Source organism: Vibrio bivalvicida (assembly GCF_001399455.2).
Lineage (GTDB): Bacteria > Pseudomonadota > Gammaproteobacteria > Enterobacterales > Vibrionaceae > Vibrio > Vibrio bivalvicida.
Genome location: NZ_LLEI02000053.1, coordinates 56,240 through 168,140 on the forward strand (window position 1 = coordinate 56,240; position 111,901 = coordinate 168,140).

The 111,901-nt window shown below is 45.1% G+C and carries 106 protein-coding genes; 71 read left to right on the forward strand and 35 right to left on the reverse strand.

All coding sequences use genetic code 11. The features are described from left to right. Positions 1-128 precede the first annotated feature (128 nt). The 3 genes from APB76_RS16885 to nagA form a co-directional block, all read right to left on the reverse strand. Entirely contained in the window at positions 129-1,712 is a 1,584-nt protein-coding gene (locus APB76_RS16885; RefSeq protein WP_054961263.1) for a cation:proton antiporter family protein, read from the reverse strand. Between the two features lie 85 nt (positions 1,713-1,797). Continuing rightward, positions 1,798-3,012, reverse strand: coding sequence for a DNA-binding transcriptional regulator NagC (gene nagC / locus APB76_RS16890; protein ID WP_054961264.1), 1,215 nt, complete (start codon positions 3,010-3,012; stop codon positions 1,798-1,800). Between the two features lie 2 nt (positions 3,013-3,014). Beyond that, a complete protein-coding gene (gene nagA / locus APB76_RS16895; RefSeq protein WP_049846590.1) occupies positions 3,015-4,151 on the reverse strand; it encodes an N-acetylglucosamine-6-phosphate deacetylase in 1,137 nt (378 codons plus the stop codon). A 482-nt stretch (positions 4,152-4,633) separates the two neighbouring features. On the opposite strand from nagA, the gene nagE reads away from it, so the two are divergent. Both nagE and glnS read left to right on the forward strand, forming a co-directional pair. Then, the gene (nagE, locus tag APB76_RS16900; protein WP_054961265.1) at positions 4,634-6,208 is read left to right on the forward strand and encodes an N-acetylglucosamine-specific PTS transporter subunit IIBC; all 1,575 of its coding nucleotides are present in this window, start codon (positions 4,634-4,636) and stop codon (positions 6,206-6,208) included. A 267-nt stretch (positions 6,209-6,475) separates the two neighbouring features. Then, positions 6,476-8,146, forward strand: a complete 1,671-nt coding sequence (gene glnS / locus APB76_RS16905; RefSeq protein WP_054961266.1) for a glutamine--tRNA ligase — start codon at positions 6,476-6,478, stop codon at positions 8,144-8,146. A 108-nt stretch (positions 8,147-8,254) separates the two neighbouring features. Here the strand turns inward: glnS and fcrX are convergent, their stop codons facing one another. Next, positions 8,255-8,701, reverse strand: a complete 447-nt coding sequence (gene fcrX / locus APB76_RS16910) for a ferric iron uptake transcriptional regulator FcrX (RefSeq protein ID WP_054961267.1) — start codon at positions 8,699-8,701, stop codon at positions 8,255-8,257. A 201-nt stretch (positions 8,702-8,902) separates the two neighbouring features. On the opposite strand from fcrX, the gene APB76_RS16915 reads away from it, so the two are divergent. Beyond that, positions 8,903-9,406, forward strand: a complete 504-nt coding sequence (locus APB76_RS16915; RefSeq protein WP_054961268.1) for a DUF4442 domain-containing protein — start codon at positions 8,903-8,905, stop codon at positions 9,404-9,406. A 43-nt stretch (positions 9,407-9,449) separates the two neighbouring features. Here APB76_RS16915 and fldA read toward each other — a convergent pair whose 3' ends face one another. The 3 genes from fldA to APB76_RS16930 form a co-directional block, all read right to left on the reverse strand. Further along, positions 9,450-9,983 (reverse strand): flavodoxin FldA, encoded by a 534-nt coding sequence (gene fldA / locus APB76_RS16920; protein ID WP_049846594.1) that lies wholly within the window; start codon positions 9,981-9,983, stop codon positions 9,450-9,452. Positions 9,984-10,027: 44 nt separating this feature from the next. Next, positions 10,028-10,249, reverse strand: a complete 222-nt coding sequence (locus tag APB76_RS16925; RefSeq protein WP_004744504.1) for a DUF2788 domain-containing protein — start codon at positions 10,247-10,249, stop codon at positions 10,028-10,030. A 93-nt stretch (positions 10,250-10,342) separates the two neighbouring features. Further along, a complete protein-coding gene (locus APB76_RS16930; protein ID WP_054961269.1) occupies positions 10,343-11,107 on the reverse strand; it encodes an alpha/beta fold hydrolase in 765 nt (254 codons plus the stop codon). 92 nt (positions 11,108-11,199) lie between these two features. On the opposite strand from APB76_RS16930, the gene seqA reads away from it, so the two are divergent. Beyond that, positions 11,200-11,739, forward strand: a complete 540-nt coding sequence (gene seqA, locus APB76_RS16935; RefSeq protein ID WP_049846597.1) for a replication initiation negative regulator SeqA — start codon at positions 11,200-11,202, stop codon at positions 11,737-11,739. A 90-nt stretch (positions 11,740-11,829) separates the two neighbouring features. Beyond that, the gene (gene pgm / locus APB76_RS16940) at positions 11,830-13,476 is read left to right on the forward strand and encodes a phosphoglucomutase (alpha-D-glucose-1,6-bisphosphate-dependent) (RefSeq protein WP_054961270.1); all 1,647 of its coding nucleotides are present in this window, start codon (positions 11,830-11,832) and stop codon (positions 13,474-13,476) included. Positions 13,477-13,737: 261 nt separating this feature from the next. Here pgm and APB76_RS16945 read toward each other — a convergent pair whose 3' ends face one another. After that, positions 13,738-14,487, reverse strand: a complete 750-nt coding sequence (locus APB76_RS16945) for a DUF1853 family protein (RefSeq protein WP_054961271.1) — start codon at positions 14,485-14,487, stop codon at positions 13,738-13,740. Positions 14,488-14,610: 123 nt separating this feature from the next. Here APB76_RS16945 and APB76_RS16950 point away from each other — a divergent pair, with 123 nt between their 5' ends. Then, positions 14,611-15,369 (forward strand): Nif3-like dinuclear metal center hexameric protein, encoded by a 759-nt coding sequence (locus APB76_RS16950; RefSeq protein WP_054961272.1) that lies wholly within the window; start codon positions 14,611-14,613, stop codon positions 15,367-15,369. 81 nt (positions 15,370-15,450) lie between these two features. Here the strand turns inward: APB76_RS16950 and APB76_RS16955 are convergent, their stop codons facing one another. Then, positions 15,451-16,740 carry a citrate synthase gene (locus APB76_RS16955; protein WP_049846601.1) on the reverse strand — a complete coding sequence of 430 codons (1,290 nt, stop codon included), beginning with the start codon at positions 16,738-16,740 and terminating at the stop codon, positions 15,451-15,453. Positions 16,741-17,135: 395 nt separating this feature from the next. Here APB76_RS16955 and sdhC point away from each other — a divergent pair, with 395 nt between their 5' ends. From sdhC to sucD, 8 genes are all read left to right on the forward strand, one after another. Next, positions 17,136-17,528: a succinate dehydrogenase cytochrome b556 subunit gene (sdhC, locus tag APB76_RS16960; RefSeq protein WP_049846602.1), complete on the forward strand. Its 393-nt coding sequence runs from the start codon at positions 17,136-17,138 to the stop codon at positions 17,526-17,528. Continuing rightward, the gene (gene sdhD / locus APB76_RS16965; protein WP_049846603.1) at positions 17,522-17,866 is read left to right on the forward strand and encodes a succinate dehydrogenase, hydrophobic membrane anchor protein; all 345 of its coding nucleotides are present in this window, start codon (positions 17,522-17,524) and stop codon (positions 17,864-17,866) included. Before sdhC ends, sdhD begins: the two co-directional genes overlap by 7 nt. Next, positions 17,867-19,633 (forward strand): succinate dehydrogenase flavoprotein subunit, encoded by a 1,767-nt coding sequence (sdhA, locus tag APB76_RS16970; protein WP_049846604.1) that lies wholly within the window; start codon positions 17,867-17,869, stop codon positions 19,631-19,633. An 18-nt stretch (positions 19,634-19,651) separates the two neighbouring features. Further along, positions 19,652-20,362, forward strand: a complete 711-nt coding sequence (locus APB76_RS16975; RefSeq protein ID WP_049846605.1) for a succinate dehydrogenase iron-sulfur subunit — start codon at positions 19,652-19,654, stop codon at positions 20,360-20,362. Positions 20,363-20,454: 92 nt separating this feature from the next. Continuing rightward, positions 20,455-23,280, forward strand: coding sequence for a 2-oxoglutarate dehydrogenase E1 component (gene sucA, locus APB76_RS16980; protein ID WP_054961273.1), 2,826 nt, complete (start codon positions 20,455-20,457; stop codon positions 23,278-23,280). A gap of 28 nt (positions 23,281-23,308) precedes the next feature. After that, positions 23,309-24,517: a 2-oxoglutarate dehydrogenase complex dihydrolipoyllysine-residue succinyltransferase gene (odhB, locus tag APB76_RS16985; RefSeq protein WP_054961274.1), complete on the forward strand. Its 1,209-nt coding sequence runs from the start codon at positions 23,309-23,311 to the stop codon at positions 24,515-24,517. Between the two features lie 210 nt (positions 24,518-24,727). Then, positions 24,728-25,894: an ADP-forming succinate--CoA ligase subunit beta gene (sucC, locus tag APB76_RS16990; RefSeq protein ID WP_054961275.1), complete on the forward strand. Its 1,167-nt coding sequence runs from the start codon at positions 24,728-24,730 to the stop codon at positions 25,892-25,894. Continuing rightward, positions 25,894-26,766, forward strand: a complete 873-nt coding sequence (gene sucD, locus APB76_RS16995) for a succinate--CoA ligase subunit alpha (RefSeq protein ID WP_049846609.1) — start codon at positions 25,894-25,896, stop codon at positions 26,764-26,766. The genes sucC and sucD overlap by 1 nt, the downstream gene beginning before the upstream one ends. A 110-nt stretch (positions 26,767-26,876) precedes the next feature. Here the strand turns inward: sucD and APB76_RS17000 are convergent, their stop codons facing one another. Then, on the reverse strand, positions 26,877-27,164 hold the full coding sequence (locus APB76_RS17000; RefSeq protein WP_054961276.1) for a hypothetical protein: 288 nt from the start codon (positions 27,162-27,164) through the stop codon (positions 26,877-26,879). A gap of 678 nt (positions 27,165-27,842) precedes the next feature. Between APB76_RS17000 and APB76_RS17005 the strand changes: the two genes are divergently transcribed. After that, the gene (locus tag APB76_RS17005) at positions 27,843-28,361 is read left to right on the forward strand and encodes a GNAT family N-acetyltransferase (RefSeq protein WP_054961277.1); all 519 of its coding nucleotides are present in this window, start codon (positions 27,843-27,845) and stop codon (positions 28,359-28,361) included. Here APB76_RS17005 and APB76_RS17010 read toward each other — a convergent pair. Together APB76_RS17010 and APB76_RS17015 are read right to left on the reverse strand one after the other, a co-directional pair. Then, a complete protein-coding gene (locus tag APB76_RS17010) occupies positions 28,309-28,608 on the reverse strand; it encodes a DUF3301 domain-containing protein (RefSeq protein WP_049846612.1) in 300 nt (99 codons plus the stop codon). The genes APB76_RS17005 and APB76_RS17010 overlap by 53 nt on opposite strands. A gap of 2 nt (positions 28,609-28,610) precedes the next feature. Next, complete coding sequence (locus APB76_RS17015; protein WP_054961278.1) at positions 28,611-29,648, reverse strand: DUF3549 family protein; 1,038 nt, start codon at positions 29,646-29,648, stop codon at positions 28,611-28,613. A 76-nt stretch (positions 29,649-29,724) separates the two neighbouring features. On the opposite strand from APB76_RS17015, the gene APB76_RS17020 reads away from it, so the two are divergent. Then, positions 29,725-30,039, forward strand: coding sequence for a YqcC family protein (locus APB76_RS17020; protein ID WP_054961279.1), 315 nt, complete (start codon positions 29,725-29,727; stop codon positions 30,037-30,039). Then, positions 30,039-30,761, forward strand: coding sequence for a tRNA pseudouridine(65) synthase TruC (gene truC, locus APB76_RS17025; protein WP_049846615.1), 723 nt, complete (start codon positions 30,039-30,041; stop codon positions 30,759-30,761). Before APB76_RS17020 ends, truC begins: the two co-directional genes overlap by 1 nt. Before the next feature lie 47 nt (positions 30,762-30,808). Here truC and APB76_RS17030 read toward each other — a convergent pair whose 3' ends face one another. From APB76_RS17030 to xseB, 4 genes are all read right to left on the reverse strand, one after another. Then, positions 30,809-31,096, reverse strand: coding sequence for a Bor family protein (locus tag APB76_RS17030; protein WP_049846616.1), 288 nt, complete (start codon positions 31,094-31,096; stop codon positions 30,809-30,811). Between the two features lie 210 nt (positions 31,097-31,306). Next, the gene (dxs, locus tag APB76_RS17035; RefSeq protein ID WP_054961280.1) at positions 31,307-33,172 is read right to left on the reverse strand and encodes a 1-deoxy-D-xylulose-5-phosphate synthase; all 1,866 of its coding nucleotides are present in this window, start codon (positions 33,170-33,172) and stop codon (positions 31,307-31,309) included. A 22-nt stretch (positions 33,173-33,194) separates the two neighbouring features. Next, the gene (gene ispA, locus APB76_RS17040; RefSeq protein WP_049846618.1) at positions 33,195-34,079 is read right to left on the reverse strand and encodes a (2E,6E)-farnesyl diphosphate synthase; all 885 of its coding nucleotides are present in this window, start codon (positions 34,077-34,079) and stop codon (positions 33,195-33,197) included. 21 nt (positions 34,080-34,100) lie between these two features. After that, complete coding sequence (xseB, locus tag APB76_RS17045) at positions 34,101-34,343, reverse strand: exodeoxyribonuclease VII small subunit (RefSeq protein ID WP_049846619.1); 243 nt, start codon at positions 34,341-34,343, stop codon at positions 34,101-34,103. Between the two features lie 261 nt (positions 34,344-34,604). Here xseB and pomA point away from each other — a divergent pair, with 261 nt between their 5' ends. The 7 genes from pomA (at position 34,605) to rlmM (ending at position 41,296) form a co-directional block, all read left to right on the forward strand. Beyond that, positions 34,605-35,369: a flagellar motor protein PomA gene (gene pomA, locus APB76_RS17050; protein ID WP_004744530.1), complete on the forward strand. Its 765-nt coding sequence runs from the start codon at positions 34,605-34,607 to the stop codon at positions 35,367-35,369. Between the two features lie 10 nt (positions 35,370-35,379). After that, the gene (locus APB76_RS17055) at positions 35,380-36,321 is read left to right on the forward strand and encodes a flagellar motor protein MotB (RefSeq protein WP_049846620.1); all 942 of its coding nucleotides are present in this window, start codon (positions 35,380-35,382) and stop codon (positions 36,319-36,321) included. A 149-nt stretch (positions 36,322-36,470) separates the two neighbouring features. Beyond that, on the forward strand, positions 36,471-37,919 hold the full coding sequence (thiI, locus tag APB76_RS17060) for a tRNA uracil 4-sulfurtransferase ThiI (RefSeq protein WP_049846621.1): 1,449 nt from the start codon (positions 36,471-36,473) through the stop codon (positions 37,917-37,919). Positions 37,920-38,292: 373 nt separating this feature from the next. Then, positions 38,293-39,201: a transcriptional regulator GcvA gene (locus tag APB76_RS17065; protein ID WP_054961281.1), complete on the forward strand. Its 909-nt coding sequence runs from the start codon at positions 38,293-38,295 to the stop codon at positions 39,199-39,201. Beyond that, the gene (locus tag APB76_RS17070) at positions 39,194-39,820 is read left to right on the forward strand and encodes an alpha/beta fold hydrolase (protein WP_054961282.1); all 627 of its coding nucleotides are present in this window, start codon (positions 39,194-39,196) and stop codon (positions 39,818-39,820) included. Before APB76_RS17065 ends, APB76_RS17070 begins: the two co-directional genes overlap by 8 nt. Beyond that, positions 39,810-40,208, forward strand: a complete 399-nt coding sequence (locus APB76_RS17075; RefSeq protein WP_049846624.1) for a DUF423 domain-containing protein — start codon at positions 39,810-39,812, stop codon at positions 40,206-40,208. Before APB76_RS17070 ends, APB76_RS17075 begins: the two co-directional genes overlap by 11 nt. Then, positions 40,205-41,296 carry a 23S rRNA (cytidine(2498)-2'-O)-methyltransferase RlmM gene (gene rlmM / locus APB76_RS17080; RefSeq protein ID WP_049846625.1) on the forward strand — a complete coding sequence of 364 codons (1,092 nt, stop codon included), beginning with the start codon at positions 40,205-40,207 and terminating at the stop codon, positions 41,294-41,296. The genes APB76_RS17075 and rlmM overlap by 4 nt, the downstream gene beginning before the upstream one ends. A 37-nt stretch (positions 41,297-41,333) precedes the next feature. Here rlmM and APB76_RS17085 read toward each other — a convergent pair whose 3' ends face one another. The 6 genes from APB76_RS17085 to queF form a co-directional block, all read right to left on the reverse strand. Then, positions 41,334-42,086, reverse strand: coding sequence for a DNA/RNA non-specific endonuclease (locus APB76_RS17085; protein WP_054961283.1), 753 nt, complete (start codon positions 42,084-42,086; stop codon positions 41,334-41,336). Positions 42,087-42,279: 193 nt separating this feature from the next. Then, positions 42,280-43,065, reverse strand: a complete 786-nt coding sequence (xni, locus tag APB76_RS17090; RefSeq protein ID WP_054961284.1) for a flap endonuclease Xni — start codon at positions 43,063-43,065, stop codon at positions 42,280-42,282. Between the two features lie 63 nt (positions 43,066-43,128). Then, positions 43,129-44,493 carry a nucleotide 5'-monophosphate nucleosidase PpnN gene (gene ppnN / locus APB76_RS17095; RefSeq protein WP_054961285.1) on the reverse strand — a complete coding sequence of 455 codons (1,365 nt, stop codon included), beginning with the start codon at positions 44,491-44,493 and terminating at the stop codon, positions 43,129-43,131. Positions 44,494-44,693: 200 nt separating this feature from the next. Then, positions 44,694-46,259: a GGDEF domain-containing protein gene (locus APB76_RS17100; protein WP_054961286.1), complete on the reverse strand. Its 1,566-nt coding sequence runs from the start codon at positions 46,257-46,259 to the stop codon at positions 44,694-44,696. 100 nt (positions 46,260-46,359) lie between these two features. Continuing rightward, positions 46,360-48,630 carry a tetratricopeptide repeat protein gene (locus tag APB76_RS17105; RefSeq protein WP_049846630.1) on the reverse strand — a complete coding sequence of 757 codons (2,271 nt, stop codon included), beginning with the start codon at positions 48,628-48,630 and terminating at the stop codon, positions 46,360-46,362. Between the two features lie 13 nt (positions 48,631-48,643). Then, positions 48,644-49,489: an NADPH-dependent 7-cyano-7-deazaguanine reductase QueF gene (gene queF / locus APB76_RS17110; RefSeq protein WP_054961287.1), complete on the reverse strand. Its 846-nt coding sequence runs from the start codon at positions 49,487-49,489 to the stop codon at positions 48,644-48,646. An 82-nt stretch (positions 49,490-49,571) separates the two neighbouring features. Between queF and syd the strand changes: the two genes are divergently transcribed. Continuing rightward, positions 49,572-50,117, forward strand: coding sequence for a SecY-interacting protein (gene syd / locus APB76_RS17115; RefSeq protein WP_049846632.1), 546 nt, complete (start codon positions 49,572-49,574; stop codon positions 50,115-50,117). A gap of 2 nt (positions 50,118-50,119) precedes the next feature. Further along, entirely contained in the window at positions 50,120-50,896 is a 777-nt protein-coding gene (locus APB76_RS17120; protein WP_049846633.1) for a Zn-ribbon-containing protein, read from the forward strand. 26 nt (positions 50,897-50,922) lie between these two features. On the opposite strand, the gene APB76_RS22440 is transcribed toward APB76_RS17120, so the two are convergent. The 4 genes from APB76_RS22440 to APB76_RS17135 are packed head-to-tail and all read right to left on the reverse strand — an operon-like array spanning position 50,923 to position 53,287. Further along, positions 50,923-51,099, reverse strand: coding sequence for a DUF2897 family protein (locus tag APB76_RS22440; protein WP_064490115.1), 177 nt, complete (start codon positions 51,097-51,099; stop codon positions 50,923-50,925). Between the two features lie 8 nt (positions 51,100-51,107). Then, positions 51,108-51,782 carry a M15 family metallopeptidase gene (locus APB76_RS17125; protein ID WP_193395093.1) on the reverse strand — a complete coding sequence of 225 codons (675 nt, stop codon included), beginning with the start codon at positions 51,780-51,782 and terminating at the stop codon, positions 51,108-51,110. A gap of 2 nt (positions 51,783-51,784) precedes the next feature. Further along, the gene (gene dapE / locus APB76_RS17130) at positions 51,785-52,918 is read right to left on the reverse strand and encodes a succinyl-diaminopimelate desuccinylase (protein WP_049846635.1); all 1,134 of its coding nucleotides are present in this window, start codon (positions 52,916-52,918) and stop codon (positions 51,785-51,787) included. Between the two features lie 21 nt (positions 52,919-52,939). Further along, the gene (locus APB76_RS17135; RefSeq protein ID WP_054961289.1) at positions 52,940-53,287 is read right to left on the reverse strand and encodes an ArsC family reductase; all 348 of its coding nucleotides are present in this window, start codon (positions 53,285-53,287) and stop codon (positions 52,940-52,942) included. Between the two features lie 225 nt (positions 53,288-53,512). Between APB76_RS17135 and APB76_RS17140 the strand changes: the two genes are divergently transcribed. Next, a complete protein-coding gene (locus APB76_RS17140; protein ID WP_049846637.1) occupies positions 53,513-53,794 on the forward strand; it encodes a winged helix-turn-helix domain-containing protein in 282 nt (93 codons plus the stop codon). Positions 53,795-53,843: 49 nt separating this feature from the next. On the opposite strand, the gene APB76_RS17145 is transcribed toward APB76_RS17140, so the two are convergent. Next, the gene (locus APB76_RS17145) at positions 53,844-54,203 is read right to left on the reverse strand and encodes a DUF4156 domain-containing protein (RefSeq protein WP_049846638.1); all 360 of its coding nucleotides are present in this window, start codon (positions 54,201-54,203) and stop codon (positions 53,844-53,846) included. Continuing rightward, entirely contained in the window at positions 54,187-54,531 is a 345-nt protein-coding gene (locus tag APB76_RS17150; protein ID WP_054961290.1) for a DUF2956 domain-containing protein, read from the reverse strand. The genes APB76_RS17145 and APB76_RS17150 overlap by 17 nt, the downstream gene beginning before the upstream one ends. An 84-nt stretch (positions 54,532-54,615) precedes the next feature. On the opposite strand from APB76_RS17150, the gene APB76_RS17155 reads away from it, so the two are divergent. Next, the gene (locus APB76_RS17155) at positions 54,616-55,146 is read left to right on the forward strand and encodes a TPR domain-containing protein (RefSeq protein WP_054961291.1); all 531 of its coding nucleotides are present in this window, start codon (positions 54,616-54,618) and stop codon (positions 55,144-55,146) included. 62 nt (positions 55,147-55,208) lie between these two features. On the opposite strand, the gene nrfA is transcribed toward APB76_RS17155, so the two are convergent. After that, complete coding sequence (gene nrfA / locus APB76_RS17160; RefSeq protein ID WP_408058721.1) at positions 55,209-56,573, reverse strand: ammonia-forming nitrite reductase cytochrome c552 subunit; 1,365 nt, start codon at positions 56,571-56,573, stop codon at positions 55,209-55,211. A 539-nt stretch (positions 56,574-57,112) separates the two neighbouring features. On the opposite strand from nrfA, the gene nrfB reads away from it, so the two are divergent. The 33 genes from nrfB (at position 57,113) to flhB (ending at position 89,166) form a co-directional block, all read left to right on the forward strand. Beyond that, positions 57,113-57,706, forward strand: a complete 594-nt coding sequence (gene nrfB, locus APB76_RS17165; protein ID WP_054961293.1) for a cytochrome c nitrite reductase pentaheme subunit — start codon at positions 57,113-57,115, stop codon at positions 57,704-57,706. Position 57,707: 1 nt separating this feature from the next. Continuing rightward, on the forward strand, positions 57,708-58,394 hold the full coding sequence (gene nrfC, locus APB76_RS17170) for a cytochrome c nitrite reductase Fe-S protein (RefSeq protein WP_054961294.1): 687 nt from the start codon (positions 57,708-57,710) through the stop codon (positions 58,392-58,394). Positions 58,395-58,396: 2 nt separating this feature from the next. Continuing rightward, entirely contained in the window at positions 58,397-59,368 is a 972-nt protein-coding gene (gene nrfD, locus APB76_RS17175; RefSeq protein WP_054961295.1) for a cytochrome c nitrite reductase subunit NrfD, read from the forward strand. 2 nt (positions 59,369-59,370) lie between these two features. After that, the gene (locus APB76_RS17180) at positions 59,371-61,266 is read left to right on the forward strand and encodes a heme lyase CcmF/NrfE family subunit (RefSeq protein ID WP_054961296.1); all 1,896 of its coding nucleotides are present in this window, start codon (positions 59,371-59,373) and stop codon (positions 61,264-61,266) included. After that, on the forward strand, positions 61,244-61,783 hold the full coding sequence (locus APB76_RS17185; protein ID WP_054961297.1) for a DsbE family thiol:disulfide interchange protein: 540 nt from the start codon (positions 61,244-61,246) through the stop codon (positions 61,781-61,783). The genes APB76_RS17180 and APB76_RS17185 overlap by 23 nt, the downstream gene beginning before the upstream one ends. After that, a complete protein-coding gene (gene nrfF / locus APB76_RS17190; RefSeq protein ID WP_054961298.1) occupies positions 61,780-62,235 on the forward strand; it encodes a heme lyase NrfEFG subunit NrfF in 456 nt (151 codons plus the stop codon). Before APB76_RS17185 ends, nrfF begins: the two co-directional genes overlap by 4 nt. 112 nt (positions 62,236-62,347) lie before the next feature. Next, a complete protein-coding gene (locus APB76_RS17195; protein WP_054961446.1) occupies positions 62,348-62,806 on the forward strand; it encodes a DUF2919 domain-containing protein in 459 nt (152 codons plus the stop codon). A gap of 82 nt (positions 62,807-62,888) precedes the next feature. After that, a complete protein-coding gene (locus APB76_RS17200) occupies positions 62,889-63,791 on the forward strand; it encodes a Dyp-type peroxidase (RefSeq protein ID WP_054961299.1) in 903 nt (300 codons plus the stop codon). A gap of 130 nt (positions 63,792-63,921) precedes the next feature. Next, complete coding sequence (locus tag APB76_RS17205) at positions 63,922-65,055, forward strand: flagellin (protein WP_054961300.1); 1,134 nt, start codon at positions 63,922-63,924, stop codon at positions 65,053-65,055. Positions 65,056-65,302: 247 nt separating this feature from the next. Then, positions 65,303-66,436, forward strand: coding sequence for a flagellin (locus APB76_RS17210; RefSeq protein WP_054961301.1), 1,134 nt, complete (start codon positions 65,303-65,305; stop codon positions 66,434-66,436). A gap of 229 nt (positions 66,437-66,665) precedes the next feature. Then, positions 66,666-67,799, forward strand: a complete 1,134-nt coding sequence (locus APB76_RS17215) for a flagellin (protein WP_054961302.1) — start codon at positions 66,666-66,668, stop codon at positions 67,797-67,799. A gap of 71 nt (positions 67,800-67,870) precedes the next feature. Beyond that, positions 67,871-68,296, forward strand: coding sequence for a flagellar protein FlaG (gene flaG / locus APB76_RS17220; protein WP_049846650.1), 426 nt, complete (start codon positions 67,871-67,873; stop codon positions 68,294-68,296). Between the two features lie 19 nt (positions 68,297-68,315). After that, complete coding sequence (gene fliD / locus APB76_RS17225; protein ID WP_049846651.1) at positions 68,316-70,337, forward strand: flagellar filament capping protein FliD; 2,022 nt, start codon at positions 68,316-68,318, stop codon at positions 70,335-70,337. Then, positions 70,324-70,647 carry a flagellar protein FliT gene (locus APB76_RS17230; RefSeq protein ID WP_049846652.1) on the forward strand — a complete coding sequence of 108 codons (324 nt, stop codon included), beginning with the start codon at positions 70,324-70,326 and terminating at the stop codon, positions 70,645-70,647. Before fliD ends, APB76_RS17230 begins: the two co-directional genes overlap by 14 nt. A 15-nt stretch (positions 70,648-70,662) precedes the next feature. Beyond that, the gene (gene fliS, locus APB76_RS17235) at positions 70,663-71,073 is read left to right on the forward strand and encodes a flagellar export chaperone FliS (RefSeq protein ID WP_049846653.1); all 411 of its coding nucleotides are present in this window, start codon (positions 70,663-70,665) and stop codon (positions 71,071-71,073) included. A gap of 274 nt (positions 71,074-71,347) precedes the next feature. After that, on the forward strand, positions 71,348-72,814 hold the full coding sequence (locus APB76_RS17240) for a sigma-54 dependent transcriptional regulator (protein WP_049846654.1): 1,467 nt from the start codon (positions 71,348-71,350) through the stop codon (positions 72,812-72,814). A 121-nt stretch (positions 72,815-72,935) separates the two neighbouring features. Then, positions 72,936-73,994: a sensor histidine kinase gene (locus APB76_RS17245; protein ID WP_054961303.1), complete on the forward strand. Its 1,059-nt coding sequence runs from the start codon at positions 72,936-72,938 to the stop codon at positions 73,992-73,994. 2 nt (positions 73,995-73,996) lie between these two features. Continuing rightward, positions 73,997-75,397 (forward strand): sigma-54-dependent transcriptional regulator, encoded by a 1,401-nt coding sequence (locus APB76_RS17250; RefSeq protein ID WP_054961304.1) that lies wholly within the window; start codon positions 73,997-73,999, stop codon positions 75,395-75,397. A 96-nt stretch (positions 75,398-75,493) separates the two neighbouring features. After that, positions 75,494-75,805 (forward strand): flagellar hook-basal body complex protein FliE, encoded by a 312-nt coding sequence (fliE, locus tag APB76_RS17255; protein WP_049846657.1) that lies wholly within the window; start codon positions 75,494-75,496, stop codon positions 75,803-75,805. A gap of 15 nt (positions 75,806-75,820) precedes the next feature. Beyond that, positions 75,821-77,569: a flagellar basal-body MS-ring/collar protein FliF gene (fliF, locus tag APB76_RS17260; protein WP_054961305.1), complete on the forward strand. Its 1,749-nt coding sequence runs from the start codon at positions 75,821-75,823 to the stop codon at positions 77,567-77,569. After that, a complete protein-coding gene (fliG, locus tag APB76_RS17265; protein WP_049846659.1) occupies positions 77,562-78,617 on the forward strand; it encodes a flagellar motor switch protein FliG in 1,056 nt (351 codons plus the stop codon). The genes fliF and fliG overlap by 8 nt, the downstream gene beginning before the upstream one ends. A 20-nt stretch (positions 78,618-78,637) precedes the next feature. Further along, the gene (gene fliH, locus APB76_RS17270; protein ID WP_054961306.1) at positions 78,638-79,438 is read left to right on the forward strand and encodes a flagellar assembly protein FliH; all 801 of its coding nucleotides are present in this window, start codon (positions 78,638-78,640) and stop codon (positions 79,436-79,438) included. Beyond that, positions 79,438-80,760, forward strand: coding sequence for a flagellar protein export ATPase FliI (fliI, locus tag APB76_RS17275; protein ID WP_054961307.1), 1,323 nt, complete (start codon positions 79,438-79,440; stop codon positions 80,758-80,760). Before fliH ends, fliI begins: the two co-directional genes overlap by 1 nt. A 6-nt stretch (positions 80,761-80,766) precedes the next feature. Beyond that, complete coding sequence (gene fliJ, locus APB76_RS17280; protein ID WP_049846662.1) at positions 80,767-81,207, forward strand: flagellar export protein FliJ; 441 nt, start codon at positions 80,767-80,769, stop codon at positions 81,205-81,207. Between the two features lie 141 nt (positions 81,208-81,348). Further along, complete coding sequence (locus APB76_RS17285) at positions 81,349-83,445, forward strand: flagellar hook-length control protein FliK (protein ID WP_054961308.1); 2,097 nt, start codon at positions 81,349-81,351, stop codon at positions 83,443-83,445. Between the two features lie 35 nt (positions 83,446-83,480). Further along, a complete protein-coding gene (fliL, locus tag APB76_RS17290) occupies positions 83,481-83,978 on the forward strand; it encodes a flagellar basal body-associated protein FliL (protein ID WP_054961309.1) in 498 nt (165 codons plus the stop codon). A gap of 7 nt (positions 83,979-83,985) precedes the next feature. Then, complete coding sequence (fliM, locus tag APB76_RS17295) at positions 83,986-85,035, forward strand: flagellar motor switch protein FliM (RefSeq protein ID WP_049846665.1); 1,050 nt, start codon at positions 83,986-83,988, stop codon at positions 85,033-85,035. 20 nt (positions 85,036-85,055) lie between these two features. Continuing rightward, positions 85,056-85,466 carry a flagellar motor switch protein FliN gene (gene fliN / locus APB76_RS17300; RefSeq protein WP_049846666.1) on the forward strand — a complete coding sequence of 137 codons (411 nt, stop codon included), beginning with the start codon at positions 85,056-85,058 and terminating at the stop codon, positions 85,464-85,466. A 13-nt stretch (positions 85,467-85,479) separates the two neighbouring features. Continuing rightward, on the forward strand, positions 85,480-85,890 hold the full coding sequence (gene fliO, locus APB76_RS17305) for a flagellar biosynthetic protein FliO (protein ID WP_049846667.1): 411 nt from the start codon (positions 85,480-85,482) through the stop codon (positions 85,888-85,890). After that, a complete protein-coding gene (gene fliP, locus APB76_RS17310) occupies positions 85,874-86,746 on the forward strand; it encodes a flagellar type III secretion system pore protein FliP (RefSeq protein ID WP_049846668.1) in 873 nt (290 codons plus the stop codon). Before fliO ends, fliP begins: the two co-directional genes overlap by 17 nt. 13 nt (positions 86,747-86,759) lie before the next feature. Next, positions 86,760-87,029, forward strand: coding sequence for a flagellar biosynthesis protein FliQ (fliQ, locus tag APB76_RS17315; RefSeq protein ID WP_049846669.1), 270 nt, complete (start codon positions 86,760-86,762; stop codon positions 87,027-87,029). 8 nt (positions 87,030-87,037) lie between these two features. Continuing rightward, positions 87,038-87,820, forward strand: a complete 783-nt coding sequence (gene fliR / locus APB76_RS17320; protein ID WP_049846670.1) for a flagellar biosynthetic protein FliR — start codon at positions 87,038-87,040, stop codon at positions 87,818-87,820. Between the two features lie 215 nt (positions 87,821-88,035). Further along, on the forward strand, positions 88,036-89,166 hold the full coding sequence (flhB, locus tag APB76_RS17325; RefSeq protein ID WP_049846671.1) for a flagellar biosynthesis protein FlhB: 1,131 nt from the start codon (positions 88,036-88,038) through the stop codon (positions 89,164-89,166). A 294-nt stretch (positions 89,167-89,460) separates the two neighbouring features. Here the strand turns inward: flhB and smrB are convergent, their stop codons facing one another. Further along, positions 89,461-89,991, reverse strand: coding sequence for an endonuclease SmrB (smrB, locus tag APB76_RS17330; protein ID WP_054961310.1), 531 nt, complete (start codon positions 89,989-89,991; stop codon positions 89,461-89,463). Positions 89,992-90,053: 62 nt separating this feature from the next. Here smrB and prmB point away from each other — a divergent pair, with 62 nt between their 5' ends. The 3 genes from prmB (at position 90,054) to APB76_RS17345 (ending at position 94,384) form a co-directional block, all read left to right on the forward strand. After that, a complete protein-coding gene (gene prmB, locus APB76_RS17335) occupies positions 90,054-90,986 on the forward strand; it encodes a 50S ribosomal protein L3 N(5)-glutamine methyltransferase (RefSeq protein WP_054961311.1) in 933 nt (310 codons plus the stop codon). A gap of 183 nt (positions 90,987-91,169) precedes the next feature. After that, positions 91,170-92,255, forward strand: a complete 1,086-nt coding sequence (gene aroC, locus APB76_RS17340; protein ID WP_054961312.1) for a chorismate synthase — start codon at positions 91,170-91,172, stop codon at positions 92,253-92,255. Between the two features lie 254 nt (positions 92,256-92,509). Next, a complete protein-coding gene (locus tag APB76_RS17345; protein WP_237767925.1) occupies positions 92,510-94,384 on the forward strand; it encodes a bifunctional metallophosphatase/5'-nucleotidase in 1,875 nt (624 codons plus the stop codon). A gap of 39 nt (positions 94,385-94,423) precedes the next feature. Here APB76_RS17345 and APB76_RS17350 read toward each other — a convergent pair whose 3' ends face one another. Beyond that, on the reverse strand, positions 94,424-96,424 hold the full coding sequence (locus APB76_RS17350; protein WP_054961314.1) for a DUF885 domain-containing protein: 2,001 nt from the start codon (positions 96,422-96,424) through the stop codon (positions 94,424-94,426). Positions 96,425-96,680: 256 nt separating this feature from the next. Then, positions 96,681-97,304 carry a trimeric intracellular cation channel family protein gene (locus APB76_RS17355; RefSeq protein ID WP_054961315.1) on the reverse strand — a complete coding sequence of 208 codons (624 nt, stop codon included), beginning with the start codon at positions 97,302-97,304 and terminating at the stop codon, positions 96,681-96,683. Positions 97,305-97,522: 218 nt separating this feature from the next. On the opposite strand from APB76_RS17355, the gene APB76_RS17360 reads away from it, so the two are divergent. After that, positions 97,523-98,053: an elongation factor P hydroxylase gene (locus APB76_RS17360; RefSeq protein ID WP_049846678.1), complete on the forward strand. Its 531-nt coding sequence runs from the start codon at positions 97,523-97,525 to the stop codon at positions 98,051-98,053. Positions 98,054-98,089: 36 nt separating this feature from the next. Here APB76_RS17360 and APB76_RS17365 read toward each other — a convergent pair whose 3' ends face one another. Together APB76_RS17365 and APB76_RS17370 are read right to left on the reverse strand one after the other, a co-directional pair. Then, positions 98,090-98,590 (reverse strand): hypothetical protein, encoded by a 501-nt coding sequence (locus APB76_RS17365; RefSeq protein ID WP_054961316.1) that lies wholly within the window; start codon positions 98,588-98,590, stop codon positions 98,090-98,092. Between the two features lie 13 nt (positions 98,591-98,603). Continuing rightward, complete coding sequence (locus APB76_RS17370; protein WP_054961447.1) at positions 98,604-100,739, reverse strand: LruC domain-containing protein; 2,136 nt, start codon at positions 100,737-100,739, stop codon at positions 98,604-98,606. Between the two features lie 157 nt (positions 100,740-100,896). On the opposite strand from APB76_RS17370, the gene APB76_RS17375 reads away from it, so the two are divergent. Both APB76_RS17375 and APB76_RS17380 read left to right on the forward strand, forming a co-directional pair. Further along, positions 100,897-101,160 (forward strand): YfcL family protein, encoded by a 264-nt coding sequence (locus APB76_RS17375; RefSeq protein WP_049846680.1) that lies wholly within the window; start codon positions 100,897-100,899, stop codon positions 101,158-101,160. Positions 101,161-101,299: 139 nt separating this feature from the next. Continuing rightward, positions 101,300-101,824, forward strand: a complete 525-nt coding sequence (locus tag APB76_RS17380) for an NADPH-dependent FMN reductase (protein ID WP_054961317.1) — start codon at positions 101,300-101,302, stop codon at positions 101,822-101,824. A 71-nt stretch (positions 101,825-101,895) separates the two neighbouring features. On the opposite strand, the gene mnmC is transcribed toward APB76_RS17380, so the two are convergent. Then, a complete protein-coding gene (gene mnmC, locus APB76_RS17385; protein ID WP_054961318.1) occupies positions 101,896-103,917 on the reverse strand; it encodes a bifunctional tRNA (5-methylaminomethyl-2-thiouridine)(34)-methyltransferase MnmD/FAD-dependent 5-carboxymethylaminomethyl-2-thiouridine(34) oxidoreductase MnmC in 2,022 nt (673 codons plus the stop codon). Positions 103,918-104,045: 128 nt separating this feature from the next. Between mnmC and fabB the strand changes: the two genes are divergently transcribed. The 4 genes from fabB to APB76_RS23205 form a co-directional block, all read left to right on the forward strand. Further along, on the forward strand, positions 104,046-105,257 hold the full coding sequence (gene fabB / locus APB76_RS17390; RefSeq protein ID WP_049846683.1) for a beta-ketoacyl-ACP synthase I: 1,212 nt from the start codon (positions 104,046-104,048) through the stop codon (positions 105,255-105,257). 264 nt (positions 105,258-105,521) lie between these two features. Then, entirely contained in the window at positions 105,522-106,655 is a 1,134-nt protein-coding gene (locus APB76_RS17395; protein WP_054961319.1) for a 4-phosphoerythronate dehydrogenase, read from the forward strand. Then, complete coding sequence (locus APB76_RS17400) at positions 106,652-107,665, forward strand: aspartate-semialdehyde dehydrogenase (protein ID WP_054961320.1); 1,014 nt, start codon at positions 106,652-106,654, stop codon at positions 107,663-107,665. Before APB76_RS17395 ends, APB76_RS17400 begins: the two co-directional genes overlap by 4 nt. Before the next feature lie 203 nt (positions 107,666-107,868). Then, on the forward strand, positions 107,869-111,901 hold a 4,033-nt coding region (locus APB76_RS23205; RefSeq protein ID WP_064429716.1), incomplete at its 3' end, for a FimV/HubP family polar landmark protein.

Sequence of the window (111,901 nt, forward strand, 5' to 3'; positions counted from 1 at the left end):
TAATAAACTCGCCTGTATTTAAATTCTATCTAAATAAAGTGCAATTATAGTGAATGAGGTTTAAGTGTTGTCGCGTTTTTGTGCGGTGGGGATAAAAAAGGCAGCAAATTGCTGCCTTGAAACTGGGATTATTTGATAAAGGTGGGTTTGAGTTGTTCGCAAACATGCCTTGCAAAACCACTGCCTGCCTCACTATAAATGTTGAACGCGGCATCAACTCCACCTTCGACTAAGGCGTCAAGTTGGTCGGGGTACTCGGCAATCGCAGCAATCTGACCTTGGAAGTTTTTACGCTGTAGTTGCTCTAAGGCAATTTGGTTACCTTGGTGGTGTGGCATCGCAAGCAGTACAAGTTTTACATTAGCGACGTCAAGAATACGCTCCCAAAAGTCAGGGTCGGTAGCATCACCTGTGATTACGTTTCTGCCATGTGTTTTGTGCTGATGTGCTGCATCTTCACGGACTTCAATACCTAAGCTGATTTTACCATAGCGATGCCTAAGCTCGTCGTAAGCACCAGTGCCAATGCGACCCATGCCAAGAATCAGGACTTGAGCATGCCCTGCGCTTATCAATTGATCACGAGTATTGAGGTTTTCTGCCGCGTGATCACGTAGCCAACGGCCAGAGCGCTGATAAAGTGCGTGACCATGACGACTAAGTGGGGCTGCTAAGACAAATGAGATTGAAACTGCAATGGCAAGGGCCACGAGTATGTCGCCGCTCATCCAGCCCATTTTAAATGCTAGTCCGCCGACTATTAGACCAAACTCACTGAAGTTAAATAGACTTAAAGATGCCAGAAGAGATGTACGCACACGGAATTTAAATGCATTAAGCACTAGGAAGTAGAGTATCCCTTTAAGTGGTAGTAGCAACATGAACAAAATGGCAAGAGCAAAACCTGACAAGGTGGGTTCTGCGGATAGACCAATGTTTAAGAAGAAACAGACCAGGAACAGTTCTTTAAGGTTGAATAGAGATTTGGATAATTCAGATGCTTTTTTATGTCCGGCGAGCATCATTCCAAGGATCAGAGCCCCAAGGTCTGGTTTCATACCAGCCAATTCAAATAGGCCAGCACCAGCGACTAAGGCGAAGAATATCCCTAGTAGGACCAGCATCTCACCGTGGCCTACCCAATCAAGCATTTTGAAGAATATAGGTCTGAGTAAAGGTAGTGCGAATAAAGCGATAGCATACCACTCAGGAAGTTTACCTGTAGATGCGGTGAGAAATACAACCGCGAAGATGTCCTGCATGACCAGAATACCGATGGCGATGGTACCGTAAGTGGCGTTCATTTCCCCTTTTTCTTGCAGTGACTTAACCGCAAAGACGGTACTGGAGAATGATAGCGCAAAGCCAAGCAGCACAACTTGTTCGATAGACATTGCTGCTAATGAGCTAACACCTAGGAACTTAAAACAGAATAGTGCAACACTAAAGAGTGCCGTAGACAATAGATTGTGTATGGTTGCGCCTGCCCAGATCTCTTTAGAGAGTAGGGTTTTGATATCGAGCTTGAGACCAATAGTAAACAGCAGCAGAGTAACACCGAGGTCTGCGAGCGTAATTATGGTGTCGTTAGATTGAAAACCAAAAGCATGTAGGCCAAAACCCGCTAGCAAAAAACCGACTAAAGGGGGGAGGTTGCATTTCAGTGCAATAAATCCGGCAATGAATGCCGCTGAAATCAAAATCAATTCCATATTCGTATTGTTTCGTCCTAAAAAAACGGGCTACATATCGTAGCCCGTTATTCTAACTCAATTAGTTGCTTACAGGGGGAGAAGATTAATCTTCTAACAATTTTTGTAGCAGAACTCCGTTCAACATTGCACGCTTAATCATAGCAAACGCGCCTAATGTAGGTTGCTTATCAATTTGTGAGGCAACAATTGGTAAGTCTGTATGAAAAGTTGTTAGTGATTGGTTCTCAACGTTACGACGAATAGCCGGAAAAAGAACTTCTTCGCATTGGGTAATATCACCAGCGATGACGATTTTTTGCGGGTTAAATAAGTTGATAGTAATTGCAATGGCTTTACCCAATTGGTTACCAACGCGCACCAAACTTTGTTTTGATAGTTCATCGCCAAGATTTGCGTGTTCGCATATGTCCGTAATATTGATCGTTTCAAGTTCAGTTAAGCTCGACTCATAGCCTTGGTTGATCAATTTATTCACCCGTTCAACGATTGCGGGGTTAGCAGCCACGGTTTCTAGACAGCCAAAGTTGCCACACTGACATTGTTCGCCAAGTGGATCTATTTGAATATGCCCAATTTCGCCCACATTGCGGTTATGACCAAGAAACACTTGCCCATTGACAATGATACCAGCGCCTGTTCCTCGGTGTACACTGACTAAGATCGAGTCTTGGCAATCCCGGCTGGCACCAAAGTAATGTTCGGCAAGTGCCATACCACGCACATCGTTACCAACAAAACATTGCACGTGGAAGGTGTTGTGAATCAGCTCTGACAGGGCAAGGTTATCAATCGAGATATTCGGCATGTACTCAACAACCCCTGTCTCAGGGTTGACTAGGCCGGGTAGCGCGACACCAATAGCAATGAGTTGATTGATATGGCTTTGGTTGATCTGAATAAAGCTTTTTAGCTGTGAAATAAGCCCTTCAACAAGTTCTTCTTGAGTGATATAGAAAAACTCGTTGTAATTAGAAGCAAGCTCTTTGCCACCTAAGTCGTATAGACTGAATTGAAGATAATCACGCCCTAGTCGAATTGCGACTGAATGAAATGGTTCAACCTCAGTTGTTAAGGATATCGCTCGGCGACCTCCGGTAGAAGCTTGTTGCGCGACCTCTTTTATCAGACCGCGTTCTAGAAGCTGGCGGGTAATTTTCGTAACACTGGCAGGTGCCAGTTGGCTAACATCGGCAACTTGAATCCTCGAAATAGGACCTTGTTGATCGATCAGCCTGTAAACAGCTGCACTATTTAGTTGTTTTACTAAATCTACGTTACCTATTTGTCCGCCATTCATTCTTAATTTTGCTCGTATTGTCCGTTAACAATTGTCGCCTGAACATTGAAGTCACGATCAAATACAGTAAGGTTAGCCACCATGCCTTTTTTAACTCGACCTAGTTTTTCTTCTAACCCTATTGCTTTAGCAGGATACATAGTAGCCATGCGGAGTGCTTCGTCCAGTGCGATACCGACGTGCTCAACAGTGTTTTGAACTGCTTCAATCATTGTAAGTGCTGAGCCGCCAAGTGTGCCATTTTCATCAACACACTTACCATCTCGGTAATATACTTTCTTACCAACAAAAATAAAGTAATCCATGTCAGCGCCTGCAGGAGCTGTGGCATCGGTCACTAATACTAATTTTTCGCCCTTAATTTTGTGAGCGATACGAATGTTTGCATAGTCGACATGGAAGCCATCGGCGATGATGCCAGCGTAAACATCCGGGGTATCGTAGATAGCACCCACAACACCGGGTTCGCGACCAACCATCGGAGTCATGGCATTAAATAGGTGCGTAGCGAATGAAATACCTGCTTCAAAGCCTTTGCGTGCCTCTGCATAAGTTGCGTTTGTGTGGCCGATTGAAACTACAATACCAGCCGTTTTTAGGCGCTCGATGTGAGCAGGATCGTTATGCTCTGGAGCAAGGGTCACTTTAGCAATAACGTCTGCGTTTTCGCACATGAAATCGACCATGCTGTCTTCTGATGGTCGGATGTGGTCAACACTGTGAATGCCTTTCTTCATCACATTTAGGTATGGACCTTCTAGGTGAAGCCCTAACGATTGGTTTTGATATTGAGCATGGTAGTCCCGTGCAGCCGCGACCGCTTGGCGCATGTCTTCATCAGAAGAGGTAATCAGAGTCGGTAAGAAGCTTGTACAGCCAGACTGTAGATTCGCTTGATGCATGATCTGCATGGTCTCAGCCGTAATCTCGTCATTTAACATGACGCCACCGCAACCATTTAATTGAAGGTCAATAAAGCCAGGGCTAACGTTGGCGCCGTTTAGATCACGCGTTTCTATACCAGAAGGTAGTTCAGAAATTGGGCATACAGAATCAATCAGATTGTTGTTAATGATGACAGCATGATCAACGAGGACGTCGCTGCCGGTAAAAATTTTACAGTTAGTTAGCGCATACATGGTTAGCTAATCCTTATAAGTTTAGATTCTAAATACCTTCGGTCATCTATTGAAGCCAGCGATTCACTACATAGTTGTACTTTATTTGTGAGCTTCAATTAGATCGCAAAATATCTTTAGCAAACGAAAAATGAGTTATCAATATTCTGTAAGCACCTTGCCTGGTGCTAGTGTGGCGAGTGATTTACTTCGCATTGATATAGGTTGCGAATACTATACCAGATGATCACTGCGGCCTTATTTGTACTGTAAGAGTACCGCGAAAATTACTCAATGGATGCTATTTTTTTGTATTGTAAAATAAGTTTTATGATCTCGCTAGCAAAAACCTTCCGGAACACCTGTTTCTGGTGATTATGATCACAAATGATAAGGTTTTAATTTGCGGAGCAAAATTAATGTCATAAACTGAGCAGGACTAAATTGAGCGGCTAAAAAAAGTGGCTCAGCCAAAATACAAAATCCTATAGGGGGAACTTAAGGTGAATATTCTTGGATATGCGCAAAAGTTAGGTAAAGCTCTTATGCTTCCTATCGCAACGCTTCCAGTTGCGGCGCTCTTACTACGTTTAGGTCAAGGTGACCTATTAGATATTCCATTTATGGCGCAAGCTGGTGGTGCTATCTTTGGTCAACTTCCACTATTATTCGGCCTAGGTATCGCGATTGGTCTTTCGAAAGACGGTCAAGGTGCTGCGGGTCTAGCGGGCGCGGTTGCGTACTTCGTTCTAACTGCGACAGCAACAACAATTAATGCAGACATAAACATGTCATTCTTCGGTGGTATCATCGCTGGTATTATCGCTGGTCACTCATACAATGCTTTCCATGCGACGCGTCTTCCTGAATGGTTGGCATTTTTCTCTGGTAAACGTCTAGTGCCTATTATGGCTGGTCTATTCGCGCTAGTCGCAGGTGCAATCTCTGGCGTTGTATGGCCAACTATCCAAGGTGGTCTAGACGCACTAGCACACGCAGTTTCGACTTCTGGTGCAATTGGTCAGTTCGTTTACGGTACTCTTAACCGCGCGCTTATCCCAGTAGGTCTTCACCACGTTCTTAACTCTTACTTCTGGTTCGGTATGGGTACGTGTCAAGAAGTACTAGTGACTGGTGCTCAAGCAGCGGGTGAAGCACTTCCTGCTCTACAACAACTTTGTGTAGACCCAGCTCTAGCGAAAACTCTTGTTGCTGGTCAAACTCACACGTTTGAATTCGCAAACTCTGTAACCCCAGAGATCACTGCAACAGTAAAAGAAGTAACTGAAACAGTTAAATCTGGTGACCTACACCGTTACTTCGGCGGCGATAAATCTGCTGGTGTATTCATGAACGGTTTCTTCCCAGTAATGATGTTCGGTCTACCTGGCGCAGCTCTAGCAATGTATCTAGCAGCGCCGGCTGAGAAACGTAGTCAAGTAGGCGGTGCACTATTCTCGGTAGCATTCTGTTCATTCCTAACAGGTATTACAGAGCCACTAGAGTTCATGTTTGTATTCCTAGCACCAGCGCTATACGCAATGCACGCTGTGTTTACAGGTCTAGCTCTAGTTGTTGCTAACATGTTTGGTACACTACATGGCTTCGGTTTCTCTGCCGGTCTTATCGACTTTATCTTGAACTGGGGTCTAGCAACTAAACCGTTCCTACTACTTCTAATCGGTCTGGGTTTCGGTGCTCTATACTTCTTCACATTTAGCTTCGCAATCCGTGCATTCAACCTGAAATCACCAGGTCGTGAAGATGATGACGAAGAAGCAGCCGTAGCCCCAGCAGGTGAAGCGAAAAGCGGCGACCTAGCGCGTCAATACCTAAAAGCTCTAGGTGGTCACGATAACTTAACTTCAATTGACGCTTGTATCACTCGTCTACGTCTTACTCTAAAAGACCGCTCTGTAGCAGACGAAGTAGTACTTAAGAAACTCGGCGCTAAAGGTGTTGTAAAACTAGGTGAGAACAACCTTCAAGTTATCCTTGGTCCACTAGCTGAAATCGTTGCTGGCGAAATGAAAGCAATCGGTGCCAACGAAGATCTGTCGGATGTAAAACTTCCTTAATGACGACTCGTTAATAAGTGAATAACGAAAACCTCCTTCGGGAGGTTTTCTTGTTTTTTGCGTACAGAAAACTCATTTGCTGAAAAGCTAACCACTGTTTTGGTTATCTGGCCAAGAAATCATTCATTATTTATTAAATTGCGCTCGGTTGTAGTTGTGTAATGGGTGAGAATTGTGGATCATTAGACGTTATATGCTTTGGGTGGATTACTGCCACTTAAAGAAAGAATTTCTCTGAACAATACTACAACAATTGAGGTGCTATAGATGAGTGAAGCTGAAGCTCGTCCATCGAATTTCATTCGCCAAATCATTGATAAAGATTTAGCGGATGGTAAACACACAAGCGTGCATACTCGTTTTCCGCCAGAGCCGAATGGTTATCTGCATATCGGTCACGCTAAGTCAATTTGCTTGAACTTCGGTATTGCTCAGGACTACCAGGGTAAATGTAATCTTCGTTTTGATGATACCAACCCAGAAAAAGAAGACGTTGAATACGTTGAGTCAATTAAGAATGATGTGAGCTGGTTAGGTTTCGAGTGGGAGGGTGATGTTTGTTACTCATCAAACTACTTCGACAAGCTATACGGCTATGCAGTGGAATTAATTAACAAAGGCTTAGCGTACGTTGAAGAGCTAAGTCCTGAGCAGATCCGTGAGTACCGTGGCACACTTACCGAGCCTGGTAAGCCAAGCCCGTACCGCGATCGCACACCTGAAGAAAACTTAGCGCTATTTGAGAAGATGCGTGACGGCGGTTTCGAAGAAGGTAAAGCGTGTCTACGTGCAAAGATTGATCTAGCATCTTCTTTCATTGTGCTGCGCGATCCTGTTCTTTACCGTGTGCGCTTTGCTGAGCACCACCAAACGGGTGACAAGTGGTGCATCTACCCAATGTACGACCTTACGCACTGTATCTCTGATGCGCTAGAAGGTATTACGCATTCTATCTGTACTCTAGAGTTCATGGATAACCGTCGTCTGTACGACTGGGTTCTAGACAACATCACGATTGATTGTCAGCCGCGTCAGTACGAGTTTAGTCGCCTGAACCTAGAGTACACGGTGATGTCGAAGCGTAAGCTAAACCAACTAGTCACTGAGAACCTAGTGAATGGTTGGGACGATCCACGTATGCCGACTATTTCTGGTCTGCGTCGTCGTGGTTTCACGCCAGCTTCTATTCGTGAGTTCTGTAAACGTATTGGTGTCACTAAGCAAGACAACATGATTGAGATGAGTTCTCTAGAGTCTTGTATTCGTGATGACCTGAACGAAAACGCACCTCGCGCAATGGCGGTTCTTGATCCGGTTAAGATTGTCATTGAGAACTTTGAAGAAGGCAGCGTAGAGTCTTTGACAGTAGCAAATCATCCAAACAAACCTGATATGGGCGAGCGTGAAGTACCGTTCACCCGCGAAGTTTGGATTGAGCGCGAAGACTTCCGCGAAGAAGCTAACAAGAAGTACAAGCGACTGGTTCTGGGTAAAGAAGTGCGCCTACGCGGTGCTTACGTGATCAAAGCAGAGCGTATCGAAAAAGATGCAGAGGGTAACATTACCACTATCTTCTGTAGCTACGATGCAGACACATTAGGCAAGAACCCAGCTGATGGCCGTAAAGTGAAAGGTGTAATTCACTGGGTATCTGCTGATAAAGGTCTTCCAGCTGAGATTCGTCTTTACGATCGTCTGTTTACTATTGCAAATCCAGCAGCAGCGGATAACTTCGCAGAAACACTCAACCCAGAGTCACTAGTGAAACTGAACGGGTATGTTGAACCAAGCCTAGCTCAAGCACAAGCAGAGAAAGGCTTTCAGTTTGAGCGTATGGGTTATTTCTGTGCAGATACTAAAGATTCGAAATCAGAAGCGTTAGTGTTTAACCGCACTGTTGGTCTTCGTGATACTTGGGCTAAAATCGAAGCTAAGTAGAACAGTAATCTAATGTTAAAAAGCCGGTCTTAGCGACTGGCTTTTTTGTGTGGGCAATAAAAAACGCCAGCTTTGCTGACGTTTAAATACGATGTTGAGAGTTGGTGATTATTTAGACTTATGTGCGTCTGGGTTATTTTTACAGCTTCCATCTGCGCATTTACCGTAAAGGTATAAGCTGTGGTTGGTTAGTATCACATTGTATTGAGCGGCGATTTCTTTCTGGCGCTCTTCAATGATGTCATCAGAGAACTCGATCACTTCACCGCAATCTAAACATACCAGGTGATCGTGGTGATGCTGTGTTGACAGTTCAAATACAGACTTACCACCTTCAAAGTGGTGGCGAGTTACGATACCTGCATCATCAAATTGGTTCAATACTCGGTATACCGTCGCTAGACCAATCTCTTCTCCTAGATCAATCAGCTTCTTGTACAGTTCTTCAGCACTGATATGTTGGCATTCAGGCTGCTGTAGTACTTCTAAAATCTTTAGTCTTGGAAGGGTAACTTTAAGACCAGCATCCTTAAGCGCTTGGTTATTGTCTGACATATACTTTCCTGTTGATGATCTGCAGTTATTAACAGAATTCAATATTCCTATCATTATAGGGCAGTACTGTTAAACAATAAACCACGAAGTTCAAAGGGTTACTAGTATTTTTTTATAAACAGGTAAGAAGTCACTGATAAAACACATCAGACCAGTTACAATTGGTTAACAAATAGTGAGGTAATCAGTTAAGGACAAGAAATGAACAAATCATTGGCTAAAATATATAAACCAGGTGTGGTTAAATTTGCACTCAACTCATGGCCACCTTTTTGGGGAGCTGGGATAAAAATCCTGTCGATCAGCGATGACTTTCGCGAGGTCAAAATGAAGCTCAAGCTGCGTTGGTGGAACAAGAATGCCAATCGTACCCAATATGGTGGGAGTATATTCTCATTGACCGACCCAGTGTATTCTTTAATGTTAATGGGCATTTTAGGTGAGCGTTATTATGTGTGGGATAAGGAAGCGAGCATCAATTTTATCAAGCCAGGGCAAAGTGATTTGTTTGCTGAATTTTGTGTCACACAACATCAACTCGAAGATATCTTAAGACAGACTGCAGAAGGGGATAAGTCTTTTCCTGAATTCATCATTTACGTTAAAGATAATCATGGAAATATCGTTTCTGAAGTACAGCGCAAACTTTATGTGCGAAAAAAACCACAATTCAGAGAAGAAGATGGTGAAGAACAAGCGGCATAAAAAAACCTCCTTAGTGGAGGCTTTTTTACAGTAAGTGATGAGGCTAGTCTTCTAGTTCTGCTAGGCACATCTCTTCGTGAATTTGTTTACACCAACTGTTGACACGCTCTTCAGTAAGTTCTGGTTGGCGGTCTTCATCGATACATAGACCAACGAATTGGCTCTCATCGCCTTCAACTAGGCCTTTAGAAGCTTCAAACTCATAGCCTTCAGTTGAAGTGTAGCCAAGGATAGTACCACCTTTCGCTTCAACGATATCACGTACTGTACCCATAGCATCACAGAAGTACTCTGCGTAGTCTTCTTGGTCGCCACAGCCGAAGATTGCCACTAGCTTAGTCGAAAAATCGATTTGCTCTAGTTCTGGGAAAAAATCATCCCAGTCACATTGCGCTTCGCCATAGTACCAAGTTGGGATACCAAGAAGCAGAAGATCGAAGTTATCAATATCTTCTTTGCTGCTTTTAGCGATATCTTGAACGTGAACCAGTTGTTTACCTAGTTGCTTTTGAATCATCTTTGCAACAGCTTCAGTGTTACCTGTGTCGCTACCAAAGAAGATGCCTACACTTGCCATAGATTCGTTACCTTTACTAATTTCTGTTGTGGGCTCGGTTGATATCAGCCGATACCACCACCTTCCCAGCTAAGCTGAATAATGCCTTTGGCGATAAACCCAGCACAGCCAAGGAATAGGACTAACCATACAATGCGACGACCGAAAGGGGGAACATTACCCGCTTTTAAGACATCTTTTATCGCCATACCGATAAAGAAAAAGATAGACGCGAAAAGCAGATCGAGACCAATTGACTCGAGCATGTTCATGTAGTCGTAGAGCATGGAATCCCTTTATGCCAAATTACTTGCGCCGCACTATACCACTGTTACTGAATAAAGTTAACGGGCATAGTACAACTGATCTCTCATTCTGTTTTACGTAATGAACTTGCGAATAGCACGTATCACTTCAGCCGGCTTTTCAGCGTGCAACCAATGTCCGGTATTAGCGATAACATGGGCTTTAGCATTGCTGAACTGCTGTTTAACTTGCCCTTGGTGCTCTGCGGTTAAGTAATCCGAATCACCACCTTTGATAAACAGAGTAGGCGTAGAAATTGTCTCAATAGTTTGCCAACCAAGAATTTCCCAATAGTTGTCCCATAAGCTTTCAACATTAAACCGCCACGCCAAATGTTCCCCTGTGTTATACAAAGATTTACCAAGGAACTGCCTTACACCTTCTAATTCAATATGCTCTGCTAAAATACCAAGTGCTTGCTTTCGTTGTGTCGGTTTTTGTTTTAATACGGCTTTAAGACCGTTGAATACATTGTCGTGCCGGCTTTGGGTGTATTGAACCGGGGCCATATCTAAAACGAGCAACTTATCAACTTGATCTTGGGCGATTTCCGCTAATTTCATTGCTACCTTGCCACCCATAGAATGGCCAACAATGGTGTAGTTGCTGAGGTTTAAGTGCTGAAGTAGTGCGTAAACATCTTGTGCCATTAGTGGGTAGCTGTGCTGGTCACTTTGAAATGAGATTCCATGATTGCGCAGGTCAATACTCAACACTTGATGATCCTCTTTGAGGTCGCGTGCAAGCAAGCCTAGATTATCTAAGTTACCAAATAATCCATGGATCAATACAATGGTGTGACCCTCACCTTCGAGTTTATAGTTGAGCAGTTGTGACATTTTATTCTATTCGTGACAGGTAAACCGTAGAGTCTCTTTAAAGATCTCGCTATAATCCCCCAGAGTTTAAACATAGAGATTGTGAAAAGCGAATGAAAACAATTGAGGTTGATGAGGATCTATACCGTTACATCGCAAGTCAAACCCAGCATATTGGTGAGAGTGCTTCGGACATTTTACGTCGTCTTTTGATGACGCAAGCAGAAGAGTGTGCAACCAAACCGCAGGTAGTGGCGCAACCAAAGGGTGTAGTGGTTAGCAAAGATGCAATACAAGAACAAGCTGTAGACAGTGTTAAAGAGATGCGTTCATTACTTATCTCTGACGAATTTGCTGGTCTTAAAAAAGCAATTGACCGCTTTATGCTGGTTCTGTCTACACTGCATCGCATTAACCCGAATGATTTTTCAGAAGCAACTCAGGTTAAAGGTCGTAAGCGTGTTTACTTCGCTGATAATGAGCAGACGCTACTGGCGAATGGTAATACAACTAAGCCGAAGTCGATTCCTGGTTCACCATTTTGGGTTATTACCAATAACAACACTAGCCGCAAGAGGCAGATGGTTGACCAACTGATGGCGAGAATGAATTTTCCAGCAGACCTTATTGAGAAAGTGACTAACTCAATCTAGAGAATTCTGATAGAAACCTCATAATGCACAACTCAGTTAACGTATTATGAGGTTTTTTTATGTCTAAATATTTTTAAGAAAGGATGTCAAATGGCTATGCACCCACGAGCGGGACAAAAAGCTCAACAGCAAGACCTGCATAATATACCAGCCCTCGTCGCAAATTATTTTCTTCTTCAACCTGACTCTTCCAATCCTAACCATAAAGTAGAATTTGGTACTTCTGGTCACCGTGGCAGTTCAGACAAGTCTACGTTCAATGAACACCATATTTTAGCGATTACTCAAGCCGTTGCGGAAGTTCGTGCAGAAAAAGGCACAACAGGTCCACTGTTTGTTGGTAAAGATACTCATGCGTTATCTGAGCCAGCATTTTCAACAGTTGTAGAAGTGCTTGTCGCTAATGGTGTGCAAGTGATTGTTCAGACAGACAATGGTTATACGCCAACGCCGGGTGTTTCTCACGCTATTTTGACTTACAACTTGAAACATCAAGACAAAGCTGACGGCATTGTTATCACGCCTTCGCATAACCCACCGCAAGATGGCGGTATAAAATACAATCCAACTCATGGTGGCCCTGCTGAAGGTGAATTAACTCAAGCGATTCAAGATCGCGCTAACCTACTGATTGCAGAAGGTTTACAAGGTGTGAAACGCATGCCGCTAGGTGATGCGAAATCATCTGAGTTATTTGACGAGCGTGATTTGGTGAAGCCTTATATTGATGACTTAGTTAATGTTATCGACATGGAAGCGATCCAAAAAGCAGATCTTAAAATTGGAGTGGATCCGCTAGGCGGTAGCGGTATAGATTATTGGCGCCAAATCGGTGCTGCTTATAATCTAGATCTGACTTTGGTTAGTGAAGCAATTGACCCATCATTCCAGTTTATGTCGCTAGATAAAGATGGCGTCGTTCGTATGGACTGTTCATCCCCGTATGCAATGGCTGGGTTGCTAGCTCTTAAAGATGAGTATGATCTAGCATTTGGTAATGATCCAGATTATGACCGCCACGGTATCGTTACACCAAAAGGGCTAATGAACCCTAACCATTTCCTAGCAGTATGTATTGATTACCTGTACCGTCACCGCGAAGGTTGGGGCAAAGACGTTGCTGTTGGTAAGACACTGGTATCAAGTGCGCTGATTGACCGTGTAGTCGCTGACCTTGGTCGCGAACTTTGTGAAGTGCCAGTTGGCTTCAAATGGTTTGTTGATGGTCTTTATGAGGGTAAATTCGGCTTTGGTGGTGAAGAGTCTGCGGGCGCTTCATTCTTACGTAAAGACGGTACACCTTGGTCAACTGACAAAGATGGCATCATCTTATGTCTGCTAGCCGCTGAAATTACTGCTGTAACAGGTAAGAACCCACAAGAATACTACGAAGAGCTAGCGGCGAAACACGGTGCGTCTGAGTACAACCGTATTCAAGCGGTGGCAAATGGCCCGCAAAAAGCAGTGTTGTCTAAGCTTTCTGCTGAAATGGTAACGGCAGAGATGCTAGCAGGTGATGCAATTACTGCTCGCCTGACTCATGCTCCGGGTAATGGCGCTGCGATTGGTGGTCTAAAAGTCACTACTGAAAACGGCTGGTTTGCTGCTCGTCCGTCAGGTACAGAAGATATTTACAAGATCTACTGTGAAAGCTTTAAAGGTGAAGAGCACTTGAAGCAAATCGAAGCTGAAGCACAAGAGATCGTGAATCAGGTATTTTCAGACGCAGGTCTCTAATTTCGACGACTAAGTGTTGCATCAAGGGCTGACAAGTTGTCAGCCCTTTTTGTTGAGACTCGGGAACGGACTTCGTCCTATGGAGAGCGGGATCGGGCTTCACCCTGCGAGAGGAATATTTGTCATTCCTTAGACCGAAGAATGAGGGAGTAAGGAATCTCTTTGATATTGCGTCTGTTATAAGAGATCCCCAACTCGCTCGTGCCTCACTCTTGAGGATGACGATAAAAAGAGTTACAGACCCTTCTGATTAAATATTTATTAGTTCGGCCAACTATCCGGCACTACAAACCAGAATTGACCGCTTTTTGTCTGAGCATGGACAAACCTTCCATTAGGTTTATCGATAGGGTTGGTGAACTCTTCTAGTCCAACGGCCCAAAGTGGCTTTTCGAGTTCATACAGCGGTTCGCCAATCTGGTCCCACTGACTTTGATAACACCAATAACCAGCGATTTGGCTAGGGTTTATCGTGAGCCCTAGACACTCTTCCGGAATTGTCTCTGGTGAAAAAGGATTGATATAAAGACGCCCTTGGATTAACAGATGCTCAGTGAGATCAGAGTAGTGAGGGTATTGTTCAAGGAATTCCGGAGATGCACTCATTTTTAATTGATGAGAGAGCATTCTAGCGAGTTTCTTGTCTAGCTGATCGTGCGCATTCGGTCCGTACCAAACGCCTTTATGTAAAAGATAGAATTTAATCGCTACTTCCCAGTGTTCATTTTGCTGTGACGTAAGGTTATGTAGGATCAGATCAATCGCTCCTAAGGTTTGACCTGATGCCTTATTGATTTGAATCTCTTCTTCGAGCAGCGAATATTTTGAACTATTGCTGATGAGCTCAGTGCATAGGTGCTGGTAGATGAATCCTAATCGAGGGTTTCCCTGATAGTGATCTTGTTTTAGAGGAGTGATATTCAGCGCTTTGACATCGACAAACGGCGGCGTCAGATTAAATAGCGATGGAGTCTCATGGACCCAATGATAAAAACGTTGTAAAGCGTTCATCCTTAAACCTATATCTGCTTGAACGCCACTATTGTAGCTAGGTGCTGGTAAGGTTGCTATGGTTCGAATACACTTTGCACAGCAAGATAAAGCAGTAATGAAAGCAATGAGATGGAAGCTGTCATGAACAACATACGATTAGAAAAGATCCTTAACGAGAAACTCTCTCCACAACTCATTAAAGACTATGCACCTAACGGCTTGCAGGTTGAAGGTAAAGAGCTGATTAAAAAGGTCGTTACCGGTGTGACGGCTTCACAAGCCTTAATTGATAAAGCGGTGGAGCTCAACGCTGATGCACTTTTGGTTCATCACGGCTATTTTTGGAAAGGTGAACCTGAGCCAATCCGAGGAATGAAAGGCAAGCGCATCCGTACTCTGATCAAGAACGACGTAAACTTATTGGGGTACCACCTACCACTAGATATCCACCCTGAACTGGGTAATAACGCTGAACTGGCACGTTTGTTAGAAATAGACGTTGAAGGTGGTCTTGAAGGTCATCCGCAATCTGTCGCGATGTTTGGTCGACTAAAAACACCAATGACAGGTGTTGAGTTCGCCAGCAAGATTAATCAAGTACTCGCTCGCGAGCCACTGCACATTGCGCCAGATAATGCCGATAAGATGATTGAAACAGTCGGTTGGTGTACTGGTGGTGGTCAAGATTATATCGAGCTAGCGGCTCAAAATGGCCTCGATGCCTTTGTATCAGGCGAGATCTCAGAGCGAACGACTTACTCGGCACGCGAGCAAGATATCCATTATTTCGCTGCAGGTCACCATGCGACCGAGCGTTACGGAATTAAAGCTCTTGGTGAATGGTTAGCCAAGGAACATAGTTTGGCTGTCGAATTTATTGATATTGATAATCCGGTTTAGCCCGTACTTGAGGATTACAACTCATCTAATAAAAAAGGCTGACGTTTACACGTCAGCCTTTAACTTTTTGCTAGTCAGCTATTATTCACGCTCATGTAGAGGTGAGAATTCACGCTGTACTTCACCAGTGTATAGCTGACGAGGACGACCGATACGGTTTAGTGGGTCGCTGTGCATTTCGTTCCAGTGTGCAATCCAGCCGATCGTACGAGATAGAGCGAAGATCACTGTAAACATTGAAACTGGGATGCCGATTGCTTTAAGAATGATACCTGAGTAGAAGTCTACATTCGGGTATAGTTTCTTAGACACGAAGTATTCGTCAGAAAGCGCGATACGCTCAAGTTCCATAGCAACGTCTAGCAGTGGATCTTTGATTTTTAGCTCTTTAAGCACTTCGTGACAGGTTTCACGCATAACCGTAGCGCGAGGATCGTAGTTTTTGTATACGCGATGACCAAAGCCCATTAGGCGGAATGGATCATCTTTATCTTTTGCGCGTGCAACGTACTCAGGAATGTTGTCAACACTACCAATCTCTTCAAGCATTTTCAGACAGGCTTCATTTGCACCGCCATGAGCTGGGCCCCATAGAGATGCGATACCCGCTGCAATACATGCAAATGGGTTAGCACCAGAAGAACCCGCCAGACGAACAGTTGAAGTGGAAGCGTTCTGTTCGTGGTCTGCGTGTAGCGTAAAGATCTTATCCATAGCGCGAGCAACAACAGGGTTCACTTCGTACTCTTCACATGGGTTTGCGAACATCATGTGAAGGAAGTTCTCGGCGTAGCTCAGGTCATTCCGTGGGTAAATGAAAGGCTGACCAATAGAGTACTTGTAACACATCGCCGCAAGAGTTGGCATTTTCGACAGTAGTCGGTATGCCGTGATTTCACGGTGTGTGTCATTATGAATATCGAGTGAATCGTGGTAGAACGCAGCCAATGCGCCAACTACACCACACATAACAGCCATTGGGTGAGCATCACGACGGAAGCCGTGGAAGAAACTCGCAATCTGCTCATGGACCATAGTGTGACGAGTAACGGTTGTTTTAAACTGCTCGTATTGTTCACGTGTTGGGGCTTCACCGTAAAGAAGGATGTAACATACTTCTAAGTAATCAGCGTTGTTCGCCAACTGATCAATTGGGTAACCGCGGTGCAGCAGAATACCTTTGCCGCCGTCGATGTAGGTGATTTGAGATTCACAAGATGCAGTGGCAAGAAAACCTGGGTCAAAAGTAAAAAATCCTTTTGCGCCCAGTGTACGAACATCAATCACAGGAGTGCCTAGTGCACTTTCCATAATTGGCAGCTCGATAGGTGCTTGGCCTTCGACATGAAGGGTAGCTTTCTTATCTGCCATAACAATCTCCTTTGTTTATTATTTAATCCGTCCAGGATGTTTGTGTGCCATTTTTGTACGTGTGATCGTTATCAAAGTCAATTTTTCTCATCTGATGTGTGCACTTGTTATGATTTTTTGAACGTATAAGATGAAAAATCTGGTCTGTGTAGCAAAAATTGTTACATCAATTGTATTAGAATGTTGCCAGCCGTATAGTGGCGCAGTAAATTTTGGTGGAAACCTTATAAATTCAAGGCTTGAAAGAAATGTGAGGTGAAATTTCAATCCTTGTTGTTAACAAATATTTTACAAAATACTCCGGCAATTGTTGCAGTCTTGTGTTAAATAAATGTTAAGTTTTGTAGGTTTGCAATCAAAATTCGTTCATAACTATAAATGCTCAATGGAGCTGAGTGAGCAAGCCCGTGAAAGAAAGAAAGTCAAGACCTGTTAATTTAGATTTACAGACCATTCGCTTTCCGATCACTGCAATCGCATCCATCTTACACCGCGTATCTGGTGTAATTACGTTTGTCGCAATCGGAATTCTGCTTTGGTTACTATCCATTTCTCTATCCTCCCCAATCGGCTACGCACAAGCTGTTGACCTAGTCGATGGTTTCTTTGTGAAGTTTATCTTATGGGGCATCCTAACGGCTTTGGCCTATCACATTGCAGGTGGCATTCGTCACTTATTAATGGATTTAGGTCATTTTGAAGAGCTGGAATCTGGTGCAATGAGCGCTAAGGTTGCATTCGCAGCAACAGCCGTTCTGTCTCTACTTGCGGGGGTTATGGTATGGTAAAACACATTTCATCTTTTGGTCGTAATGGTGTACACGATTTCTTATTAATCCGTGCTACTGCAATCATTATGACGCTTTACACTATCTATCTGGTGAGCTTTTGCGCTTTCACAGATATTTCTTACGTATCTTGGACCCAGTTCTTTGGTGGCACATTCACTAAAGTGTTTACTATGCTGGCGCTACTGTCTGTTCTTATCCACGCTTGGATTGGTCTATGGCAGGTACTGACTGATTACATCAAGTGCGCCAAGCTCCGTGGTGGCCTACAGCTAGGAATTATTGCTGTTCTATTTGGTTACTTCTTCTCTGGTCTATTTATTCTGTGGGGTGCGTAAGTGTCTATTCCAGTTCGCGAATTTGATGCCGTAGTAATCGGCGCTGGTGGTGCAGGCATGCGCGCTGCACTGCAAATTTCTGAGCAAGGTCTTTCTTGTGCGTTGCTTTCTAAAGTATTTCCAACACGTTCACATACTGTTTCTGCTCAAGGTGGTATTACGGTTGCGCTAGGTAATGCGCACGAAGACCACTGGGAACAGCATATGTACGATACAGTCAAAGGCTCTGACTACATTGGCGACCAAGATGCTATCGAATACATGTGTAAGAACGGTCCTGAGTCTGTAATTGAGCTAGAGAAAATGGGGCTTCCTTTCTCTCGCTTTGACAACGGCAGCATTTATCAACGTCCGTTTGGTGGCCAATCAAAGAATTTTGGTGGAGAGCAAGCGGCACGTACTGCGGCGGCGGCAGACCGTACTGGTCACGCACTTCTGCATACTCTGTACCAGCAAAACATTAAGCATAAAACGACGGTATTCTCAGAGTGGTATGCACTCGACATCGTAAAAAATGAAGATGGTGTTGTTTTAGGTTGTACTGCGCTTTGTATGGAAACAGGCGAAGTCTGTTACTTCAAATCGAAAGCGACCATTCTTGCAACAGGTGGTGCGGGTCGTATTTACGCATCCACAACTAACGCACACATCAACACGGGTGATGGCGTTGGTATGGCACTGCGTGCCGGTGTACCAATGCAAGATATGGAAATGTGGCAGTTCCACCCAACGGGGATCGCTGGTGCAGGTGTACTTGTAACGGAAGGTTGTCGTGGTGAGGGGGGTTATCTTCTCAATAAAGACGGCGAACGATTCATGGAGCGTTACGCTCCTAATGCTAAAGATTTGGCGGGTCGTGATGTTGTAGCTCGCTCGATGATGATTGAAATCCGTGAAGGTCGTGGTTGCGATGGTCCATGGGGGCCACACATTAAATTGAAGCTAGATCACCTAGGTAAAGAGACACTAGAGTCTCGTCTTCCAGGTGTTTGTGAACTGTCTCGAACATTTGCTCACGTTGATCCAGTGAAAGAGCCAATTCCAGTAATCCCTACTTGTCACTACATGATGGGTGGTATTCCGACTCAGGTTTCTGGTCAAGCGATTAAGCAAGACGAGAGCGGTGCTGATGTTGAAGTTCAAGGTCTATTTGCTTGTGGTGAAATTGCTTCTGTATCGGTTCACGGTGCGAATCGTCTAGGTGGTAACTCACTACTAGACTTGGTGGTATTTGGTCGTGCAACAGGTCTACACCTAGGTGAGACTCTCGCTAAGCAAGCGGAGGCTAAGCCCGCAACTGATGAAGATATTGAGCGTTCTCTTGAGCGTTACAATCGTTGGGAGAACAGCACTGAAGGTGAAGACCCTGCGCAAATTCGTAAAGATCTGCAACAATGTATGCAGAACAACTTCTCGGTATTCCGTGAAGGTGATGCAATGGCAAAAGGTTTAGAAGAGCTAAAAGTGATTCGTGAGCGTTTAAAAAACGCACACCTTGCTGATAAATCAACAGAGTTTAACACTCAGCGTATTGAGTGTCTTGAGCTAGAAAACTTGATGGAAACGGCATTCGCAACGGCGGTTGCGGCAAACTACCGTACAGAAAGTCGTGGTGCCCATGCTCGCTTTGATTTCCCGGATCGTGACGATGCACAGTGGTTATGCCACTCGATCTATAACCCGGATACAGAGGCGATGTCTAAGCGTGATGTGAATATGGAACCGATTCACCGTGAAGCGTTTCCACCAAAAGCACGTACGTACTAAGGAAAGGAGGGCATAATTATGAAACTGAATTTCTCTTTGTACCGCTACAATCCAGATGCTGATCAAAAGCCATATATGAAGGATTACACGCTAGAAGTGGAAGAAGGATCAGACATGATGCTTCTTGATGCATTGATTCTGTTAAAAGAACAAGATCCTACCATCTCATTCCGTCGTTCCTGCCGTGAAGGTGTATGTGGCTCTGATGGCCTTAATATGAATGGTAAGAATGGGTTAGCTTGTATTACACCACTTTCTGCATTGAGCGGTGACAAAATAGTTATCCGTCCACTGCCTGGTTTGCCAGTTGTACGTGACCTTATCGTTGACATGACGCAGTTCTACGACAACTATGCGAAAGTTAAGCCGTTCTTGATTGATGATGGCGCGCTTCCACCATCTCGCGAAAATTTACAAACGCCAGATGAGCGTGCGCATTTAGATGGTTTGTATGAATGTATCATGTGTGCATGTTGTACGACTTCATGTCCATCATTCTGGTGGAACCCTGACAAATTTATCGGTCCTGCTGGTCTGCTTGCTGCCTACCGCTGGCTAATTGATAGCCGCGATACTGCGACAGATGAACGTTTGTCAAATCTTGATGATGCATTTAGCGTTTTCCGTTGCCATGGCATCATGAATTGTGTAAGTGTTTGTCCTAAGGGACTAAACCCGACGAAAGCAATTGGTCATATTAAGACTATGCTTGTTAACCGTTCGGTTTAATTAACAAAAAATTGCCGATCCATTTCGGGTCGGCTCTTAATAGCTCGGCGTAAGACCGCAGCAAACGTGAAAACTACTGGTTAAGGGAAAATATGCACAACGGCGTGATGAAGGCGTGGCTCGAGTCTTCACACTTGGCTGGCGCCAATGCAACGTATGTAGAGGACCTCTACGAACTGTATCTAAGTGACCCCGATCTGGTAAGTGAGGAGTGGAAACGTGTTTTTGAGGGCTTACCTAAGCCTTCAGATGAAGTGGTGGAACAACCCCACTCACGTGTCCGTGACTACTTCCGACGACTCGCTCAAGAAACAAAGCATTACAATGTCCAAGTTAGTGATCCTGATGTCGACGCTAAACAGGTAAAAGTACTTCAATTAATCAATGCTTACCGCTTTCGTGGTCACGAAGCGGCACAGCTTGACCCTCTAGGTCTATGGCTACGCCCACCTGTGGCGGAGTTAGATCCTGCATTCCACAATCTTACCGAAGACGATTTAGAAGAAACTTTCAACGTAGGCTCTTTTGCTATAGGCAAAGAGACAATGCAACTGAAAGACATTCACTCGTCACTGAACAAAATTTACTGTGGCTCTATTGGTGCTGAATACATGCACATGACTGATACTGAGCAGAAACGTTGGATCCAGCAACGTCTAGAGTCAGTGGTCGGTCAACCGTCATTTAGCAAAGAAGAAAAACAAGAATTTCTTGAAGAGCTGACAGCAGCGGAAGGTCTTGAGCGTTACCTAGGTGCAAAATTCCCAGGGGCTAAACGCTTCTCTCTAGAAGGTGGCGATGCTCTGATCCCAATGACGAAAGAGTTGATTCGTCATGCGGGTAAGAGCGGCATGCGTGAGGTGGTTATCGGGATGGCTCACCGTGGCCGTCTGAACATGTTGGTCAACGTTCTTGGTAAAAAGCCTCAAGATTTGTTTGATGAGTTTGCGGGTAAACACGACGAAACATGGGGAACGGGTGACGTTAAGTATCACCAAGGCTTCTCTGCGGACTTCGCCACACCTGGCGGGGATGTTCACTTAGCGCTCGCGTTCAACCCGTCTCACCTTGAAATCGTTAATCCTGTTGTTATCGGTTCAGTGCGCGCACGTCAAGACCGCCTAGGTGATAGCGAAGGTAACACCGTTCTGCCTATTACTATTCACGGTGACTCTGCGATAGCAGGTCAGGGGGTAGTTGCTGAAACATTTAACATGTCACAAGCACGGGGTTTCAGCGTAGGTGGTACAGTTCGTATCGTTGTAAACAACCAAGTTGGTTTTACAACGTCTAACCCGAACGATACACGCTCTACCATGTACTGTACTGATATAGCCAAGATGGTTCAGGCTCCTATCTTTCACGTAAATGCCGACGACCCAGAAGCGGTTGCTTTTGTCACTCGCATCGCACTGGATTACCGTAATGAGTTCAAACGTGATGTGGTTATCGATCTGGTTTGTTACCGCCGTCATGGCCACAATGAAGCCGACGAGCCGAACGCAACACAGCCTTTGATGTACCAAAAGATCAAGAAACACCCAACACCACGTAAGCTATATGCTGACGTGCTGATTGAGCGTGGTGACTTTGGTATCGAGACAGCGACTCAACATGTCAATGAGTACCGTGACGCATTAGATCGTGGTGAAGTTGTGGTTAAAGAGTGGCGTCCAATGGCACTGCATTCAGTTGACTGGTCTCCTTACCTGGGGCACGACTGGGATACAGAATGGGACAACCAGTTTGATACTCAACGTTTGCTAGAACTTGGTCAACGTCTGTGTACTTACCCTGAAAGCCATAAGCTGCAAAGTCGTGTAAATAAGCTTTATAACGATCGAAAAGCCATGCTCAGCGGTGAAAAAGCGATTGACTGGGGGATGGCTGAGACATTGGCTTACGCAACAATTGTTGATGATGGTAAACGCATTCGTATTTCCGGTCAGGACTCAGGTCGTGGTACTTTCTTCCACCGTCACTCCGTTCTGCATAACCAGAATGATGCGAGCACTTTTGTTCCGCTTGCGAATATTCACGATAAGCAAGGGCCATTTGAAGTTTTCGATTCTGTGTTATCTGAAGAAGCAGTGTTGGCATTTGAATATGGTTACGCAACTGCAGAGCCAAGCGGATTAACCCTATGGGAAGCGCAGTTTGGTGACTTTGCCAACGGAGCACAGGTGGTCATCGACCAGTTTATCTCATCAGGTGAGCAAAAATGGGCACGTCTATGTGGCCTGACTATGCTTCTGCCGCATGGTTATGAAGGTCAAGGCCCAGAGCACTCATCAGCTCGCTTAGAGCGCTACCTACAGCTTTGTGCTGAGCAAAATATGCAGGTGGTTGTGCCTTCTACACCAGCTCAGGTTTACCACATGATTCGTCGCCAGGTTGTAAGACCAATGCGTCGTCCTCTCGTGGTGATGTCTCCTAAATCGCTTTTGCGTCACCCGCTGTGTACTTCAACAATTGAAGAGCTAGCAGAAGGTACATTCCAAGCGGCAATTGGTGAGATAGACAACCTTGAAGCAGCTAAAGTGAAACGTGTGGTCTTCTGTTCAGGTAAGGTTTACTTCGATCTGTTGGAGCAGCGTCGTAACAATGAGCAAGAAGATGTGGTGATAGTTCGTATTGAGCAGCTATACCCATTCCCTCTGGAAGAAGTAAAAGCCGCAATCGAGCAATACACAAACGTAGAAGATTACGTTTGGTGTCAAGAAGAGCCTCAAAACCAAGGCGCTTGGTACTCTAGCCAACACAACTTCCGTGCTGCGATTCCGGCCGGCGCTGATCTGAAATATGCAGGTCGTCCAGCTTCAGCATCGCCAGCAGTAGGTTACATGTCAGTACACTTGAAACAACAAAAAGCGCTAGTTGATGATGCGCTTAACGTGAATAAAAAAACTTCGAACTAAGAACTAGAAGTGAAAGGAAGAAACAGATATGACAATTGAAATTCTGGTTCCAGATTTACCTGAATCGGTTGCTGACGCAACAGTCGCAACATGGCACAAACAACCTGGTGACGCAATTGAGCGTGACGAGGTTTTGGTCGACATCGAAACTGATAAAGTGGTTCTTGAAGTACCTGCTCCAGAAGCAGGGGTTCTAGAAGCCATCATTGAAGAAGAAGGTGCTACAGTACTTTCAAAGCAGCTAATCGCTAAGCTTAAGCCTGGTGCAGTTGCGGGAGAGCCGACTAAAGACACCACTGAAGAGTCTGAAGCATCTCCTGATAAGCGCCATAAAGCTTCGCTAACAGAAGAGAGCAACGATGCGCTTAGCCCCGCGGTTCGTCGTCTACTCGGTGAACACGGTCTTGAAGCAAACCAAGTGAAAGGCACTGGTGTTGGCGGTCGTATTACGCGTGAAGACATTGAAGCGCACTTAGCGAACGCAAAAGAAGCGCCTAAAGCAGATGTTCCTGCGGCTGTGGAAGCACCCGCTGCCGCTCGTAGTCAGAAACGTGTACCAATGACACGCCTGCGCAAGACAGTGGCAAACCGTCTTCTAGAAGCGAAGAACAATACAGCGATGCTGACCACGTTTAATGAAGTGAATATGAAGCCAATCATGGATCTTCGTAAACAATACAAAGATCAGTTTGAAGAGCGCCACGGTATTCGCTTAGGCTTTATGTCTTTCTACGTTAAAGCAGTAACTGAAGCGTTGAAGCGTTATCCAGAGGTAAACGCATCGATTGATGGTGAAGACATTGTTTACCACAACTACTTCGATATCAGTATGGCGGTATCAACACCACGTGGTCTAGTGACTCCAGTACTGAAGGACTGTGACACACTAGGTTTTGCTGATGTAGAGAAGGGCATCAAAGAGTTAGCAATCAAAGGCCGTGATGGCAAGCTAACAGTTGATGAACTAATGGGTGGTAACTTTACTATCACTAACGGTGGTGTGTTTGGTTCTCTAATGTCGACACCTATCATTAACCCACCACAGTCGGCAATTCTTGGTATGCACAAAATCCAAGAACGCCCAATGGCGGTGGATGGTAAGGTTGAAATCTTGCCAATGATGTATCTAGCGCTATCTTACGATCACCGTTTAATCGATGGTCGTGAGTCAGTGGGCTTCCTAGTCACCATCAAAGAGTTACTTGAAGACCCAGCACGTCTGCTGTTAGACGTTTAATATCGCTAAAACGTCTAGCGGCCTTTGGTGGCTAGACGTTGAATAGATTTCAAGGCTAGACTAGCTCAACTGTCTGGCCTTCACTTGAGTCTTTATTTGCCCAAAAAGCGAAATAAGATTTACTTGAGAAGACCCTACAGACGTCTGCACTTAACCAGCGGCGTTATGGAAATAATAATCCCTACAAGGGAAAATAAACGGAATATCAAAATGAATTTGCATGAATACCAAGCCAAACAGCTGTTTGCAGAATTCGGTTTGCCTGTACCGGAAGGTTACGCGTGTGATACACCACAAGAAGCCTTTGAGGCGGCTGGTCGTATCTCAACAGAGAAGAAAGTCGTTAAGTGTCAGGTTCACGCAGGTGGACGTGGTAAAGCGGGTGGCGTTGAGCTGCACGATACTAAAGATGGCGTTAAAGAGTTTGCTCAAAAATGGCTAGGTAAAAACCTAGTGACTTATCAAACAGATGCAAATGGTCAGCCTGTAACTAAAATTCTTGTTGAAGAAGCGTCTAACATTGCTAACGAACTTTATCTAGGTGCGGTTGTTGATCGTGCAACGCGTAAAGTTGTATTCATGGCATCGACTGAAGGTGGTGTTGAAATCGAAAAAGTTGCAGAAGAGACTCCAGAGTTAATTCATAAAGCAGCAATCGATCCACTAGTCGGCCCTCAAGCTTATCAAGGCCGTGAGCTAGCATTCAAGCTAGGTCTTGAAGGTGAGCAAATCAAACAGTTTGTTAAGATCTTTATGGGTCTTGGCAATATGTTCTCTCAGTACGATTTAGCTCTACTAGAAATCAACCCTCTTGTTATTACTGGCGAAGGCAACCTGCTATGTCTAGACGGTAAGATCAACATCGATTCTAACGCTATGTACCGCCAGCCTAAGCTGCGTGAAATGCACGATCCTTCGCAAGAAGACGAGCGTGAAGCACATGCAGCTCAGTGGGAACTGAACTACGTAGCACTAGACGGTAATGTTGGTTGTATGGTTAACGGTGCGGGCCTTGCGATGGGTACGATGGATATCGTAAACCTACATGGCGGCAAACCTGCTAACTTCCTAGACGTTGGTGGTGGCGCAACTAAAGAGCGTGTTGCTGAAGCATTTAAGATCATCCTTTCTGATGACAATGTGAAAGCAGTACTTGTAAACATCTTCGGTGGTATCGTTCGTTGTGACATGATCGCAGAAGGTATTATCGGTGCGGTTAAAGAAGTAGGCGTAACGGTTCCTGTTGTTGTTCGTCTTGAAGGTACTAACGCTGACCTAGGTCGCGAAGTTCTTGCTAATTCTGATGTTGATATCATTGCTGCTGAGTCGCTAACAGATGCTGCTCAGAAAGTTGTTGCTGCTGCGGAGGCTAAATAATGTCTGTACTAATTAACAAAGACACTAAAGTAATCTGTCAGGGCTTCACTGGTGGTCAAGGTACTTTCCACTCTGAGCAAGCTATCGCATACGGTACGCAGATGGTCGGTGGTGTTTCTCCTGGTAAAGGTGGTCAAACTCACTTAGATCTACCTGTATTCAACACAGTACGCGAAGCAGTCGAAGCAACTGGCGCGACAGCAACCGTAATCTATGTACCTGCTCCTTTCTGTAAAGATGCTATCCTTGAAGCGATTGACGCAGGTATCGAGCTTATCGTGACTATCACGGAAGGTATCCCAACAACAGATATGATCGATGTTAAAGTGAAGCTAGAAGAAACTGGTGTTCGCATGATCGGCCCTAACTGTCCAGGCGTTATCACTCCTGATGAGTGTAAGATTGGTATCATGCCAGGCCATATCCACAAGAAAGGTAAAGTGGGTATCGTTTCTCGCTCAGGAACACTAACGTACGAAGCGGTTAAGCAAACAACTGACGAAGGTTTCGGCCAATCTACTTGTGTAGGTATTGGTGGTGACCCAATCCCAGGTTCAAACTTCATCGATATTCTGAAGTTGTTCCAAGAAGACCCTGAGACTGAAGCAATCGTAATGATTGGTGAAATCGGTGGTACTGCGGAAGAAGAAGCTGCAGCGTACATCAAAGAGAACGTCACGAAACCAGTTGTTTCTTACATTGCAGGTGTTACAGCTCCTCCAGGTAAACGTATGGGTCACGCAGGTGCAATCATCTCTGGTGGTAAAGGTACTGCGGAAGACAAGTTTGCTGCATTAGAAGCAGCAGGCGTTAAGACGGTTAAGTCTCTAGCAGAAATCGGTAAAGGTCTACGCGAGATTACTGGTTGGTAATTTAGCCAATTGTTATAAATGAAGGCTTGGCATTCGCCAAGCCTTTTGTTTTTCTACTCTCCAAATATTTGCCAATTCCATAGAGCGATGAAGGAGAGAGTAGGGAATCTCTATTTCTCTAACTTTTCCTCAAGTACAATCAATCTTGCCGTTAGATCCATCACTTGCTTTTCTAATTGTTCAATTCGGTCTACATCAGCGATTTCTTGTTTTGCTGCGACTTCAACTTTAGGTACACGATTAGAGCTCTTCCAGCTTTTTAATGTAGTGATTAAAGCCGGCATTGGGACAGAGGTACTCAAGCGCGCTTTGACTAAGGCTACAGTCGGCTCCTTTCCTTCTGCGTGTAATTGTTCAAGGATATCTTTTAGCTCTTGGCTAACATCTTGAGTAAGCATAAAACCTCCATTGTGTTGTGATCACCAATAATACTGAGCTTAGCAATAATTGACTAATGGAAAATTAAGAAATGGTGTGTGCGAGATTTCTCACAAGTGATGTAAGACAAAGTGCGTTTGAAACACAGTAATAGTCATTGTTTTCACTTTAAGTTTTTGATTTATATTGGTATGTTGTTTTGTTTCTAACTTATTTCAATAATAGTTTTCTTTCATGGCATTGTCTTAAAGGTGAATTCGAGTAAATTAGAAAGTGTCGGAAGGATGCTGACACGGAACAGGAAATACCAAGGATTGGGAATCTTCAGGATGAAGATTGGTTGACGAGGAACGTTGATCAAGCATGGAGCGAAAGGACATTGTAAGGATACGTTCGCTAACAGGATGTTAGTGGCAAGGATGACAATGGACACCGCTAGGAAGGCGAAGGCAGGATTTTACTGAAGGATTCAGTAACTTATTAAGGAAGATGCATGGAGCACCTTTTGTAGCCGGATTGCTGCGAGTAAGACTATAGCCCCGATACTAACGTATCGGGGCTTTTCTTAGATCTCACCTTTATAAAAAACTCTAACAACAACGTTCAAAAAACTACCTAGATCAATAAAGGCTTTTACAAGTTGGTTTAACTTTCGGCTTTGTTTTACAAGACAATTTTGCTGCTAACAAGGATGTGTCATGACTATAGTGACTCGCCGTGCGTTATTGGTTCCCTATAACGACTCATTACAATCTGAATTTCTGATGCTCAATTGCTGTGCTATCAATCGAGCTCAGATGAACGGTGCCCATACTGTGGCGTCTGCAAAGAAACTATTTGATAAAGTTCTCAGTGATCGAAACATTTACGCGATGGCGGTATTAGATAGTCATACTCGTGAATTTATTGGCCATGTTTTTATTTCAGACTTAGATACTCAGCCAGAGCTCGGATACATTTTTGATAAAGGCTATTGGGGTAGAGGCATTGCGAGTGAAGTGTTGCAGGCATTTTTCCCTAAAGCAGTCAGAGACTTAAATCTGGAACAGGTACTAGCAACCGCTAATGTTGGTCATGAACCATCAGTGCGAATCCTTATAAAGCTTGGCTTTCAGTTAAACGCACATAAGAAAGATACATTTGGTCCGTATGATGAATATGTATTTACATCCGATGTGGTGGAAGCTCAACCTTTGCTAGCTGGAAACCTTGCATAAGGATTCGACCTTGATAGCAGTCATCACCGAGTGAAGAAAATTCAAATTGATAAACAGAATGCCAACGCCAGACACCGTCTGGAGTTTTTAGTTTATGACCTTTAAGTGCCACGCTCAGCAGTTGCAAATCAAGCTCTTTGCACTTACGGGCAGCGATGGTTTTAGCGAGTTCTGCTTGGCGCCGTTGTTGCCAAAAAACAAGGCACACTATCGCCAACCCTAGGATAGCAAAAAGGTCATGAATCATAGTTATGCCTTGGCAGCCTTCTGGAGGTTAATTAGCGCTTTAGCTAACTCTTGAGAAGGACTGGAGTGCAGCAAGGGCAACAGCACCATTCTCAGTTCAGGCAGCATAACTAAATCGGCAAACAACTGGTTAAATAGCGCCTGATTACCTGTTTGAGCAAGCCTTAGCAGGAACTGTTCCGCAGTTTTAGGGTCACTTATCCAATGCCAACAGCGGCCAGCAACACCAATTAACACTTCTTGATGACTTAAACGTGGAGAGGCGAGTATTTGGTCGATGATTGGTTGGCTAAGCGGTAGTGGTGCACCTGACAACGCTCGTATCAAAGCAGACAGTAGGAATAGGTCCGGTTCGTTGCTATCAATTTGCTGTTGCGCTATTTCAACCAAGCGTTCAGCCAGTTTTTGCGGTAAGTCAGTATGTTCAAGTGCACCAAGTAAGGCATACAGAGGCTCGTTAGGAAGGTATTTTAATGCCTTCTTAATATTGACGCCATTCTGCTCCTGCCCCAAACGTGCGCAGATGTCGGTCACACCTTGTAAGCCAACCGTGTGCCATTTGTCCCACTCTAATCCACCAGAGAAATATTGCTGGGCATGTTCATAGTATTGGCTGCATGGAAGATTTAACTCAGCTCGGATTTGGCTATGGAAAACCGCCATCTTATCTTCGGCAGGTTTGAAAGTGTACGGATTGTTGGACAGCTTTTGCTGCTGCTCTTCGCTCATATCTTGATTCAAGCGCGTTCCCATCGCTTCAATCACGTATTTGATGAAGTTACCGATATCGGCCTGTTTAAGTAGCCCTCGTTCATCCAATTCAAACTTAAGAAACCATATCCAAGGCTGCTGTTGAGAGTTCCAGTAAGCGATTGCCAAGTGCGCCTTGCGCTGCATTGGAAAAGGGTAAGCTTGTTGACCCTTTTCGACATCGGCAAAAACCTTACTATCAATCTTCTTGATTCGACGACCAAGATCAAACACTTGATAGTGACAGTCACTGTTGGTCAACAATTGGCTAAGAGTATGAATGGTTTCCATTAGAGATTTGTCCTAACTTTCTTTCCTATATAAATGGTACTCTTAGGGTAATTTTCAAGGCCAGTAACAAAGATAAATGACAAAAGAGAAACAATTAGCGGCGTTGATTGATCAATTAGAGCAGTCAATGAAGCAGCTTGATAGGTGGCAAACCGAATCACCAACTGAGAAAGCACTTCAAAGTCAGCAGCCGTTTGCGCTCGATGCTTTAACCCCCGAAGAGTGGTTGCAGTGGATCTTCATCGTAAAACTACGTGCAATGCTAGAGCAATTACAACCAATTCCTTACGGGTTTTCGCTGTCGCCTTATTTTGAGGAGTGTTGGAAAGAGCAGCCCGATTTGATGCCAATTATTACAATCTTGCAGCAAATTGATAAGGAGTGCCGCTAATGCTTGAGATTGTGTTTCAAGATGAATACTTTGTCGCAGTGAACAAGCCTGCAGGTATGTTGGTTCACCGTAGTTGGTTAGATAAACACGAAACCCAGTTTGTGATGCAAACTTTGCGTGATCAAATTGGTCAGCATGTTTTTCCACTTCATCGACTTGATCGCCCTACATCGGGTGTACTGATTTTTGCCTTGTCGAGTGAAGTGGCCTCTCAGGTGATGCCGATGTTTGCTAATCATGAGATGGAAAAAACCTACCATGCGATAGTGCGCGGCTGGGTTGAAGAACAAGGACGTTTGGATTATCCACTCAAAGTCGAGCTCGACAAAATTGCCGACAAACATGCAAGCCAAAACAAAGAAGCTCAAGAAGCGATAACGGATTACTCTCCATTAGCAAAAACAGAGATTGCTTACTCGACAGGTAAATTCCCCACTACACGTTATTGTATGGTAGAGATGAAACCACTGACTGGACGTAAACATCAACTTAGACGTCATATGGCGCATCTAAGGCACCCTATAGTGGGTGACACTACACATGGCGATGGTAAGCACAACAAGCTATTCCGCGAGGTTTATGATTCACATCGCTTACTGTTGCATGCCTCTAGCTTGAAGTTTGTGCACCCGTTTACAGGGCAGGCGTTAGTGATTACAGCGGGAGTGGACGAGACTTGGCACAAGCTATGTGCTGAGTTTGACTGGGATATACCCAATTAGGAAACAGAAACCGTCACTTCGAGACAAAGTGACGGTTAGAAGCGGAATTACTTACAGTAAACACGAGCTTCGCGAGGAGTGTAAATACCAAAAGTAATCGTGCTAAATACGATGTCTTTGAAAGTTTGCTGCGTTTCTACTTTTGCTACTTTATCCACTGAACCACATACTTGAGCGGCGTCAATTTGCTTGCTTTGTCCAATACCGCTAACAAAGAAATGATGCGATGTGAGTTCAGTAGCTTCGTTGGTTTCTGCTGGTGCTACAACAAATGTTTGCTGGGCACAGCCAGATGCCAAAAGAGCAATTGCCGCTGCGATAACAAGTTTTTTCATAACTCTTTCCTTAAAAAATAATGGTTCCAAATCGGCAAGTGTACGGATTGATTTGCCAAGCGAAGTGTAACAAGTTTCTTATTGGTGCGTATGTCTCGTGTTTGTATTTATTTGTCATGTGATTAAGTTTTGTGATATCGATAACTAATTGAACGAGAAAACAAAAAGCCCTCCGAAGAGGGCTTTATCAGTAACAGATTAATGACAAACTTATCGAGTAAGATATTCGCGAATAGATTGCTCGATGCCCGCAGCGTCAAGACCAAGCTCTTGGTGCAACTCTTCTTGAGTACCTTGAGCGATGAACTTATCAGGCAAGCCAAGATTGAGAACGGGTTTGATTGTTTTCTCTTGCATCATAAACTCGATCACACCCGCACCGGCCCCGCCAGCAATTGCATTCTCTTCTAGCGTTACCAATACGTCGTGCTCAACAGCGAGTTGCTTAATGAGTGCTTCATCGAGGGGCTTAACAAAACGCATATCTGCGACTGTCGCATTGAGTGTTTCTGCTGCTTGTTGGGCACTACTTAAAAAAGTACCAAAGTTGAGGATGGCTACTTTTTCGCCTTGGCGGACTATGCGTCCTTTACCGATTTCTAGCGCCGTGAATGCCTGTTCGATTTCTGCTCCTGTTCCGGTCCCGCGTGGGTAACGTACTGCAGATGGTCCGGTATGTTTGTGACCTGTGTAGAGCATCTGACGGCACTCATTTTCATCACTAGGGGCCATTATGACCATGTTTGGAATACAGCGCATAAAGCTGAGATCAAACGCGCCTTGGTGAGTTTGACCATCTGCTCCAACAAGACCGGCTCTGTCAATGGCGAACATCACAGGTAGATCCATGATAGCGACATCGTGAATTAACTGATCGTAACCGCGCTGCAAGAAGGTTGAGTAAATTGCTACAATAGGGTGGTCGCCAGCAATTGCCATACCTGTTGCAAGTGTGACGGCGTGTTGCTCTGCGATTGCGACGTCAAAGTACTGCTGAGGAAACTCCTTAGAAAAGCGAACCATGCCAGAGCCTTCACGCATGGCAGGAGTAATCGCCATTAGCTTTGGATCTTGCACCGCCATATCACATAGAAAATCACCAAAAATTTTCGAGTAACTTGGCTTTGTACCATTGCTCTTCGGCAGTGAGTTATGGCTCGGATCGAATTTCGGTACGCCATGATAACCAATCGGATCTTTTTCCGCTGGTTCATAGCCTTTACCTTTTTTGGTCATGATATGTAGAAATTGTGGGCCTTTAAGTTCACGCATATTTTTAAGCGTTTTGACTAGCTCGTTAACATCATGACCATCTACTGGTCCAATATAGTTAAAACCGAGTTCTTCAAACAAAGTCCCTGGAACGACCATGCCTTTCAGGTGTTCTTCAGTGCGACGTACTAGCTCTTTAATTGGAGGTACGCCTGAGAGCACCTTTTTGCCACCTTCGCGGATCGATGTGTATAGGCTCCCCGATAGGACTTGAGCAAGATGGTTGTTAAGCGCACCGACGTTCTCTGAAATTGACATTTCGTTGTCGTTAAGAATGACCAGCATATCAGGGTGAACGTCACCTGCATGGTTCATGGCTTCAAATGCCATACCCGCAGTGATAGCCCCATCACCAATGACGCTGACCACTTTACGGTTCTGCTCTTCTTTGCTCGCGCTTATCGCCATACCAAGAGCCGCACTAATCGAAGTCGAAGAGTGGCCTACAGAAAGGGTGTCGTACTCGCTCTCTTCGCGCCAAGGAAACGGGTGCAGCCCTTCTTTTTGGCGGATTGTTGGCATTTGATCACGACGCCCGGTCAGTATTTTGTGTGGATATGCTTGGTGGCCAACATCCCAGACCAATTGGTCAAAAGGCGTATTGTAGACGTAATGTAGAGCAACGGTAAGCTCTACGGTGCCAAGACCAGAGGCGAGGTGACCGCTCGACTGACTGACCGAATTCAATAAGTAGGTGCGTAGTTCATCACACAGTTTTGGTAGCACTTCCTTAGGAAGACTACGTAGCTCTTCAGGTGTATCTGCTAAAGCCAGTGTTGGATATTTCGAAATATCAAGAGTCATATAAAAATGCGCGCTTATAGTGTTAGTTTTTGCGCTCGATGACGTATCGGGCGAACTCTTCGAGTAACTCTGTATTGTATGGGATCGCAGCCAAAGCTTGAAGGGCTTCATTTAACAGAGTGTGAGCTTTGTTGATAGCTCCGTCTAATCCAAGCAAAGCTGGGTAGGTGCTTTTGTTTAATTCTTGGTCAGACCCCTGAGGTTTACCTAAGGTCTCTGTATCACTGATGATATCTAAAATATCGTCTTGAACCTGAAACGCGAGACCAATCGCATCGGCGAACTTATCAAGCTGAGGCATGACTTCTAGCCCTTTTTGCCCTGCTGCAAGTGCGCCAAGACGAATAGCAGACTTCATTAAAGCCCCTGTCTTGTTACGGTGAATCTCTTTTAGCTCTTGTAAGGATACCGCTCTGTTCTCTGCGGCGAGATCGAGAGCTTGTCCCAGGCACATGCCGTTGGCTCCAGAAGCATCGGCCAGCACTTTGACCATTCGTATACGGTTGCACTCAGCGGTAGGGTGCAATGAACCTTCTGCCAAAATCGTAAACGCTAAAGTTTGCAACGCGTCACCAGTCAAAATGGCAGTGGCTTCATCAAACTTGATGTGGCAAGTAGGTTTTCCACGGCGCAACTCATCATCATCCATTGCCGGAAGATCATCGTGAATAAGCGAGTAAGCATGGATACATTCCACAGCGGATGCCGGAGTATCAAGATCATCAAGGTGGCAACCCAGCATCTGGCCCGTAATGTAAGCCAGAAATGGGCGCGCACGCTTACCACCGAGCAGTAGCCCATAGCGCATTGCTTCAATCAGAGGTTGGTTTTGATGTGGCAGCGCTAGCAGCCAACGATTAAGCTGAGCATTGTTTCGCTGTTGAAGAGAGGTTAATGCCTCATACATGACAGACATATTCTATAACTATTATTCAGGCTGAGCGTTAAATTCAGAAAGCGGAGACTCATCATCATTTTGCAATAAGATGTTGACACGTTGCTCTGCGTCACTAAGTTTTGACTGCCCTGAGCGAGCAAGCGCAATACCACGCTCAAACTTTTTCAGCGCATCTTCTAATGCTAAATCACCATTTTCAAGATTCTCAACGATTACATCGAGCTCTTCGATGGTTGCCTCAAAGGTCATATTTTCTGGTTTCTTACTCGCCATAATGGTTTTACCTAGATAAAGATGGACGAAACTTACCTTAGCCGATAATGATGGTCAAATGTAACCGAGAAAATTTGTCACAAAAATCGAGCTTGTACGGTCATATTCTGCGCGCACACTCAATATAGGGCTAAAGTCTAGTAAGTATCTGCTACTCAGCATCTATATTTATGTGAGTACAGTACCAATAAAATACTAAAGATCTTAAGATGTTGCCGATATAATTTGTTAGAAGCTTAAAGATAGCATGAGGAGTGCTCTGTGGATTTAGCAACGCTGGTAGGACTGATTGGCGGTTTTGCTTTCGTCATTATGGCAATGATACTGGGCGGAAGCATCATGATGTTCATCGACGTCACGTCGATTCTTATCGTGGTGGGTGGCTCTACCTTCGTAGTGTTGATGAAGTTCACTATGGGGCAGTTCTTTGGTGCAGCCAAAATCGCCGGTAAAGCTTTCATGTTCAAAGCCGACGAGCCAGAAGATTTAATTGCTAAAGTGGTAGAGATGGCAGATGCAGCGCGCAAAGGCGGTTTTCTTGCTCTAGAAGAGATGGAAATCACTAATAGCTTTATGCAGAAGGGTATTGACTTGTTAGTGGATGGCCACGACGCGGATGTGGTTCGTGCGGCGCTGCAAAAAGATATTGCCTTAACCGATGAAAGGCATGATTTTGGTTCTAGTGTATTCAGAGCCTTTGGTGACGTAGCACCCGCGATGGGGATGATCGGTACTCTTGTTGGTCTGGTTGCCATGCTGTCTAACATGGATGATCCGAAAGCGATCGGTCCTGCGATGGCGGTAGCACTTTTGACCACACTATACGGTGCGATTCTTTCCAATATGGTGTTCTTCCCAATCGCCGATAAGCTTTCTCTTCGTCGTGAGCAAGAAAAACTCAATCGCCGCTTAATCATGGATGGCGTACTTGCAATTCAAGATGGTCAAAACCCACGTGTTATTGACAGTTATCTGAAGAATTACCTCAATGAAGGTAAGCGTGCTCTTGACGTAGATAACGAGTAAGGTCGCTGATATGGAAGAAGAAGAACCAAAATGTCCGCCACCTGGCCTTCCGCTATGGATGGGAACTTTTGCTGACTTGATGTCGCTGTTGATGTGTTTCTTCGTGCTATTGCTCTCGTTTTCCGAAATGGATGTACTGAAGTTTAAACAGATTGCCGGTTCAATGAAGTTCGCATTCGGTGTTCAAAACCGATTGGAAGTGAAAGATATCCCGAAAGGAACCAGTATCATTGCTCAAGAATTTAGACCGGGTCGACCAGAACCGACGCCTATCGATGTGATTATGCAGCAAACCATTGACATTACTCAGCAGACTCTTGAATTCCACGAAGGTGAATCAGACAGAGCAGGGGGGACGCAGCGTGATGAAGGTAAACTCACTGGCGGGCAGTCTCCCGATACCTCTACGCAGAATAACCAAAACTCTGAATCTGACAGCCAGCAGCAACAGTCCGCTGAACTTTCCGAAGAGTTAGAGACCATTATGGAAAGTATCAAGAAAGCGCTTGAGCGTGAAATTGAGCAGGGAGCGGTTGAAGTAGAAAACCTTGGTCAGCAAATTGATATCCGAATTCGTGAGAAGGGCGCGTTCCCAGAAGGGTCGGCGTTCCTACAACCTAAGTTTCGTCCTCTAGTTCGCCAAATTGCCGATCTGGTCAAAGACATTCCCGGTATTATTCGAGTGTCTGGGCATACAGATAATCAACGTATAGATTCAGAACTGTATCGTTCCAACTGGGATCTCTCTGCGCAGCGAGCGGTGTCGGTGGCGCAAGAAATGGAAAAAGTGCGTGGATTTAGCCATCAGAGGCTACGTGTGCGAGGAATGGCCGATACAGAGCCACTCGGACCTAATGATACAGAAGCGCAGCGTTCACGTAACCGCCGAGTCGAAATCAGTATTATGCAAGGTGAAGCTCTTCTGAGCGACGAAGTTCCTGTTATTCAATAATCTTGCTGGACCAAAAAAGACGAGCACAAACGCTCGTCTTTTTTATGGTCTTTGCTTCATGTATAATCTTGCGCCCTTAGAGGCAGCTCATAGCTGCGAAGCGCCATTGAGCGTGAAAATAGCGAAACAGTTAACTTGTGAAGTGAATTATGAAATTTATCGTAAAGCCCCATCCAGAAATTTTTGTAAAAAGTGAGTCGGTGCGTAAGCGCTTCACAAAGATTCTTGAGTGCAACATCCGTAACGTTATCAAGAGTCGTACAGAGTCTGTCGCTGTTTTCAACCGTCGTGATCATATTGAAGTCACGGCGGAAACGGATGAATTTTACAAAGAGACAATCGAAGTATTGACTCATACTCCGGGTATTCACCACATACTTGAAGTGCAACAGTCAGAGTTTAAAGATCTGCACGATATCTTTGAGCAAGTGCTAGAGCTAAACCGTCCTAACCTCGAAGGTAAGACGTTTGTGGTTCGCGCTAAGCGTCGTGGTAAGCATGACTTCACGTCTATTGAGCTAGAGCGTTACGTAGGTGGCGGCTTAAACCAAGCGATTGAAAGTGCGAGTGTAAAACTGCGCAACCCTGACGTGACGGTTAAAGTGGAAGTCGTTAACGAGAAGCTTAACCAAGTGCTTAGACGTTACAAAGGTTTAGGTGGTTTCCCGCTGGGCACGCAAGAAGATGTATTAAGCCTGATTTCTGGTGGTTTTGATTCTGGTGTCTCTAGTTATTTACACATCAAGCGTGGCTCTAAAGTTCACTACTGCTTCTTTAACCTCGGCGGCCCTGCACACGAGATTGGTGTTAAGCAGGTTTCTCATTATCTGTGGAATAAGTACGGCTCGTCAGCAAAAGTACGCTTTATCTCAGTTGACTTTGAACCTGTAGTGGCAGAGATTCTCGAGAAGGTTGATGATGGCCAAATGGGTGTTATCTTAAAGCGTATGTTCATGCGTGCTGCGGGTATGGTGGCGGAGAAGTTCAAGATTGAAGCTCTCGTCACTGGTGAAGCATTAGGTCAGGTATCAAGTCAAACCCTAACCAACTTACGTCATATCGATAACGTTACAGATACGTTGATTCTGCGCCCGCTAATTAACTGGGATAAAGAAGACATCATCAACCTAGCGCGCGATATTGGCACTGAAGACTTTGCTAAGACCATGCCTGAATACTGTGGTGTCATTTCTAAGAAACCGACAGTGAAAGCGATCAAGGCGAAACTTGAAGTAGAAGAAGAAAAGTTCGACTTTGACATTCTTGAGCAGGTTGTGCGTGATGCTCGAGTGATGGATATTCGTGATATCGCTAAAGAAACAGAGCAAGCTGCACCAGAAGTTGAACAGGTTCAAGCGGTAGAAGAGCACGCTATCGTATTAGATATCCGCAGCCCTGAAGAAGAAGATGACAGCCCACTTGAGATTGATGGTGTAGAAGTCAAACATATCCCATTCTTTAAATTGGGTACTCAGTTTGGTGATTTAGACCAAGCGAAAACGTATCTGCTTTACTGTGACCGTGGCGTAATGAGTCGTTTGCAGGCACTGTACTTGCAAGAGCAAGGTTTCAATAACGTTAAGGTATACCGACCGTAACGAATTACTGTCATTGAGTGGAAAAGCGCAAATCGTTATTCGTTTTGCGCTTTTTTTTTGCTCTTGACTTATTTTGGGCATAAAAAAACACCGCCATATAGGCGGTGCTAAATATTTGACAGACAGGTCAAAATAAATACAGGAAGTATATGTTTTGTTTCCTTAGAAACAAAACTGGTAGAAACCTACCGAACTCGAAATACGAGTTTGCAAACACAACATCGCAACAAGAGGCCAATTGATCTAACAAGTAAATCAAGCCGTTCTGACTTCTCGTTGCGGAGTGAAATATAGAATTTCTCTGGTCGTCAGGCAATGGACATTTTATAATGTTTCAGATAAAAAAAACTAATCCAATTCATAGAAGGTCACTATGTCCAGAAGATTGCCTCCTTTGAACTCACTAAAAGTGTTCGAAGCCGCGGCTCGACATCTGAGTTTTACTCGTGCAGCCGAAGAGTTGTTTGTGACTCAGGCTGCTGTCAGTCATCAGATCAAAGCGCTAGAAGAATTCCTTGGCTTAAAACTATTCAGGCGAAGAAACCGATCGCTACTGCTTACCGAAGAAGGTCAAAGTTACTTTCTTGATATAAAAGATATTTTCACATCGCTAGCGGAAGCTACTGATAAAGTACTCGAGCGTAGTGAAAAAGGAGCGCTAACCATCAGTTTGCCACCAAGCTTCGCGATTCAATGGTTGGTACCACGTTTGGCTGACTTTAATCAACAGGAGCCAGATATTGATGTGCGAATTAAGGCCGTGGATATGGATGAAGGTTCGTTGACAGATGATGTCGACGTCGCAATCTATTATGGACGAGGTAACTGGCCGGGTTTGCGAGCAGATAAATTGTATCAAGAATTTTTGATCCCACTCTGTTCACCTTCATTACTTTTAGGTAACAAATCATTAGAAACTCTAAGTGATCTGAAGTGGCATACACTGCTTCATGACACCTCTCGGAAAGACTGGAAACAGTTTGCAAAGCAAAACGGTATAGAAGGGGTTAATGTCAACCACGGACCGATCTTCAGCCACTCAACTATGGTTCTTCAAGCTGCTGCTCACGGTCAGGGTGTCGCACTTGGCAACAACGTACTCGCTCAGCCAGAACTTGAGGCAGGGCGCCTGATAGCGCCATTTGATGAGGTATTGGTATCTAAGAATGCCTTCTATGTCGTCTGCCATGATAAACAAGCCGATATGGGGCGTATTGCTACTTTCCGAGACTGGATGTTAGCCAAAGCGCAAAGTGAGCAAGAGGAGCTGCTAGATGACTGATTATCTCATTGACGGTGACAAAGGCAATCCACTGTTTATCTTTGCTCACGGTGCTGGAGCAGGAATGGATCATACTTTTATGAAAGCTGTGGCAAAAGGCTTGGCCGAAAAAGGTATTCAAGTTGTTCGCTTTAACTTTCCTTATATGGTTAAGCGTGCTGAAGATGGCAAGAAGCGCCCACCTGATAGAGCACCTAAGCTATTGGAAGCTTATCAAACCGTTATCGAAGAGCATTGTAAAACAGGTGCGGTGGTGATCGGTGGTAAGTCCATGGGAGGGCGTATGGCGAGTCTTCTAGCGGGCGAAGATAACGTTGCAGCAGTAGCTTGTTTGGGTTTTCCATTCCATCCACCAGGTAAACCGGAAAACTACAAAGGTGCCCACTTAGTAGAGCTAGAAAAGCCTTGTCTGATTGTTCAAGGCGAGCGTGATACCTTTGGCAAGAAGGAGGAATTCGAGCAGTTTGAACTTTCTTTTGCAGTTCAGGTGGAATTTATTCCTGATGGTGATCATAGCTTTAAACCACGTAAACGCTCTGGGTATGGTGAAGAAAGCAATATTGCCTTAGCTGTTGAGCATCTGGTGAAGTTTATCCGTGAGGTTTACGATGGGCAGTAAGCATTGGCTAGCATTAGGCGGTGTGATTTGTGGACTTGGGGTCGGCTTAGGCGCATTTGCAGCCCATGGTCTAAAGAAGATTCTGTCACCATATCTGATTGAGGTATTTTCAACAGGCGTGCAGTATCAGTTTATACATGGCATCGCTATTTTGCTTTGTGGCACCTTGCTTAGCCAAAAATTGCCACTTAAGTCACAAAAATATTTCTCCCTTGCCGCCGTTTGCTTTATCATCGGCATCCTTTGTTTTAGCGGCAGTCTCTATTTGCTGGCATTAACAGGCATTAAATGGTTTGGTCCTATCACTCCATTAGGTGGTGGAACGTTTATGCTTGGTTGGGGATTGTTCGTTTACGCAGCACTACAGGTTAAAGAGGTGAATCAGTGAAACAATTAATGCTCTACTGCCGCAGCGGCTTTGAAAAAGAGTGTGCCGGAGAAATTCAGGATCGTGCGACTCAGTTAGAAGTATTTGGTTTCCCGCGTCTCAAGAAGAACACAGGTTACGTGTTGTTTGAATGCTATCAAGATGGCGATGCACAAAAGCTTGTCAAAGAGCTTGATTTTAAATCACTGATTTTTGCTCGCCAGATCTTTGCTGTTGCTGTTGAAATTCAAGAACTGCCACGTGAAGATCGTATCTCGCCGATTTTGCATGATTTAAGCTTCGTAGAAACAATGCCTCGTTGTGGCGATATTCGCGTCGAAACGCCTGATACCAACGAAGCGAAAGAGCTACTCAAGTTCTGTCGTAAGTTCACTGTGCCAATGCGACAAGCTCTACGTGGCAAAGAGATTCTGTTCCCGAAAGACAGCCCTAAAAAGCCTGTGCTACACATTTGCTTTGTCGCTCCGACGCATTGCTTCATTGGTTATTCTTTACCTAGCAATAACTCACAGTTTTTTATGGGGATTCCACGCCTTAAGTTCCCGGCAGATGCTCCAAGCCGTTCAACCTTGAAACTTGAAGAAGCGTTTCATGTATTTATTCCTCGTGAAGAGTGGGATGAGCGTCTTGCTGCAGGTATGTGGGGTGTCGATCTGGGCGCATGCCCTGGGGGGTGGACTTACCAACTGGTTAAGCGCTCAATGTTCGTTCATTCTGTCGATAACGGCATGATGGCGGATAGCCTAATGGAAACGGGTCAGGTTAAGCATCACCAAGAAGATGGTTTTAAGTTTGAGCCTGCGCGTAAGAACGTGACTTGGCTGGTATGTGACATGATCGAGAAACCATCACGTGTTGCGCAGTTAATGGGTGAGTGGATTATTAGCGGTTGGGCGAAAGAGGCGATCTTTAACCTTAAATTGCCAATGAAAGGTCGTTATGATGAAGTACTAGAAGATATCGAGAACTTAAAATTCTTCCTAATTGAAAATGGTGTGAAGTTTAAGCTCCAAGCGAAACATCTCTACCATGACCGTGAAGAGATTACGGTTCATGTTCAGTGTCTATCTAATATTTCCCCGCGCTAAGATTGAAAAACGCTCCCACTAATGGGAGCGTTTTTGTTTAGTTAGAGATCGGCCACATCTGCCAAAGCTGCGCTTCCATCGTCTCCTCAGTGCTGTCAGCGATGAGAGAGAAAAAGTCTAAACCAGTTTGCTGTTCAACAGCGTCGATTGTAGTGACAAAGTTTGCGAGTTCACTGCTTGAAACGTCTCTATGTGGAACGATGAAAGCAATGGCTTCGTTGAAAGCTGGATCTAACACAACTTTATAAAAAGCGCTCGGTATGATGACATTGTTACCGATAGTGCTTTCATTCCCCTGATAGATAGGGCCAGTGACAACATAAAGTTCATTGTACTCATTGGCAAGATCGCGCACATGCTCTTCCAGTATGCGCCAGCCTACTCGGTTAAAGCCCGGAAGTTGAGGAGACATATTGCTCATCAGAAAGCTTTGTTTCATCGAGTCTTGGCTAAAATCCATGGTAGCGGATGGTGCGAGATGTCCGCGGTCGTATCCTGAACCGCTGTAATCTGCCAGCTTGGATCTAGCATAATCAGGTAGCTCATTGTCTTCTTTAAAACTATTACTGCGTTTGAAGCTCGCGTTTACGCTTTCTGCGGTAACGTGGTAAGCAACCCAATCGGCGTTTTTGGTTTGGTAGTTGTAGCCAACCGCATAACCATCTCGACACAGTACCTGATCAGATTGATAAGACGGTAAACCAACATCTAAGTGCTTACCGCAGGTTGTTTGTGCAAATGTTGGTAGTGAAAAGATAACAGCAAGTGTGAGTAAAATCGTATTCTTCATTATTATGCTCCTTGTTATTGGAGCTATGAAAAATAGTTGATTGGTCTTGAGTTACTGTGATGGTGATTAAATGTTAATCAATACTCAGTCTGGTATTGAGCAGATAAATATTAAGCGTGTGAAAGTAACGGATTTCACAACAGATTAAATTAACATTGTATTTCTAATCAATAACTTGCTTATATTCAATCTCTTACTCAGTGTGCTCATTTGCACCACTGAAACGGATATCTTGCAGATTAAAGCCAAGTTGCATATCAGTTTTAAGTGCGGCAATGGTTTTACACTTACGTGCTGACTCAATGTGTTCATCGAGTTTTTTTCGATATTTCTCTGGGAGTTCGTCGCTGGCAAAGGCTTGTTCAATATCGCCAAATTGAGTCAGAATTGCTTTGGCTGCTTTTGGTCCAATCCCCGGAACTCCAGGAACTTGGCTTGAGCTGATTCCAGTTAGGCCCCAGTAGTCCGCAAGCTGATTCGGTTTAACGCCAAATTCTGCTTCGATAAAAGGTTCATCTAGCCAACGATGTTGAAAGTAGTCTCGGATCTGCAGAGTCGGGGAAAGGAGCTGGCAGTAGCCTTTATCTGTGGAGACAATGGTGACTTTTTCACCATGATTGGCAACCTTAGTTGCCAGTGTCGCGACCAAATCATCGGCTTCATCTCCATCGGAAAGGAGAGAATCAATGCCAAGCTCCCACCACGCATCTTGAATCGCGTCTAAACCTTCTAGCAGAGGCTCTGGCATAGGTTTTCGGCTCTGTTTGTACTCTGGCAGGATTTCTGCTCGCCAGCCGCGCTCTTGCAGGTGATGATCAAATACGGCAATGATATGAGTAGGCTGTGATTCAGATAAGATGCGATTGATCGTTCGCATTGTTGTATTAATGGTTCTTGCTATATCAGTGGGATCTGGCTGTGCTGAATGAACGCGTCGGATCAGATTAAGGGCGTCGATAATAACAAGATGAATAGACATACAAATCAAAAAATAAGGGCTTGAAGCCCTTATTGTATAGATTGAGGTTGAGATTACCAGCGACTAACCATTGGTCTTAATCTGATAGCAAGGTTCGTAGGCGCTACCACCGGGTAATTTCATACGATCTTGTTCGACAAAGTCTTTCAGCAGTTTATCCATTTTTTTCATCAGGTTCGCATCACCATCCAAGGTAAACGGTCCATGACGTTCGATTTCGTGGATACCTTCTGCTTTAACGTTGCCTGCAACGATGCCTGAGAACGCCTGACGCAGTGCGGCAGCCAGGTTTTCTGGACGCTGATTTAAATGCAAGTCTAAGCTCGCCATATTGTCGTGGGTCGGGTCGAATGGTAGTTGGAATTCCGGTTCAATCTTTAGCGACCAGTTGAAGCTATATGCGTCGCCCGTATCTTTACGGTATTGACGGACATCCGTCATACTTTGCTTTATTATTTGCGCCACTTTGGCTGGATCATCAACCACGATTTGGTAGTGCTTCTGTGCATCTTCACCCAATGTATCACCTATAAAACGGTCAATAGAGCGAAAGTACTCTTCACTCTCTTTCGGGCCAGTCAAGACGATTGGTAGTGGTTGTTCTGCGTTGTCAGGGTGCATCATAATACCCAAGATATAGAGTAGTTCTTCTGCCGTTCCTGCGCCGCCAGGGAAAATGACAATGCCGTGAGCCATTCGAACGAACGCTTCTAGACGTTTCTCGATATCTGGCATGATCACCAGTTCGTTGACTATTGGGTTTGGTGGCTCGGCGGCAATAATTGATGGTTCAGTGAGGCCTAAATAGCGCTGTTCATAGTAACGTTGCTTTGCATGTCCAATCGCAGCCCCTTTCATTGGTCCTTCCATCGCGCCGGGCCCACAACCAGTACATATGTTTAGCTCGCGTAAGCCTAGTTCGTGGCCCACTTCACGGGTGTATTGATATTCTGTGCCATTGATTGAGTGCCCACCCCAACAGATCACCAGGTTTGGCTCAATGCCTGGGGTTAACGTACCGGCATTGCGCAGAATACCAAACACTAGGTTAGTAATGTGGCTCGCATTGGTTAGGTTCAAGCGCTGGTTATCGGCAAGATGCATATTAACGTAGACAATGTCGCGCAAGACAGAGAATAAGTGTTCTTGAATGCCTTTGATTATCTCACCATCAACAAAAGCATGCTCCGGTGCGTTGGTGAGTTCTAGCTTAATCCCACGCTCACGGCGTACGACGTTGACATCAAAAGATTTGTATCTATCCAGTAACTCTTTGGAGTTGTCAGTGTGGCTACCAGAGTTGAGCACCGCGAGGGTACAGTTGCGGTAAAGTTGGTAAAGATCACTTGCAGCGGTTTTCTTAAGGCGCTCAACTTCTAGTTGAGAAAGCAAATCCATACTACCAGCTGGACTAATGTGTGTGATCATAGTGACCTCCTTGACGAAACAGCACTCAAGTTGAGTGAGGTATCATTATTGTTATTGTCCGTATGCGTTGGATGATATTGGGGAAATCAAGCAAACGCTTATTAAGCTTAGCAGCTTTTTACAGATAATAAACCTAACTAGTTGATATCTATAGATCAATCACATTACTAAAACAATTATTAGCAAGAAAGGGTAACGACTTAGCGCCAAACGAGTTGGTTCTTGCCGAGTGTTTTAGCTTCGTTGAGGCAAAGGTTGAGGCGCTCTAAGATTTCTTCTGGAGTGTCTGAATCTTTAAAGGCTGTACTTGCAGCCGACAGGGTGATGGTCAAGTTACGATCGCGGAACTTAAATGGCAGTTTAGATACTTGATTCTGAATAGCTTGAATCATATTGAATGCGTTGCTATCAGATAGTTCGGGAAGCAACAGAACGAATTCTTCACCGGAGAAACGAGCAATAGTATCGGTATCACGAACTTCTTTTTTGATGGTACGAGCGATTATCTTGAGTGCTTTATCTCCGGCAGCATAACCAAAGCTGTCATTGATGGTTTTAAAACCATCGACATCTAGTATAACGACTCGAAGGGGATGCTGGGCGCGAATCCAACGGCGGTATTCAAGCTCAAGGCGATCGCCAAATGCCGCGCGGTTGTATACTTTAGTCAATGGATCAAGCAGCATGCGCTGAGCTTGATCCTCTAGGCGTCGACGATAGTCCTGAGTGACTTCAAATAGGGCTTCTAGTTGGTTCTTACCGTAATCCATTCGCTCAAGTAGGGCTTGCTCACGTTGCTCGGCATGTTTTAAGCGCTCTGATAGCGAGCTGAGTTGAGCCAATAAAGGGTTCACTTGCTGTTTCAGTGAATCTAAGCTTTCGGCACCTGCAACTTTTGCCTGAGTATCTGCCACTAGCTCGGATAACTCGTCGTTCATTTCCTGTCGGTGAGCAAAATAGCTTTGAGATTGCTGAGAGTTCTGTAGTGAACTCTTTAACGAAGAGGAGAGAGAAGCGTTAACTTGTTCCAGAAACTGTTCTGAGGTTTTTCGTTCATAATGCGTCCCTTCGATGACCAGTTTGAGTGTTTGTAATGTCAGTTCCAAAAGAACATGACTGTTTACACCAATCAGTAGCTTAGCGCGAATATCTGTGAGCAATTCTCCAGACTCACCTTCAAAATCCAGTTCAGTAATTAGGTGCTGTAGTTCTTCACAAAGGCGAAGTAGCAGTTCACGATCTGAACTGGCTGCAATTTGATTGACACTGTAGTCAGGGTTGGTGGTAATAATTTTGACTGAGCGTTCATAGAGACTAAGCAGCCTAAGTGCTTGCTCTGATCTCGGGTGCTTAAGGCCATTGGAATAACTGAGTAAATCGCGCAGGTCGCGCTTGATTTTAGCGGGCAGACCAGTCAGGCGCAGCAGCGTTTCGCCACTATGCTTTATTTGGCTGTCTAAATGTTCAGTTTGTTGTTCCATAGCCAAGCCTTGTTGTTTTAGCAAACGTTCCAATACCGCAAGTTTTGGTATTAAGGAGCTGACGTCTTGCTGCTGCTCGATAGCTTGTATTAGTTCTGTTAGTCCCGCTTGTAGCCGCGGGTTTTCACATTTATAAGCACTACTCAAAGACGCGATCACACGCTGAAGTACCTTTTGTTCTCTATTAAATTTGAACGAGGTATCCCTTTGTGTCAATCGAACTTGTTCCAATTGAGATTTCAGGTTGTGCAGCTGTGACTGAAGATCTTGTTCGATAACGCCCATGAATAAACTTAAAAATAGAATCTACTTGTATCTAGTGATCTGTCGATAATATCAAATAAATCGCACGCGTCACGACTTACAACGTTTGATTGATGAGCTTTTATTCATCTTTTAGCAGTTTTTTGATGCCGTCCTCATTCTTGAAAGAAGAGTGAACTTTTATTAGCCCCTGATTAATAGAGTGCTTGCAAGCCTTGCGGATATTGCCTGTGGCTAAACTTGCTGCTGGTGCGTTCTCAATTGCGCGTAAATAGACCCACTGACTCGAGTGTTCTTTCATACTTAATGTTCTAGCAGTACTGGTTGACATTAGTAGTACATCAACTAGTTCCTTATCATTAACTGCAGTATACGCTCTTGGGAGGAAAGGATAATCCGCCATACCAATACGGATGATGCGATTGAGCAGTCGGTCTGGTTCAAATTCAAGGATCCACTGTTGAATCTTTTCAAATAGTTGTTCTGGGTTGGTATTGCGCTCACTATTTGGCTCTATATAAAGCAAGTTTGCATCAGAAAAGTGATATATCCGTGCAGGATGTTCAACGCGCTGTTTTAAGTAGTCTCCAAAAGCGCGCTCAAGTTTCAGGCCTTCTTGGTAACCGTGCTGTAGATACATGTTGCGTAAAAACGGAACGTCAATCATTACAAAGCGCAGGCGATCATTGAGTGGTTCGTGGATCAGTTCTCCGACGTGCCATTTCTCAAATTTATGGCTGCTCTCTTCTAAAGAAGCGGGTAGCTTGGCGTTAAGCATACGCAGGTTTTTAAGGCCCGAGCGTGAGTGGGTGTAGAGATCTTCATTGAGGTCATCAAGCTCCTCTTTTTGCACATTGATGACATGTCCGCGGCGGAGAATAAAAACAAATAGCAGTGCGCAAAGGACAAACAGGGTAAATGTGATCTTTTGGAACTTGCGGTACTCGTTACGTGTTTCTTCTAGCTCTTGTTTTTGTCCACTTAAGTGCAAGGTCTGTTCAACGAATTCTTTTTGCTGGCGGAAGGCATCTTCACTGATCAAATCGAGTTCTTGTTGTTCGATTGTGGCTAACGAATTGTAGTGCTTAAGGTAGTCTAATGCTTGCTGATATTGACCATTGAGTTCATAGCCTAGGTAGAGCATTTGATAGGCGGATTTTTGCATACTGATATCTTGTAAGTCTTTTGCGATATCAAGTGCCTTGTTGGCTCTATCTAGGACTTTTTGTGGCTCTTTCTTATGGCGAGCGAGCCCGGCGTCAAGTAGGAGTGCGTAAGCTTTGAGTTTAGGGATATCGGCATACTCAAGTAACTCTTGCGCCCGTTCTAGATATTGTTCAGCCAACGTAAAGTTAACCAAATGCAAATAGGTTGCCGCCAAAGAGATACGAATATCAATCACGCTTTCAATATTGTTCTGCAATCGCTCATGATCCATCGCATTGAAATAGTGGACTAATGCGAGGTTGTACTTGCCTTGGTAGTAATAGATATCACCCATACGTTTAAGCAGTGGCGCCAAGGCTGGTGAGTTTTCGTAGTTGTCGTAAAAGTCTGCGGCTTGAGAAAAGTGATCATTGGCCTTGTCTAACACGCGACGATCATAGAAAAGCTGACCAAGAATGCGGTTGACCTCAGCAAGCTGGCGAGCAGAGTCGGTTTCAATCGCAGTCCAGTAGCTAATCAACAATTCTGATAGGGCACGATTATATTGTTTATTCGCTAACAAGTGCTTACCGACCGTAGTGTGATACTCAATCACAGTGGGAATTGACTTTGAGCTGTCTACATAGGGTTTTACTTCGAGGTATAGCTGGTCGGCAAGATCGGTACTCCCTTGCGCGGAGGCGATTTCGGCTTTAAGCATCTTCATGCGGTATTTGAGACCGCGAGCGAGTTGCTGAGGATTGTCGATGTGGCTGAATTTTTCTTCAATTTCAGCCATGTTCTGCTTTGCAGTTTCAGCATCACCATCTATCAGCCAAGAAAACCTGACTTCGACCAGTCTCAGATCAAGCAACAAGAAAGGAAGCTTATAAGACTCCGCTAACGATTTGGCCTGTTTCAGCAAACTGAGAGCTTCAAGTTGGTTTCCTAAGTTAAACTCGGCCCGAGCGAGAATACGTAAGGCATCGATTGTCCCCCCAGGAGTACGGGTTCGACTATCGGCTTCATCGCGAGAAATTGCTGAGGGGCTTTTTTCGGTTTTGTTAGTTAAGGTACGCTGGGTTAAATAATCCGTCGCAAGCTGCTTAGCTTGTTTAGGGACAATATCAACTAAACCATTGGCTTCACTCAAAACTGCCGATGAATACAAGGTATTCGCCCATAGTGGCGCAGAGAGAAGGAGTAACAATGCGCTAATAAAGCGTTCCCAGCGTACTTTTATCATTAGTGTTGACGTCCTATTGTCGAGCCATACGTTGATTGTGACTAGGTTGGCTGTTTACGTTAGAGCGATAAGGGTTGATATCTAAACCACCACGCCTTGTATAACGTGCGTAAACCGTCAACGTTTCAGGCTGGCAGAATTCCATAATGTCAGTGAAAATACGCTCAACACATTGTTCATGAAACTCATTGTGCTCGCGGAATGAGACAAGGTAGCGAAGCAGGGCTTCACGATCTATTTGCTTACCCTTGTATTGAATTTCGACACTGCCCCAATCCGGTTGGTTAGTGATTAGACAGTTTGATTTCAATAAGTGGCTGTGTAGGCTCTCTTCGACAAGTTCACCGATTGCAGCACCTTGAATCAACGTGCGGTCAAAGTCATAGTTAGTGATCTCAATATCTTGCTCATCAATGCACTCGCCATCCATTGTTACGACAACAGAATCGGTGTAATCCACCACTGAACGTACAGTAACGGAAACAGTTTCACCTGCGCATGCCGAAAGATCCTGTACTAAAGTCTGTTCCACGTGATCCCAAGATGGAAAACGTGTTTGATTGAGGCTGTTTAGGTACAGTTTAAAAGACTTAGATTCGATCAGGTTAGCGCTAGTGGCAGGGATAGAAACCTCACCCACTGCGACTTGAGGCAAGCCTTTATCGTTTAACCAAGAAAGCTCGTACAAGGTCCAAATATCACAACCTCGAAACGGCAATGAATCGCCAAGATTTAAGTCATCACGGTTGAGGCTACGAGGAACCGGTTGCAACAAACTTGAATCATATTGGTTCGAATACTCAGTCTTTTGACCGAGCGTCAGGCCAGTAAGCTCTTTAGCGTCAGAATATTTGCTCATACTTTTGTTCATTTTCTATTAGAATGTCGAGAATTTTACGCAATCCCGCACTTAAAAGCGAATATTCATGTTGGAGAATCTAATGGCTGACCATGCCTTGCAAGCGTTGCTCTCATTCAGCAAAAAATACCGTCAGGCTTATCTTGATGCACATGGCCATCTTCCAAGAAGTGAAGAGTTGGTTGATTTAGTGTCGCCTTGTGTCGAGAGTAAAACGGATAATGCAGTTGAGTGGCAGGCGTACCAAAGAGAGCAAGCTGCAGATTTTACCAATGTAGAAAATGGTATTGAGCTAACACTGCATGAAGACATCAAAACCTTTTATGGCTCTCAATACAGTGCAGATATGGATGCGACTTGGCAGGGCAACGAGCTAACGCTGCTGCAAGTATGGAGCGATGATGACTTTGTTCGTTTACAAGAGAACATTCTAGGCCATCTGGTGACTCAGCGCCGTTTGAAGTTAAAGCCAACCGTGTTTATCGGCGCTACGGATGCGGAATTGGATGTTGTCTCAATCTGTAACTTAACAGGGAACGTGATTTTAGAGCGACTAGGCACAGATAAGCGCGATGTCTTAGCACAAGACATCGCCGAGTTTTTGGCCAACCTAGAACCTGTGGTGTAATCATGTACGTTGTAGAACTTCAGTTTGAGTGTTTTGATAACACCACGATTAGTGCGGTCGACAAAGCGATTAATGGCTTAATGGATGCTCTGCGTTATAACGGTCAAGTGTTGGGGCGTGAGTTTCCAATTGTGATGGGGGAAGGCGAGTTTTTTGCTCGAGTGGTTTGCCCCGAGCAAGACAGTTTACACCCAAGCTACCATTCTGACTTTGTAAAGGTTTGCTTGAACCGCCTGTCTGAGGCAAGTCTACTTGCGCCTAAAATGCGTCTTCTTGGTCGTGACCTTAATTCTGAGGAGGCTGCGGAAGAGGAGCAACCAAGTTGGCAGGTGCTGTATACCACGTATGTTCATACCTGCTCTCCGCTAAGAAGTGGTGAAACACTATTACCTATCCCACTTTATCGCAATGAAGCGACGTTAAATGGTGATCATAAAGCGGTGGTAAAATGGCAGACCGAGTGGCAAGCGTGTGATGAAATACAGATGGCTGGTGGTTGCCGAGCCGAGCATGCTGCGTTGCATGAGATTTGCGATATAGACAGTGTACTATTTAAGCGTGGTTGGGATTTACGCGGTCGCATCGAATATATCACTAAGATACCAACATACTACTATCAGTATCGAGTCGGTGGACAAAGTCTCGCAGACGAAAAAGCACGTAAATGTCCTAAGTGCGGCGGTGAGTGGCTATTAGATGAGCCATTACACGATATCTTCTACTTTAAGTGCGATGATTGCCGAATTGTCTCTAATATCTCCTGGGATCACCTCAAATAACACTTGAAAATAAAAAAGACGCTAATTTAAGCGTCTTTTTTGGAGTCTTGCGACTCTGGAGTCGTCTCTTCGCCATCGATGTGTGGTTTCTTTTCAGACTGACCAAACTTCATATTGGCTGTGTATTTAAGGGCTGCAATGTTGCCTATTACGACGCTCAACACAATAACAATAATAACCCATGGGTTAGTCAGTAAATCCATCACAGCACCTATTTTGAAATATTGCTAATAAACTGATTGTAGATCGTTTCGAGCTGTTCTAACACCGTCTTCTTACCCAAAATCGACGTTGAGGCAAGCTGTTGTTTGAGTGTCGATGCATCTAACTGCTTTAAGCATTGCTCGGCCACGTCTTTATGGCTGATATGCCAAGGTTCAACCGCGACACCACCGAGATCTTGGGCATAAGGAAAAAAGAACCCATAATCATGTAGATTGCGGCTTAACCAATCATAAAAGGCTTTCTGATGTCCAGTGAGATACTCCCAAGGTTCCAACTTGAGTGCTTCACCCTGAGGTAAGCTATCTCGATCAAACACATCAAAATCTGTTCCCCAGTGATGGCGACTGCCGCCAGGTAAGGCTGACCAACGAAGAATCGCGATAACCTTATTTGCTTCAGACAAAGATTCAGTGTTAATTACTTGGCTATCGCTGTCCAAGATGTCAGTTTTTCCCGCCATCTTGTTATTCCAGATCGTGGTTTGGCGATCAAAATCGCGAAAGCCACTGGCGATATTGAAATTAAATCCAGCCTCAGTGGCTGACTGTTTCAGTGCCAGTAAATCTTGGCTCACTGCAGCGTGAACCAAGAATGCTTTTTGACCAACCACAGTTTCAACCAGATGGCTGGTGGATTGACCTGTCAGTTGCTCTGGTGTCATGATTAAGCTAATAGGTTTTCCAATGTTTTTTGGTACATCTCGGTCAGTTTTTCTAAGTCTGAAACCTTAACGCACTCGTTCACTTTGTGAATGGTAGCGTTTACTGGACCTAGCTCAACCACCTGGCCACCCATACGGGCAATAAATCGACCGTCAGAAGTACCGCCTGTCGTCAGCAGCGCAGGCTTAGTTTGGTTAACCGCATCTACCGCATCAACCACTGCATCAAGTAGCGCACCGGTATCGGTCAGGAACGGGTCGCCATTAAACGTCCATTTAAGATCATAGTCTAAGTCATGCTTGTTTAATGTTTCAGTTACACGAGAAACAATGGCATCGTTGTTTAGCTCAGTACTAAATCGCAAGTTGAACTGAACGTTAAACTCGCCAGGAATGACATTTGATGCGCCCGTGCCTGCATGGACATTAGGGATCTGGAAACTGGTTGGTGGGAAGTAGGCATTGCCTTTATCCCACTCAGTGGTTGCCAATTCATGGATAGCCATCAGAGATTGGTGAACCGGGTTTTTCGCCAGGTGTGGGTAGGCGACATGGCCTTGAATTCCTTTGACTGTAAGATCGCCAGTAATAGACCCACGGCGACCATTCTTCACGACATCACCCACAATCTCAGTGCTTGAAGGCTCACCGACAATACACATGTCGATGTTTTCGCCGCGCTCCATCAGTGTTTCAACCACACGGACTGTTCCGTTAATAAAAGGGCCTTCTTCATCTGATGTGATTAAGAAACCAATCGAACCCTTGTGATCTGGGTTATCAGCAATGAACTGTTCAACCGCCACAATCATACTTGCCAGAGAACCTTTCATATCGGCTGCGCCGCGACCGTGCAAGAAGCCATCTTTGATGGTTGGTTCAAAGGGAAGGGTGTCCCATAGCTCCAATTTACCAGCTGGCACGACATCTGTGTGACCAGCAAATGCGAATAGGGGAGCTTGTGTACCACGGCGAGCCCAGAAGTTGGTGGTATCCTCAAACACCATGACTTCAATTTCAAAGCCCAGTGCTTTAAGTCGCTCAATCATTACCTCTTGGCAGCCTGCGTCTTCAGGTGTTACCGATTGGCGACTAATTAAATTTTTTGCGAGAGCCAGAGTTGGGCTATCTGTCATCCTTGAAATCCTTACGAAAAATTATGAAAAAATAGTAGCGTATTGGTCAGCTTTGAAGCCTAGATGGTATTCAGCACCTGAAACCAGAATTGGGCGTTTGATCATTGCTGGCTGCTCAACTAAAAGCTCAATTGCGTTCGCTTCGTTTAGCGACTCTTTTTGTTCTTGAGTCAGTTGGCGGTAGGTTGTGCCGCGCTTGTTGAGAACGTTTTCCCAGCCAAGTTGTTGGCAGAAAGTTTCTACCAAAGCTTTGTCGATACCTTGCTTACGGTAATCGTGAAAATTGTATTCCACTCCTTCAGCTTCAAGCCATTTTTTGGCTTTTTTGATTGTGTCGCAGTTAGGAATGCCATACATGGTGATTGTCATAGTGGAACCTTTGAAAGTGACTTTGGGCAATCTGCCCTTGTTGTTTTTTAGTTTGTTTTTGCATCCTAGCAGGAAGTGAGGAGCGAGACAAAAGTGTGATGTATATATTTCATTGAGCAAAAAAAATGTGTTTCAGGCAAAGGCGATCGTCGAGTTTTTGATCAAACTCAACACACTTACGAGCAAAACAGAAATAATGACTCTAGAAATTTTAAGGAGATATCAATGGAATTGAGTCCTGTTTTTGCAAGGCGCTTGTATCTTGCACTGCTTGTTGAAAATCTAGAGCGTCCAAATGTACCCAAATTAATTGAGCAAACAGGTTGGCCACGTCGTACTATCCAAGACGTGATTAAGGCTTTACCGGGGATTGGCATTGAATTGATGTTTGTCCAAGATGGACGACGCCATAACGATGGCTATTATCAGCTATCCGATTGGGGACCTTTTGACAGTCAATGGGTTCTAGAAAGGGAGACTGACATCGCTGCAAGCCTTGGCTTTTAGGCGAATGAATTGAATACACAAACCTAGCCTTTAAACGCTAGGTTTGTTGCTATTGGTTGCTACTTTTTTCAGGACAGTTGTAGGCATTGCCCATTACCGTGAATGAGGAAATAAAATCTTGCGGTTGAACCAGATAAACAGTGTTAGCACCTAGATCAAATGCTTGATTTTTAATGTCATTCAGAGCACCGCGCACCATCACATCATTAGGGAAGAAGATATAACTGTACCAGTGACCTTCGCTTCCCGTTACTTCTCCTAGCCACTGACAATCGTCGGCATTAAACTGAGCATCTAGGCGCAGATGTACTCCACTGGCATCTGGATCCAATTTGGCTGTTGGTGTTGAACATCCAGCGAGCACAGCAAGAGTGGCTGCGAATACAATGTATTTAGTTTTGGCCAACATAGGCAATAAATCCTATCCAACTGATGACGAGTAACACCCAAGGTAATATTGAACGTTTGCTGTTGATTTCTTGGCTTTCAACTTCAGCTTGTGTGTTGTCTATGCTTACATCTTGTTCAACTCTCTTTGCCTTTTGCGCTTTTTTCTTCGCTTTATCCGCTTGTCGAGAGCGCTCTTTCTGCTGCTTTTTGTATTGGGCGATACCTTTCTCGATACCTTGAGCAATCAGCTTAGTTTGTTCTTTCGTTTGACTAGGCTTTTGAGTCGCTTTAGCGATCTTCATCGCTTCTTGTTGTGTTTCTTGAGAAGGAACCACTTTGTTTTTCATATTGATAGGTCTTGCTAGATCAAAGATGTATTTATCCTAACAGGATATACTTTGTCAGTAATGAACAAAAGCTTTGGAGTGCTGATGAAACGAGTTTTACTCGCCAGCTTGGTAATTGTCGTACCTGTGTATATTTGGCTTCAAGGTCAGCCACCTGCACCCATTGCAGAGCTTGAGCCGCAGCAGACTCATCAAGAGTGGATGTTGTCTTTGCAAGATCAGCTCAAACAAGATCCAAATCAAGCTGAGCTTTGGTTTCAACTCGGACATGGCTATCTCAACAATCAAGATTTTCCTTCTGCTTTGACCTGTTTTGACTATGCAGTTCGATTAAGCCAACCACCGTCCGCCAACCAATTAGCGGCAAAAGCAACCGCCCTTTACTATGTTCATAAGCAGAGAATGACACAAGAAGTTAATTCTCTGCTTGAACAAGCGTTGCGTTTAGAACCCAATAACCTCACCGCCTTAACTTTGATTGCCAACGATCACTTTATTAGTTTTCGTTATCAGCAAGCGATTGCTACTTGGACGAAAATACTCGACTCGAATCACTCGGAACTAGATCGTGAGTCAGTGGTTCGCTCATTAAACCAAGCGAAACAGATGCTCTAATGCCGTATCGTGAGGTAAAAAAAACCGGCGATTGATTCGCCGGTTTTTGTTGCTGTTAGGGGTTAGTATTTAGATTCGCGTTGTTCAGCGGCTTTCTTCCACTCTGGGACCACAGTTTTCAAGAAGTGCTCTTTATCAGAGTTCATCTTATCCATATCCATACCCAGTGCTTGTTGTGCAGCGGCTTTAGTCGAGATATCAGGCAGCTCTACAGGATCTGTGATGCCTTTCTTCGCGAGTAGGCGAACAATCTTGGTGCGAGCATCTGCCGCGCGGTCTACCGCTGTACCTAATACTTCAAGTGCAACTTCTGGAGCGTGCATGTGTACACCGTGTGAGGCGATAGCGTAGTCCCAGCGCCATTGAGCGTGACGGATATCTTGAAGAATATCTTTCATCTCTTCTTCTGTCGCACCTGCTTTCCAAGCTTCGCCTGCTTCGAAGTGAGCAGCAACAATTTGCTTCTCAGCGGTGAGCTTCATGTTGAGCACTTGGGCTTTGCGAGTAGAAACAATGTCACGTAGCTGATCTTTTGATTGCGTATGACAATTTGCACAAGTGTCTTCGAAGCGATCAAATGGGTTACCGACTTTATGATCGGTATAGACGGTGCCATCTTCTTTGGTCACTTTCGGCATATGACAATCAACACACGCCACTTTGTTTTTGCCATGAATACCATCACGCCATGTTTCGTAACCTGGGTGTTGCGCTTTTAACATAGGCGCTTTAGAAACTTTGTGAGTCCAATCTTTAAAGCCAAGTGCATCGTAGTACTCTTCCATATCATCGACAGTGGTGCCCATATCCCATGGGAATTTAACTGACTTGTTCGGTCCAGTGAAGTAGTACTCTACGTGGCACTGACCACAGACAGAGGCTTGTTGATCAAGGCGAGATTGTTGCTCAAAAGGTTTGTCTATCGCCTGAAACGCGCGTTCAACATAAGGTTTTGCTAACGCAAGTGCCGGCTCACCGTTCTTGAATGCTTCACTGCGAGTATCATGGCAGTCTGCACAACCAATAGGGTTGTTAATTTGGTCACCTAAACGGGCCCATTTTCCTTTAAAGTAGCCGTCTTCACCCCGTTCATCGATTACGCGACCTACGTCAGGGCTTTTACAGCTCCAACATGCCATTGGCATCGGGCCGGAGTTTTCATCTTGCGGCGCACCTGTACGCAGTGTTTGGCGCACATCATCAACGGCGTAAAAGTGGCCACGAGCCTTGTTGTAATCTTTAGCAAATCCATACCCAGCCCACAAAATCACCATATTTGGATCTTCTGCAAGTGCGTCTTCAATATGTTCGCTTTCTGAGGTGGCTTTCCAAGAATGGTATTGATCAGGGTGCTGTTGCTCATACGCATCGTTGCGAGGATCAATTAAGCCTTTATCTTCGGATGCAGCAAAGCTTGCGACACTCATCAGTGAAGTGGCCACAATTGCTAATGCTGCAGCGGATTTTGGTATCCAATGCAATTTATTCACAGTGCTATCTCCGTATTCTGTTTTTTATTAGCAGCGTTGTGAACTGGCTATATTCCAAACTAAGAATTGGAGAACTGAAATATATTGTAATAAATAGAAATAAAATAAATAACTTAGTAATAGTACTTAATTGTTCAAGATCAATTTTAGCAAGTGATCCAGTTCAAATTCACCTAGCTATACCCCTTTAGGGTTAGTTGGTGTGTGTCTGTATAAGAAATGAAAACTGTTATCATCAATAACTTACAATATTGCCCTTTATATTGATAGGGTGATTAAGATCGAATTTTGAACAGTTTTGCCTACCCCTTTAGTGTAGGCGTTGTAATATATAATTTATTAGCGTTGTGGCTTTTCCAAAATAAGAATTGATCTCATTTGATGTGCTTTGAGCGCATTGAAGGATTTTAATTTTTAACCGTATTTTTAATTTGTTGATTGTTTTACGAATTAGTACGGAATAAGGAAAGGATAATATGGGCAATATAAAGTTGGCCATAGTCATAATGCTTAAGTCACTTCTAGCATTTTGCCTCTATGGTTATTCTCTTCATGCCGTAGCCGACACTTCAACTGTGCAGTCTGAAGACAAATCCGCACGTCATGAAGTCACGCTTATCCGTGACAAGGATTATAAGTGTATCCAATGTCATAAGGATTCGCAGCAGACCATCCATCAAACGCACACCACTGAGAAATTTGAGCAGATCGGCAAAACGCTGAACTGTACCACCTGTCACGGAAACATCGGGCCTGACCATCGTGAAGGGGCGCCAGTAGTGACTAAGTACGCGCCAGCTCAATCACAGATGGGAAGCGACAAGGTGCAAATGCCGCATCAGGGAATACTTGATGCAAATAGCCAGTGTACCAACTGTCATACTTCAGAGCGGTTACATAAAGCGAGCTGGACGCATGACGTGCATGCCAAAAATCTTACCTGTTCAAATTGCCACAATGTTCACGCTGAGAAGAAATCAAAAATTCTTAGTCTAGAACGTAAGGACAAAATCAAGATGTGCGTGGACTGTCACTCGGATATCACCCAGCTAAAAGAAGAGGAGAAGTAGTATGAGTTGCTCAAGACGAAACTTCTTAACTGGCGTAGGCGCAGTGATTTTTACCACTGGGGTTGCTGGTACCGCTGTCATCAGTAGTCGAAAAACGTTGGCTAATGTTGGACAAGATGGCAACAAACTCTACGGAATGGTTCATGACGAAACGGCCTGCATCGGCTGTACCGCTTGTACGGATGCTTGTCGCGACGTTAACAAGGTTCCTGAAGGCGTATCGCGCCTTGAAATTATACGCAGTGAGCCACAGGGAGAATTCCCGAATGTTGATTACCGTTTTACTCGCAAATCTTGTCAACATTGTGAAAACCCACCTTGTGTCTATGTGTGCCCAACAGGTGCGGCGTACAAAGATGAGAAAACAGGTATTGTTGATGTCCATAAAGAAAAATGTGTCGGCTGTGGCTACTGTTTAGCCGCTTGTCCGTATCAAGTGCGTTTCTTTAACCCTGAAGATCACTCGGCTGATAAATGTAACTTCTGCCGCGATACCAACCTTGCTAATGGCAAGTTGCCTGCTTGTGTAGAGTCTTGCCCAACTAAGGCACTGATATTTGGTGACCTCAACGATCCAAATAGTGAAATTAACCAAGTGCTAAACAGCGAAGTCGTTTATCGAGACAAGGCACACTTAGGCACTAAGCCTAAATTGTACAAAGTGCCTCATCAGAAAGGGGAGGTTTGATCATGAATGGTTTTGAAAGTGCATTCCAGTTTGACTCTCTGGTGTGGGATTGGATTATCGCGGTTTACTTGTTTCTGGCAGGTATGTCCGCTGGTGCAGTGATGATCGCACTTTACCTGCGACGTAAAGTGATTGAGGGAGATCCTGCTAATAACGGTATCTTGAAGGCAATGGCCTGGCTCGCACCGTTTGGTATCATCTCAGGTCTAACGATCTTGATTTTCCACCTTACCAAACCTTTGGAGTTCTGGAAGATCATGATTTACTTCAATATGAACTCCGTGATGTCGATGGGGGTTATCCTATTTCAGGTCTACATGATCGTGTTGTTTATCTGGATTGGCATTCTGTTCCGTCATCAAGTTATCAATTTTGCTGAAGGTAGACTACCTAGCAAGTTGCTCGATTTTGTCGATGGATTCTTGATTAAATCAGGTAAATACAACAATGCTATTGAACTCTTTTTAGGCTTCCTTGCGGTTGTTCTTGCTGCTTATACTGGCTTCCTACTTTCAGCATTGAAAACATACCCAATGCTGAACAATCCAGTGTTGCCGATTTTGTTCTTGTTCTCCAGCCTTTCATCTGGAGCGGCTGCTTGTTTGATGTTTGGCATTTTAGTGTTCAAAGAGTCAGCGACAAGTCCAAGTGTTTCTTGGGTGCATAGTTTCGAGCGTCCGGTTGTGATGTTTGAATTGTTCGTTTTGGTGACCTTCTTTACTGGGCTTATTTTTAGTGGTGGTCAGAATGAAGTCGCTGCTTGGAATGCGATCGGTGGTGGTTTTTGGTCGAACTGGTTCTGGTTTGGGGTAGTATTAATCGGCATGCTTTTACCTTTGACGCTAAATGCGGTTGCGCCAAAAGAGACGCGTCATAATGGTGGGTATATCTTTATGGTGACCACCTTAAGCTTGGTCGGTGTACTTATGTTACGAACCTTTATCCTCTATGCAGGCCAGATGACGGTAGTGTAAGTATGGTCGGAGAGCTAGGGCACTTTGCATTAGTCTGGGTCGCGGTTTCAAGTTCGCTTATCTCGGCGGCTTATGTATGGAACAGATGGCAAAAGCGAAGTGCCGCTCTCTCTTTATCATTGTTAGCAAGGCTTAATGGCGTTGTTGCGTCGTTAAGCCTTGTCCTTCTTGGCTACCTATTTGTTAGTGATCAGTTCCAGTTTAACTATGTCGCCTCTCACTCAAACACTGCGCTGCCTGATTTCTTCAAAATTGCCGCGGTGTGGGGAGGACACGAAGGGTCGATGCTGTTTTGGGTGTTCACTTTAGCGATCTGGTCGGCCTGCATCTCTTTTGTTCAACAGACTTCTAAAAAATACCTCGATGACGTGCTGTGGGTAATGCAATTGTTTATCGCTGCGTTTGCTTGGTTCACTCTGATCGCTTCCAATCCATTCTCTTATGCTGAAGTTTGGTTAGAGCAAGGTCGAGACCTCAATCCAATGCTGCAAGACATCGGATTGATCTTCCATCCACCGCTGCTTTATCTGGGTTACATCGGGTTTTCTACCGTGTTGGCATTTGCACTCGCTGCGCTGATGCAAGAAACGTTCGTTGATGACTGGGTAAAGCTCGCGGCACCTTGGGCAATATCTGCGTGGGCGTTTTTGACGCTGGGCATTTTGGTGGGTTCATGGTGGGCCTATAATGAACTAGGCTGGGGAGGCTGGTGGTTTTGGGATCCTGTTGAAAATGCGTCACTTCTGCCGTGGTTAACAGGGACTGCATTACTGCACGCTTTACTTGCAGCTAACCGCTATCAACAGCAGCGAAGAACTGCACTGGCGCTAGCATTGGTGACTTTTAGCCTGAGTATTCTAGGCACTTTTATTGTGCGCTCTGGCGTACTGACATCAGTACACGCTTTTGCGGTGGATCCTGGAAAAGGGCTTGCTCTGTTAGCGATTCTCGCCGTGACCTTGATTGGTTCATTTGCCTTGCTGTTTGAGCGAGGCGAGGCAATCAAGAGTCAACATGTTCAATCGCTCTTTGGGCGCAGCTATCTCGCCATCGCTTCTGTCGGCATGCTTGCGGTGGCGGCGTTTACTGTTTTTCTCGGTACTTTCTATCCTATGGTGTATGAACTTGTAGGGTTAGGCTCGGTGTCGGTTGGCGCTCCTTACTTTAATACCTTGTTCCTACCTTTAGTTCTGCTTGCTCTCATTGGTATGGGGTTGGTTCCATTACTCAAGTGGCATAAAGGCAGTCACTATTCCAAACAGCAGATCATTTTGATGTTTCTCACCTCTATGCTTACCGGCACGGTGGTGTATTGGCTGCAAGATATGTGGTTCTCGCTGTCCACCTCGATGGTATGGGGGTTAGGGGCCTGGGTGATAATCAGTCATCTACTATTGGTAGTGAAGCAGCAAAAGCTAACCTTTATGGTGCTTGCTCACATTGGTCTGGCGACAAGCAGTATTGGTGCAGTAATGAATGCAGAACACTCTTTCGAAGTGAACCATAAAATGACAGCGGGCAGCTCTTTAGAATTTGGCGAGTGGCAAGTTGAGCACCTTGATACTCATTGGGTTATCGGCCCTAACTATACAGCAGAACAGGCGGAGTTGAGATTCTCCTCAGAACAGCGAAGCTTTACTCTGATACCAGAGCGTCGTCATTATCCTGTTCGGGTGATGAATATGAGTGAGCCTGCGATCCAACCATTTTGGCATGGTGATTACTATGTGACGCTGGGCAGTAAAGTTGATGCTGATTCTTATGCGGTCAAGATCCAATATAAGGCGTATATCAGTTGGATTTGGGGCGGGGCGCTAGTCGCTATGCTCGGTGCTGTGTTACCTTTTCTCTCTCGTCGACGAAAGGAAGTGGCTCATGGTTTTATCAAGCAAGCATAAAATTACCCTGTTTACCGTGGTTTTATTGGGTTTTATTGGCTTTCTTGTCGCAGGGCTTAACACACAGCAGTTTGGTCCAGCCTCTCAGCCCGTGGTTAGGCAGTTTCCAACACAATCGATAGCGTTGCTTATGAAGCAGGAACAAGCGCAAAGCACACAGCTATTGCGCCATAAATATCAGCTAGTGAATGTATGGGCATCGTGGTGTGGCGTATGTCGTAAAGAACATGCTTACCTCAATCAGCTAGCGAAACTCGGCATTCCTATCATTGGATTAAATTACCGTGATCAACGCTCAGGTGCGGTAAATTATCTTGGACAGCTTGGTAATCCCTATAGTGAAGTCATGTTCGACCCCAAAGGCGTACTCTCTCTAGATCTCGGAGTAGTAGGAACGCCAGAAACTTACCTCGTCGATCAAAATGGGGCGATTGTTTATAAACATCTCGGCGTACTGAATCAAAAAGTATGGGACAAGCATTTTTCTGACTTCTTTGATAGTGGGGCGAACTCATGAGCTTAAGGTTGGTTTTTGTGCAGTCGCTGTTGTTATTGCTTTCGATAGTAGCGCCACTAAGTCTTGTGAGTGCAAACCAAGATATCTTTGCAGCGGCTACGACAGAGCAAAACGTTCAAGTCGAGCTGTTTCAATTTGATTCCCCACACAAACAAAAGGTTGCGATTGAACTGGCAAAATCGCTACGTTGCCCACAGTGCCAGAATCAAAACTTAGTCGAGTCAAACTCGCCGATCGCGAAAGACCTACGCTTGATTGTGTTTAGTAAAATCAACCAAGGACAAAGTGAGCAGCAAGTGATTGATTTTATGACAGCTCGATATGGCGAATTTGTTCTTTATAAGCCGGCCTTTAGCGCTAGCAATGCACTACTTTGGTTAGCGCCTGCTTTGCTTCTTCTGCTCTTTTTTGTCGTTTCGTTTAAACGAGTCCGAACCAAGCATCAGCAATAATCTCGCTGTGGCTATTCGCTATTATCTATCACTCTAATATGCAATAACTGATAGCAAAATACGCTAATTGGTATAGAGTGGAGTCTAATTGAATTCAAGCAGTGACATAGCAGTGCGTTACGCGTTAGAGCAATATGATAAACATGGTTTTTTAAGAGCGCCGAAACTGGTTTGGTTAGCGTGGCTGTTCTTAGCCAAAGCTTGGGTCGTGTTTGTGGTCGCCGGTGCTAGCCGCGAGAGTGGCAGTAAAATTCTTTCGATAGTTTACCCTGATCACAATATGCTTTATCTCGGGCTAGCGATGGGGATTCCGAGTATCCTATTAATGTGGATGGTGAGTCTGCGCAGCCCAGAGCGAGCATGGATAAATCACTTAGTGGCATACGGCAGAGGGATTACGCTTGTGACCGCAGCTGCTCAACTGTCTCAAACTTTGTATCATGTCTATCTAGTCCATGGCGCATTTAGCTGGACAAATGGCGCTGTGATGTTGTTGCTATTATGGTTGATTATTTACTTCGCAAAGAGTCGTAGTGTCAGAGATAGCTTTCGGAAAGTTCCGACACAGTAAACTTCCCCAGTGATGATCGCCATCAATATACAAAATTAATAACGAAATACACTGAGCAAAAAAATCGAGTGAGGAATTAAAAATGTCATACCCTCAAAGTGCAATTCTTCCTGAAGCAGGTCCTTTCGCGCAATACACCTTGCTTAAGGTCAATCAAAACGAAACCAAAGTGTTGGAGCAGCTTCAAGCTCTACCGACTCTAGTTGAAGAACTCAATAAGCAGCAACCCGGTGCAGAGTTAACCCTGTCGATTGGTTTTACTAAGGCATTTTGGAGCAAGCTTGATGTGGCTATGCCAGCAGAGCTCATCGACTTCCCACAACTTGGTGAAGGCGATGCAGTTGCGCCTAGTTCTGATGTTGATGTATTGATTCACTGTCACTCGAACCGTCATGACCTGCATTTTTACCTGTTGCGTAAGCTCTTTGCGCTAGCGTCTGAATATGTTTCCGTCATTGATGAAACTTACGGCTACCGCTATCTAGATTCACGTGATATGACGGATTTTGTCGATGGTACGGAAAACCCGAAACAAGCTCAGCGTGAGGAAGTAGCGATCATTCCACAAGGGGAGTTTGCTGGTGGAAGCTATGTTATGGTGCAGCGTTTTATTCATGATCTGCCTTCTTGGAACCGCCTTAATGTTTCCGCGCAAGAGAAAGTGATCGGACGTACTAAGCCTGACTCAATTGAACTGGATGATGTTCCTGCAGCGTCGCATGTAGGGCGAGTCGATATTAAAGAAGAGGGCAAAGGGTTGAAGATTGTTCGTCATAGTTTGCCTTACGGTAGTGTTTCTGGTGAGCATGGTCTGTTGTTTATCGCGTATTGCAATACACTGCACAATTTTAAAGCGATGCTAGAAAGCATGTATGGTGTTACGGACGGTAAAACGGACCAACTCCTGCGTTTTACCAAAGCCGTAACGGGCGCATACTTGTTTGTACCTTCAAGTGATATGCTTGCGAGTTTAAAGCTTAAGTAGAACGATACAATTATCTATACTTCAACGATTTAAAACCGAACTTTAGTGTTCGGTTTTTTGCATTTATTCGTTAAAGAAAACCTGTATTTGCCGATAAAGAGAGTAACCCGAGAAAGGACATCATCACTTTATGACCATTACTGTTAATACTAATGTCTCAGCAATGACTGCTCAGCGGCACTTGACCAATGCGACAGACATGCTGAATCAATCTCTGGAGAGACTCTCTTCAGGGTATCGTATTAACAGTGCTAAAGATGATGCTGCTGGCCTACAGATTTCAAATCGTCTTGAATCACAGATGCGTGGTTTAGACGTGGCTATGCGTAATGCCAATGATGGAATATCTATAATGCAAACGGCAGAAGGAGCGATGAATGAAACCACCAACCTTCTGCAACGGATGCGAGATCTGTCATTGCAATCGGCTAATGGTTCAAATAGTCATGCGGAACGAGTTGCATTACAAGAAGAAATGGCTGCTTTAAACGATGAATTGAATAGAATTGCTGAAACCACCTCTTTTGGTGGTCGAAAACTGCTCAATGGCTCGTTTTCCTCCTCTTCTTTTCAGATTGGAGCAAGTTCGGGTGAAGCGGTACAAGTGTCGCTAAAAAATATGCGTTCTGACAGTCTGGATATGGGGGGCTTTAGCTATCTTGCCGCAGGCAAAGCAGATAATAACTGGCAAGTCACGCAGGGTAACGATCAATTGGTGATGGAATATACTAATGCCCAAGGCCAGCAAGAGTCGATAAATATCGAAGCAAAAATCGGTGACGACATTGAAGAGTTAGCGACCTATATTAACGGTCAAACTGATAAGGTTTCTGCATCGGTTAATGAAGAAGGACAACTGCAAATCTTTATGGCTGGCCATGAAACTTCAGGCACCATCTCGTTTTCTGGCAGTTTGGCGAGCCAACTAAATATGAACCTTGATGGCTATGAAGCGGTTGATAATATAGATATTTCCCTGGTTGGGGGGGCCCAACGTGCAGTTTCAGTGATTGATACTGCTCTTAAATATGTTGATAGCCACCGAGCTGAATTAGGTGCGATGCAAAATCGTTTCAATCACGCCATTAATAATCTCTCTAACGTTAATGAAAACTTGTCGGCTTCGAATAGCCGTATCAAAGATACTGACTACGCCAAAGAAACCACTCAGCTAGTTAAGCAGCAGATCTTACAACAGGTGAGCACTTCTATCTTGGCTCAGGCGAAGCAACAGCCGAATCTTGCTTTAACTTTATTGGGCTAATTCTCAAAAAAGAGAATGTTATCGACAAGCGAATCGAAAGCTTTAGCGAAAAAATTACTTAATTTGCAGTTTTCTCCCTTTAGTCACGCTTTCCCTACCAAATGAACTTTTTTCAAAAAAAACTCAAAAAAATCCTCAAGGTTTTCTTATTCACGCCGTTAATAAAAGTAACTTTAAGAGAAAACGACTTTGGTTTTCCGAGACGTCGGAAACCGGTTACATCGGAAAATCAAATGGAGAAATCACCATGGCAGTAAATGTAAACACTAACGTATCAGCAATGACAGCTCAGCGTTACCTAAATAGCGCGGCTAATGCTCAACAGACTTCAATGGAGCGTTTGTCATCTGGTTTTAAGATTAACAGTGCAAAAGACGACGCGGCGGGTCTTCAAATCTCGAATCGCTTAAACGTTCAAAGCCGTGGTCTTGATGTTGCTGTACGTAACGCGAACGATGGTATCTCTATCGCGCAAACTGCTGAAGGTGCGATGAATGAAACTACAAACATTCTTCAACGTATGCGTGACCTGTCACTACAATCTGCGAACGGTTCAAACTCTAAGTCTGAGCGTGTTGCGATTCAAGAAGAAGTAACGGCACTAAACGATGAGCTAAACCGTATCGCTGAAACGACTTCATTTGGTGGTAACAAGCTACTAAACGGTACGTTCACAACTAAATCTATGCAGATAGGTGCAGATAACGGTGAGGCGGTAATGCTAACACTGAACGATATGCGCTCTGACAACGTCGGCATGGGTGGTACTGCATACCAAGCAGCGAATGGTAAAGACAAAGATTGGAGTGTTCAAGCTGGTGCAAATGACTTAGCGATCACTCTTACTGATACAGCAGGTCAACAGCAAACAATCAACATTACCGCGAAAGAAGGTGATGATATTGAAGAGCTAGCGACTTACATCAACGGTCAAACTGATCAAGTGACAGCATCGGTAGATGAAGAAGGTCGCCTGCAAGTATTCGCTGGTACAGATAAAGTTGACGGCCCTGTAAGTTTTGGCGGTGGTCTAGCTGGTGAGCTGAGCATAGGCGCTGGTACAGCAGTTACTGTTGATACTATTGACGTTACGTCTGTGGGTGGTGCTCAAGAGTCAGTGGCTATTGTCGATTCAGCACTGAAATACGTAGATAGCCACCGTGCTGAGTTAGGTGCTTTCCAAAACCGTTTCTCACACGCTATCAGCAACTTAGACAACATTAACGAAAATGTGAATGCTTCTAAGAGCCGCATTAAAGATACAGACTTCGCGAAAGAGACAACGGCACTTACTAAGTCACAAATTCTTTCACAAGCATCAAGCTCAATCCTTGCTCAAGCGAAGCAGGCACCAAACTCGGCACTAAGCCTACTAGGCTAAAGCCGATCTTAATCACAAAAATCCAGCTTAGGCTGGATTTTTTTGTTTGTGTTAACTTTTTGATCTCTAAAACAAATCTCGTTCTGTGAGTGAAAAAGTACCAAAAATGGAAATTATTTTTCTAAAGGTATTTTTTTGTTCGCCGTTAAAGGATTGAGAGAAATGAGATGTGTGGATGCGAGGTGAGAGACGCTGAAACACATCACCTTAATGCCTAAGGAGATCAAATATGGCAATTAACGTAAACACGAACGTGTCTGCGATGACTGCTCAGCGCTACCTTAATGGTGCGACTGATGGCATGCAGAAATCGATGGAGCGTCTATCTTCGGGTTACAAAATTAACAGTGCCCGTGATGATGCTGCTGGCCTTCAAATATCCAACCGCTTGAATGCGCAAAGCCGTGGCTTAGACATGGCTGTGAAAAATGCCAATGACGGTATCTCGATTGCTCAAACCGCTGAAGGTGCGATGAACGAGACCACCAACATACTACAACGTATGCGTGACCTGTCTTTGCAATCTTCAAACGGATCGAACTCCCGTTCGGAACGTGTAGCAATTCAAGAAGAAGTTACCGCACTGAATGATGAGCTTAACCGTATTGCAGAAACCACCTCTTTTGGTGGTAACAAGCTGCTTAACGGCATGTTTGGCACTCAGTCTTTCCAGATTGGAGCAAGCTCAGGGGAAGCGGTTCAGCTTTCTATGGGCAGTATGCGCTCCGATACAGTTGGAATGGGCGGTAAGGCGTATATTGCTCAAAATGGTAAAGCACCGGATTGGGCGGTATCTGCTGGGGCAACTGACCTTACTCTCGACTATACTGATGTACATGGAGAGGCAAAAACACTCTCCATAAATGCAAAAGCTGGCGACGATATCGAGCAGCTTGCTACGTACATTAATGGTCAAAGTGAAGATGTGAAAGCTTCTGTAGGTGAAGAAGGCAAGCTTCAACTTTTCGCAGCTTCCAACAAAGTCGCGACAGATGTGACAATTGGCGGGGGACTTGGTGGTGAAATTGGTTTTGGTGCAGGGCAAGATCGTACTGTCGCTGATGTCGATGTTTCCACCGTGGCGGGTTCTCAGCTAGCTGTATCTGTCATTGATGGTGCTTTGAAAACGGTAGACAGTCAGCGTGCTGAACTGGGTGCATTCCAAAACCGTTTTGGCCACGCTATCAGCAACTTAGACAATATTAACGAAAACGTTAATGCGTCTAGAAGCCGGATCGTTGATACCGACTATGCGAAAGAAACTACGCAAATGACTAAGTCGCAGATTCTTCAGCAAGCGAGTACATCTGTTCTAGCGCAAGCCAAGCAGTCTCCGTCGGCAGCTCTTAGCTTATTAGGTTAATCGATAGGTTCGATAGGAGCTTATTGGTGCAACAGTATGTTGTAACCTGCTAAGGTGGAAGGGAGATCGTTATGGAAATACCATCCTACACATCGAACATCCAGCCTTATGGCTCAGATAGTGGCACTAAACTTGCTTCAAAATACGATGTACAGCAAGTTTCCTCGGAAAAGGAACAGGTCTCTACTAAGGAGATAAGTGAAAAAGCGACTCAGACTGTTGAAAAAGCGATAGAAGCCTCGAAAGAGCGCCAAAAGCTTAACAGGGCAGAGCGTGAAAGAATTGTTCAGCAGATGAATGACTTCATCTCGTCGATCAATAAAGGCTTATCGTTTCGCGTTGACGAAGAATCTGGTCGAGATGTTGTAACAATATATGAAGCGGATACTGGGGATATCATTCGCCAGATACCCGATGAGGAAATGCTAGTTATTTTGCGTCGCCTAAGGGAGCAAACCGCCCGGTATTCATCGGGAATTGTGAACCAGACGGTGTAATCGTACTTGAGGTGAATAGATGAGTTTTGGCCCTATAGGCATGAATTCTGGCATGGATATCAATTCCATGGTCAGCAAAATTGTGGATTCGGAGCGCGTACCTAAGCAGCAACGTCTCGACAATGAGCGGGCCCAAATTGATTCCAGTATCAGTGCCTATGGTCGACTCAGAGAGTCGCTGGATACGATGAAAAACTTGATGGCGAGCTTTCGTCAGGAGAAAGCTTTCGCCGCGAGAACAGTGGAATCAACTGATGAAGCTGTTGTATCCGCGACGGCAACCACTGAAGCTATCGCTGGTCGATATGCTATCGATGTGTTGCAGCTTGCCCAAAGCCACAAAATTGCGTCAGATGTACTGCCGGAGGACGCAAAGTTTGGTCCGGGTAAGCTGCAGATTTCAATGGGGGACAAAGAGTTCTCCATTGATGTTCAGCAGAATTCAAAACTGGTTGATATCGTGCGTGGTATCAACTCTAGTAAATCTAACCCTGGGGTTCGTGCTGCAGTTATCAACGACACACAAGGCCCTCGTCTAATTGTTGCGTCCAATGTTTCGGGTCACGACAACGATATTTCAATGCGCGCCGAAGCTAAATCCGGCGACCCGCTAAAATTACTCGAATACAAAACTCTTGAGCAACGAGTCAAAGACCTCGAACGAGCACGTGCGACTGCTCAGGATTTACTTGCCCCTCTAACACCAGAGGAGCAAAAAATTGCCGATAAAATTGCTCAAAATAACATCGATGCGGCAAAAGCTGTCGATGAAGAGATCGCGGCCACCTCAAAACAAGCGGCAATTCAAGCCGACCCTAATGCGGCGAAAGATGCGACTGCCGATAATGAAATGTCAAAAAATGCGACGGCTGCCGCCGCTCAAGCAGGGATTGAGGCGAATAAATATATTAAGCCGGAAGATCGTATTCCTGGTTGGACTGAGACCGCATCGGGCACATTACTCAGCTCCTATTGGGAGCCTGAACCGCAGCTTGATGATAAAGCGCGAGAAAAAGCGCCAGATGTTCCAGGTTGGTCTAATTCGGCATCTGGAACCTTGACTGATTCGTATGTCACTCCAAAAGAGGCGCAAGCCAAGCTTGATGCAGAACAAGCACGCATCGAACAAAAAGTGGCGGATGAAAAAGCTTTGCTTGCTCAACGTGTAGCGGCGGGAGAGCTTACCCCAGATCAAGCGAAACAGATGGAACGCGCAAAACTTCCAAAAGAAGAGCGCGAATACTTAGAACGAATTGACCAAGCTCAAGCTGACTTAATAGCGGCGCAGCAGTCCTTTGATACTTACCGTGGTATGACGGAGGTACAGGCGGCGCAAGATGCCAAAGTGCTGCTTGATGGTGTCGCTCAACTATCGAGCAACAATAATATTATTGAAGACGCTATTGATGGTGTCGATTTAACCCTTAAAGGACGTACACAGGTAGGCAAACCAGCTTCAGAAATTGACATTGAGTATGATCGCCAAGGTGTTCGTAATGATATTGAACAGTTTGTAGCCGCTTACAATCAGTTTTATCAGACCTCACAAGAGCTTGGTGGTGTTGATCCTAGAACAGGGGCAGCGGGGCCTTTAGCTGGTGATAGTATTGTTCGTAGTGCTGACTCTCGTCTCAAGTCGGTGTTCTCTTCTCGTGTAGAACCGGCTCCGGAAGACTTAAAGACACTTACCGAGTTCGGTATCACTACCACGCGCCAAGGTACTTTAGAGATCAACTATGACATGCTTGACCGTCAGTTGAACAACAACTTCAATAAACTAGAAGACTTTTTTGGCGGTAATCAGGGTTTTGCGAAGAAAGTTGAAGATGCGATTCAAGGTCTTACTGGAGTAACGGGCTCGATACGCAACCGCGAAAAAAGCATGACTGAGCGAACTTATCGACTCCAAGATGATCAAGTGACACTCGATCGTCGTATGGATAATTTAGAGAAGCGCACTCACGCCAAATTCTCGGCAATGCAGGATGCTACAAGCAAAATGCAGTCTCAGCTTGCAGGTATGATGAATGCACTCGGATAATGAAGCCCTTAGCCAACTGGCTGATTTGTGTGAATTAGATCAAAAAATTTCTGAAACTCTTACATCGGAAGAAATAAATGCTGAAGAAATCGTTCAGCTAGTCGATATAAGGGAACAGTTATTGCAAAGTTTACTAGGTGTAATAGAAATGCATCCAGAACTTGCGAAACTACAGCAGTGGCATGATGCGGTCAAAAGAACTCAAACTGTTGTACAATTAATGCAGAATAAAACTTCTGAATTGGGTGTGGCGTTACAAAAGTATCGTCACGGTAAACGCTCTGTTCAGCAGTATCAAAAGTTTTTATAGATTAAGAGGGTTGTTATGCGTGGTTCATTACAGGCTTACAAGAAGGTATCGGTTGATAGCCAGCTCAGTGCGGCCTCCCCGCATAAAATTGTTCAAATGCTGATGGCTGGCGCTATTGAACGTTTGATTCAAGGTAAAGCGGCGATGGAAGCGGGAAATATTCCGGCTAAGGGTGAGCGTTTGGGTAAGGCTCTGGATATCATTATCAGTTTACGTAGCTGCCTTTCGATGGATGATGGTGGAGATATTGCTCAAAATCTCGATCAACTCTATGAATTTATGATTACTCAGATTACTGAAGCTAATCATCAAAATAACCCCCAACCACTCGATGACGTGATTGAAATTATTCGCGAGATTAAGTCAGCGTGGGATCAGATCCCAAATGAATACCACAACCTAACTGCGGCTGATGTTGGTTTATAAATTAGGTCCAGTTTTTAGGATTTTTTATGGCTTAATGAGCATGTATTGAAATATGTTGCTTATTGAGCTTTTGGGCTAATATCACATCAAGTAATTGCTTGGTTGCCTTATTTTTTTTATCAAATAGAATAGAAGCCACTTACTAGCCTAGTGGCTTTTTTTGTTGCTGAAATTTCTAAATTGTCTAACTTAGTTTATCAACTATAGTTACAAGTGACGTTTAGATTTTTAACCCAGCCACAACGTTTTATAATAAAGGCAAACATTCTCACCTATGCAAGGTTTAGCAAAAATACTTGTGATTGAAGATAATGCGCAAGCACGAGTCAATCTCAGTAATATTTTAGAATTTGTTGGAGAACAGTGTGAAGCGATCACTTCTGATCAGCTTGAAGACCTAGATTGGTCTCGAGTGTGGGCCGGTTGTATTCTTGGTTCTCTGAATAATAATAAATTACCTTCCAAGCTAAGCGATAAATTATCCCAGGCCAATCATATTCCTTTGCTTATTGCCGGAAAGCACTCTTATCCAGTTGAAGAGCTGACTAACTATGTTGGTGAACTGGAGTATCCGTTAAATTACCCGCAACTAAGTGAAGCGCTGCGTCATTGTAAAGATTTCTTAGGCCGTAAAGGCGTCAATGTGGTTTCCTCCGCGCGTAAAAATACACTTTTCCGCAGTCTTGTAGGACAAAGTCATGACATTAAAGAAGTTCGACATCTGATTGAGCAAGTGTCAGGGACGGAAGCGAATGTGTTGATTCTCGGTGAATCAGGAACAGGTAAAGAGGTTGTCGCTCGTAATATTCATTATCACTCAGCTCGTCGAAATGGGCCTTTTGTTCCCATTAACTGCGGAGCAATCCCACCAGATCTGCTTGAAAGTGAATTATTTGGACATGAAAAGGGTGCGTTTACTGGGGCGATTACATCTCGTAAAGGCCGTTTTGAGCTGGCTGAAGGTGGCACGCTTTTTCTTGATGAAATTGGCGACATGCCGATGCCGATGCAGGTTAAACTGCTGCGTGTTCTTCAAGAGCGTTGTTTTGAGCGTGTAGGTGGCAACACTACGATACGCGTCAATGTCCGAGTTATCGCAGCAACTCACCGCAATTTAGAGACGATGATTGATGCAGAGTCTTTCCGTGAAGATCTCTACTACCGCCTAAATGTATTTCCAATCGAAATGCCTGCGCTGCGCGATCGTAAAGACGACATTCCGTTGTTGTTACAAGAGCTAATGACGCGTATGGAAGCGGAAGGGGCCCAACCTATCTGCTTCACACCGCGTTCTATTAACTCTCTAATGGAACATGAGTGGCCGGGTAATGTTCGTGAATTGGCTAATCTCGTTGAGCGAATGATTATACTTTATCCAAACAGTTTGGTTGATGTGAATCATTTGCCTACTAAGTATCGTTACAGTGATATTCCGGAATTTCAGCCAGAATATAACAATCTTGAGTCTGTTGAGGATCAAGAGCGTGATGCGTTGCAAGATATCTTTTCTGAGGACTTTAGTCTTGAATCAAGTGATATCTTCCAAGAGCACGAAAATGCACCGCAAAGCCTTCCACCTGAAGGGGTCAACCTGAAAGAAATGCTGGCTGATCTTGAAGTCAACATGATCAATCAAGCCTTGGAAGCGCAAGGTGGAATTGTGGCAAGGGCTGCAGATATGCTTGGGATGCGTCGTACCACCTTGGTTGAGAAAATGCGCAAATACAATTTGCAGCGTTAAATTGACCGAAATGTGACTGTCAATTTACTGACCTTTAATTAAGTGCTTGAAAAATAAATAAAATAGCCTGGCGTGCCTTTTGCATGTCAGGCTATTGTAGTTTTTAAGGCAGAAATACGTCATGCAGTTAACCCCGTCGGTTGATAACCCGATGCCACTAGGCACACTAGAACAACAAGTAGAACGATATCAGCAGGTACTCGATGTCATGCCCGCTGGTGTTATTTTGCTAGACACCCAGGGTGTAGTTCAGGAAGCGAACCCTGAAGCGTTGAGATTATTGGAAATCCCCTTGGTGGGTGAAAAATGGTTTGAAGTGATTCAACAAGCATTTTCGCCTCGTGAAGACGATGGACATGAAATTTCGTTACGTAATGGTCGTAAAGTACGTTTGGCGATTTCCGCTTCGAAAACAGGTCAACTTATTCTGATTACTGATTTGACTGAAACACGCCTTTTACAGTCGCGCATTAGTGACTTGCAGCGTCTTTCTTCTCTTGGTCGTATGGTCGCGTCATTAGCCCACCAAGTGCGTACACCGCTTTCTAGCGCAATGCTTTATGCCTCCAATCTAGGTGCGCCGAATTTGCCGCCAGCGACCAAAGACAGATTTCAAACCAAGTTAATGGATCGCCTGCATGATCTTGAAAAGCAGGTCAATGACATGTTGTTGTTCGCCAAAGGTGGCGACAACAAAGTCGTTAAGCCGTTCACGGTTGAAGATTTGGTCGCTGAGCTCTCGCCTATGGTAGAGACTGCCCTTAAAAACAACCAAATCGACTATTGCTTAGAAGTTGAACAAGAGCAAACTCAGTTGCTTGGTAATGTAAATGCGATAGCGTCTGCATTAAGTAACTTAGTGATGAACGCGATTCAAATCGCGGGTAAACAGTCTCAAATTGACGTGTTTTTCAGGCCCGTTAACGGCGAATTGAAAATCTCTGTACAAGATAGCGGACCTGGTGTCCCCACCGAACTGCAAAACAAAATCATGGAACCTTTCTTTACCACTCGCTCGCAAGGAACCGGACTCGGACTTGCTGTTGTCCAGATGGTGTGTCGTGCGCATGACGGAAGGTTAGAACTTATTTCAGAACAAGGTGACGGGGCCTGCTTTACTGTTTGCATCCCACTTGAACGTCACCCTCACCCTGATCAACTCGCGATGACTGGAGAATGATAATGGCTCAAAGCAAAGTACTGATCGTAGAAGATGACGAAGGTCTACGCGAAGCGTTAGTCGACACTTTGGCTCTGGCTGGCTATGAGTGGCTCGAAGCGGATAGTGCCGAAGATGCATTGGTGAAGCTCAAGTCGAATAGCGTAGATATTGTTGTATCAGATGTACAAATGGCGGGCATGGGTGGCTTAGCTCTATTAAGAAACATAAAACAACATTGGCCGAACCTTCCTGTCTTACTCATGACGGCCTATGCCAATATTGAAGATGCAGTCTCAGCGATGAAAGACGGCGCTATTGACTATATGGCTAAGCCTTTCGCACCGGAAGTACTGCTCAATATGGTCAGTCGCTATGCGCCAGTGAAATCCGATGACAATGGCGATGCCGTAGTCGCTGATGAGAAGAGTATTAAATTATTAGCTCTTGCCGATAAGGTTGCAAAAACCGACGCCAGCGTGATGGTACTTGGTCCGAGTGGTTCGGGTAAAGAAGTGATGTCACGTTATATCCATAATGCATCCAATCGCAAAGAGGGGCCGTTTGTCGCAATTAACTGCGCAGCAATTCCTGACAACATGCTTGAAGCCACACTATTTGGTTACGAAAAAGGGGCGTTTACTGGGGCGGTACAGGCATGCCCGGGCAAATTCGAGCAGGCGCAAGGGGGAACAATTTTACTTGATGAGATCAGTGAAATGGACCTAAGCCTCCAAGCTAAGTTGCTACGTGTGTTACAAGAGCGAGAAGTTGAGCGTCTAGGTAGCCGTAAGAGTATCAAACTTGATGTGCGCGTGCTGGCGACCAGTAACCGCGATTTGAAGTTGTATGTTCAAGAAGGTAATTTTCGCGAAGACTTGTATTACCGTCTAAACGTATTCCCAATCGCTTGGCCAGCACTTTGTGAGCGTAGAGGTGATATAGAGCCATTGGCGCAACATCTGGTAGAACGCCACTGTCAAAAATTGGGAATGCCAGTGCCTAGTCTGATGCCAAATGCCGTCAACAAATTGCTGACTTACACTTGGCCAGGGAACGTTCGTGAACTGGACAACGTTGTTCAGCGAGCATTAATTCTTAGTGAAAGTGGTCAGATAGATGCAGAGCATATCCTGTTGGAAGGCTTAGATTGGCAAGATGCCTCCAGTCTACAGATTGCAGTTGAAACGGGAGATTGCATCGTGCCTAACGTTAAACCTGTTGCCGAACCAGGCAGCAATAACTCGACAGGAAGTGGTTTAGGAGGTGAGTTACGCGATCAAGAGTATGCAATTATTCTCGATACGCTTGAAGAGTGTAACGGTCGACGCAAAGAAATGGCCGAAAAATTGGGTATAAGCCCACGTACGCTACGTTACAAGTTAGCCAAAATGCGTGATGCTGGGATTGAAATTCCAAACTAAAGTGCTATTTTTCTTCTGGTACTGACGTGGCACGGAGTTTGCAGCGTCAGTAGTCCAACACTATTTTAAGTCAAAGAGTTGACTACTGAGGTTTTGATGAGAGTTGACGGTTTTCAAAACGAAATGCAAGCAATGATGTTTGAGGCCACTGGCACTAAACCAGCGGCGACTGGGCAAACTGTCGGCGCGGATTTTGGTCAACTGCTGAACAACGCAATTAATAACGTCAATAGTCTTTCAAAGACGTCAAGCGACCTGCAAATGCGATTCGATCGTGGTGACGCAGACGTCTCACTTTCTGATGTAATGATTGCTAGAAACAAGTCTAGCGTCGCTTTTGAAGCCACAATTCAAGTACGGAATAAGCTGGTCGAATCGTACAAAGAATTGATGAACATGCCCGTTTAACGTTAGGTAAAGTCTGTGTCAGAGCAAAACCCATCTACCGATCTAACCGTGACTGAAGGCGCTGGTGAAGGCGCAATGGTCGCCACATCGGATCTCGATACACAAGTTCAAAACCCTGATTTGGACGAAAAATCCAGTTCTAAGTTTGATATGGCGGTAGGCGACCTCGATTTGCTTCGCCAAGTGGTGCTGGTTCTCTCGATCTCTATCTGTGTCGCTCTGATCGTGATGTTGTTCTTCTGGGTGAAAGAGCCAGAAATGCGCCCACTAGGCGTTTATGAAACTGAAGAGCTGATTCCTGTCCTAGATTACCTTGACCAGCAAAAACTCGATTACAAACTCGAAGGCAACACAATCTTAGTCCCTACCAGTGACTTTAATTCGTTAAAACTTGATATGGTTCGCGCTGGACTTAATCGAGAAAAGCAGGCTGGCGACGATATACTGCTGCAAGATATGGGCTTTGGTGTGTCTCAACGTTTAGAACAAGAGCGTCTTAAGCTTAGCCGTGAGCGCCAGCTTTCCAAAGCAATTCAAGAGATGAAGCAAGTACACAAAGCGCGTGTGTTACTCGCATTGCCAAAACAGAGTGTCTTTGTTAGGCATAATCAAGAAGCGTCAGCATCGGTGTTTTTAACGCTAAAAACAGGTGCTAACCTTAAGCAGGAAGAAGTCGATTCAGTGGTGGATATGGTGGCCAGTGCCGTCCCTGGTATGAAGCCAAACCGTATTACTGTCACCGATCAGCATGGTCGCTTGCTAAGTTCAGGATCGCAAGATCCTGCATCGGTAGCTCGTCGTAAAGAGCATGAACTTGAGCGTAAACAAGAGCAAGCGCTACGCGATAAAATTGATTCAGTGCTTATCCCAATTTTGGGCTTTGGCAACTACACCGCTCAGGTTGATATTGAACTTGATTTCAGTGCCGTCGAACAAACCAGCAAGCGTTTTGACCCAAACACTCCGTCAACGCGTAGTGAATATACCCTAGAGGACTACAACAACGGCAATGTAGTCGCAGGTGTACCTGGCGCGTTGAGTAATCAGCCTCCCGCTGATGCCTCAATCCCTCAAGATGTGGCGCAGATGAAAGATGGTACCACCTTAGGCCAAGGTTCGGTGCACAAAGAGGCGACACGTAACTTTGAACTCGATACCACCATTAGCCATGAACGTCGACAAACGGGCGTAGTGAATCGTCAAACGGTTGCCGTTGCGGTTAAAAATCGTGCTGTTGTGAACCCCGATACTGGAGAGACCAGCTATCAGCCAATTTCTGAGGCTGAACTAAACTCAATTAAGCAGCTATTGATTGGTACGGTTGGATTTAGCCAAGCACGTGGCGACTTACTTAACGTGCTGAGTATGCAATTTGCCGAGCCTGAAATTGAAGTCATGGCTGATGTGCCAATTTGGGAGCACCCTAATTTCAATGACTGGATTCGCTGGTTTGCAAGCGCATTGGTTATCATTGTTGTAATACTGGTACTTGTACGCCCAGCGATGAAGAAACTGCTTAACCCTGCGTCTGATGAAGATGAAGACCAACTTTACGGACCAGATGGCTTACCAATTGGTGCTGATGGTGAAACCAGCTTGATTGGTGGTGACCTAGACGGTGGTGAGTTGTTTGAGTTTGGCTCAAGCATTGACTTACCTAATCTACACAAAGATGAAGATGTACTGAAAGCGGTGCGTGCACTGGTTGCAAATGAACCTGAGCTTGCCGCACAAGTCGTGAAGAATTGGATGCAGGATGCCTAACGAAATAGTTCCACAGGAAGAGGGCGGTGAGGTAGTAGAAAACACCGTGGATATATCAGAAATTCCGGGCGAAGAGCGCGCGGCGATTCTTTTACTCAGTCTTAATGAGGAAGACGCGGCAGGTATTATTCGCCATTTAGAACCAAAACAAGTTCAACGAGTGGGTAGCGCAATGGCGCGTGCTGCCGATTTAAGTCAAGACAAAGTCGGTGCAGTTCATCGAGCTTTCCTAGAAGATATTCAGAAGTACACCAATATTGGTATGGGCAGCGAAGACTTTATGCGTAATGCACTGGTCGCTGCACTGGGTGAAGATAAAGCCAACAACTTAGTTGATCAAATCCTGCTGGGTACTGGTTCGAAAGGTCTAGATTCTCTTAAATGGATGGACCCTCGCCAAGTTGCGAGCATCATCATTAACGAGCACCCACAGATTCAAACTATCGTATTGTCTTACTTAGAGCCCGATCAGTCTGCGGAAATTCTCAATCAGTTTGCTGAGCGTGACCGTTTAGACTTGATGATGCGTATTGCCAACCTAGAAGAAGTTCAACCATCAGCATTGGCTGAACTGAACGAGATTATGGAGAAGCAGTTTGCTGGTCAGGCTGGTGCGCAAGCGGCCAAGATTGGTGGCCTGAAGGCAGCAGCAGAGATCATGAACTACATGGACAACAATGTCGAAGGTATCTTGATGGAGCAAATTCGCGATCAAGACGAAGACATGGCGACTCAGATTCAAGATCTTATGTTCGTATTCGAGAACCTTATCGAAGTGGACGACCAGGGCATCCAAAAATTGCTGCGTGATGTACCACAAGACGCGCTACAGCGCGCGCTTAAAGGTGCCGATGATGGTCTACGTGAGAAGATCTTCAAGAATATGTCTAAGCGTGCTGCTGAGATGATGCGCGATGACCTTGAAGCAATGCCCCCAATTAAGGTTTCTGATGTGGAGGCAGCACAGAAAGAAGTACTGGCAATTGCAAGACGCATGGCTGACTCTGGCGAAATTATGCTAGGCGGTGGTGCGGACGAGTTCCTGTAAACTAACGAAACAAGGTATCTATGTCTTTGGAAAGGAAACGCGGTTTTTTACGTCTGGATGATGATGAGCTGGTAGAGAAACCAGAGCGATGGGGTATGCCCGATTATACCTCGCAGACTCATAAACAGGCCAAAGAAACGGCGATGAATTATGACCCGAGCTGGATGCCAATCGCTGAGCCTGCAGCGGAAGAAGCACCTAAAGAATTGACTGAAGATGAAATAGAACTGATAAGGCAGCAAGCTTATCAGGAAGGGCTTCACCAAGGTCAAGAAGCTGGCTTCAAGCAAGGTTATGAAAAAGGCAAAGAACAAGGAACGCAAGAAGGACGTCAAGAAGGTTTAGAAATCGGTAAGATCGAAGGTGTTGCTGCAGGGCAAGAGTTTATTCAGCAGCAAGTTCAGACGTTTATCAGTCTTGCGAATCAGTTTGCTCAGCCACTTGAGTTAATGAATGTTCAAGTCGAAAAGCAACTGGTTGATATGGTGTTGACATTGGTCAAAGAAGTGGTGCATATCGAGGTACAGACCAATCCACAAGTCATATTGGATACCATCAAGCAATCAGTAGAGTCATTGCCGATTTCTGGGCACGCTATCACGCTTAAACTTCACCCTGATGACGTTGAGATCATTCGCTCATCCTATGGCGAAGATGAACTTGAATTTCGCAATTGGACATTAATGGCTGAACCGGCACTTAATCGTGGCGATGTTCAAATCGAAGCGGGTGAGTCCAGTGTTAACTATCGAATGGAAGATCGCATTCGTAGTGTTATTCAAAGCTTTTGTGGGGTGAATCGACACCAAGGTGGTGAGTAATGCTCGCGCTTGCTGAACGTCTCACTCAATACAAAACTCAAGGTTTAACCTGCAGACCTGTCGCGGCGGGCAAGCTGGTACGCGTAGTAGGTTTAACCCTCGAGGCAACTGGATGCAGAGCACCTATCGGTAGCTTATGTACAGTCGAAACCATGCACGGTGAGATGGAAGCTGAAGTTGTTGGCTTTTCAGGTGAAAATTTATACTTAATGCCTAGCGAGCAAATCACGGGCGTGCTTCCTGGTGCGAAAGTGACACCTCTAACCAGTGAGACGGGTTTACCAGTGGGGATGGAATTACTAGGACGCGTCATCGACGGTGTGGGCAACCCACTTGATGGTCTTGGTCCTATCTATACCGAGAAGCGTGCTTCTTTTAATGCGGAACCGATTAACCCTCTTGCACGTAAACCTATCTCAGAACCTCTTGATGTGGGAATTAAAGCGATCAACGGCTTATTAACTGTTGGTAAAGGTCAGCGTATTGGCCTATTTGCTGGTTCTGGTGTCGGTAAATCGGTCACCTTGGGTATGATGACCCGAGGTACAACTGCGCAAGTGGTTGTAGTTGGTCTGATTGGCGAGCGTGGTCGTGAGGTAAAAGAATTTATTGAAGAAATCTTAGGTGTGGATGGTCGTCAACGTTCAGTGGTCGTTGCTGCCCCAGCGGATTCATCGCCCTTAATGCGATTGAAAGGGTGTCAGACAGCACTGACGATAGCGGAATACTTTCGTGATCAAGGCTTAGATGTTCTACTCTTGATGGACTCTCTGACCCGCTTTGCTCAGGCACAGCGTGAGATTGCTCTTTCTGTTGGGGAACCACCAGCGACCAAAGGGTACCCACCTTCTGTATTTGCTAAGTTGCCAGCATTGGTGGAACGTGCTGGTAATGGCAGCCCGGAACAGGGTTCGATCACCGCCTTCTTTACCGTTTTAACCGAAGGTGATGACTTGCAAGATCCGATAGCCGATGCGTCACGGGCTATTCTCGATGGCCACGTGGTACTATCGCGTGAAATGGCTGATGCGGGTCACTACCCTGCAATCGATGTTGAGAAATCTGTCAGTCGTGTTATGCCTCAAATTACCTCTGAAGAGCACGTGTTAATGTCGAAGGCGGTTCGCCAAGTGCTGTCGGTGTGCCGTAAGAACCAAGATCTCGTCTCAATTGGCGCGTACAAACCGGGAACTGATCCGGCAATTGATGGTGCATTTACGCTGAAGCCTAAGCTGGACGGTTACTTGCAACAATCAATGAAAGAAACCGTACCATACGACATGTGTCTCAACATGCTGCGTGGGTTGTTACAAGGCGAGTAATAAGCGATGGATAACGCACTAGAATTTCTTTTAGAACAGGCTAAAGAACGTGAAAACCAAGCGGTGCTAGCGCTCAGTCAAGCTCGCAGCGAGCTAGATGGCTATTATCAGCAGCTTGAGCAAATTGAACAGTATCGTCTTGATTATTGCCAGCAATTGGTCGATCGAGGTCAGCAAGGTCTCACTGCGAGCCAATACTCTCATCTAAATCGCTTTTTGACCACGCTGGATGAAACTCTAGCGAAACAAAAGCAAGCGGAAGCCCATTTTAAAAGCCAAGTTGAAGGGTGTGAACAGAACTGGCTCGAGAGCCGTAAGCAACGACGTTCTTATGAATGGATGATAGAAAAAAAACAGGCTGAAAAACAACGTCTGCAAAACATCCGTGAACAGAAACAGATGGATGAATTCGCAACTCTTCAGTTTTCCCGTCGAAGTTTGAATTAATCTCACACACTTAGGCTGTGGCTCACAGTATGTATCTAATTGGCGTGCTTTTTGCAGATAACCTAAAAAATGTATGCAATCCTATTGGCACTTTGCCGCCTAGAGTCTGACTGGCGCTGAGCAACTGAGAGTGAGCCTGGTATGAATATCAATTTATCATCGGTATCTGAAAGTCCTAAAGTGACTAAAGCGACAACTGAAGGGGAAGGTGCGACCTCTGAATCTTCAGAATCTGGTGGCTTTTTCTCAAAGCTTGCCGCGTTGATTAAGGGGGAGAGTGATTCAGAGGGCAAGGTTGATAAGAGTGAATCGACTACCAAACTAGAAGGCGAAGATGTCGCTGTAGAAGACGGTGAATCAGAGCCTATCAGTGTAAAGGCGTCAGCTACTGAGGGTCAAAGTACTGACGAATTGCTAGAGTCAGATGACGCAGAATCCGTTAAGTCGGTAACTAGCGACATTGAAGGTAATGCGAAGGAAGCGAAAAAAACAGAGGTTTCTAACACAACGGATGTTGCTTCAATCGACAGCAATAAAGCGGCTTCACAATCGGCTGAAAAAATTGTTTCTGAAAATGATGAGGTATTGCAGCGCCTCGACCACTCCAGCAAAGCTCTTCAGCCGAAAGACGGCAAACCGTTGCCACAAGATAACAGTGCTCCGCGACTAGCCGATGCGCCAATTACTGAAAATGACAAACAAGCGGCAGTGCTGGTATCAACGGATGGTGGCAAAGAGGTGGAAGGTGATGAGGTTCAACAAGTCACCTCAGTAAACTCAAATCAAAAGCCTTCATCAACCCGCTCTGATGCTCCACAATTGACTGACTCTGGGCAAGAAGCACAAAAGGTCATTGTCCGTTCTGTTGAAGGGGAAACCGTGGCCGTTCCAGCTTCTGCAGAGCGTTTTATGCAGCAAAAAGACGTTGAAACGAATGAACAATTAAAAGCCGAGCTGCAAACCAAAAATCATGCTGTTTCTGCTTCAAGTGCGGCCGCACTCAGTCAACAAGATACAGTAGAATTCGTTGATGGTTCTACCAAGCCACAACTAGACAGTCAGCCATTTCAGACCGAAGTGGCGTCAACAACTGTTTCACAATTTGCCACGGCTGCTGAATCACCTGATACAGACGATTCAGAATCGAACGTCGTTGAGGGGGCTGCTTTAGTGGCAGGTTCTGCCGTACTTGGTGCAGCGGCAGTGACTACTGCTGCTGCGGCTGAGAAGGGCACACAAGAGGTAAGTAAGTTAGCGGTCGATGCCGAAACAAGTGCCCAAGCGCTTGCAGTGGCGGCTGATGCGCAAAGTGACTCAGAACTTGAACCGAGTATTGCGGCGGCCACGGTAGTGGCTGGTGCAATACCTTGGGCGGCTTCATCAGAAGGTCAAGTAAAGGATGACGCTGCTTTGAAAGCTGACTCTACACCGAGAACACAGCAAGCCCCAGTCGCTCAATCTGTACATCAAGCACTTGCTCACCAACAGTCCCAAGCACAGCTAGCGCAAGCTGTTCAACAGCAGGTTAGCACCGCAACGATACCAACGGACTTAGCGGCAACGCAAATACAGCAAATGGCAGCGGCCCCAAATGCTGCCATTGCTCAGGATCAAGCAATGCTTAAAGCCGTGATGGGGGCGAAAGTAGCAGGAACACTTGGTAAAGTCGCGACAAATAAAGATGGGTCACAGCAAGGCACTGAAACCAATACAGGTTTTGCTCAGCAATTGGCTCAAGCGTCAGGCCAGCAAGGTTCTGGTTCGTTAGGCCAAGTTAGAGCAGAACAAGCTGCCCAAGCACCTTTGCAGTTAAACCGAGAGTTAGCGGGGGAGCAAGTGGCTGAACGCGTGCAGATGATGATGTCGAAGAATTTGAAAAACATCGATATTCGTCTTGATCCACCAGAGCTTGGGCGAATGCAAATTCGCATGCATATGAACGGGGATGCCACGACGGTCCACTTTACGGTTGCCAACCAACAAGCCCGTGATGTAATTGAGCAATCAATGCCAAGATTGCGTGAAATGCTTGCCCAGCAGGGTGTACAATTAGGAGACAGCTCTGTTCAGCAGCAAGCCTCAGGTCAACAGCAAAGACGCTATGCCGACAATGGGCAAGGCAACAATGGTCAAGGTAACGGCAATCTAGGCCCCTCTGGTGAAGAAAACCTTGAACCAGACATCAATCTTGATTTGAATGTCGCAGCAAAGAGTGATGGAATTAGTTATTACGCATAAACTGTTAAAAACAAAAGAATAGAGAACGTTAAGTTATGGCAGACGAAGAACTCGAAACGGAAGCGCCCAAAGGTAAAAGTAAGTTACTTATCATCATTATTGCGGTGGTTGTTTTACTTGCCGGTGGTGGTGGTGCTGCATTCTTCTTGATGGGCTCAGATGAGCCAGCGGCAGGGCAAGAAGCGGCGCAGCAAGAAATGGTCGCTCCGACTGATCCGGTGGCTTACGTGAATATCCCGCAACCTTTCTTATTTAATGTCACTGGTGACAAGAAAGACCGTCTGGTACAGATCAAAGTGCAGTTGATGGTACGTGGTAGCGATAATGAAAACCTTGCTCGTTATCACTCACCACTTATAGAAAGCTCACTATTGAGTACTTTTGCGTCTGCTACTGTAGACCAATTGAGAACGGTAAATGGTCGTGTCGAATTGCGAGATAAGGCTACCGATGACATTAAAGCCAGTTTGAATCGCGCAGTAGGGCAGCCAGTAATTGAACGGGTGCTATTTACTGACTTTGTAATGCAGTAGGTGACGAGTGACTGATCTATTAAGCCAAGATGAGATTGATGCTCTCTTACACGGTGTAGATGATGTTGATGAGGCAGAAGAGGAACAAGTAGCCTCCGATGCCAGTGCGGTTGAGTTCGACTTTTCATCACAAGACCGCATTGTCCGTGGTCGAATGCCAACGTTGGAGTTGATTAATGAGCGTTTCGCGCGTCATATGCGCATTAGCTTGTTTAATATGTTGCGTAAAACTGCAGAAGTCTCCATCAACGGCGTGCAGATGATGAAGTTTGGCGAATACCAAAATACTCTGTACGTACCAACCAGTTTAAACATGGTACGCTTTAGACCGTTAAAAGGTACGGCCTTGATTACCATGGAAGCACGTTTGGTGTTTATCTTGGTAGAGAACTTTTTTGGTGGTGATGGCCGTTTCCATGCGCGAATTGAAGGTCGTGAGTTCACGCCTACTGAGCGCCGAATTGTTCAGTTACTACTTAAAATTGTATTTGAAGATTACAAAGAAGCTTGGTCACCAGTGATGGGGGTTGAGTTTGAATACCTAGACTCGGAAGTTAACCCGAGCATGGCGAACATTGTCAGTCCGACAGAGGTTATCGTGGTCAGTTCATTCCACATCGAAGTGGATGGCGGTGGCGGTGACTTCCATGTTGTGATGCCGTACTCAATGGTTGAGCCGATTCGTGAGCTATTAGATGCAGGTGTTCAGTCAGACAAGATGGAAACTGACGTTCGTTGGAGTACTGCGCTACGTGAAGAAATTATGGATGTGCCAGTTAACTTCCGAGTTGATTTGCTAGAACAAGATATTTCACTGCGGGATCTCATGGAGCTTCAACCTGGCGACATTATACCCGTAGAAATGCCAGAGCACGCTGTGATGTTTGTTGAAGAATTGCCTACTTATCGCGTAAAAATGGGGCGTTCAAGCGACAAATTAGCGGTTCAGGTCTCAGAAGAAATTAAACGACCAGATGTGGTTAAAACGGATATCGCCTTCTTAGGTAAAGACGTCATCTCTGAATTAGAAGAAGATGAAGGCGAAATCGAAGATTAAGAATAATATAGGTAACAAGTATGGAACCGAGTGACGACCAAAAACTGGCGGACGAATGGGCTGCGGCGTTAGGTGAAGATCCAGATGCACCTGAGGTAGACGTTGATGAAGTGATGAATGCCCAACTCGACGAGCTACAAGACACTTCGTCACCCATTTCAGAAGATGAACGTCGTAAGTTAGACACGATTTTAGATATTCCAGTGACGATCTCGATGGAGGTTGGCCGTTCGCAGATCAGTATTCGTAATTTGCTTCAGCTTAACCAAGGTTCAGTTGTGGAACTAGAGCGCTTGGCGGGCGAGTCATTAGACGTGCTGGTGAATGGTACTTTGATTGCTCACGGTGAAGTAGTGGTGGTCAACGATAAGTTTGGTATTCGTCTCACCGATGTGATCAGTCAAACTGAGCGAATTAAGAAACTTCGATAGTGTAAGGATTAGTATGTCTTTTAAAGTTAAGGAGTACTTACTTTACTCACTTATACTACTTTCTCCTTCGGCAATGGCTACCGTTTCCACACCAGGTAGCCAGCTTGATTGGGCGACCACCTTTGGGTCGCTCTTATTCGTTATAGTCTTTATTTTATTTTTGGCTTGGCTACTTAAACGCATGAGAGTGCCAGCATTGGTCAATCAGAAAGGCTTAAACATAGTGCGTCAGCTTGCCGTAGGTCATAAGGAACGAATTGTGATTGTACAGGCGGGAGAGGAACAATTTTTAGTTGGTGTTACCGCACAATCGATCCAATTAATCTCGAAACTGGAGAAACCTTTGTCTCAGGAGGAGATGGCTGCGAGTCCGTTTTCAAATCAATTGACTCAGCTATTAAAGAAGAATGATAAAAGCCAATAACCTAACTTCGATTGTTTTAGCGTTTGTCCTAACGTTCTTTTCTGCACTATCGTTAGCGCAGCAGGAACTCGATACGTCTATTCCTGCTAATGCTGCGGTGTCAGATTCAGTGACAGTAAGCGCTATGGAGAAAGAGCAGGGCGCCTCAAAGTCAACAGCGTCAGGGAGCGTTACCGGCGGTGGAGGTATTCCGGCTTTCACCATGACTGCAAACCCTGACGGTAGTGAAGACTACTCCATAAACCTGCAAATCCTTGCTTTGATGACCATGCTAGGCTTTTTACCTGCCATGGTTATTTTAATGACCTCATTTACTCGAATCGTGGTTGTGATGTCTATACTTAGACAGGCGATGGGCTTGCAACAAACGCCGTCAAATCAAGTTATTATTGGTATTGCTATCTTTTTGACCTTCTTCATCATGTCGCCAGTTTTAAACAAAATTAACGATGAGTCGATTCAGCCTTACATCAATGAGCAAATTTCAGCTCGTGAGGCGTTTGATTTGGCCCAGGTGCCGATGAAAGACTTTATGCTCAAGCAAACTCGGGTCAAAGACTTAGAAACTTTCGTTAATATTTCTGGCTCGACCGCAACCGCCCCAGAAGATGTTTCAATGGCGGTTCTGATTCCAGCCTTTATCACTTCGGAGCTAAAGACTGCTTTCCAGATTGGTTTTATGCTGTTCTTACCTTTCTTGATTATCGATTTGGTGGTGGCATCGGTCCTAATGGCGATGGGTATGATGATGCTTTCTCCGATGATCGTATCATTACCATTTAAACTGATGCTGTTTGTATTGGTAGATGGGTGGAACCTGATTTTATCGACCTTAGCCGGCAGTTTCGCCTTGTGACGGGAGAAAGACTATGACTCCTGAAATGTTCGTTGAGTTGTTCCGTGAAGCGTTATGGATGGTACTCATTATGGTCTGTGCGATCATTATACCTAGCCTAATGATCGGTCTAGTGGTTGCTATTTTCCAAGCCGCGACCTCTATTAACGAACAAACCTTAAGCTTTCTACCTCGTTTGATTGTTACATTGCTTGCTTTGATGTTATTCGCCCACTGGATGACACAGATGCTAATGGAGTTTTTCTTTAGCATGATCGAGCGGCTTCCTCAGGTGCTCTACTAGGTATTGCTATGGAGTACCCAACGAGCGTAGTACTGGATTGGATTGCCAACTATTTTTGGCCTTACACCCGAATCGCTGCGATGCTGATGGTCATGTCGGTGACCGGGGCTCGGTTTGTCTTTACTCGCGTCCGCCTATATCTGGGCTTGGCGATTACCTTTGCTGTTATGCCCGCGATCCCTGCAGTACCCGAAAGCATTGAGTTGCTCTCTTTTGCTGGTTTTATGACTCTTCTAGAGCAGATCATTATCGGTGTTGCTATGGGGACAGTAACGCAGTTTATGATCCAAACGTTCGTAATTTTAGGCCAGATCCTAGGTATGCAATCAAGCTTGGGTTTTGCTTCTATGGTTGATCCAGCGAACGGACAAAACACGCCGTTACTAGGTCAGTTATTTATGTTTTTAGCGACGTTGTTTTTTTTGGCGACAGATGGCCATTTAAAGATGATTATGTTGGTGGTGATGAGCTTTAAGTCACTGCCTATTGGTTCGGGATCGTTGACTACAGTGGACTTCAGAGAGTTAGCTTTGTGGCTCGGCATAATGTTTAAAGTCGCATTGAGCATGTCGTTGTCAGGCATTATTGCGCTGCTGACGATCAATTTGTCATTTGGCGTTATGACCCGTGCAGCTCCGCAGCTGAACATTTTCTCTTTGGGTTTTGCCTTTGCATTGATGGTCGGTTTGCTGCTTTGTTGGTACATTATCGCCGGGCTGTACAACCACTATGAGATATTCTGGATACAGGGTGAACAACAAGTTTGCTCGTTTATCAGGCTGAACTGCTAGGGTCTGTTGACCTTTTGAGCCGATAACGCAGCAGAAGGGAGCCACAAACGCCGCCCTAAGGGTTCGGCTAAAAGCGTTTTACTCTTTGTTGAGAGGAGTTTTGCTTAGAATGACTAGGCGGCAAACAACTAGCCGTCCGCCACTCGCCGCGATTAAAACGCTTTTATCTCGAACAAAATTTAACCGCAAAAGGTCAACAGACCCTAGGAGGCTGAATGGCAGAGTCAGACGGTCAAGAACGCACAGAAGACGCCACGCCCAGACGCTTGCAACAGGCCCGTGAAAAAGGGCAGGTTGCAAGGTCAAAAGAGTTAGCTTCGGTTTCTGTACTAGTTGTCGGTTCGGTCGCCTTAATGTGGTTTGGTGAAGGGCTCGCTCGCGCATTATTTTCTGCGATGGGCAGAATGTTCACCCTCTCGCGTGAAGAAATTTTCGATCAGGTCAAATTGTTTGACATTGCCTTGGGCTCTTTAAGCAGCTTGTTGCTACCTTTGCTACTAATTCTAATTACCTTATTTATTGCAGCCCTGATCGGTGCGGCAGGAGTTGGTGGAATTAGCTTCTCGGCGGAAGCGGCAATGCCGAAATGGTCAAAGATGAACCCGCTCAGTGGTCTAAAGCGTATGGTGGGACTGCAAAGTTGGGTCGAGCTAATTAAATCAATTCTTAAAGTAGCGCTAGTTTCAGGTATGGCGTTTTATCTGATCAGCGCAGCCAAAGAGGATCTGTTCCAACTGAGCATGGACGTTTATCCGCAGAACATCTTCCATGCACTGGATATCTTACTCAATTTTGTTTTGTTGATCAGTTGCACTTTATTGATCGTGGTAGCGATCGATATTCCTTTCCAAATCTGGCAACACGCTAACCAACTTAAAATGACTAAGCAAGAGGTTAAAGACGAGTACAAAGAGACGGAAGGTAAGCCTGAAGTTAAAGGGCGTATCCGAATGCTACAACGTGAAGCAGCCCAGCGACGTATGATGTCTGAAGTCCCTCAAGCTGATGTTATCATCACCAACCCCGAGCATTTCTCTGTTGCATTGCGCTATAAACAAGATACCGATCGTGCGCCAATAGTGGTGGCAAAAGGGACAGACCATATGGCACTCAAGATTCGTGAAATCGCCCGCGAGCACGACATTTACGTTGTCCCAGCGCCGCCGTTAGCACGTGCTTTGTACCACTCGACAGAGCTAGAACAAGAGATCCCCGACGGCTTATTTACCGCCGTAGCTCAAATACTGGCATACGTATTCCAGCTGAAACAGTTCCGTAAACGGGGAGGTCAAAGGCCGAATCTTAAAGCGTCAGAGCTTCCAATCCCTCCAGAGTATAGGAAGTAGCGCTAGGGCGGAACGGACTACGTCCTATGGAATGCTTCGCTTGTGGAAAACGGGAGCAGGCTTCGCCCTGCTGGAAAACTAGACTTAATTCAATCAACGCGAGTTACCCAGTTCTGTGTCATTCCATAGAGTGTCGAAGGAGCGAGTAGGGAATCTCATAGCTTGGTGCACTCACTTGAAGAGATCCCCCAACTCGTTCGTACCTCACTCTTGAGGATGACAAGTTAACTTGTTGGAATAAAAGGGCTGACACTAAGCGTCAGCCCTCGAAAACTTCTCCAGCTCTCCAGCCTTCTACTTCTCAGGTATCGAAAGCAGAACCAATAGCGCGCCATCACCACCAAATTCTAATGGAGCTTGGTGAAAAGCCATAACGTCAGGGTGCTGAGCAAGCCATAATGGGGCCTTTTGCTTAAGAATATGTTTACCAATTCCGTGCTGGACACAGGCACATGAGATTTCATTCTTAATGCAATAAGCGATCATCGCACCAAGTTCGCGCTTTGCTTCTTGCTGAGTCATACCGTGCATATCCAAAAACACATCTGGTACATACACGCCACGACGCAGGCGTTTTACTTCGTACTGGGAAACATCATCACGCGCATAGCGGGTTGGGCCATCTTCATTGAGAAGCGGAACAAACTCATCTGAGAAGTAAAACTCTGTATCGCTTGCTTCACGGGCTGTTCGAGTAATTTCTTTTTGCTTAGTATTTTTTTTTGGCTGCTGGACTATGGTATCCTGTGACAACTTTTTTACGCCTTGTACTGCATCCCTAAAAAGGGCGAAGTCGTCATCTGTATCGGTGTCTTTTTTGCTCATGGGACTAATTAGTAAATATATAAATGCAATTAGCAGTATTGTAGCGCTTTTCGGAGGCAATTTTGGATAAGATTTTTGTAGAAGAAGCGGTTTCAGAACTTCACACGCTTCAAGATATGATTCGTTGGACTGTCAGTCGTTTCAACGCTGCGAACCTTTTTTACGGTCATGGCACTGATAACGCTTGGGATGAAGCGGTACAGCTGATTCTACCAACACTGTACTTGCCAATTGATGTGCCTCCGCATGTGTTGAATTCTCGTCTTACAACTAGCGAGCGCATGCGTATTGTTGAGCGTGTAGTGAAGCGTATTAACGAGCGCACTCCAACGGCTTACCTAACCAACCGCGCTTGGTTCTGCGGGCTAGAGTTCTTTGTTGATGAGCGTGTATTAGTGCCACGCTCGCCGATTGGTGAGATGATTCAAGCTGAGTTCCAGCCTTGGTTAGTTGAAGAACCAACACGCATTATGGATCTTTGTACCGGCAGCGGTTGTATTGCTATTGCTTGTGCGCACGCTTTCCCTGAAGCGGAAGTGGATGCCATTGATATCTCAACGGATGCTTTGCAAGTTGCTGAGCAGAACGTGCAAGATCATGGTATGGAGCAACAAGTTTTCCCAATCCGTTCTGACCTATTCCGTGATCTGCCAAAAGAGAAGTACAACCTAATTGTGTCTAACCCACCTTATGTGGATGAAGAAGACATGAATAGCCTACCAGATGAGTTCACTCATGAGCCAGAGCTAGGGTTAGCAGCAGGTACAGATGGTCTGAAACTAGTGCGTCGCATTTTAGCCAACGCCCCTGATTACCTGACAGACAACGGTATTCTTATCTGTGAGGTAGGCAACTCTATGGTTCATATGATGGAGCAATACCCACACATTCCATTTACTTGGATTGAGTTCGAAAACGGTGGTCACGGTGTGTTTATGCTCACACGTGAACAGATGTTAGAACACGCAGCAGAGTTTTCTATCTACAAAGACTAGTTGTTCTATTTGATGATTTTAACAAAACGCCAAGCAGATTATGCTTGGCGTTTTTTATTGCGGGTTAAAAAGCGAAATAGATCCTTTTTAGGGGTTTACATCAAACCGTAATAAAGCGACTATGAATTTACGAAGAATTGAAGTGTAAAGCCCAATTTACGGGCACATAGGATTGAGGAAGTAATGGCAGGAAACAGTATCGGACAACATTTCCGAGTCACCACATTCGGAGAAAGTCACGGTATCGCACTAGGATGTATCGTCGACGGATGCCCTCCGGGTTTAGAAATCACTGAAGCGGATATTCAAGTTGATTTGGATCGCCGTCGCCCAGGCACTTCTCGTTATACCACTCAACGCCGCGAACCGGATGAAGTAAAGATTCTATCTGGTGTATTTGAAGGTAAAACAACGGGTACTTCAATTGGTCTGTTGATTGAAAATACCGATCAACGCTCGAAAGACTATTCGGAAATTAAAGACAAATTCCGTCCGGGCCACGCGGATTACACTTACCATCAAAAGTATGGGGTGCGTGATTATCGCGGTGGTGGTCGTTCTTCTGCACGTGAAACGGCAATGCGTGTTGCTGCAGGGTCAATTGCTAAAAAATACCTTCAGCAAGAATTTGGTGTTGAAATTCGTGCTTATCTTTCTCAAATGGGTGATGTTTCAATTGAGAAAGTGGATTGGGACGAGATTGAAAACAATGCATTCTTCTGCCCAGATGCTGATAAGGTAGACGCATTTGATCAACTTATTCGTGATCTGAAAAAGCAAGGTGACTCTATTGGTGCCAAGCTGCAAGTGGTTGCGACCAATGTTCCAGTAGGTCTTGGTGAGCCAGTATTTGACCGTTTAGATGCAGACATTGCCCATGCACTAATGAGCATCAACGCGGTGAAAGGTGTTGAGATTGGTGACGGCTTCGAAGTTGTGAACCAGAAAGGTAGCCAACACAGAGATGAGCTAACTCCAGACGGTTTTGCCAGCAACCACGCTGGTGGCATCTTAGGCGGTATTTCTACGGGTCAAGATATCGTGGCGAATATTGCGCTAAAGCCGACTTCAAGTATTACTGTGCCAGGTGAAACCATCACTAAACAGGGTGAGCCAACGCAACTGATCACTAAAGGTCGTCATGACCCATGTGTGGGTATTCGCGCAGTACCTATTGCTGAAGCCATGTTAGCGATTGTGGTATTGGATCATTTGCTTCGTCATCGCGGTCAAAATCAAGGTGTGATGACAGAAACACCAAAGATTTAATCAACCAAAGATTTGAAAACGGCCTCCATTTATGGAGGCCGTTTAGTATGTGTGTCAATAAATATGAAGGCCATCTATTGGTTGGCTAAATGCTAAAGTTTCATTGTGATTCGTGTCACGATTTTATTTGTAATAATAAGGTCAAGTTATCTTTTGTAATGACATGGATCACACATATATATCTGCCTTTATACTAGTATCCGCCTGGTTTATTAACAACTAGGTGAATAAAAAATGAACAAGAAGCTGTTATCTTGTGCAATCCCTTTTTTCCTACATTCGCCGCTGATGGAGACATTCATCAGGTTACCATCTTAGGTACATCCGATATTCATGGTCATTTTATGCCATGGGACTACGCCGCGGATAAACTCAACATGCGTGGAAGCCTTAGCCAAATTGCGACAAAAGTTAAGGACATTCGTCAGCAAGAGTCTAATGTCATCTTGGTTGATGCAGGCGATACGATTCAAGGTAACTTTGTCGAGACATTCAAAGATGAACCGATTGATCCTATGATGCTTGGCTTCAATGAGATGGATTATGACGTTTGGGTGTTGGGTAACCATGAATTTGATTTTGGCGTCAGTGTGCTCAATCGTTCTCTTAAACAGTTTAAAGGTCAAAGTTTAGCTGGCAACATTAAGCGCCCAGACGGTAACCGATTCCTACCAGGCTACACAATTATCGAGCGTGGCGGGATAAAAATTGGTGTGATTGGCATGGATACTCCAATGACGGAAGTGTTTGCCAAAGGTACTAACCGTTTAGACGGTATGACATTTACTAACCCTAGCCTCGAAGTGAAAAAGATCATTAAGAAGCTGGATGATCAAGTTGATGCGCTAGTGCTCGTCGCGCACATGGGGATTGATAATGAAAATGACATTGCTGATACGGGCGTTACAGATATTGCCAATATCAACCCAGAGCTAGATGCTATTGTCGCTGGCCATATGCATACACGCATTGATAAGGCTGTCGTCAATGGAGTTATTGTTACGGAGCCGGATAAGTATGGACGTGCACTTTCGCGTGTTGATCTCCAGTTTGAAGAACGCGATGGACAATACACCTTGGTCAACAAAGACAGCTTTACTTATAAGATCGATGGCATTGTATCAAACGAAAAAATGGAAGAGTTGTATCAGCCATACCACAAGCGCTTAAGAGAGATGGCTAATCGTCCCATCGCTGAGCTAAAAGGTGTTGACCTAGTCCCGGAAAATGAAATTCGCGGAATTCCGCAGGTTCATGTGCAAGATACGGGGATAAGTGCCTTGTACCAAGAAGCGAGCTTCTATTACTCACCGAAAGCAAATGTGATTGCTCTACAAATTGACAACGATAAAGCGCAGCTTAATGTTGGGACAATTAAGGCCAAAGACATCGCCTACAACTATCAGTATGCAGGTGGCGAAATAACCGTTTATGAGATGACGGGTAAAGACCTTAAGACTTACATGGAGTGGTCAGCAGGGTACTTTAACTCTGTTAAGCCAGGTGATGTGACTTACAGCTTTGACCCAGAACGTCGCGCATCAAAATACTCGACTAACGACTTTTTTGCTGGCGTCACTTACAAAATTGATCTCACTAAGCCGAAAGGTCAACGAATCACAGATCTTAAGTTCGCAGATGGAACCTCTGTTAAAGATGATACGGCTATTCGATTAGGTATGAATAGCTATCGTATGGGCCACTTGACTAAGCAAGGTGGAGTACTTGAAGGCCGTAACTTTAAAGTGTTGTCAGATTCGAAAGCGGTATATGGTGAAGAAGAAGGTACGATCCGTAACTTAACCATCCGTTATTTGACTGAACAGAAGAAAGGTCACTATCAAAGTGGTCCGCAAAAACGTTGGCAGCTAGTGGGCATGGATGATAGCTACGACAAAGAACGAGAAGTGGTTAAGACTTTGATCAACGAAGGCAAAATATCGGTGCCTAGTAGTGAAGATGGAAGATATACCAATATTGCTTCAATCAATGTCAAAGGGCTTAAGTTTGCCAATGACCAAGCAACGAAAGAAGCGTTGCAAATTCGTCAAAGCAAACTTGCCTCAGCCACTGGTCATGAAAAACTGGCTCTAGAGAGAGACATCGCGATAATAGAAGCGATCAACTAATTTAAATGGGCTTGGTAGTACCAAGCCCATTTTCTATCTTTACTTTTTCGACGTTATCCAGTTATTGATGTTTTCGCGCACCACTTCCATCGGCTGTTGCCCGTAGCGCAGAAGCTGGTCATGAAATTCTGCGTAGTCAAACTTATCACCTAATTCAGCCCGTGCTTTGTTCAGTAACTCTTTGATTACTAAGTATCCTGACTTATACGAAACGGCTTGCCCAACATAGGCTGCATAGCGGAAGCTTTCCGATTCTATGTCACCATCCCCGAGTGCTGAGTTAGCCTTCATGTAATCACGAGCTTGCTGGATGCTCCAGCCTTTGCTATGAATACCCGTATCAATGGCTAGGCGCATATTGCGTAGCTGTGCTTCATTTAGGCTACCGAAGTATTGCAGGGCGTTACACTCTTGCTCATCTTGGTATATCCCCCCTTGTAGTTGACTATAATCAGCATTAGGTGCACACATGCCTGTCCCTTTAACAAAGGTAGGCTTTCCTTGATCATCTAACTCGCCGTAGATACCCATCTCCAAACCTAGCCACTCAGTATAGAGCGCCCAGCCTTCACCATAGGCGGTGTACCAAATATCTTTCATATATTCAGGTATCTTGGCAGGTGGGTACTCTTGCGCATAGGCGTTTTGGAAGTGGTGTCCAGGGGCGGCTTCATGAAGTAGCAGAGTAGAGACATTCCATTTTTGTAAGCTGTAGTCGGGATGAGTATTTAGTGTGAAGGTATTGTCATCGTATGAGGCGACGCCCGCATAGAGTTCATCTTCTGCTGGGGTTGGCTCAATGGTGTAGTCTGTTGCTATTGGTTTAAAGTAGCGACTCACGACATCATTGGCGTTAATCTTGAACAGATAGTAATCGGTTAGCGCACTCTCACATGCTGCTGGAGTTGAAGCTTGATTACATACCTCGGCATATTGATGGTTGCTGACTATCTGGCCATCTCGGCCAAAGAAAAACTGTTCACTGTTGAGGTATTTGAAAAACTCCTCAAGATTAATGTTTCCAGAGTCGGTAGTTAGCTCGAAGGTACGTTTCGAAACTCGATTGGTGAGAGGGTTACGGTAATCAGCTTCGACAATTGAGCCTCGTTTACTGACGACCAGTTTGGCGACGCGAATCATTTCGGCCTTGGCATCAGTTACGAGCTGTTCGCCTAAACGATGTAACTCTGCGGCGGATTTTCCTGTTGTACTGTTTCTATCTAAATGCCACTGATACCAGCTTTGTCCGTTAGGTAGATCTCCCCAACCGATGTTTGTGTCGGTAAGCTGTCCATCGCCACGCGCAGTTTTAGTGTACTGTCCGTGAAGGTAAGCGAGTAGCTTTTGTGTTGCGAGTTGCGCTTTGTCGACTTCCTTAGCATATTGCTCTACAAACTTGTCGCTGTACTCAGGCTGAATCTTTAGATCATTCAGGCCGACCTTGAGAATAGAGAAATCATCATAGCTAATCGCATCCACACTACTTTGATATAACCGTTCGGCAAGAACCGTAGGCAATTGTATACCTTCTAAAGTGGCAAGTTGGTATTGACTGCGTAGGTTGTTGACCCAGGCGGTGTACTCTTGAAGTGTTTCAAGTTGATCTTGATATGTCTTCGTCTCATCTATATCGGTATCGAGAGCAGCGCCTGCTTCTTCGGCATTCCACTGGATATAGTTGTAGAAATGGGTGACAGGTACATCTAGGTTACCAAATCGAGCATTGGCAAAGCTGGCTCCACGGATAGAGATGGTGCGGTCAAAACGAAACGTGTCGTAGTAAACCTTATCTTCATCCGATAGTGCATCGCGATTAATGTCGAGCAGTTTGCTTAGATAGAGCCTATCAAGAGTTTGTTTTGCTGCGGCCATTTGGTCATTAATGATACCAAAATGCGAGCTATCTAGTGACTTGGATTCAGAGCTGTATTCATCAAGCAGTGTAGATAGTTGTTGGGAAGCGTTTGGTGTGGATAAAGAGCTACACCCTGATAGGGTAAGTGCAAGTATAGAGAGGGTAAGACCTAGTCTATTTTTCATCGTTAGACCTTTCAGCTTATTAATTAGAGGAAAAAGGAAAGGTTGGGGCAGAGAGGGCAATGGCCTGAACTTTTCCTTGTTGGCGGTAAGAGTAAGATAAATTGCCCGTCGGGATTGTGCAAAAGGTCACAGGATTAACTTGCTGATAATTAACCAGTTGTGCACATTAAGTTGAAGGTTTGTGGCTATGTGATTTGTGGGTAAAAACTTGCTAGTAAATGCAAAACCGCCCTGACAAGCAGGGCGGTGACAAATATCAATGAAGAGAACTTTCGGTTTCTAGATGAAATGATGGTAAACGCCACTTAAATCGGACAGCGGCCATACGTAGCATATAGCCGACAATTAAGGTAGAAATGGTTGCTGTTACTTCGTTCACGCCAAGTTCGAGCTGAAGTAGGTACATACCTGACGCGATAAGCGCCACAGAAGCATAAAGCTCTTCATGCAGCACAAGTGGTGTTTGGCGACAGATCAAATCACGTAATAGACCGCCAAATACGCCTGTTACCAATGCAGAAACCATACAGATAAGCGCATGGTGACCCATTCCTATCGCTACTTTAGTACCAATGATACTAAATACGATAAGACCTAGCGCATCAAGTCGAATGAACAAGCCTTTTAGTTTAAGGACCCACTTTGCTAAACCTGTAGTCAGTACGCCTGCCACACAGGTAATGGCAAGAAACTCTGGATTTTTAACCCAACCAAGTGGGTAGTGACCCAGTAGAATGTCGCGAACTGTACCGCCACCAATTGCCGTTGCACTGGCAACAAGCATGACACCAAACCAATCCATTTTGCGTCTGCCTGCACTCAAAGCACCCGTCATCGCTTCCGCAGTAATACCGATAATATATAAAACACTTAGCAGCATGGAGAATTCTCAATAAATGGCCAAAAAGTTAGGCTGATCACATAAATTTAAGGCGTGAGTGTAGTAGGAAATGTGATCTGTGACGAATGAGATTTTGTTGGTGTGAAATTACTTTTCAGATAACTATTTCTAATATCACTATATAAGTTGTGGATTTGCAATTACGATTAAAAATGCGAGAATGCTTGCCGCTGTATAAAAACGCTAACCACTGAGCTATGAACCACGACTACCAAGACTTAATCCGTATTTTTAATGACACATTTTTGGCTGACTATAACACCAAACTTGAGCTAGGTGGTGACGAGCCAATCTATCTGCCAGCAGATGAAAAAACACCATACCATCGGATTATTTTTGCTCGTGGTTTTTATGCTTCGGGAATGCACGAAATTGCTCACTGGTGTGTTGCAGGTCCTAAGCGCCGATTATTGGAAGATTTCGGCTACTGGTATGAACCTGATGGTCGTACTGAGCAAGTTCAGGCAGAGTTCGAAAAGGTCGAGATTCGCCCTCAGGCCTATGAATGGATTCTTTCTAAGAGTGCAGGCTTTTCGTTTACAGTGAGTTGCGACAACCTCAATGGTGAATTTGAGCCAGACCGTCTAGCCTTTATGGCTAAAGTACATAGTGAAGTAGGTAAGATCTTTGAGCAAGGAATCCCACTGCGGGTCAAAATGCTATCTGAAGCGTTAAGAGCTTATTATCAGGTCCCTGAGCTAAACTACTCGATGTTTGCAGTGAAATGAAAATCAAGCCGCATGATGCGGCTTGTTTGGTTTCAGTTACTGGATGAGCCAGTTAGTTTCAGGCTGATTGTTATGATTGAGGGTATACACAAGAGGCTGGGTATTGGGTTCCATTACAGACACAACAGCAATGAGTGACTCACAATGATTTGGTACCTGCAACTGGTAGCTTCCTGTTCCTGATTTTAGTGCCGCTTTCACTAAGCATTTGTTGTAATCCACGGATTCTAGATTACCGTCAGCATTGTCACAGATAGAGATGTAGACCAGGGACGAGGCTAAATGAGGTAAGCTCACATCCACATCTACTTGGTAAATCGATGTCAGGCTATTCTCAGGATCAATCTGTAGTGTGCTGAGAGAGACTGGTGTACCGTTGCTTGCTGGTGCTGGTGCTGGTGCTGGTGCTGGTGTAGAAGAATCCGTAGAGCCAGTTGAACCTGAAGATCCTCCTTCACCGCCTCCACCACCGCCACAACCGTAGAGAGGAAGGATAAAAGCGAGCCCAAGTAGCATTGCTGTATTTGAATTCCACATAATCTTCTCTCCTTTAGTCGACATAAATTCTGTTTGTGTTCGGAATGGTGTACCAAGTAGATTCAGTCAGTCCGGTCTCATCTTGAGCAAAGTCGGCGAACTTTGAATAGGCTTGTAAGATGTTATGTTGCTCAAGCGGATGCTGCCATGTGGTTGGAATCTCAATAGCCCAAGGTAGTCCGTTGATATTATGGTAATGGGTCTCACCATTAGAGGTGTCTAAACCATAAGCCTTGTATCGGATGTCAAATTTGTTAGTGGGGGCTTGATTTTTTAGATGGATCTCTAAACCGCGCCCCGGGTAACCACCACTCAACTGATAGCCAACATCACCGTAATAATGACCTGGAGATGCAAAGATAAACGGGTCGTAAGGGAAATTTGGCATAGTATCGGTGTTAACGGCGTTTTCTAGCGAGAAAGTTAAGCTCCATGTTGGGCGGTAAGTGGTACCACAGTTCTCCTGCGTTCGGAACATGGTACAACCTTCCGCTTCGCCTGATTCAGTGATATCCCAAAGATCTGTATGGATGATAAATACCGCGTCTGATGTGTCACTTTCTAAACTGCCAGATTGAAGCGTATTGTTCACATAGAGTTGTACTGAATCAGATTTAATGTCTTCGCGATCTACATCAGGTAAGCGAATAGCAAAACCAGAGTGATAATCGCCACCAAGTGCAGCAACTTTGCCCTCGATTTTAATTCGGATAACCTGATTGTTAAGCTGATACTCAGTAAACTTAACGTTCATCAACACATCGTTCATGTCATAGTCACCCACTAGAGGGTATTGATCTTCGTAGGCAAAAGTAGTGAAACCGCCCCCGCTTGGATAAACCTCAGTGACCACACCGCTTTCAGTAATATCCACGAGGTAATCTTCTACCTCCCCCGCAGGTACACCACCACTCGGGCCTATTCCCGAGGTATTTGATACACGAAAGCGAGCCCAAGTTTCTCCTGCAACTGCCCATGTCGGTACTGAGAAGAAGAGGTCTCCAGTGTTGGCATCCACGAACTGATCACTGATGATAATTTCGTTAGATTCAAATTCTCCATCGCGATCGAAGTCGATCCAAGCATTGAGTACCGAGTTATCCGTTGCTCCGGAGACGGTCGCAATAATTTTGCTGGTTTGACCTACTTGAATAGGTACTGGGAACTGAATGCCGTCATCGTCATTGCTGCCGTCGGAAATGTCATCGCTGAGTGGGTATGGGCTGGCATCGGTTTCTCCGTCGACTAAAGTACCGAGCTTGAGGTCAGACATACCGTGCCTCGCACCTGATGAGGCGAAGGTAGTTTTGTAGGAATCTGGAGCATCACCAAAATCTGTGTATTCACTTGGTTCTACTGGGGCTAAAGCGCAGCGAGCGCCATCATTCGAATTACTTGATGGACCATAAGCAAAAAATTCGGCGCTTGAGCTGGTTCCGTTGATTACTACTTTGAACACGTAGCCATTGCTATTGTTACTGGCGTAGAAATTGCCATCCACGTCAAAGTAGACCGCGCCGAAAGTTAGGCGATAACCAAGCGCATCTTTATCTAGCAATTGGTTTAGTCGAGTTGACGTGCCTGCGTTGACATCAACTTGCCACAGATAACCATTGGCATCGATTGAATAAGCTAATCCATTGTCTGGGTGGAAAGCTAAGTCGTATATGGAAGGGTTACCAAATTGGCTTGGTGGTGAAGAAAGCACCATAAGCAAGGTATCTAAATCTATGCGATATAAGCCGTAGTTTGGTCGATAGCCATACCAGGCATTTTCATCGATAGAAACGTCACCGACGTAGATTGAAGTCGGTGCGCCAGCAGGCTTTGAAACATTCAGTAGCGTCTTGGTAAAGGTTGAATCAATTCGAGAAAGCGAGGCAACACCGTAATCCCAACCATAGATGAAGTCATCATGCTTGCTATAACCGACTCCGTTTAGCTTATCTAAGCCTAAGTTAGAATCTAGAGTGATGTAGCTACCGACATCAATGTTAACACCATAAGCTACTGGCGTTCCGGTCGGGCTTTGAATTAAGAATGCCTGTGTAGGGCACTCCGTAAAAGGTATTTCTGCCATAGCCATTGACGAGCCATTTAAAGCGACAGCGACCATAGCTATTTGATGAGCAGTGCGTTTTATTTGCATTGGTTCTTCCTCGCTGAACTTAGGTGAATATTTGAGGAAGTGCACAGGGCGTGCCATACGCGAAAGCCTTGCTATTACTAGGGTTTGCGTTGGAATTCTCAATGTGAGAAGCTTGGCGTTCTTTTTGAGAAGCAAACTGATTAGGCGTTAACGCAAAATGATTATTGAATTTGAAGAACAGCTGCTAGAGCTAATTGATGCACGTATTTCATCGGCATCGGATGATGAGTTGTTTGCTGGTGGTTATCTACGAGGTCATATTTCTTTGTCAGCGGCAGCATGTGAAGAAGAAGGCATTAACGATGTCGAAACGTTGAAAGAACGAATCCAAGCCAGCTTAGATGACGCACGCTCCGAATTAACACCTGCTGACCGTACTATAGTTAACGACCTGTGGGTTGAGTTAGTTAACAACGCGTAATCAGACTCGCACAAATGGTCTTAAATTAGGGGTTGTTCGAATTTTTCGAACAACCCCTTAAATTTTTTATGGTTGTTGCTTTTCTGCTCGATGGATATTCTTTTTAGCACATATCGAGAAACGAATAGGAAATCAGATTATGAAAATTGTAGCCTTTGGAGCATCAACCAGCTCAACATCAATTAACAAGACTCTAGCGACATATGCTGCGAATCAGATTGAGAGAGCCGACATTTCTGTTCTCGATTTAAATGACTATCAAGTTCCTATGTTTAGTGAAGACGTAGAGAAAGCAATTGGCCAGGCAGAAGGTGCGAAAGCGTTTTTGGCCGACCTAGCGGCTGCGGATGCGATTGTTGTCTCTTTTGCTGAACATAATGGCTCTTATCCAGCTGCTTATAAGAACCTATTCGACTGGTCTACACGTATTGAGCGTAACGTCTTCCAAGAGAAGCCAGTTGTATATCTTGCGACTTCTCCAGGACCGGGTGGTGCGCAAACCGTTCTAGCGGCTGCTACTGGCTCAGCGCCTTACTTTGGCGCACAGGTGAAAGCTTCAGTTTCAGTACCAAGTTTCTACGACAACTTTGATTTAGAAACAGGTCAGTTCCGCAATCAAGACATTGCTGAACAGATTAAACAAGCCGTCGCTAGCCTCGCATAGTCATTAGGGGAGTATTAAAAAACGCTGCCACCACTTGGAAGTGAGTGGCAGCGTTTTGTTATCTGGGGTACTTAAAGTTCTGTAATTGCTTTGCCCTTACGTAACTTTCGAACCCACATCCTGCTTGGGTGAAGCGTTTCCAATACGTCAACTGGCAATGGCAAGGGATCACCACAGATCTGCGAAGCAAGTGTCTCTGCCAGTAAAGGTGCAGAGCATAAACCTCTAGAGCCCAATCCCAGCATACAATATAGATTTGGGTAACTCGGAACATCTACTGCGTTCTTAGCTGGTTTTTTCTTGTGTATGTCAGCATAGACTTGTTTTATTAGTTCTAGCTTACCTACGTTGCCAATAAATGGCAGGTGATCTCGGCTTACGCAACGAATGCCTTGGCGAGACAGGTTACCAGAGGTATCGACTTGGTTAGGCCAATCTTGGTTTGAAATGCATTTGTGTAGTTTGTCACCATTATCCTGTTGTGCCTGTGGGTCAAACTCGGTATCCAGATGTGAACGATCGTAGCTGGCACCAATACAATGATGATCATTGTTAAGGTTGACTGGCGTCATATAGCCATCGTAGCAAAGCACAGTTTTGAGCTGAGACAGTTCGTCTGTTGTCGGTATATGACTAACCTGACCTTTTACCTGACCAAGGGGAATCTTCGCAGTTTGTTCTAGCTGGTCAAACTGGTGTCCATTGGCAACCACAACGGTTGAGTGTGTAAAGTTTTTTTCACCGGATAAAAGTGTCCAAGTTTGCGTCTCTTCGTTCCAATCTAGAGCGTCTATCTTGGTTTCAAACCGTGTATCAAATAATTTGCTTTGCTCAAGTTTAGTAATTAAACCTTGAGTTAATTCAGCAGGGCACAGCCAACCGCCAAGTGGATAATGGACACTTTCTATATCGATCGGCAGTCCGATAGTTGCACTGGTTTGCGATTGATCTAGACGGTGAATAAGCTGTTGGTCAAAACGGCCCTTTAACATTCTGTCTAATTTCTCGCTCGATTTCTCATCCCACATTAGCTGGGTGACACCACACCAGTCGTGATCGAAAGTTATCTGCTCGGCTGTTTGTTCAACAAACTGGCGAGCAAAAAGAAAAGCTGGAGCGAATACACGAGAAACTCCCGAGTGATCGCCATTAAGTAGCGGATAGACAGCTCCTTGGCGGTTACCTGAGGCCCCCTGAGCAGGTTTAGCATCTTGGCAATACAGAGTGACCTTCTTTCCGCGCCGGACTAGCATTTTAGCCAAAGTCGCACTGGCAATGCCGCCACCGATTATCGCAATGGACCCTGACGAATTAGCCGGAGTTCGCGCGAACCAAGGCTTAATATTGGTGGTGGTTTGGCGCTTGGGTAAATGGCCCGCAATCATATCTCGTTTAGTGCCAAAACCTTTGACTTTCTTCATTTCGAAACCCGCTTCAATTAAGCCTCTACGAACAAAGCCCGCAGCGGTAAATGTCGCACAGGTACAATCTTGCCTTGCTAGTTTTGCCATGCCATTGAATAAATTCTGATTCCACATTTCTGGGTTCTTGCTCGGGGCAAAACCATCTAGGAACCAAGCATCAACAATTCCTTTTTCCCCGACAGGCACTCTTGGCATGCAATCTTTAATATCACCGAACCATAAATCGAGGGTGATCGCACCTTCCTCAAGCACTACTCTATGACACTCAGGAACCGCGATAGGGTAGTGCTTTTGTAGTTTTTCAGCGTATTCGGCAAGCTCAGGCCAAGACTGATGCGCCTTGATCAAATCATCTCGACTGAGTGGATATTTCTCAAAGCTCACGAAATGGAGTTCTTTTAGTGGCGCATCCGGGTGTTGCTGCTTAAATTGATCAAACCACTGCCATGCCGCTAGGAAGTTCAAGCCAGTGCCGAAGCCAGTTTCAGCAATAATAAAACGGCGCTGGTCATAGGTTTGCCATCTTTGTGGGAGATGATTCTGGTGCAGAAACACGTAGCGGGTTTCTTCGAGACCATTCACATTGGAAAAATAGACATCATCAAACTGATCGGAAACAGGCGTACCTGTATCGTTCCAGCCTAGTTGAGCATTGGTAATCGAGGTCATAGTGTCGGAAATATGTAAATAAAAGCGATAATATGATTGCAATTGTACGGTTTTAAGGGAAAGCTGACCACTTTTCCCCGCTATCTTAGTTATCATCTAGCGGATTTTTGAATTATAGGAATGTCATAATGAAACGAGTCGTAATCACCGGTATGGGTATTGTTTCAAGTATCGGTAACAACGTCGAAGAAGTTTTAGCGTCTCTAAAAGCAGGTAAATCTGGTATTACTGCCTCTGAGCAGTTTAAAGAACAAGGTCTTCGTTCACAGGTTTGGGGTGATCTAAAAATCAACCCAGCAGAGCACATTGACCGTAAACAGATGCGCTTTATGGGTGATGCGGCTGCTTATGCATACCTATCAATGCAGCAAGCAATTGAAGACGCAGGTTTAACAGACGATCAAGTTTCAAATGATCGCACTGGTATTGTTGCAGGTTCTGGCGGTGCATCGGCACTAAACCAAACTGTCGCGACAGATACAATGCGTGCCAAAGGCGTAAAACGTGTTGGTCCTTACATGGTTCCTCGTACTATGTCTTCAACGGTTTCTGCGTGTCTTGCGACACCATTTAAAATTCGTGGTGTGAACTACTCAATGAGTTCGGCTTGTGCAACATCGGCGCACTGTATCGGTCACGCAATGGAGCTTATCCAACTTGGCAAACAAGACATCGTATTTGCTGGTGGTGGTGAAGAGCTAGATTGGTCTCAAACTATGATGTTTGATGCGATGGGCGCACTGTCAACTAAATACAATGAAACCCCTGATCAAGCCTCTCGTACTTACGATGCAAACCGTGACGGTTTCGTTATCTCTGGTGGCGGCGGTATGTTGGTTATCGAAGAGCTTGAACATGCACTAGCACGTGGCGCGAAAATCTACGGTGAGATCGTAGGTTACGGTGCAACCTCTGATGGCTACGACATGGTTGCTCCATCGGGTGAAGGCGCGGTTCGCTGTATGAAGATGGCGATGCAAGACGTTGACAGCATCGACTACGTAAACACGCACGGCACATCTACACCAGTTGGTGACGTAAAAGAGCTAGGTGCAATTCAAGAGCTATTTGGTGACAACAGCCCAGCGATTTCAGCAACTAAAGCGATGACAGGTCACGCTCTAGGTGCAGCAGGCGTTCACGAAGCAATCTACTCAACACTAATGTTAGATAACAGCTTTATCGCACCAAGTATTAACGTTGAAGCGTTAGATGAAGCTGCGAACGGTCTAGATATCGTGACTGAGAAGCGTGATGCAGAGTTGACGACAGTGATGTCAAACAGTTTTGGTTTTGGTGGCACAAACGCTACGCTAGTTATCAAGAAGTACCAAGGCTAACTGAATTTGCTCATTACAGCATGTAATGGGTAATCCAGTTTCCAGAGCTGACTAACCTTTAGCAATAAAGGTTAGTCTAACAGACGCAGACTTTAACCCATGGAGAGCGGGTTAAGATCCTTTTGTTCTGGACTATTGCCCGGCCAAGTGCCGGGCATTTTTCTATCTAATACCAATCGGAATAATAGGTGATCAGATAATTACTCGACACCGACTCACCTTTTTTGCACAATCAATGCCATTCAAAGCTAAATCGATAAACTCATGAAAATTCTTGTAGATGAAAATATGCCTTATGCTGAACAGCTTTTTAGTCAGCTAGGAGAGGTTGTTTTAAAATCCGGTCGCACACTGACCGCGGATGACTTAATCGATGTTGATGCGCTTATGATTCGCTCGGTGACTAAAGTCAACGCAGAGCTAATCGCTAAAGCCAACAAGCTAAAATTTGTCGGCACAGCAACGGCGGGAATGGATCACGTCGATCAAGCTCTACTCAGAGAGAAAGGTATTTACTTTACCGCCGCCCCAGGCTGTAACAAAGTGGGTGTTGCTGAGTATGCATTCAGCGTGATGATGGTGCTTGCTCAGTTGCATGGTTTTTCAGTGTTTGATAAAACCGTTGGAATTATTGGAGCAGGTCAAGTCGGTAGCTACCTGCAAAAATGCTTAGAAGGCATCGGCATTAATGTGTTGATCAACGATCCACCTAAACAAGCTGAAGGGGATTCTCGTCAATTTACTCCTTTGTCTGAATTGTTGGATCAAGCAGATATTATTACTCTGCATACCCCCATCACACGTGATGGTGAGCACCCTACGCATCACCTAATTGATCAAGCAGTGTTGGAAACGTTACGTGGTGACCAAATTTTAATCAATGCGGCTCGTGGCCCTATTGTCGATAACTCTGCACTAAAAACGCGTTTACAGAAGAATGATGGCTTCGTTGCGGCATTGGATGTGTTTGAATTTGAGCCAGAGGTTGATATGGAGCTTCTGCCTCTGCTAGCATTCGCAACCCCTCATGTCGCAGGTTATGGCTTAGAGGGGAAAGCTCGCGGTACGACAATGATCTTCAATAGCTATTGCGAGTTTCTAAACAATGAATTACGTGCGCATGCTAGTGACTTGCTGCCAATTGCGCCAGTTCCACAGCTCTCTTTAGATCGCGAGTGGGACGAAGCAACACTGCACAACATCACGCAGCTAGTCTATGATGTGCGTAAAGATGACGCCTTATTCCGACGCGAAATCAGCAAGCCTGGTTCGTTTGACCTGATGCGTAAAAACTATTGGGATCGTCGTGAGTACAGTGCAGTCACGTTAGTCGGTGGAGAGTCATGCAATCTATCCCCACTAGCAAAACTAGGTTTTCAGGTTGAGGTAAGTCAATGAGCCAACAATATAATGTTGCAGTTTTAGGCGCGACTGGTGCAGTCGGCGAAACAATTATAGAAGTGCTGCAAGAGCGCAAATTCCCAGTGGGTGAGATTTACCTTTTAGCCAGTGAGCGCAGTGAAGGTAAGACTTATCGCTTTAACGGTAAAACTGTCCGAGTTCAAAACGTAGAAGAGTTTGACTGGTCTCAAGCACATATCGCGTTGTTTTCCGCAGGTGGTGATTTATCTGCTAAATGGGCGCCAATCGCTGCAGATGAAGGTGTTATCGTGATTGATAACACGTCACAGTTCCGCTACGAGTACGATATTCCACTTGTAGTGCCTGAAGTGAACCCTGAAGCGATTGCCGAGTTCCGTAACCGCAATATCATCGCTAACCCAAACTGCTCAACGATTCAGATGTTGGTTGCCTTAAAGCCAATTCACGATGCAGTGGGTATTGAGCGTATTAATGTATCAACTTACCAGTCAGTGTCGGGTGCAGGCAAAGCGGGTATTGATGAGTTAGCAGGTCAAACGGCTAAGCTTCTTAACGGTATGCCAGCAGAAAATGAAGAGTTTTCACAGCAAATTGCGTTTAACTGTATTCCGCAGATCGATCAGTTTATGGAAAACGGTTATACCCGCGAAGAGATGAAGATGGTTTGGGAAACACAGAAAATCTTCAACGATCCAGGTATTACTGTAAACCCTACCTGTGTTCGTGTGCCTGTTTTCTATGGTCATGCGGAAGCAGTCCATCTAGAAACATGTGCACCAATCGATGCGCAAGAAGTGATTAATCTGCTAGAGCAAACTGAAGGTGTCGAAGTTTTCCGTGGTGATGACTTCCCAACACAAGTTCGCGATGCGGGCGGTAAAGATCATGTGATGGTAGGTCGTATCCGTAACGATATCAGCCACCATAGCGGAGTAAACCTGTGGGTAGTGGCAGACAACGTTCGCAAGGGTGCGGCAACGAATGCAGTGCAAATCGCAGAAGTTCTGATTCGCGATTACTATTAAATCACTGTTGATAATTGTCCAACTAAAGCCTCGCCATAGTGTGAGGCTTTTTTAATCGAATTTTGAAAAATTGTGTGAGATTAATGCGAATATGGCGCCGGACACACATTTTTTACCTCTCCACCTATAGTTTTGAGTGGTTTATCCGATATATTTAACAGATCATCGTCATTAATTTAATTGAGCACATAGCTGAGCCTTATATGCGTCGAATTTTACAGCGTCTACTGTTGCCCCTAGCAATGGTTGCCGTGACTCAAACTACTATCGTAAACGCGGAGAGCATTCGCCTTAAAGGGCCAAATGGTGAGATCCAGTCATCTCCCCAATTCTCAGAGTCCCTTACTCGTAATACGCGTGCGACAGCGGAGCCTTCTCAATTCTATGGCCCGACCACAGAACAAGAAACCTTGTGGAGCATTGCCTCTCAATTGCGACCTTCTCGTGCGGTCACTGTACAACAAACGCTATATGCCATTTTTCAACTCAACCCTCAGGCGTTTGAAAACCAGAATATCCACGAACTCATTCCACAAAGTACGATTCGTATTCCTTCACTGAGTCAAGTTCGCGCCGTCTCTACTCAGGAAGCTGTCAACGTGATGGCAGCTCACCAAGCGCGTTTGGGTAAAGCACCCGCTGTTAAGCCACCACAGCAGACAGCCTCAAAAGTGCAGGTTACCCCCGTCTCTCAACCTGTCGAATCACTCAAGGTTACAGACAAGGGCACTGATACTAATCAGGAGAAGATGGTTGATAAAGACAGCGATCTAAAAGCGATTGCTGAGCAAGAGAAGCAAAAACAGGTTAAATCACTCGAAAACCAGCTTGAGACTTCTGAAACAGAACTAATGGCATTGGAAGAGAAGAACCATAAACTGCGTCTAATGCTTGCTGATGTCCAGTCTGAAGTGGATGTTCTTAAAGATGAACTCGGTGATGAAGACCGCATTCGGACTGAAGTTGAAAAGCTACTTGAAGCGGAGCGGCAGCGCTTAGCCGAAGAACAGAAAATGGCCCCATCTGCGATGGATCAGCTGTTCTCGAGTACTTGGTTAGTGGCAGCACTTGCGATTATTCCTGGGCTATTAATTGGCCTGATCGTTATGATGTTGTTAGGCCGCCGTTCAAGAGAAGAGCCACAAGCAGCACCCGTTGCGCAGCAGCCTGTGCAACCTGTTGCTCCTGTTGCGGCAGAGACCCTCAACGAAGATCTTGATGATGACCTGCTACTCGATGATGATTTGTTTGGTGAATCAGACAAAGACGAAGAAGAGCTGTTTGGCGACGACTCAGCCGATCCGGATGAAGTAGACGTCTTTGCCGATTTAGATGATGGTGATCTCGACTTTAACCTTGAAGGTGAAGACAGCGATGATCCGTTTGCTGGCATTGGTGATGATGGTGATTTAGATGAATCGCTCGCTGATGCAGACGTTGACATGAGTTCCAACGGCATTAGCGTTAATGGTGATGATAAAGCGCTTGGTCTTGAAGAGATGGAGCGTGCCCTTGATGAAGTCGTCATTGAGGAATCGGATGACGAAGGATTCGACTTGTCAGATGATGGCGAGTTTTCTCAAGATGAATTGGACTCATTGCTCGCTGATGATGGTGGCACTGAAGAGTTAGGCACTGATGAGCTTGATCAGTCACTATTGGACGACTTATTCAATGAAGCTCAGGATGACAGCAACGAAGACTTAGATTTCGATAGCTTACTTGATGAAGGTGAAGACAGCTTCGATTTAAGTGACGAATCTAGCAGTGATATATCTGAACCAAGCCTTGCTTCTGATAGCGAAATTGACGATATCTTTGCCCAGATGGAAGCGCAAGCTGATCTAGAAACGCTTGAAGCGAATGCGGTTGATGAAACTGCGCTGCTAGATGAAGTACTAGACGAAGAAGGCGTGCAAGTTAGCGAAGATAGCACTGAATTATTAGACGAACTCCTAGATGAAACGGAAGAACTGTCAAAAGATAGCGTCGAAGAGAGTGACGTATTTGATGAGCTAATTGCTGTTGATGAGCCTGCTGAAGAAAGTACAGACCTATTAGATGAATTTATTGCTGAATCTGCTGATGATATAGACCTAGATTCTGAGCTTGATGAATTAATTGGTGATGATGCAGCAGAAGGTGATATTGATTTAGCCGATAGTACTGATTTACTCGCTGATGTGGTTGATTCTGAACCTCAAATAGAGCAAAGCGTAGAGCTTGGTGATGACGCAACGGATCTATTTGAAGAGTTACTTGAAATTGATCAGCGCGACGAGTTGGCGGAGCCTGAGGTAGCAACGGAACCATCCGTTGAACAATCTGCCGTTGAGCCAGAAACACAAACTACAGCTGATAAGGACTTTGCTAGCGAAGATTTTATCGATGATCTGTTAAGTGTTGCCCCTGAAGGCGACCCGTTGCTTGACGAGTTAGAGCTTGATGATGTTCCCGATGTTGATCCTATTGATGACATTGTATTAGACACAGAAGTCGATCAAGCTATGCTTGCAGAGCCAGAGCCAGAGCCAGAGCCAGAGCCAGAGCCAGAGCCAGAGCCAGAGCCAGAGTCAGAACCAGAAGAAGATGAAGACGATTGGCTAACAACGGCTATTGAAGACTTTGAGAATCCTCAAGACGAACTTGAAGAGCCTACCGATATCGATGAAGTAGACAGTCAAGACGTGCTGTCCAATGAAGGTGTTGCTGAGCAAGCTCCAAGTGAAGATGAACCAGAAGAAGATTGGCTGACTTCAGCAATTGATGAGGTTGAAAGTCCACACACGGCGTCTGAACCCGCTCAAGTTGTAGAGACATCTTCAGCCTCTTTGAATGAGTTGTCAGCGACCTCAGGTGCTGAACAGCAAGCAATTGTTGAAGATGATTTGCTTGCGCAGCAAGAGCAAAATGACACACTGAAAGAAGAGACTCCAGAGACTCCAGAGACTCCAGAGACTCCAGAGACTCCAGAGACTCCAGAGACTCCAGAGACTCCAGAGACTCCAGAGACTCCAGAGACTCCAGAGACTCCAGAGACTCCAGAGACTCCAGAGACTCCAGAGACTCCAGAAGAATCCAAGTCTTCACCATCTATTCCAGAAGCTATCCCAAATGAGTTTGGTGTTCCTCAAGACGATGATTGGATAATTGATGAGCCTCAGACTGAAGAAGCTCAAGCAGAAGATACTTTGGCCTCTCAAGCACCAGCCGAACAGGAAGTACAAGAGCCTGTAGAGCTAGATTTGCCTGATATAGCTCAAGAGAGTGTCACCGAAGATCCACAGCCAGAAACAGAGGTATCAACAGTAGAGTTGGAAGACGAATCTTTCGAACTCGATGAGCTAGAGCTAACAGAATTTGGTGAAGAAGAAGCGCTCGCTGAGGTTGCCGACAAGCTGCAGCCAGAAGTTGAAGCTCCTACTACTGAGCTTGAAGAGGAATCTTTCGAACTCGATGAGCTAGAGCTACCGGAGTTTGGTGAAGAAGAAGCGCTCGCTGAGGTTGCCGACGAGCTGCAGCCAGAAGCGGAAGCTCCTGCCGTAGAGCTTGAAGAGGAACCTTTCGAACTCGACGAGCTAGAGCTACCAGAATTTGGTGAAGAAGAAGCGCTCGGCGAGGTTGCCGATGAGTTGCAGCCAGAAGTAGAAGCTCCTGCCGTAGAGCTTGAAGAGGAATCTTTCGAACTCGATGAGCTAGAGCTAACAGAATTTGGTGAAGAAGAAGCGCTCGCTGAGGTTGCCGACAAGCTGCAGCCAGAAGTTGAAGCTCCTACTACTGAGCTTGAAGAGGAATCTTTCGAACTCGATGAGCTAGAGCTACCGGAGTTTGGTGAAGAAGAAGCGCTCGCTGAGGTTGCCGACGAGCTGCAGCCAGAAGCGGAAGCTCCTGCCGTAGAGCTTGAAGAGGAACCTTTCGAACTCGACGAGCTAGAGCTACCAGAATTTGGTGAAGAAGAAGCGCTCGGCGAGGTTGCCGATGAGTTGCAGCCAGAAGTAGAAGCTCCTGCCGTAGAGCTTGAAGAGGAATCTTTCGAACTCGATGAGCTAGAGCTAACAGAATTTGGTGAAGAAGAAGCGCTCGCTGAGGTTGCCGACGAGCTGCAGCCAGAAGTTGAAGCTCCTGCTACTGAGCTTGAAGAGGAATCTTTCGAACTCGATGAGCTAGAGCTACCAGAATTTGGTGAAGAAGAAGCGCTCGCTGAGGTTGCCGACGAGCTGCAGCCACAAGCGGAAG

What these genes read in the sequence shown, in the direction of transcription:
- APB76_RS17205 (WP_054961300.1), top strand. Translation starts at nt 63,922, where the DNA reads ATGACCATTACTGTTAATACTAATGTCTCAGCAATGACTGCTCAGCGG.
- APB76_RS17400 (WP_054961320.1), top strand. Translation starts at nt 106,652, where the DNA reads ATGAGCCAACAATATAATGTTGCAGTTTTAGGCGCGACTGGTGCAGTC.
- nrfC (WP_054961294.1), top strand. Translation starts at nt 57,708, where the DNA reads ATGAGTTGCTCAAGACGAAACTTCTTAACTGGCGTAGGCGCAGTGATT.
- fliO (WP_049846667.1), top strand. Translation starts at nt 85,480, where the DNA reads ATGTCTTTTAAAGTTAAGGAGTACTTACTTTACTCACTTATACTACTT.
- APB76_RS17395 (WP_054961319.1), top strand. Translation starts at nt 105,522, where the DNA reads ATGAAAATTCTTGTAGATGAAAATATGCCTTATGCTGAACAGCTTTTT.
- APB76_RS17020 (WP_054961279.1), top strand. Translation starts at nt 29,725, where the DNA reads ATGACAAAAGAGAAACAATTAGCGGCGTTGATTGATCAATTAGAGCAG.
- APB76_RS17075 (WP_049846624.1), top strand. Translation starts at nt 39,810, where the DNA reads ATGGGCAGTAAGCATTGGCTAGCATTAGGCGGTGTGATTTGTGGACTT.
- APB76_RS17005 (WP_054961277.1), top strand. Translation starts at nt 27,843, where the DNA reads ATGACTATAGTGACTCGCCGTGCGTTATTGGTTCCCTATAACGACTCA.
- APB76_RS17230 (WP_049846652.1), top strand. Translation starts at nt 70,324, where the DNA reads ATGCACTCGGATAATGAAGCCCTTAGCCAACTGGCTGATTTGTGTGAA.
- sucA (WP_054961273.1), top strand. Translation starts at nt 20,455, where the DNA reads ATGCACAACGGCGTGATGAAGGCGTGGCTCGAGTCTTCACACTTGGCT.
- APB76_RS16945 (WP_054961271.1), bottom strand. Translation starts at nt 14,487, where the DNA reads ATGAACGCTTTACAACGTTTTTATCATTGGGTCCATGAGACTCCATCG.
- APB76_RS17285 (WP_054961308.1), top strand. Translation starts at nt 81,349, where the DNA reads ATGAATATCAATTTATCATCGGTATCTGAAAGTCCTAAAGTGACTAAA.
- queF (WP_054961287.1), bottom strand. Translation starts at nt 49,489, where the DNA reads ATGAGCAAATATTCTGACGCTAAAGAGCTTACTGGCCTGACGCTCGGT.
- APB76_RS17085 (WP_054961283.1), bottom strand. Translation starts at nt 42,086, where the DNA reads ATGAAGAATACGATTTTACTCACACTTGCTGTTATCTTTTCACTACCA.
- APB76_RS17155 (WP_054961291.1), top strand. Translation starts at nt 54,616, where the DNA reads ATGAAACGAGTTTTACTCGCCAGCTTGGTAATTGTCGTACCTGTGTAT.
- APB76_RS16955 (WP_049846601.1), bottom strand. Translation starts at nt 16,740, where the DNA reads ATGGCAGATAAGAAAGCTACCCTTCATGTCGAAGGCCAAGCACCTATC.
- APB76_RS17215 (WP_054961302.1), top strand. Translation starts at nt 66,666, where the DNA reads ATGGCAATTAACGTAAACACGAACGTGTCTGCGATGACTGCTCAGCGC.
- fliD (WP_049846651.1), top strand. Translation starts at nt 68,316, where the DNA reads ATGAGTTTTGGCCCTATAGGCATGAATTCTGGCATGGATATCAATTCC.
- nrfB (WP_054961293.1), top strand. Translation starts at nt 57,113, where the DNA reads ATGGGCAATATAAAGTTGGCCATAGTCATAATGCTTAAGTCACTTCTA.
- fliH (WP_054961306.1), top strand. Translation starts at nt 78,638, where the DNA reads ATGTCTTTGGAAAGGAAACGCGGTTTTTTACGTCTGGATGATGATGAG.
- APB76_RS17355 (WP_054961315.1), bottom strand. Translation starts at nt 97,304, where the DNA reads ATGCTGCTAAGTGTTTTATATATTATCGGTATTACTGCGGAAGCGATG.
- APB76_RS17070 (WP_054961282.1), top strand. Translation starts at nt 39,194, where the DNA reads ATGACTGATTATCTCATTGACGGTGACAAAGGCAATCCACTGTTTATC.
- fliE (WP_049846657.1), top strand. Translation starts at nt 75,494, where the DNA reads ATGAGAGTTGACGGTTTTCAAAACGAAATGCAAGCAATGATGTTTGAG.
- ppnN (WP_054961285.1), bottom strand. Translation starts at nt 44,493, where the DNA reads ATGATCACACACATTAGTCCAGCTGGTAGTATGGATTTGCTTTCTCAA.
- truC (WP_049846615.1), top strand. Translation starts at nt 30,039, where the DNA reads ATGCTTGAGATTGTGTTTCAAGATGAATACTTTGTCGCAGTGAACAAG.
- APB76_RS17350 (WP_054961314.1), bottom strand. Translation starts at nt 96,424, where the DNA reads ATGAAAAATAGACTAGGTCTTACCCTCTCTATACTTGCACTTACCCTA.
- dapE (WP_049846635.1), bottom strand. Translation starts at nt 52,918, where the DNA reads ATGACAGATAGCCCAACTCTGGCTCTCGCAAAAAATTTAATTAGTCGC.
- APB76_RS17365 (WP_054961316.1), bottom strand. Translation starts at nt 98,590, where the DNA reads ATGTGGAATTCAAATACAGCAATGCTACTTGGGCTCGCTTTTATCCTT.
- pgm (WP_054961270.1), top strand. Translation starts at nt 11,830, where the DNA reads ATGGCTATGCACCCACGAGCGGGACAAAAAGCTCAACAGCAAGACCTG.
- APB76_RS16950 (WP_054961272.1), top strand. Translation starts at nt 14,611, where the DNA reads ATGAACAACATACGATTAGAAAAGATCCTTAACGAGAAACTCTCTCCA.
- APB76_RS17105 (WP_049846630.1), bottom strand. Translation starts at nt 48,630, where the DNA reads ATGATAAAAGTACGCTGGGAACGCTTTATTAGCGCATTGTTACTCCTT.
- APB76_RS17380 (WP_054961317.1), top strand. Translation starts at nt 101,300, where the DNA reads ATGAAAATTGTAGCCTTTGGAGCATCAACCAGCTCAACATCAATTAAC.
- APB76_RS17375 (WP_049846680.1), top strand. Translation starts at nt 100,897, where the DNA reads ATGATTATTGAATTTGAAGAACAGCTGCTAGAGCTAATTGATGCACGT.
- nrfA (WP_408058721.1), bottom strand. Translation starts at nt 56,573, where the DNA reads ATGAGTGTCGCAAGCTTTGCTGCATCCGAAGATAAAGGCTTAATTGAT.
- odhB (WP_054961274.1), top strand. Translation starts at nt 23,309, where the DNA reads ATGACAATTGAAATTCTGGTTCCAGATTTACCTGAATCGGTTGCTGAC.
- fliQ (WP_049846669.1), top strand. Translation starts at nt 86,760, where the DNA reads ATGACTCCTGAAATGTTCGTTGAGTTGTTCCGTGAAGCGTTATGGATG.
- APB76_RS17000 (WP_054961276.1), bottom strand. Translation starts at nt 27,164, where the DNA reads ATGCTTACTCAAGATGTTAGCCAAGAGCTAAAAGATATCCTTGAACAA.
- dxs (WP_054961280.1), bottom strand. Translation starts at nt 33,172, where the DNA reads ATGACTCTTGATATTTCGAAATATCCAACACTGGCTTTAGCAGATACA.
- APB76_RS17135 (WP_054961289.1), bottom strand. Translation starts at nt 53,287, where the DNA reads ATGACAATCACCATGTATGGCATTCCTAACTGCGACACAATCAAAAAA.
- APB76_RS16975 (WP_049846605.1), top strand. Translation starts at nt 19,652, where the DNA reads ATGAAACTGAATTTCTCTTTGTACCGCTACAATCCAGATGCTGATCAA.
- glnS (WP_054961266.1), top strand. Translation starts at nt 6,476, where the DNA reads ATGAGTGAAGCTGAAGCTCGTCCATCGAATTTCATTCGCCAAATCATT.
- xseB (WP_049846619.1), bottom strand. Translation starts at nt 34,343, where the DNA reads ATGGCGAGTAAGAAACCAGAAAATATGACCTTTGAGGCAACCATCGAA.
- fliG (WP_049846659.1), top strand. Translation starts at nt 77,562, where the DNA reads ATGCCTAACGAAATAGTTCCACAGGAAGAGGGCGGTGAGGTAGTAGAA.
- APB76_RS17030 (WP_049846616.1), bottom strand. Translation starts at nt 31,096, where the DNA reads ATGAAAAAACTTGTTATCGCAGCGGCAATTGCTCTTTTGGCATCTGGC.
- fliR (WP_049846670.1), top strand. Translation starts at nt 87,038, where the DNA reads ATGGAGTACCCAACGAGCGTAGTACTGGATTGGATTGCCAACTATTTT.
- APB76_RS17210 (WP_054961301.1), top strand. Translation starts at nt 65,303, where the DNA reads ATGGCAGTAAATGTAAACACTAACGTATCAGCAATGACAGCTCAGCGT.
- flhB (WP_049846671.1), top strand. Translation starts at nt 88,036, where the DNA reads ATGGCAGAGTCAGACGGTCAAGAACGCACAGAAGACGCCACGCCCAGA.
- APB76_RS17100 (WP_054961286.1), bottom strand. Translation starts at nt 46,259, where the DNA reads ATGGGCGTTATCGAACAAGATCTTCAGTCACAGCTGCACAACCTGAAA.
- APB76_RS17180 (WP_054961296.1), top strand. Translation starts at nt 59,371, where the DNA reads ATGGTCGGAGAGCTAGGGCACTTTGCATTAGTCTGGGTCGCGGTTTCA.
- APB76_RS16925 (WP_004744504.1), bottom strand. Translation starts at nt 10,249, where the DNA reads ATGCTCTACGACTACATGAACATGCTCGAGTCAATTGGTCTCGATCTG.
- APB76_RS16930 (WP_054961269.1), bottom strand. Translation starts at nt 11,107, where the DNA reads ATGTCACAACTGCTCAACTATAAACTCGAAGGTGAGGGTCACACCATT.
- nrfF (WP_054961298.1), top strand. Translation starts at nt 61,780, where the DNA reads ATGAGCTTAAGGTTGGTTTTTGTGCAGTCGCTGTTGTTATTGCTTTCG.
- APB76_RS17015 (WP_054961278.1), bottom strand. Translation starts at nt 29,648, where the DNA reads ATGGAAACCATTCATACTCTTAGCCAATTGTTGACCAACAGTGACTGT.
- xni (WP_054961284.1), bottom strand. Translation starts at nt 43,065, where the DNA reads ATGTCTATTCATCTTGTTATTATCGACGCCCTTAATCTGATCCGACGC.
- sucD (WP_049846609.1), top strand. Translation starts at nt 25,894, where the DNA reads ATGTCTGTACTAATTAACAAAGACACTAAAGTAATCTGTCAGGGCTTC.
- nagA (WP_049846590.1), bottom strand. Translation starts at nt 4,151, where the DNA reads ATGTATGCGCTAACTAACTGTAAAATTTTTACCGGCAGCGACGTCCTC.
- flaG (WP_049846650.1), top strand. Translation starts at nt 67,871, where the DNA reads ATGGAAATACCATCCTACACATCGAACATCCAGCCTTATGGCTCAGAT.
- thiI (WP_049846621.1), top strand. Translation starts at nt 36,471, where the DNA reads ATGAAATTTATCGTAAAGCCCCATCCAGAAATTTTTGTAAAAAGTGAG.
- fcrX (WP_054961267.1), bottom strand. Translation starts at nt 8,701, where the DNA reads ATGTCAGACAATAACCAAGCGCTTAAGGATGCTGGTCTTAAAGTTACC.
- aroC (WP_054961312.1), top strand. Translation starts at nt 91,170, where the DNA reads ATGGCAGGAAACAGTATCGGACAACATTTCCGAGTCACCACATTCGGA.
- APB76_RS17120 (WP_049846633.1), top strand. Translation starts at nt 50,120, where the DNA reads ATGTACGTTGTAGAACTTCAGTTTGAGTGTTTTGATAACACCACGATT.
- sdhD (WP_049846603.1), top strand. Translation starts at nt 17,522, where the DNA reads ATGGTAAAACACATTTCATCTTTTGGTCGTAATGGTGTACACGATTTC.
- APB76_RS17140 (WP_049846637.1), top strand. Translation starts at nt 53,513, where the DNA reads ATGGAATTGAGTCCTGTTTTTGCAAGGCGCTTGTATCTTGCACTGCTT.
- APB76_RS17250 (WP_054961304.1), top strand. Translation starts at nt 73,997, where the DNA reads ATGGCTCAAAGCAAAGTACTGATCGTAGAAGATGACGAAGGTCTACGC.
- fliN (WP_049846666.1), top strand. Translation starts at nt 85,056, where the DNA reads ATGGAACCGAGTGACGACCAAAAACTGGCGGACGAATGGGCTGCGGCG.
- APB76_RS17185 (WP_054961297.1), top strand. Translation starts at nt 61,244, where the DNA reads ATGGTTTTATCAAGCAAGCATAAAATTACCCTGTTTACCGTGGTTTTA.
- fldA (WP_049846594.1), bottom strand. Translation starts at nt 9,983, where the DNA reads ATGGCAAGTGTAGGCATCTTCTTTGGTAGCGACACAGGTAACACTGAA.
- APB76_RS17055 (WP_049846620.1), top strand. Translation starts at nt 35,380, where the DNA reads ATGGAAGAAGAAGAACCAAAATGTCCGCCACCTGGCCTTCCGCTATGG.
- fliI (WP_054961307.1), top strand. Translation starts at nt 79,438, where the DNA reads ATGCTCGCGCTTGCTGAACGTCTCACTCAATACAAAACTCAAGGTTTA.
- APB76_RS17245 (WP_054961303.1), top strand. Translation starts at nt 72,936, where the DNA reads ATGCAGTTAACCCCGTCGGTTGATAACCCGATGCCACTAGGCACACTA.
- APB76_RS17360 (WP_049846678.1), top strand. Translation starts at nt 97,523, where the DNA reads ATGAACCACGACTACCAAGACTTAATCCGTATTTTTAATGACACATTT.
- APB76_RS17240 (WP_049846654.1), top strand. Translation starts at nt 71,348, where the DNA reads ATGCAAGGTTTAGCAAAAATACTTGTGATTGAAGATAATGCGCAAGCA.
- fliL (WP_054961309.1), top strand. Translation starts at nt 83,481, where the DNA reads ATGGCAGACGAAGAACTCGAAACGGAAGCGCCCAAAGGTAAAAGTAAG.
- ispA (WP_049846618.1), bottom strand. Translation starts at nt 34,079, where the DNA reads ATGTATGAGGCATTAACCTCTCTTCAACAGCGAAACAATGCTCAGCTT.
- APB76_RS17200 (WP_054961299.1), top strand. Translation starts at nt 62,889, where the DNA reads ATGTCATACCCTCAAAGTGCAATTCTTCCTGAAGCAGGTCCTTTCGCG.
- fliS (WP_049846653.1), top strand. Translation starts at nt 70,663, where the DNA reads ATGCGTGGTTCATTACAGGCTTACAAGAAGGTATCGGTTGATAGCCAG.
- sucC (WP_054961275.1), top strand. Translation starts at nt 24,728, where the DNA reads ATGAATTTGCATGAATACCAAGCCAAACAGCTGTTTGCAGAATTCGGT.
- fabB (WP_049846683.1), top strand. Translation starts at nt 104,046, where the DNA reads ATGAAACGAGTCGTAATCACCGGTATGGGTATTGTTTCAAGTATCGGT.
- syd (WP_049846632.1), top strand. Translation starts at nt 49,572, where the DNA reads ATGGCTGACCATGCCTTGCAAGCGTTGCTCTCATTCAGCAAAAAATAC.
- nrfD (WP_054961295.1), top strand. Translation starts at nt 58,397, where the DNA reads ATGAATGGTTTTGAAAGTGCATTCCAGTTTGACTCTCTGGTGTGGGAT.
- fliJ (WP_049846662.1), top strand. Translation starts at nt 80,767, where the DNA reads ATGGATAACGCACTAGAATTTCTTTTAGAACAGGCTAAAGAACGTGAA.
- smrB (WP_054961310.1), bottom strand. Translation starts at nt 89,991, where the DNA reads ATGAGCAAAAAAGACACCGATACAGATGACGACTTCGCCCTTTTTAGG.
- APB76_RS17065 (WP_054961281.1), top strand. Translation starts at nt 38,293, where the DNA reads ATGTCCAGAAGATTGCCTCCTTTGAACTCACTAAAAGTGTTCGAAGCC.
- mnmC (WP_054961318.1), bottom strand. Translation starts at nt 103,917, where the DNA reads ATGACCTCGATTACCAATGCTCAACTAGGCTGGAACGATACAGGTACG.
- nagC (WP_054961264.1), bottom strand. Translation starts at nt 3,012, where the DNA reads ATGAATGGCGGACAAATAGGTAACGTAGATTTAGTAAAACAACTAAAT.
- APB76_RS16885 (WP_054961263.1), bottom strand. Translation starts at nt 1,712, where the DNA reads ATGGAATTGATTTTGATTTCAGCGGCATTCATTGCCGGATTTATTGCA.
- APB76_RS17370 (WP_054961447.1), bottom strand. Translation starts at nt 100,739, where the DNA reads ATGCAAATAAAACGCACTGCTCATCAAATAGCTATGGTCGCTGTCGCT.
- APB76_RS16915 (WP_054961268.1), top strand. Translation starts at nt 8,903, where the DNA reads ATGAACAAATCATTGGCTAAAATATATAAACCAGGTGTGGTTAAATTT.
- seqA (WP_049846597.1), top strand. Translation starts at nt 11,200, where the DNA reads ATGAAAACAATTGAGGTTGATGAGGATCTATACCGTTACATCGCAAGT.
- APB76_RS17150 (WP_054961290.1), bottom strand. Translation starts at nt 54,531, where the DNA reads ATGAAAAACAAAGTGGTTCCTTCTCAAGAAACACAACAAGAAGCGATG.
- APB76_RS17125 (WP_193395093.1), bottom strand. Translation starts at nt 51,782, where the DNA reads ATGACACCAGAGCAACTGACAGGTCAATCCACCAGCCATCTGGTTGAA.
- APB76_RS17010 (WP_049846612.1), bottom strand. Translation starts at nt 28,608, where the DNA reads ATGATTCATGACCTTTTTGCTATCCTAGGGTTGGCGATAGTGTGCCTT.
- APB76_RS22440 (WP_064490115.1), bottom strand. Translation starts at nt 51,099, where the DNA reads ATGGATTTACTGACTAACCCATGGGTTATTATTGTTATTGTGTTGAGC.
- APB76_RS17145 (WP_049846638.1), bottom strand. Translation starts at nt 54,203, where the DNA reads ATGTTGGCCAAAACTAAATACATTGTATTCGCAGCCACTCTTGCTGTG.
- fliP (WP_049846668.1), top strand. Translation starts at nt 85,874, where the DNA reads ATGATAAAAGCCAATAACCTAACTTCGATTGTTTTAGCGTTTGTCCTA.